Source organism: Algibacter lectus (genome assembly GCF_004368925.1).
Lineage (GTDB): Bacteria > Bacteroidota > Bacteroidia > Flavobacteriales > Flavobacteriaceae > Algibacter > Algibacter lectus.
Genome location: NZ_SORL01000011.1, coordinates 57,672 through 173,014, shown reverse-complemented (window position 1 = coordinate 173,014; position 115,343 = coordinate 57,672). Strand labels below are relative to the sequence as shown.

The 115,343-nt window shown below is 33.7% G+C and carries 81 protein-coding genes and 1 tRNA gene (2 of these 82 cut by a window edge); 38 read left to right on the top strand and 44 right to left on the bottom strand.

Annotated features, from left to right (window positions below; genetic code table 11):
- From DFQ06_RS15800 to DFQ06_RS15765, 8 genes are all read right to left on the bottom strand, one after another.
- A protein-coding gene (locus DFQ06_RS15800; RefSeq protein WP_133968777.1) for an NAD(P)/FAD-dependent oxidoreductase crosses the window boundary here: on the bottom strand, positions 1-947 show its 5' portion. The gene continues 100 nt to the left of window position 1, outside the view; 947 of the gene's 1,047 nt are visible here — the first part of the coding sequence; its start codon is at positions 945-947; the stop codon falls past the left edge of the window.
- Between the two features lie 91 nt (positions 948-1,038).
- Positions 1,039-1,929 (bottom strand): type IX secretion system ring subunit PorN/GldN, encoded by an 891-nt coding sequence (gene porN / locus DFQ06_RS15795; protein WP_042498039.1) that lies wholly within the window; start codon positions 1,927-1,929, stop codon positions 1,039-1,041.
- Positions 1,930-2,046: 117 nt separating this feature from the next.
- Complete coding sequence (gene porM, locus DFQ06_RS15790; RefSeq protein ID WP_074938612.1) at positions 2,047-3,609, bottom strand: type IX secretion system motor protein PorM/GldM; 1,563 nt, start codon at positions 3,607-3,609, stop codon at positions 2,047-2,049.
- 66 nt (positions 3,610-3,675) lie between these two features.
- A complete protein-coding gene (porL, locus tag DFQ06_RS15785) occupies positions 3,676-4,317 on the bottom strand; it encodes a type IX secretion system motor protein PorL/GldL (RefSeq protein ID WP_042498037.1) in 642 nt (213 codons plus the stop codon).
- An 88-nt stretch (positions 4,318-4,405) separates the two neighbouring features.
- A complete protein-coding gene (gene porK / locus DFQ06_RS15780) occupies positions 4,406-5,767 on the bottom strand; it encodes a T9SS ring complex lipoprotein PorK/GldK (RefSeq protein ID WP_042506458.1) in 1,362 nt (453 codons plus the stop codon).
- Between the two features lie 161 nt (positions 5,768-5,928).
- Positions 5,929-7,095, bottom strand: coding sequence for a formimidoylglutamase (locus DFQ06_RS15775; RefSeq protein ID WP_133968775.1), 1,167 nt, complete (start codon positions 7,093-7,095; stop codon positions 5,929-5,931).
- Between the two features lie 125 nt (positions 7,096-7,220).
- Positions 7,221-9,755, bottom strand: a complete 2,535-nt coding sequence (topA, locus tag DFQ06_RS15770) for a type I DNA topoisomerase (protein WP_042506432.1) — start codon at positions 9,753-9,755, stop codon at positions 7,221-7,223.
- Between the two features lie 202 nt (positions 9,756-9,957).
- Entirely contained in the window at positions 9,958-10,743 is a 786-nt protein-coding gene (locus DFQ06_RS15765) for a hypothetical protein (protein WP_042506433.1), read from the bottom strand.
- Positions 10,744-11,033: 290 nt separating this feature from the next.
- Between DFQ06_RS15765 and miaB the strand changes: the two genes are divergently transcribed.
- The 7 genes from miaB (at position 11,034) to groL (ending at position 17,899) form a co-directional block, all read left to right on the top strand.
- Entirely contained in the window at positions 11,034-12,482 is a 1,449-nt protein-coding gene (miaB, locus tag DFQ06_RS15760; protein WP_133968773.1) for a tRNA (N6-isopentenyl adenosine(37)-C2)-methylthiotransferase MiaB, read from the top strand.
- Between the two features lie 63 nt (positions 12,483-12,545).
- Entirely contained in the window at positions 12,546-13,814 is a 1,269-nt protein-coding gene (locus DFQ06_RS15755) for a sigma 54-interacting transcriptional regulator (RefSeq protein WP_042498031.1), read from the top strand.
- A gap of 59 nt (positions 13,815-13,873) precedes the next feature.
- Positions 13,874-14,380 (top strand): LptE family protein, encoded by a 507-nt coding sequence (locus DFQ06_RS15750; RefSeq protein WP_042498026.1) that lies wholly within the window; start codon positions 13,874-13,876, stop codon positions 14,378-14,380.
- Between the two features lie 55 nt (positions 14,381-14,435).
- The gene (locus DFQ06_RS15745; RefSeq protein ID WP_074938603.1) at positions 14,436-15,383 is read left to right on the top strand and encodes a hypothetical protein; all 948 of its coding nucleotides are present in this window, start codon (positions 14,436-14,438) and stop codon (positions 15,381-15,383) included.
- Positions 15,383-15,733, top strand: a complete 351-nt coding sequence (gene secG, locus DFQ06_RS15740; RefSeq protein WP_042498023.1) for a preprotein translocase subunit SecG — start codon at positions 15,383-15,385, stop codon at positions 15,731-15,733. Before DFQ06_RS15745 ends, secG begins: the two co-directional genes overlap by 1 nt.
- Positions 15,734-15,884: 151 nt before the next feature.
- A complete protein-coding gene (locus DFQ06_RS15735) occupies positions 15,885-16,160 on the top strand; it encodes a co-chaperone GroES (protein ID WP_042498021.1) in 276 nt (91 codons plus the stop codon).
- Positions 16,161-16,267: 107 nt separating this feature from the next.
- Positions 16,268-17,899, top strand: a complete 1,632-nt coding sequence (gene groL / locus DFQ06_RS15730) for a chaperonin GroEL (RefSeq protein ID WP_133968771.1) — start codon at positions 16,268-16,270, stop codon at positions 17,897-17,899.
- Positions 17,900-18,137: 238 nt separating this feature from the next.
- On the opposite strand, the gene DFQ06_RS15725 is transcribed toward groL, so the two are convergent.
- The 10 genes from DFQ06_RS15725 to DFQ06_RS15680 form a co-directional block, all read right to left on the bottom strand.
- A complete protein-coding gene (locus tag DFQ06_RS15725; RefSeq protein WP_042506435.1) occupies positions 18,138-19,748 on the bottom strand; it encodes a RagB/SusD family nutrient uptake outer membrane protein in 1,611 nt (536 codons plus the stop codon).
- Between the two features lie 40 nt (positions 19,749-19,788).
- Positions 19,789-22,905, bottom strand: coding sequence for a SusC/RagA family TonB-linked outer membrane protein (locus tag DFQ06_RS15720; protein ID WP_159140095.1), 3,117 nt, complete (start codon positions 22,903-22,905; stop codon positions 19,789-19,791).
- 37 nt (positions 22,906-22,942) lie between these two features.
- Positions 22,943-24,466, bottom strand: a complete 1,524-nt coding sequence (locus DFQ06_RS15715; RefSeq protein WP_133968767.1) for a fasciclin domain-containing protein — start codon at positions 24,464-24,466, stop codon at positions 22,943-22,945.
- 26 nt (positions 24,467-24,492) lie between these two features.
- On the bottom strand, positions 24,493-26,145 hold the full coding sequence (locus DFQ06_RS15710; protein ID WP_042506438.1) for a fasciclin domain-containing protein: 1,653 nt from the start codon (positions 26,143-26,145) through the stop codon (positions 24,493-24,495).
- A gap of 10 nt (positions 26,146-26,155) precedes the next feature.
- The gene (locus tag DFQ06_RS15705; protein ID WP_081959323.1) at positions 26,156-27,610 is read right to left on the bottom strand and encodes a RagB/SusD family nutrient uptake outer membrane protein; all 1,455 of its coding nucleotides are present in this window, start codon (positions 27,608-27,610) and stop codon (positions 26,156-26,158) included.
- A 22-nt stretch (positions 27,611-27,632) separates the two neighbouring features.
- Positions 27,633-30,887 carry a SusC/RagA family TonB-linked outer membrane protein gene (locus DFQ06_RS15700; protein WP_133968765.1) on the bottom strand — a complete coding sequence of 1,085 codons (3,255 nt, stop codon included), beginning with the start codon at positions 30,885-30,887 and terminating at the stop codon, positions 27,633-27,635.
- Positions 30,888-30,907: 20 nt separating this feature from the next.
- Positions 30,908-33,211, bottom strand: coding sequence for a fasciclin domain-containing protein (locus tag DFQ06_RS15695; protein ID WP_159140094.1), 2,304 nt, complete (start codon positions 33,209-33,211; stop codon positions 30,908-30,910).
- Between the two features lie 547 nt (positions 33,212-33,758).
- The gene (locus tag DFQ06_RS15690; RefSeq protein ID WP_162857682.1) at positions 33,759-37,958 is read right to left on the bottom strand and encodes a hybrid sensor histidine kinase/response regulator transcription factor; all 4,200 of its coding nucleotides are present in this window, start codon (positions 37,956-37,958) and stop codon (positions 33,759-33,761) included.
- Positions 37,959-38,236: 278 nt separating this feature from the next.
- Complete coding sequence (locus DFQ06_RS15685) at positions 38,237-39,208, bottom strand: type I phosphomannose isomerase catalytic subunit (RefSeq protein ID WP_133968762.1); 972 nt, start codon at positions 39,206-39,208, stop codon at positions 38,237-38,239.
- Positions 39,209-39,226: 18 nt separating this feature from the next.
- The gene (locus DFQ06_RS15680; protein WP_162857681.1) at positions 39,227-40,243 is read right to left on the bottom strand and encodes a LacI family DNA-binding transcriptional regulator; all 1,017 of its coding nucleotides are present in this window, start codon (positions 40,241-40,243) and stop codon (positions 39,227-39,229) included.
- A 126-nt stretch (positions 40,244-40,369) separates the two neighbouring features.
- Between DFQ06_RS15680 and kduI the strand changes: the two genes are divergently transcribed.
- Genes kduI through DFQ06_RS15665 form a run of 3 tightly spaced genes read left to right on the top strand, consistent with a single transcriptional unit; the run spans position 40,370 to position 43,204 of the window.
- Complete coding sequence (kduI, locus tag DFQ06_RS15675; RefSeq protein WP_042506448.1) at positions 40,370-41,212, top strand: 5-dehydro-4-deoxy-D-glucuronate isomerase; 843 nt, start codon at positions 40,370-40,372, stop codon at positions 41,210-41,212.
- 5 nt (positions 41,213-41,217) lie between these two features.
- Positions 41,218-42,012 carry a gluconate 5-dehydrogenase gene (locus DFQ06_RS15670; protein ID WP_042506450.1) on the top strand — a complete coding sequence of 265 codons (795 nt, stop codon included), beginning with the start codon at positions 41,218-41,220 and terminating at the stop codon, positions 42,010-42,012.
- Positions 42,013-42,028: 16 nt separating this feature from the next.
- Positions 42,029-43,204 (top strand): DUF4861 family protein, encoded by a 1,176-nt coding sequence (locus DFQ06_RS15665; protein WP_133968758.1) that lies wholly within the window; start codon positions 42,029-42,031, stop codon positions 43,202-43,204.
- Positions 43,205-43,283: 79 nt separating this feature from the next.
- Here the strand turns inward: DFQ06_RS15665 and DFQ06_RS15660 are convergent, their stop codons facing one another.
- The 13 genes from DFQ06_RS15660 to DFQ06_RS15600 all read right to left on the bottom strand — a co-directional run bounded on the left by DFQ06_RS15660 (position 43,284) and on the right by DFQ06_RS15600 (position 71,284).
- Positions 43,284-44,864, bottom strand: coding sequence for a solute:sodium symporter family transporter (locus DFQ06_RS15660; RefSeq protein WP_133968756.1), 1,581 nt, complete (start codon positions 44,862-44,864; stop codon positions 43,284-43,286).
- Positions 44,865-45,021: 157 nt separating this feature from the next.
- A complete protein-coding gene (locus tag DFQ06_RS15655) occupies positions 45,022-45,900 on the bottom strand; it encodes an inositol oxygenase family protein (protein ID WP_133968754.1) in 879 nt (292 codons plus the stop codon).
- A 106-nt stretch (positions 45,901-46,006) separates the two neighbouring features.
- Positions 46,007-50,041: a hybrid sensor histidine kinase/response regulator transcription factor gene (locus tag DFQ06_RS15650; protein ID WP_133968752.1), complete on the bottom strand. Its 4,035-nt coding sequence runs from the start codon at positions 50,039-50,041 to the stop codon at positions 46,007-46,009.
- Positions 50,042-50,064: 23 nt separating this feature from the next.
- Positions 50,065-51,906, bottom strand: coding sequence for a metallophosphoesterase family protein (locus DFQ06_RS15645; protein WP_133968750.1), 1,842 nt, complete (start codon positions 51,904-51,906; stop codon positions 50,065-50,067).
- Positions 51,907-51,914: 8 nt separating this feature from the next.
- A complete protein-coding gene (locus tag DFQ06_RS15640; protein ID WP_133968748.1) occupies positions 51,915-54,911 on the bottom strand; it encodes a glycosyl hydrolase 115 family protein in 2,997 nt (998 codons plus the stop codon).
- Positions 54,912-55,017: 106 nt separating this feature from the next.
- On the bottom strand, positions 55,018-56,640 hold the full coding sequence (locus tag DFQ06_RS19490; protein WP_206672777.1) for a sialate O-acetylesterase: 1,623 nt from the start codon (positions 56,638-56,640) through the stop codon (positions 55,018-55,020).
- A 15-nt stretch (positions 56,641-56,655) separates the two neighbouring features.
- The gene (locus DFQ06_RS15630) at positions 56,656-59,217 is read right to left on the bottom strand and encodes a glycoside hydrolase family 3 protein (RefSeq protein ID WP_133968746.1); all 2,562 of its coding nucleotides are present in this window, start codon (positions 59,215-59,217) and stop codon (positions 56,656-56,658) included.
- A 28-nt stretch (positions 59,218-59,245) separates the two neighbouring features.
- Positions 59,246-60,664, bottom strand: coding sequence for an alpha-L-fucosidase (locus DFQ06_RS15625; RefSeq protein WP_133968744.1), 1,419 nt, complete (start codon positions 60,662-60,664; stop codon positions 59,246-59,248).
- Between the two features lie 36 nt (positions 60,665-60,700).
- The gene (locus DFQ06_RS15620) at positions 60,701-62,002 is read right to left on the bottom strand and encodes an alpha-L-fucosidase (protein WP_133968742.1); all 1,302 of its coding nucleotides are present in this window, start codon (positions 62,000-62,002) and stop codon (positions 60,701-60,703) included.
- Positions 62,003-62,016: 14 nt separating this feature from the next.
- Positions 62,017-64,341 carry a GH92 family glycosyl hydrolase gene (locus tag DFQ06_RS15615; protein ID WP_133968739.1) on the bottom strand — a complete coding sequence of 775 codons (2,325 nt, stop codon included), beginning with the start codon at positions 64,339-64,341 and terminating at the stop codon, positions 62,017-62,019.
- Positions 64,342-64,353: 12 nt separating this feature from the next.
- On the bottom strand, positions 64,354-66,387 hold the full coding sequence (locus DFQ06_RS15610) for a glycosyl hydrolase 115 family protein (protein ID WP_159140093.1): 2,034 nt from the start codon (positions 66,385-66,387) through the stop codon (positions 64,354-64,356).
- Positions 66,388-66,556: 169 nt separating this feature from the next.
- Positions 66,557-68,200 (bottom strand): RagB/SusD family nutrient uptake outer membrane protein, encoded by a 1,644-nt coding sequence (locus DFQ06_RS15605; RefSeq protein ID WP_042497973.1) that lies wholly within the window; start codon positions 68,198-68,200, stop codon positions 66,557-66,559.
- 18 nt (positions 68,201-68,218) lie between these two features.
- Positions 68,219-71,284 (bottom strand): SusC/RagA family TonB-linked outer membrane protein, encoded by a 3,066-nt coding sequence (locus tag DFQ06_RS15600; RefSeq protein WP_133968735.1) that lies wholly within the window; start codon positions 71,282-71,284, stop codon positions 68,219-68,221.
- A 247-nt stretch (positions 71,285-71,531) separates the two neighbouring features.
- On the opposite strand from DFQ06_RS15600, the gene DFQ06_RS15595 reads away from it, so the two are divergent.
- The 5 genes from DFQ06_RS15595 (at position 71,532) to DFQ06_RS15575 (ending at position 78,945) form a co-directional block, all read left to right on the top strand.
- Entirely contained in the window at positions 71,532-72,908 is a 1,377-nt protein-coding gene (locus tag DFQ06_RS15595; RefSeq protein ID WP_133968733.1) for a 3-keto-disaccharide hydrolase, read from the top strand.
- Positions 72,909-72,933: 25 nt separating this feature from the next.
- On the top strand, positions 72,934-74,283 hold the full coding sequence (locus DFQ06_RS15590; RefSeq protein WP_133968731.1) for a Gfo/Idh/MocA family protein: 1,350 nt from the start codon (positions 72,934-72,936) through the stop codon (positions 74,281-74,283).
- Between the two features lie 88 nt (positions 74,284-74,371).
- A complete protein-coding gene (locus DFQ06_RS15585; RefSeq protein WP_133968729.1) occupies positions 74,372-75,574 on the top strand; it encodes a Gfo/Idh/MocA family protein in 1,203 nt (400 codons plus the stop codon).
- The gene (locus DFQ06_RS15580; protein WP_159140092.1) at positions 75,567-77,405 is read left to right on the top strand and encodes an alpha-L-rhamnosidase-related protein; all 1,839 of its coding nucleotides are present in this window, start codon (positions 75,567-75,569) and stop codon (positions 77,403-77,405) included. The genes DFQ06_RS15585 and DFQ06_RS15580 overlap by 8 nt, the downstream gene beginning before the upstream one ends.
- A gap of 7 nt (positions 77,406-77,412) precedes the next feature.
- Positions 77,413-78,945, top strand: coding sequence for a sialate O-acetylesterase family protein (locus DFQ06_RS15575; protein ID WP_133968724.1), 1,533 nt, complete (start codon positions 77,413-77,415; stop codon positions 78,943-78,945).
- A gap of 8 nt (positions 78,946-78,953) precedes the next feature.
- Here the strand turns inward: DFQ06_RS15575 and DFQ06_RS15570 are convergent, their stop codons facing one another.
- The 4 genes from DFQ06_RS15570 to DFQ06_RS15555 all read right to left on the bottom strand — a co-directional run bounded on the left by DFQ06_RS15570 (position 78,954) and on the right by DFQ06_RS15555 (position 84,213).
- Positions 78,954-80,456, bottom strand: coding sequence for an aminotransferase class V-fold PLP-dependent enzyme (locus DFQ06_RS15570; protein ID WP_133968722.1), 1,503 nt, complete (start codon positions 80,454-80,456; stop codon positions 78,954-78,956).
- Between the two features lie 49 nt (positions 80,457-80,505).
- Positions 80,506-81,507 carry a TlpA family protein disulfide reductase gene (locus DFQ06_RS15565; RefSeq protein ID WP_133968720.1) on the bottom strand — a complete coding sequence of 334 codons (1,002 nt, stop codon included), beginning with the start codon at positions 81,505-81,507 and terminating at the stop codon, positions 80,506-80,508.
- Positions 81,508-81,510: 3 nt separating this feature from the next.
- Positions 81,511-83,466 carry a protein-disulfide reductase DsbD family protein gene (locus DFQ06_RS15560; protein WP_133968718.1) on the bottom strand — a complete coding sequence of 652 codons (1,956 nt, stop codon included), beginning with the start codon at positions 83,464-83,466 and terminating at the stop codon, positions 81,511-81,513.
- Between the two features lie 408 nt (positions 83,467-83,874).
- Positions 83,875-84,213 (bottom strand): DUF4870 domain-containing protein, encoded by a 339-nt coding sequence (locus DFQ06_RS15555; protein ID WP_081958647.1) that lies wholly within the window; start codon positions 84,211-84,213, stop codon positions 83,875-83,877.
- Between the two features lie 170 nt (positions 84,214-84,383).
- Between DFQ06_RS15555 and DFQ06_RS15550 the strand changes: the two genes are divergently transcribed.
- The 5 genes from DFQ06_RS15550 to DFQ06_RS15530 all read left to right on the top strand — a co-directional run bounded on the left by DFQ06_RS15550 (position 84,384) and on the right by DFQ06_RS15530 (position 88,098).
- A complete protein-coding gene (locus DFQ06_RS15550) occupies positions 84,384-85,148 on the top strand; it encodes a DUF3108 domain-containing protein (protein WP_042506256.1) in 765 nt (254 codons plus the stop codon).
- 58 nt (positions 85,149-85,206) lie between these two features.
- Positions 85,207-85,722 (top strand): hypothetical protein, encoded by a 516-nt coding sequence (locus DFQ06_RS15545; RefSeq protein WP_194235717.1) that lies wholly within the window; start codon positions 85,207-85,209, stop codon positions 85,720-85,722.
- A gap of 130 nt (positions 85,723-85,852) precedes the next feature.
- Positions 85,853-86,857 carry a M28 family metallopeptidase gene (locus DFQ06_RS15540; protein ID WP_074938536.1) on the top strand — a complete coding sequence of 335 codons (1,005 nt, stop codon included), beginning with the start codon at positions 85,853-85,855 and terminating at the stop codon, positions 86,855-86,857.
- A gap of 23 nt (positions 86,858-86,880) precedes the next feature.
- Positions 86,881-87,282, top strand: a complete 402-nt coding sequence (locus DFQ06_RS15535) for a UPF0158 family protein (protein WP_133968716.1) — start codon at positions 86,881-86,883, stop codon at positions 87,280-87,282.
- A 39-nt stretch (positions 87,283-87,321) separates the two neighbouring features.
- A complete protein-coding gene (locus DFQ06_RS15530; protein ID WP_133968714.1) occupies positions 87,322-88,098 on the top strand; it encodes a hypothetical protein in 777 nt (258 codons plus the stop codon).
- A gap of 161 nt (positions 88,099-88,259) precedes the next feature.
- On the opposite strand, the gene DFQ06_RS15525 is transcribed toward DFQ06_RS15530, so the two are convergent.
- Positions 88,260-88,856, bottom strand: a complete 597-nt coding sequence (locus DFQ06_RS15525) for an NAD(P)H-dependent oxidoreductase (protein WP_042506171.1) — start codon at positions 88,854-88,856, stop codon at positions 88,260-88,262.
- A 93-nt stretch (positions 88,857-88,949) separates the two neighbouring features.
- On the opposite strand from DFQ06_RS15525, the gene DFQ06_RS15520 reads away from it, so the two are divergent.
- Both DFQ06_RS15520 and DFQ06_RS15515 read left to right on the top strand, forming a co-directional pair.
- Complete coding sequence (locus tag DFQ06_RS15520) at positions 88,950-89,852, top strand: LysR family transcriptional regulator (RefSeq protein WP_133968712.1); 903 nt, start codon at positions 88,950-88,952, stop codon at positions 89,850-89,852.
- Between the two features lie 89 nt (positions 89,853-89,941).
- Positions 89,942-90,448 carry a hypothetical protein gene (locus DFQ06_RS15515; RefSeq protein ID WP_133968710.1) on the top strand — a complete coding sequence of 169 codons (507 nt, stop codon included), beginning with the start codon at positions 89,942-89,944 and terminating at the stop codon, positions 90,446-90,448.
- Between the two features lie 108 nt (positions 90,449-90,556).
- On the opposite strand, the gene DFQ06_RS15510 is transcribed toward DFQ06_RS15515, so the two are convergent.
- Positions 90,557-90,632, bottom strand: a tRNA-His gene (locus DFQ06_RS15510).
- Positions 90,633-90,747: 115 nt separating this feature from the next.
- Complete coding sequence (bshB1, locus tag DFQ06_RS15505) at positions 90,748-91,467, bottom strand: bacillithiol biosynthesis deacetylase BshB1 (RefSeq protein WP_133968708.1); 720 nt, start codon at positions 91,465-91,467, stop codon at positions 90,748-90,750.
- A 286-nt stretch (positions 91,468-91,753) separates the two neighbouring features.
- Between bshB1 and DFQ06_RS15500 the strand changes: the two genes are divergently transcribed.
- The 3 genes from DFQ06_RS15500 to DFQ06_RS15490 all read left to right on the top strand — a co-directional run bounded on the left by DFQ06_RS15500 (position 91,754) and on the right by DFQ06_RS15490 (position 96,076).
- Positions 91,754-93,586, top strand: coding sequence for an SLC13 family permease (locus DFQ06_RS15500; protein ID WP_042506176.1), 1,833 nt, complete (start codon positions 91,754-91,756; stop codon positions 93,584-93,586).
- A gap of 36 nt (positions 93,587-93,622) precedes the next feature.
- Entirely contained in the window at positions 93,623-95,254 is a 1,632-nt protein-coding gene (pckA, locus tag DFQ06_RS15495) for a phosphoenolpyruvate carboxykinase (ATP) (protein WP_074938530.1), read from the top strand.
- A 147-nt stretch (positions 95,255-95,401) separates the two neighbouring features.
- Positions 95,402-96,076 carry a DUF2490 domain-containing protein gene (locus DFQ06_RS15490; RefSeq protein ID WP_133968706.1) on the top strand — a complete coding sequence of 225 codons (675 nt, stop codon included), beginning with the start codon at positions 95,402-95,404 and terminating at the stop codon, positions 96,074-96,076.
- 2 nt (positions 96,077-96,078) lie between these two features.
- Here the strand turns inward: DFQ06_RS15490 and DFQ06_RS15485 are convergent, their stop codons facing one another.
- From DFQ06_RS15485 to DFQ06_RS15465, 5 genes are all read right to left on the bottom strand, one after another.
- Complete coding sequence (locus DFQ06_RS15485) at positions 96,079-96,366, bottom strand: Sec-independent protein translocase subunit TatA/TatB (RefSeq protein WP_042497928.1); 288 nt, start codon at positions 96,364-96,366, stop codon at positions 96,079-96,081.
- Positions 96,367-96,496: 130 nt separating this feature from the next.
- A complete protein-coding gene (locus DFQ06_RS15480) occupies positions 96,497-98,752 on the bottom strand; it encodes a M1 family metallopeptidase (RefSeq protein WP_133968704.1) in 2,256 nt (751 codons plus the stop codon).
- Positions 98,753-98,862: 110 nt separating this feature from the next.
- Complete coding sequence (locus DFQ06_RS15475; protein ID WP_133968702.1) at positions 98,863-99,366, bottom strand: DUF6702 family protein; 504 nt, start codon at positions 99,364-99,366, stop codon at positions 98,863-98,865.
- A gap of 108 nt (positions 99,367-99,474) precedes the next feature.
- A complete protein-coding gene (locus DFQ06_RS15470) occupies positions 99,475-100,263 on the bottom strand; it encodes a hypothetical protein (RefSeq protein ID WP_133968700.1) in 789 nt (262 codons plus the stop codon).
- Between the two features lie 95 nt (positions 100,264-100,358).
- Positions 100,359-101,156, bottom strand: a complete 798-nt coding sequence (locus DFQ06_RS15465; RefSeq protein WP_133968698.1) for a hypothetical protein — start codon at positions 101,154-101,156, stop codon at positions 100,359-100,361.
- Positions 101,157-101,268: 112 nt separating this feature from the next.
- Here DFQ06_RS15465 and pepE point away from each other — a divergent pair, with 112 nt between their 5' ends.
- Positions 101,269-101,976: a dipeptidase PepE gene (gene pepE, locus DFQ06_RS15460; protein WP_074938524.1), complete on the top strand. Its 708-nt coding sequence runs from the start codon at positions 101,269-101,271 to the stop codon at positions 101,974-101,976.
- 268 nt (positions 101,977-102,244) lie between these two features.
- Here pepE and DFQ06_RS15455 read toward each other — a convergent pair whose 3' ends face one another.
- The gene (locus DFQ06_RS15455; RefSeq protein WP_133968696.1) at positions 102,245-102,835 is read right to left on the bottom strand and encodes a DUF3575 domain-containing protein; all 591 of its coding nucleotides are present in this window, start codon (positions 102,833-102,835) and stop codon (positions 102,245-102,247) included.
- Positions 102,836-103,691: 856 nt separating this feature from the next.
- Here DFQ06_RS15455 and DFQ06_RS15450 point away from each other — a divergent pair.
- From DFQ06_RS15450 to DFQ06_RS15395, 12 genes are all read left to right on the top strand, one after another.
- Complete coding sequence (locus DFQ06_RS15450; RefSeq protein WP_042506192.1) at positions 103,692-104,153, top strand: UpxY family transcription antiterminator; 462 nt, start codon at positions 103,692-103,694, stop codon at positions 104,151-104,153.
- Positions 104,154-104,289: 136 nt separating this feature from the next.
- On the top strand, positions 104,290-105,408 hold the full coding sequence (gene gmd / locus DFQ06_RS15445; protein ID WP_133968694.1) for a GDP-mannose 4,6-dehydratase: 1,119 nt from the start codon (positions 104,290-104,292) through the stop codon (positions 105,406-105,408).
- A gap of 1 nt (position 105,409) precedes the next feature.
- Positions 105,410-106,360, top strand: a complete 951-nt coding sequence (locus DFQ06_RS15440) for a GDP-L-fucose synthase family protein (RefSeq protein ID WP_133968692.1) — start codon at positions 105,410-105,412, stop codon at positions 106,358-106,360.
- A 17-nt stretch (positions 106,361-106,377) separates the two neighbouring features.
- On the top strand, positions 106,378-107,814 hold the full coding sequence (locus DFQ06_RS15435; RefSeq protein ID WP_133968690.1) for a UDP-glucose 6-dehydrogenase: 1,437 nt from the start codon (positions 106,378-106,380) through the stop codon (positions 107,812-107,814).
- 17 nt (positions 107,815-107,831) lie between these two features.
- Positions 107,832-108,827, top strand: coding sequence for a hypothetical protein (locus DFQ06_RS15430; RefSeq protein WP_133968688.1), 996 nt, complete (start codon positions 107,832-107,834; stop codon positions 108,825-108,827).
- Positions 108,828-110,375, top strand: a complete 1,548-nt coding sequence (locus tag DFQ06_RS15425) for an MATE family efflux transporter (RefSeq protein ID WP_206672776.1) — start codon at positions 108,828-108,830, stop codon at positions 110,373-110,375.
- A 198-nt stretch (positions 110,376-110,573) separates the two neighbouring features.
- Positions 110,574-111,680: a polysaccharide pyruvyl transferase family protein gene (locus DFQ06_RS15420; RefSeq protein ID WP_133968686.1), complete on the top strand. Its 1,107-nt coding sequence runs from the start codon at positions 110,574-110,576 to the stop codon at positions 111,678-111,680.
- Positions 111,681-111,708: 28 nt separating this feature from the next.
- On the top strand, positions 111,709-112,686 hold the full coding sequence (locus DFQ06_RS15415; RefSeq protein WP_133968684.1) for a hypothetical protein: 978 nt from the start codon (positions 111,709-111,711) through the stop codon (positions 112,684-112,686).
- 10 nt (positions 112,687-112,696) lie between these two features.
- Positions 112,697-113,353: a CatB-related O-acetyltransferase gene (locus DFQ06_RS15410; RefSeq protein WP_133968682.1), complete on the top strand. Its 657-nt coding sequence runs from the start codon at positions 112,697-112,699 to the stop codon at positions 113,351-113,353.
- Entirely contained in the window at positions 113,346-113,969 is a 624-nt protein-coding gene (locus DFQ06_RS15405) for an acyltransferase (protein ID WP_133968680.1), read from the top strand. Before DFQ06_RS15410 ends, DFQ06_RS15405 begins: the two co-directional genes overlap by 8 nt.
- Complete coding sequence (locus DFQ06_RS15400; RefSeq protein WP_133968678.1) at positions 113,959-114,741, top strand: GDSL-type esterase/lipase family protein; 783 nt, start codon at positions 113,959-113,961, stop codon at positions 114,739-114,741. Before DFQ06_RS15405 ends, DFQ06_RS15400 begins: the two co-directional genes overlap by 11 nt.
- A 40-nt stretch (positions 114,742-114,781) precedes the next feature.
- A protein-coding gene (locus DFQ06_RS15395; protein WP_133968676.1) for a hypothetical protein crosses the window boundary here: on the top strand, positions 114,782-115,343 show its beginning. It continues 749 nt past the right edge of the window; only the first 562 of its 1,311 coding nucleotides appear in the window; the start codon lies at positions 114,782-114,784; its stop codon lies beyond the right edge, outside the window.

Below are 115,343 nucleotides of genomic sequence, written 5' to 3'. Positions count from 1 at the left end.
CGTGTTCCTAAACCGTTTAGCACATACAGATTTTCATAATCATTATGTTTCCCTATTAAAGGGCGTCTATCTTTGACTGTTGGTCTAATTCCAGCAACTTGATTCACCACAGTGAAATCACAATTAATCACCTTTTCTAACTTATCTAAAAGTTCTTTTTTAGCCTTATCTGTTACATCATGTGTAGTATCATGCCAATCGTAAGTAGCACCAACAGTGTATAAATCGTCCCCTAACGGAATTAAAAACACACCAGCCTTCAATACAACCTCCATATTCAAATTAGGCGCCAAAATAGTTAGTAACTCACCTTTGGTTGGTACCATAGGTAAATGCTTAAAAAATGGATTTTTGGTAACTCCAAAACCTTCAGCAAACACAATATGCTTCGTCTCAATGTGTTTGTAGCTTACAATAGCATTATCACTTTCTAAATCTAAAACATCATAATCAAAATCACTTTCAATTAAAAGACCACCTTTAAGCAAATCTATTTTATAGGTTTCAATTAAAGTTTTTACATCTACTCTACCGGTGGTTAAAACTTCACCAAAACTAAACGGAGCATTAATAGCTTCATTTGTGTTCTTAACCAATTTAGTAGACAGATACTGAGCTAATCTCGGTTTGTCCGATGCTGTAAACCAATCGTTCTGTTCTTCTAAAGAGGCAAACTTCCTGTAAACAGGTATTTTATAATCTAACTTAACGCTAAGTCGTTCCTCTATGTTTTCATAGAGACTTAAAGCTAAATCAATCTGCTCTTCACTTTTCCAAACCGATGTAAACCGCTTTAAAACAACCGGATTATACAATCCGCCTGCCACGGTAGACGATTGTTGTGATGCATTATCAAACACAACAAAACTCTTGTTACAAGCCTTTAATTGCTCACAAAAACTAATACCGGCTAAGCCAATTCCAACAATAATATAATCTACTTTCATGTCTTGCGAAGATAAATATTTACACACTTTATTTAACAAAAAAACGCTCACTTAAAAGTGAGCGTTTTTTATTTTTCATAAAATCTAGAATTTAATATGTCCACATATCTAATTCAAAATCTCTAATTTTATCTTTTATTCTATCAGATTCTAACAATTGCATTAAAGCATTGTCCGAAATATATTCCGATACGGCTCTATCACCTTGTACGTTTTCTTCTTTATAGGTATAACCGTGAAAACGACGTGCATTCAATATATGATCGAATGAAAACGGCATAGAACTGTTTTTATTATTAAACGATTTTGCTTCGTGTAAAACCTCACGAGCATCAGGGAAGAATATCCAAAATAACTCAACTAAGTCTGGCTCATCGTCATCAATAAAGTTAACATCTGGCGCCACTGGAGCAATACCTAATAAACGGTATTTCATTTCAGCTTGACGTTTATCAAAATACCATAGTCCTTTGATATGGTATTCTCTAATTTCTGCAGCTGTAATATCTCTTCTATTGATGTACTCAGCAGAAAGTTCTTCTCCAGCATTTAACTGCTCGATACCAACTCCTGTTGTATCAATTTTAGATAAGGCAGATTCAATATCTTTTAATGTTCTTTTCGCATTGAAATACGAATCGTCATAGATATTTGCAATCTTACCGTTTTTTATGTTCTTCATTAGAACATCGTATAAAGAACGTCTATTACTACTAATGTTATTAGTATCTATAGGATAGTACAAAGGAAAGTTAGAACGTTCATCTAAAACCACTTTTTCCCAAGTCATTTTTGAAAATAGAATATCACGATCATCAACATAACCGTATTCTAAAGGTTTATCGTTATCTACAGCCTTTTGAGCATCTGTTCTAACACCAATCTCTTCTGGGCTTTTCGCATTTAAAATATTTGCCTGAGCAAACATACCAGATACGGTACAAACAGTTGTTACAGTTAATAAAAAACTTTTCAAATTCATGTGCTTACTATTTATTGTTTTTAATGAAACATCTAAAATAAAAATACTCTTTTTATTTTAGATGTTCATCCTATAATACTTATTATTCAGTAATAACTAAACGTTATGTTTTCGATTTTAGTTTGTAAGCTCGATAATAATTGGTGATACTTTTTTAAGTATTACACTAACACCGGTTGCTTTAGCCTGAATATCAAAAATTGTAACATCAGATCCTCGCTTAGCTTTACGTAAAGCACCTTTTGCTCTACTATCTAATTTACTACCACTTACACTAATTGTTGGTTGTCCTGGTACTTTAAATTTGAATCCAGTAACACGTAATGGTAATTCAAAATCAAAATCGTCAAACTTAGCACCAATAGTAGAAATTTCAAGACTATTACGTTGCATTTTTACAGCACCATCTTCACCTCTTACAGTTCCTGTTGGTTTTGGTAAATCTTTAATTCTAAATGTTGCTTTATCTCCAACGCTACCACCTCCATCAGGTAATGATGCGCTTACGTTAATAGTTACTTCTCTACCCTTAATTCTAGTAGCATCCATAACATATTTACTTCCAGAAACTCTAGATAAACCTTGCGCCTTAGCATTAACTTTATTATCAGGTACACCTGCAAAAGAAATAGTCATTGGGTTTTTAACACCTCTATAAACTACATTCATTTTATCTGCAGAAATAGTTGCTGAGTTTGGTTTTGCAACTGTTGCAAAAGATGAGTTTACAGGTACTTCAACCTCTTCTCCATCTTGAGCAAAATATAAAGCTCCTGCAATTTTATGTTCTCCAACTCCACCAGTTCCAACTTTAAGTTTCACTTTTCCGCCTTCAATAGTGTATTGTTTATCGCTAAGTTTTCTACCATCTAAAGTTAATTCAACTCTACTTGGTTTTGTTGAAGCATCTGTACGACCTAAAACAATTTGTCCGTCGAATTGCTCTCCGTTAAAATAAGCAGATTTAGATGTTTCCATTAAGGTAGTATAATTAGTCATAGACACCTCGCTAGAAAGTGTTCCTTGTAACATATTACCTAATATCTCAGATTCTGTTGTTTTAATATCAGATTGTAATTGAGTCATTTTAGTTAAAGAAGCTACCAAAGGAAATCCTTTGAAGTTATGATCTAACCACTCTACAGTTCCTGCACCACGTTTAACATCGTCAGTATTAAATTTGTCTTTTACAGATTTAACTACATCTTCCATGCCTTTTTGACCTTCAATAAGTTTAAGAACGCCTTCTCTAAAGCCTACTATTTTAGCTTTAAATTCTTCGCCTTCTGGTTTTAATTTCCCACCTTTAAAGAAGTTTTGATCTAGGTAATCACCTTTATCCATACTTTCGTATTCTTCAGGGTTATCAACCGTTGCGGTCATTTTACCTTTTAATTCTTCTAGGTAAGCGTTAAAATCTGACGCTAACTGATCTAAAGCTTCACCTTTAGCCTTTAAAGGCTCGTATTTCTCAGGTTGCTCTTCAGCTTTTAATTTTAAATTATCTACGAATGATTTATTTCTCAATTCTGCAGACTCGTTAGATTCAACAAGTCTCTCGTTCATTAATCCGAATGCTGAAAGTACTTCTTTCGACATATTTAATGCTAACATCGCAATAAATATGAGGTACATTAGATTAATCATTTTTTGTCTAGGTGATAAATTTCCTCCTGCCATGGTTAATTAGGTTTTTAATGGTTAATTAATAATAAGTAATTTGGGGTTATTAATTAGCCTAATTAATTATTTATTCATTGCAGATAACATACCTCCGTAAACACCATTTAATGATGATAAGTTTGAAGCTAAAGATTGCATTTGTTCTTTTAATTTCGCTGCATTTTCAACAGATTCTTCATTAATACTTGCTTGTTTACTAGCACTTTCTAATTGTACTTTGTATAAACCGTTTAATGATTCCATTTGAGCTGCTGCTAAAGATAACTCTGCACCATATTTTTTAGTTGCTTCCATTGAATCTACAGTAGATCCCATGTTTTTTGCTGCACCTTCAAAGTTTTTAATGCTATCTCCTAAGCTTGCAATTAACTCACCGTCAATTTTAGCTTCTTTTAATAAATTATCTAATTTTTTAGATAACATCCCTTGAGCATCATCATTTTGAGCTACTTCTTTTTTGGTTCCCATACCACCAGCTAATTCTGGGTATACTAATGACCAATCTAATTCATCATCAACAGGTTCAAATGCAGATACCGCGAAAATAAGCGCTTCTGTTACTAAACCAATTGTTAAGAGTGTGTTACCGTTTAATGGTCCAAACTCCATGTGTGTGATTTTGAATAATGCTCCAAGGATAACAACTGCTGCTCCTAATCCATACATCATATTCATGATTTTTTTACTTCCTTTTGACTTTGCCATAATTTCTGATTTTAATTTAAGTACGAATACTTAAGTAGGTTAATTAATAAAAATTTATAATGATTTGATTTGTTTTAATACAATTAGCTTAGTTACCGTTTTTTGTTACCTGTGTCCCCATATAATCTTGAACGGTTCTAAAGCCAATATAACTTCTTGCAGAATCTGCATATTCGTAATCTCTTGAACTTACTTGTAAAAAGTATGCTACATCTTTCCAAGAACCACCACGAACAATTTTACGTTTGTTATCTCTATCGTTTACACTTGGGTTAATACTTGATGTATACTCATAAGATGAAGGATCGTAAGATGCATTTACCCATTCTGAAACATTTCCAGACATGTTATACAAATTGTAATCGTTAGGCTCATAAGATTTTGCTTCTACTGTGTATAAAGCTTGATCGGCAGCATAATCTCCACGTACAGGTTTAAAGTTTGCCATAAAACAACCTCTATCACTTTTTGTGTAAGGCCCACCCCAAGGGTAAGTTGCTGCTTGCAAACCTCCACGAGCGGCATACTCCCACTCTGCTTCAGATGGCAATCTAAATGTATTTACCATTGCCGCACCTTTTTTAGATTTTTGGTAAGAGTTTTTCTGCAAAGTTCTCCACTCACAAAATGCTTTAGCTTGTTTCCAAGTCACTCCTACTACAGGATATTCTCCATAAGCATCATGCCAGAAATAATCGTTATGCATTGGTTCATTGTAAGAATATGCGAAATCTCTAATCCAAACTGTTGTATCTGGATATATTTCTAATTCTTCCTTTTTAATAGCATCTTTACGTTCAATACCTCTGTTATTAGCAGCTTCTTGAATGTCCATATAGCTATATTGGAATTTGAATTTCTTAACATCCCAAGTACGTTGACCATTGTATGATGCCTCTAAAGGTAAATACATAGTATCCATAACCTCTGCATACCACTCATCTGGGTATTCAGCTGTATCAAATACTAGATCAACATCTTTGTTCAACTTTCTACCTTCGTAACCTGTTGGTCCTAATCCGGTATAGTTCTCGAACATGTATTTTTCGTAAACAGACATGTTGGCTGTATCTGCATCTTTAAATGCGTATTCACCAATACCTCCATCTTCTGGAACTTTTCCAATTTCATCAGCTAATACAGCAAGTTTCATTCTAACTATAGAATCTCTTACCCAATTAACAAATTGGCGATACTCACTATTTGTTATTTCAGTTGCATCCATGTAAAATGAGCGTACTGTAACGGTTTTTGCAGGCGCATCTTGCACACCAGCTAAATCATCATCAGCTTTACCCATTATAAATGCGCCACCAGGAATTAGCTCCATACCATAAGGCTTCTCTGGATGCCATTTTTTTCCTTGCACACCAACTAGTTCTCCTCGGTCATTTGACCCGCAACTTGCTAGTAATGCTACTACTGTGGTTAATAATATAAACTTCTTCATAATCATAGAAAACTCGCGGTTAATTATTTAAGCTCTAACTTGAGAGCGTAAACATATTTATATATTTTTTAAAAAACAACTTTTTACCTAAAAAAATTACATTTCGTCGTAAAAAATTAACATTTAAACGATTAAATGCGCATTTTAACCTTTTCACCTTGTTAAACGCTATTTTTCCTAATGGCTTTGTACCAGCGCTCTGGCACTTTATTATTGCATGCATCTTTGTAATCTTGGTGCATGCAAGGTAATAACGTATGCCTTTTTAATTTATTATTAACTTCTGACAAAAAAGGTATTTCAATCCACCATCTTCCTGTCTTATTACTCTTATAAAAAACTAATTCTTCCGATTCTACCAAAGTAATGAATTTTTGGTAAGTATATTCATCTGAAAAATCATCATCTTTAATTCTATAATTTACACCTTCTATAAAATACCACAGCATTTGTGATACTAACATAGATGTTATTTCATCATCACTAGAAGGTTTGTATTCGTAAATACCAAAAGACGACACCTTATTACTTATACCTGCATATCTAGCTATGGCGCAAATTTCTTTACCGTTTAGACCGTTGGGAGATACTTTTTGATTTAAACTTACTTCAGAGCTTTTTACCGCCCCCAAATCAATACTTACAATATTAGCATCTCTTAATACAGGTTCTACTATTGTAATATCATGAGATACTTGCCCAAGTCTATAAGACTCAAAATACAAACTATCCATCAAATCTATTTCTTCTTGCGAATTAAAATATGTTTGATAGCCTACTGTAGCGTAATTAAAAAGGTTATAGGGTTGATCTAAAATAATTTTACCTACAAAACTATTGTTCTTAATAGGTTTAGTTGAATCGCCTAAATCGAATTTGCTATCAACATTTACTATATTCACCATGGGCGCAAAACTATCATAAGCACGATAGTTTGCATAAGTAAGATCTTGCGATCCACCCAAAATCACGGGAATTACATTTTGCTTAATTAGAGTATTTACAACTTCTTTTAAAGCAAAATACGTATCATCTACACTTTCGCCTTTTTCAATATCACCTAAATCGGCAACACTAATACTCCAGCTACCAGGGAAGAGGCTATAAAATCCTTTTCGAATCTCATCTAAGCAAAACTCTTCACCTATATAATTAATATCATTTCTATTTTCTAAAACACCAACTATAGCAATTTGAACACCATCTAAATCTGGAATGCCCTGCTGCGCTGAGTGAATTTTTATTTTTCGACCTAAAGCCTGAGCTGAAAGCAACTCATTATGAGCCAATACAAAATCTGAAACAGGAGACAGAAAGTTAAAATCCATTAAAGTGTACTAAATTATGCTGTTTTGCGTTACACAAATATCAATAAAAAAAGAAAACTAACACTATAAATGTAAAAATTTATATCACAAATAAACGTATTAAAATTTTCTTTTTTTTTATAAAATTATTTCTTTTTCGCTGTTGTTTTTTTAGTTGTCGTTTTTTTCGCTGCGGCTTTTTTAGGCGCTGCTTTTTTTCTTGCTTTTTTCTTCGGGGTTTTAGCTTCAATTAATTTTGCAGCTTCTTCCAAGGTCATCTCTGTAACATCAACCGTTTTAGCTAACTCTACTTTAATTTTACCTTTTATAACATTGTGACGGCCCCAACGTGCTTTTTCTACACGAATACCTTCTTCTTCCCAATTATGAATAACCTTGTCGATTTCTTTCTGAATCTTAACTTCAATAAGTTCTACAATTTCATCATCGGTTAAATTATCCCAATCGTATTTTTTATTCACATTAATAAACAAATTGTTCCATTTTATATATGGTCCAAAACGTCCTTTACCCTTTTGTACAGGTAAATCTTTATACATATAAATTGGCGCATCGGCTTTTTGTTTTTCTTTAATTAAAACAATAGCATCATCGAGCTCTACACTTAATGGGTCTGTTCCTTTTGGAAGCGATACATAAGCATCACCAAACTTTACATAAGGTCCAAAACGTCCGTTATTAACAACAACCTCCTCATCTTCAAAATTCCCTAAATTTTTAGGAAGTTGAAATAAATCCATCGCCTCTTCGAAGGTAATAGAATTTAATTGTTGATCTGGACTTAAACTTGCAAACTGAGGTTTCTCTTCATCATCAACCGTTCCTATTTGAACCATTGGCCCGAACTTCCCTAAACGCACACTTACACGTTTGCCTGTTTTAGGATCTTCACCTAAAATACGTTCACCAGATTCCCTATCGGCATTTTCCTTTACATCTTCTACTATCGGGTGAAAATTATCGTAAAATGATCGCATCATTTTCTTCCAATCTTCTTTACCTTCAGCAATTTCATCAAAATCGGCTTCTACTTTTGCTGTAAAACTGTAATCTAATATAGACTCAAAGTGATTCACTAAAAAGTCCGTTACAATCATTCCAATATCTGTTGGAACTAACTTCCCTTTATCTGACCCCACTTTCTCTGATAAAGTCACATCGTTTACCGTACCATCTTGAAGTTTTAATTGAGAATAATTTCTTTCCTCACCATCTATAGTACCTTTTTCAACATAATTCCTGTTCTGAATTGTTGAAATTGTTGGCGCATATGTAGACGGACGGCCAATACCTAATTCTTCTAACTTTTTAACTAAAGATGCCTCAGTATATCTAGCTGGCGGACGCGTATAACGCTCGGTTGCTGTAATATAACTATTAAGTAATGTTTCATTAGTTTTCATAGCTGGTAACATACCATCTTGTTCATCTAAATCCTCATCATCAGTACCTTCTAAATATACTTTTAAGAAACCATCAAAAGTAATAACCTCTCCGTTTGCTGTAAAAGTTTCTTTATGTGTTGATGCACTAATTTTTACATTGGTACGCTCTAATTCTGCTTCACTCATTTGTGATGCAATAGAACGCTTCCAAATTAAATCGTATAAACGGGCTTGATCATAATCAATATCTACTGAATGTACAGCGAAATTGGTTGGACGAATCGCTTCGTGAGCTTCTTGAGCCCCTTTCGCTTTTCCTTTATAATTTCTAGACTTACTGTATTTATCACCGTAAGCATTCCTAATTTCTGCCTCTGCTCCTTTTTTAGCTTCATCGGAAAGATTAACACTATCCGTTCTCATATAAGTAATTAAACCGGCTTCGTAGAGGCGTTGCGCCATCGTCATAGTTTTACTTACCGAGAAATATAATTTTCTAGAAGCTTCCTGTTGCAACGTCGATGTTGTAAACGGTGCTGCTGGAGATTTCTTAGCTGGTTTCTGTTGTAAATCGGCTACTTTAAAATCGGCCTGAGCATTTTTCTCTAAAAACTTTTGCGCTTCTTCTTTAGTTGAAAAGTTCTTCGGAAGTTTTGCTTTAAAGCTTTGCCCATCTTCATTAGAAAACTCTGCATCTATTCTATATGATGCTACAGGACTAAAACCTTGTATATCTCTTTCCTTTTCAACAATTAATCGAACTGAAACAGATTGTACACGGCCGGCAGACAAACCACCTTTTACCTTTCTCCATAATACTGGAGACAGCTCGTAACCAACAATTCTATCTAATACACGTCGTGCTTGTTGCGCATCGACTAAATCGTAATCTATTCCACGTGGATTCTCAATCGCTTTTAAAATAGCAGATTTTGTAATTTCGTGAAAAACAATACGTTTGGTTTTCTCTTTATCTAATTTCAATGTTTCGGCTAAGTGCCATGCAATAGCCTCTCCCTCGCGATCCTCATCACTTGCTAGCCAAACCATTTCGGCTTTCTTAGCTAAGTCTTTCAGTTTTTTTACAACTGCTTTCTTATCTGTGGATACTTCGTATTTGGGATTAAAATCACCCTCAACATCAACCCCTAATTCCTTGGATGGTAAATCGGAAATATGTCCGAAACTAGATTCTACTTTAAAATCTTTTCCTAGAAATTTTTCAATGGTTTTTGCTTTTGCAGGTGACTCTACTATTACTAAATTCTTCGCCATAAATCATTTTTTGATCCTACAAATGTATATCAAAAAAAGTTTATCTGCCTAATTTTACGTACTATCTGTATAATTTTTACATAAAAAACCCTGCTTTTAATAGTAAAAAGCAGGGTTTTATTTTTTTATCACTAAAATAACCTTTCAATATATTTTGAAAAGCTCTTATTTCAAAACACCTTTATATAGGTCTCTTATTTTTCTATTCTACAGCCGTACCAATTTCTTCTATAGCATCTGTGGTTTCATTAAACCCTACTACTTTTTTATAAATTAAATACGCAGGGTGCCATAAAAAGGCTTGCAAAAACAAAGATCCTAATCCACACGTAATCATAGATATTACAAATACACAAAGGTAACTAACAAGAAATAAAGCTATAGTAATACCCCATTTTTTTGTTCCTAGTTTAAAACTAGCTTTTACAACATCGCCAGTACCAAACTCTGGATTAAAGGCAAAAACCAGCATAAAATAAGAAACCGGAACCATAGTGTATATTAATGGCAAGTAACATAACAATGCCGATGGAATAACAATACCTATAGAAACAAGCATTAACACAAAGGCTTTGCTTAAATATTTACCTTTTACAAAATGAAAAAAATCGGTTGTATTAACTACTTCATTATAATCCATTCTTTTAATTATTCTGAAAAAAGAAGCTTGTAACGTTAATGAAATAGTACCAAGAACAAATATCCCTATAACTACAAACAGAATATACAACACAGACATACCGCCCAAAAATGTACTTAATGCTTCTTGATCGTTATATCCGCTTTCCTGTTGCGCAACCATTAAACCAATTAAAGGCACGTACAACACTATAATAAGAGGTAACATAACAACCATAGTAAAAATTTGAAGCAAGAAACCTTGCACCCAAGTCTTTTTATATAACTCAATGGCTTCACTAAAAATAGAGCCAAAATCGAGTTGCTTTGCATTATTAATTTTTTCTAATAGACTAGTAATTGTGTTCATATTTTAAAGTTAGGGGTTAAGTTATTTAAAGACGTAAAAGTAATTTAATTTCTTAAAACAAAAAATTTTGTTAAATAAACCCAAATCGTAACCCCTAAATTATAAATCCAAGGATGCGCAAACCACTTCTAACAGCACTAAAAACCTGATTTATAAAACATTCTTTTAACTAAATAGAACACCATAAAACCTATAAATAGACTCAAAAAATAAAACTGCCACTTTGTCACAAAACACAAATTAATTGTATCTTTGCATACTTATTGAACAATACCAGTTTCTAGCAAACTATGGAAAAAATTATAGACGAAAATAAACAAGGCCAATCTTTAACTCTTGAACAAAAAGAAGGCAATACACGCAAACTTTTTATTGAAAGCTACGGCTGCTCAATGAATTTTAGCGATAGTGAAATTGTTGCTTCTATCATGAAGGATCAGGGTTTTAATACCACACAAAACTTAGAAGAAGCCGATTTAGTTTTAGTAAACACCTGCTCTATTCGTGATAAAGCCGAGCAAACCGTACGTAAACGATTAGAAAAATATAACGCCGTAAAGCGCGACCTAAATCCAAAAATGAAAGTTGGTGTTTTAGGCTGTATGGCCGAACGCTTAAAAACAAAATTTCTTGAAGAAGAAAAAATTGTAGATTTGGTTGTTGGTCCTGATGCATACAAAGATTTACCAAACCTTTTAGCTGAAGTTGATGAAGGTAGAGACGCTATAAACGTTATTCTTTCTAAAGAAGAAACTTATGGAGATATTTCTCCAGTGCGTTTAAATTCTAATGGAGTTACCGCTTTTGTTTCTATAACTCGTGGTTGCGATAACATGTGTACGTTTTGCGTGGTGCCTTTTACAAGAGGCCGTGAACGTAGTCGTGATCCACAAAGTATTTTAGAAGAAATAAACGATTTATGGAGTCGTGGTTTTAAAGAAATCACTTTACTTGGCCAAAACGTAGACAGTTACCTTTGGTATGGTGGTGGACTTAAAAAAGACTTTGTAAAAGCTACAGATATGGAAAAAGCTACCGCTGTAGATTTTGCTAAATTACTAGAGCTTTGCGCTAAAGAACAACCAAAAATGCGTATTCGTTTTTCTACATCCAACCCGCAAGATTTAACTTTAGATGTGGTTGAAACCATGGCTAAGTTCAATAATATTTGTAATCATATCCATTTACCTGTGCAAAGCGGAAGTAACCGTATTTTAAAGGAAATGAATCGTTTACACACACGCGAAGAGTATTTTGAATTAATTGACAACATCCGTCGTATTATTCCAAAATGCACCATTAGCCACGATATGATTGTTGGTTTTCCTACAGAAACTGAAGAAGATTTTCAAGACACAGTTTCTTTAATGGAATACGTAAAATATAATTTTGGATACATGTTTACATATTCTGAACGCCCTGGCACCATGGCCGGAAGAAATATGGAAGACGATGTGCCAGAACCTGTTAAAAAACGTCGTTTACAAGATATTGTAGATTTACAACGCCAACATAGCGAATTTAGAACTAAAGAATTCTTAGATACAGAAGTAGAGGTTTTAATCGAAAAAGAATCAAAAAAATCTACCGAACAATGGTCGGGTCGTACCTCACAAAACATTGTGTGTGTATTCCCTAAAGGAGATTTTAAAATTGGTGATTTTGTAAAAGTTAAAGTTAACAACTGCACAAGCGCCACGTTAATTGGAGTAGGCATAGCATTATCAATGAATAATTAATATTTATTTGAAATTAAAACCAAGCATTTATCATTATTCACTTTTAATTTTTAATTAAGCATTATGGAATCAATCCAAGCAATTAAACAACGATTTGGTATTATTGGCAATACACCAACACTAAACCGTGCTATAGAAAAAGCCATTCAGGTTGCTCCTACCGATATTTCGGTTTTAGTAACCGGAGAAAGTGGTGTTGGAAAAGAAAGTATTCCTAAAATAATACATCAATTATCACATAGAAAACACAATAAATATATTGCCGTAAACTGTGGTGCCATACCAGAAGGCACAATAGACTCGGAGCTATTCGGACACGAAAAAGGTGCTTTTACAGGAGCAACACAAACCCGTGAAGGCTACTTTGAAGTTGCCGATGGCGGAACCATTTTTTTAGATGAAGTTGGCGAGTTACCACTTACAACTCAAGTTAGACTTTTACGTGTTTTAGAAAATGGTGAATTTTTAAAAGTAGGCTCCAGTAAAGTTCAAAAAACCAATGTGCGTATTGTCGCGGCAACAAACGTTAACATGTTTGAAGCTATTGAAAAAGAAAAATTTAGAGAAGATTTATACTATCGTTTAAGTACTGTGGATATTAATTTACCTCCACTTCGCGAACGCCAAGACGATATTCATTTATTATTCAGAAAATTTGCCAGCGATTTTGCTTTAAAATACAAAATGCCGACTGTAAAGCTCACAGATTCGGCAGTGCAAGTTCTTACAAAACACCGATGGAATGGTAATATTAGGCAGTTACGTAACATTGCAGAACAAGTGTCTGTTTTAGAACAAAACCGTACTATTAGCGCAGAAACTTTAAACGGTTATTTACCTGCATCAGCAACCAATTTACCAGCAGTAATTAAAACATCGAAATCTAAAAGTGATTTTAGTAGCGAACGAGAAATTCTATACAAAGTTCTTTTTGATATGAAAAGTGACTTGAGCGATTTAAAGAAACTCACCATGGAACTCATGAAAAACGGGAACACCAAAGATGTTGAGAAGAAAAACGAAAGCTTAATTCAGAAAATTTACGGTGACGATGATGACGATATTCATGATTTTGAAGAAAGCGTAACCAATACCGAGTTACTCTCTATTCCAGAACATACTTCAAAAATTGAAGAGCCTATAAGCACACAAGATAAGTATCATTTTGCAGAAGAAATTGAAGAGGAAGAGACCTTATCTATTCATGATAAAGAATTAGAATTAATTAAAAAATCATTAGAACGTCACAGCGGAAAACGTAAATTAGCAGCCGCAGAACTTGGCATTAGCGAACGTACATTATACCGTAAAATTAAACAATACGATCTATAAAAACACGTTAACCTAATACACAAGTCTCTATAAAACAGACACGTATTTAAGAAAACAAAATGAAGCACGCAAAATACATTATTGCAATATTAACCATCGCAACCCTTACAAGTTGTGGTATTTACTCTTTTACAGGGACATCTATTTCTTCTGATATAAAAACTTACCAAGTAAATCGATTTGAAAACAATGCTCTTTTAGTAGAGCCAGGTTTAGAGCGAGATTTTAAATTAGCTTTAGAAGATTTAATTCAGAATCAAACCAACTTAAGTCTTGTACCATCTAATGGTGATTTAGTTTACGAAGGCGAAATTACAGGATACCGTGTTTCACCAACAACAGCTACATCAGAAAATGTTGCAGCTCAAAACAGATTAACAATAAGTGTTAAGCTTAGGTTTTTCAACAGAAAAAAAGAAGAGGACGATTTAGAACAAAGTTTCTCTTTTTTCTATGATTACGATGGAACAGCACAACTTATTGGAACCACAAAAACAACAGCACACGAAGAAATTTTTGAGCGTTTAACTCAAGATATTTTCAATGCTACGTTAGCGAAGTGGTAATAAAACCAAGCGTTAATAATCATTTTTAGATTAATATTAAAATTTGGCTTAGCCAATGAATCGAACCGATTTCACATATCTACTACAAAACCCGCATGCTATAACGCATGAACAAACCGAGGCTATAAAATCTATTTTAGATCAATATCCTTATTTTCAATCGGCACGCGCTATTCATTTAAAAGGATTAAAAGATCAAAGTAGTTTAGATTATAATCAAGCCTTAAAAACTACAGCTGCCTACACCACAGACCGTAGTATTTTATTCGATTTTATTACTTCAGAACATTTTATTCAGAATGAAATTTCACAATACATCAAAAAAAACATTTCACCTATAAATGATATAGAAATTGATGTTGAAGATATCACAGTTTACAAAAAAGTAACTATTGATGATACTTTAAAACAACAAATACAAGATACTACAGGCGTTTTAGACCCATCGTTATTTGAACCTAAAGAATTTCGTCCGAAAAAAGAAATTACTCTTAACGAAACTCCTTCTGAGCATATTGAAACTTCAACCGAAGAAGTTGATCAACCCGAAAAAAATACTCCAGAGGCTATATTAAATTTAGGGACACCACTTCCTTTTGATAAAAAAGAATCGCATTCCTTCAACCAATGGTTAAAACTTACACAATTTAAGCCTATTGAGCGCGAACCTGAAGTTTTAAAAAAACCGACTAAAAAGAAATCGGAAAAAGCATTAAAAAAGGAGAAAAAATTCGATTTAATTGATAAATTCATCATTAAAAACCCAAAAATAAACCCTACAAAGCCACTTTCGCTAAAAGGAAATTTAGCAAAAGCACAAATGATACAACCGGAAGCCTTGATGACAGAGACTTTAGCACGTATTTATGTAGAACAAAAAAATTATTCGAAGGCCATTCAATCTTATAAAATTTTAAGTTTGAAATATCCAGAAAAAAGTGGTTTCTTTGCAAACCAAATTGAGGCAGTAAAACAATTACAAGAACAAAATAACAAGAAATAATGAGTACGTTTACAATATTTTTAGCATTAATAGTTGTGGTAGCATTTTTACTAATTGTAGTAATTATGGTGCAAAACCCTAAGGGTGGTGGATTATCTTCTTCATTTGGAGGTGGTGGCACACAGCAATTAGGCGGTGTAAAAAAGACAACCGATTTTTTAGACAAGAGCACATGGTACTTAGCTACATTTTTGCTAATATTAATTTTAGCTTCAAACATTGCTATTAACAGAGGAGATTCTACTTTAGAATCTAAAGCTTTAGATACTGATGCACCAAGCACTCAGCCTTTACAAACTCCTGCTAATACAGCAACCGACGCTGCTACAATAAAAGATAGTGTGAACTAAGATTCTCAAAAACATATTAGATTTAAAAATGCCAACTTATACAGTTGGCATTTTTTATTTCTGCAAGTTTGTCAGTCTATTGCTCTTGGCATATTTTTAGCGTACTATTAAAGCGTTAATCATAATTTAATTAATTAAAAATAATATAAAAATGAGCTTAAACATTAAACCATTAGCAGACCGCGTTCTTATTGAGCCTGCTGCCGCTGAAACTAAAACAGCATCAGGAATTATTATTCCAGATAACGCCAAAGAAAAACCACAAAAAGGAACTGTTGTTGCCGCAGGAAAAGGTACCAAAGATGAGCCTATTACTGTAAAAGTTGGTGACACTGTTTTATATGGTAAATATGCTGGCACAGAATTAAAATTAGAAGGTACAGATTATTTAATTATGCGTGAGAGCGATATTCTTGCAATTATTTAACAAGTACTTTTTTTTATTTTCCGCGAAAGCGGAAACCTCATCAATTTAAACTAGATTTTCATTAAATAGATTTTCTCCTTAGTGAGAATAAAAAAATTAAACATATTATGGCAAAAGATATAAAATTTGATATTGAAGCACGCGACGGATTAAAACGTGGTGTTGATGCATTAGCAAACGCAGTAAAAGTAACGTTAGGCCCAAAAGGACGTAACGTAATTATTAGTAAAAGTTTTGGAGCACCACAAGTAACTAAAGATGGTGTATCTGTAGCTAAAGAAATTGAATTAGAAAACGCACTAGAAAATATGGGTGCGCAAATGGTTAAAGAAGTTGCTTCTAAAACTAACGATTTAGCTGGTGATGGTACTACAACTGCAACTGTATTGGCTCAAGCTATCGTAAAAGAAGGCTTAAAAAACGTAGCTGCAGGTGCTAACCCAATGGATTTAAAACGTGGTATTGACAAAGCTGTTGATGCTATTGTTGTAGACCTTGAAAAACAAGCTAAAAAAGTAGGTAACTCATCAGAAATGATTAAACAAGTTGCTGCTATTTCTGCAAATAACGATGATACTATTGGCGAATTAATCGCTACGGCTTTTGGTAAAGTTGGTAAAGAAGGTGTTATTACTGTTGAAGAAGCTAAAGGCATGGAAACTTATGTTGACGTTGTTGAAGGTATGCAGTTTGATAGAGGTTACCTTTCTCCTTACTTTGTAACTGATGCTGATAAAATGATTGCTGATTTAGAAAATCCATACATTTTATTATTTGACAAAAAGATTTCTAACTTACAAGAAATTCTTCCAATTTTAGAGCCTGTTGCTCAATCTGGTCGTCCATTATTAATTATTGCTGAAGATGTTGACGGACAAGCGTTGGCGACTTTAGTTGTAAACAAATTACGTGGTGGATTAAAAATAGCTGCTGTTAAAGCGCCTGGTTTTGGTGACCGCCGTAAAGCTATGTTAGAAGATATCGCTATCTTAACTGGTGGAACTGTAATTTCTGAAGAAAGAGGTTTCACTTTAGAAAATGCAGATTTAACAATGCTTGGTACTGCTGAAACAGTAACAATTGATAAAGACAACACAACTATTGTAAATGGTTCTGGTGATGCTGAATCTATTAAAAATAGAGTAAACCAAATTAAATCTCAAATTGAAACTACAACTTCAGATTACGATAAAGAAAAACTGCAAGAACGTTTAGCTAAATTAGCTGGTGGTGTTGCTGTTCTTTATGTTGGTGCTGCAAGTGAAGTTGAAATGAAAGAGAAAAAAGACCGTGTTGATGATGCATTACACGCAACTAGAGCAGCCGTAGAAGAAGGTATTGTTGCTGGTGGTGGTGTTGCATTAGTAAGAGCTAAATCTGTTTTAGAGAAGCTTACAACAGAAAACTTAGATGAAACAACTGGTGTGCAAATTGTAGCTCGTGCTATTGAAGCGCCTTTACGTACTATTGTTGAAAATGCAGGTGGTGAAGGTAGTGTTGTTATCGCTAAAGTTTTAGAAGGTAAAAAAGATTTTGGTTTCGATGCCAAAACAGATCAATATGTTGATATGCTTAAAGCAGGTATTATCGATCCTAAAAAAGTAACACGTGTAGCATTAGAAAATGCTGCATCTGTTTCTGGAATGATTTTAACTACAGAATGTGCTTTAATTGACATTAAAGAAGATGCAGCTGCAATGCCTCCAATGGGTGGTGGCGGTATGCCAGGCATGATGTAATAACATCACTATATAGTATTAAAAAGGGGTTTTCTAAAATTTTAGAAAACCCCTTTTTTTATTTAATCTATTTATATCTCTATAAAACAAAGCGTTCTTTATAGATACTATTAAATTTTAAAACAAGTAAAACTACTGCTGTATATAAAAACAAAAACTCCAAGTATAGCACTTGGAGTTTTTTCCTTTAAAAAAAAATAACAATAATATTAAGCTAATAATATAATCTTCCCATGTATTACTGCGACACAAAGTTGTCAGGAATACTTAATGGTAAATACCAGTTTTCTGGATTTAATAATTTTTGACCTACAGTTGCTGCTGCTCCACTTTCTCCTGCAGTTACAAACTTATTTGCAACAGCATTAGCTAATATTGTTGGATCGTTACTTCTACGTGAAAAACGAACTAAATCTTCCCATCTGTTTCCTTCAAAAGCCAACTCTAAAGCGGCCTCATTAAGAATTAACGCACCTACTTGCTCGATAGCACTAGCACTTGTTACATCGATATCTAAACCTACCGGAGCCATACCTACACGACCACGAACCCCTAAGTATCCAGAAATTGGCTCATCACTAGAATTAGTTGCGTAATAGGTGTTTATATCAAAATTTAAATAAGCTTCCCCGTTTTCAAAAATAGGAGCATCAACAGGGTCTACATCAGGATTATTAAAAATACCATTTAAAATCGCTAAAGCCTGTTCTGGATGTCCTGCGTAATTAATAGCCTCTGCATATCTTAAATATACTTTAGCTGCTCTATTCCATGTAAAATAATCGTATTGATATTTTTTAATTGGAAGTAAATCACTAAAAGCATCAACTGAGCTACTAACTCTTGTATCTATTCCTTCGATCTTTGGCTCACCTTCAAACCCTACAGATTGATCTGCCCAATTATATATAATTGATAATGACGCCGATAATTGATCTGTCACTACCGTAAAGCTATTGTTAGGCTGTCTATATTGTTCACTAAAACCAACATAATTGATAACCTCACTAGTTCTAACGGTTTCTCCGAATATGTTTAACCAACGGCTTACCCAACTGTAAGATTCCCCCGATTTTGTAACTGTTACCGAATTAGATCCAGATAAGTATAAAACACCTTGTAAAGCCTCTTTATCTAAAAATGCTTTATATCTCGTTGCTGCTAGCGTATTGTTTCCTTTCCATAAATGTAAGTCACCCAAAAGAATATCTTGATCAGGAATCATGTCAAAAATTGAAAACCCTAAAGAGCCTGCATATTTAGTTACATTCTCTACACCTTCAACCTCAGCTAGATTAGAAATTAATTGATCCAAAGCTTGATCTACTGATAATAAAGGGTAAGTATCATCCAGTTCATCACTCGTTCTAATTGGTTTTGTAATATATGGTAACTTTCCGTAATTAATTAGAATTTGCATTTGCGCCCATGTTCTAATTCTTAAAATAGAAGCATAATCATCTAATAATTGATTTTCGTAAGCATCCGTATCAATACCTTCTAAAGCAAAATTACAGTTATTGATAATAGAAAACATAGTCGTTAAATCTGCATAACTATTATCTTCACTTATGTTGTGATTGTTAACTTCTTGAAGCTCATCAATAGAGTTTGCGTTTACATTTACTAAATCTGCACGTAACTCGCCTAGCACTACATATTGCCCTACAACGCCTTGCAATTGAGAAAGCACTCCAAACAATGCCGATCTAGCATCTATTTGATCGTCGCCAAGGTAATCCTCGGCAAGCAATACTTCTTCAGGTTCTACTTCTAACAAACTCTCGCAAGAGGTTAAAAGCGTTAATCCGAAAAGTATGCTGAACGTAATATTTCTATATTGTTTCATTTATATCTATTTTTTTTATTTTGAATCTATTATACAAAAATTATAGTCCTACTCTAACTCCAACTAAAACTGAAGTGTATTGTGGTGTTAAACCTGCATCGATACCTTGTAAATAACTTGTTTGAGACGAGCTTACTTCTGGATCGAACCCTAAATAATCTGTAATTGTAAATAAGTTATTTGCTGTAAGGAAAACTGTTGCATTAAAAAAGTCTGGACTATAAGATAATGACAAGGTTTTTAAACGAATGTAAGACCCATCTTCTATCCAACGGTCTGAAAACCTTGAATTACCAACAGCATCACCATAAACCGCACGAGGTATATTTGTGTTTTGGTTTGCTACGGTCCAACGGTTTGCTACCGCTTCACTTTGGTTAGCTAAACCAGACATAGATTCTGTTTGCCAACGTTGTGCATTGTAAACATCGTTTCCTTGACTGAATGAAAATATAGCCGATAAGGATACATTTTTATATGTAAATGTATTGTAAACCATACCTGTAAAATCCGGATTAGGATTACCAATTACTACACGATCGTCTTCATTAATCACGTTATCAGAAGCATCACTGTTAACAAAGCGAACATCACCTGCTGCAAATGGTTGTTCGAACCCTGCAAAATCTACCCAGTTTAAACCTTCGGTTGAAGCTTCTGTAGCATTGTTATAAATACCATCTGTTTTGTAACCGTAAAATAAACCTAACGCACTACCTTCTTTATTAATGATTGTGGCGTTTACACCAGCGATTTCATATATCTGTTGATCTCCAGGTAATGAGATAATCTTATTTTTATATTGAGAAATATTTCCTCCAACATCCCAAGTAAAGTTATCTGTATTAATAACACGTGCATTAATCCCTAATTCGAAACCTCTATTTTTAAGTTTCCCATCGTTAGACAAGAACCCTTCACTACCAAAAACTGGGCTAATACTAGTTTGGTTTAATAAACCATCTGTAACATTGTTAAAATAATCTAAGTTTACAGATACGCGTTCGTTTAACAATCCTAAATCTAAACCTATGTTAGCCTTAGTTGTTTCTTCCCAACGGATAGAACTTTTGGCAATGTTACCATTAATAAGTCCTGTTCCTTCTAAAAATCTAGTAGACACAAAGTAAGATTCTGCATTGTAGTTTCCAATACCATCGTTACCTGTTAAACCATAACTTGCTCTAAGTTTTAATTTATCGATAAGATTATTGTTAGCCATAAAGTTTTCTGAAGAAATTAACCACCCCACTCCTAGACCAGGAAAAATACCGGTAGATTTAGCATCTCCAAAACGAGATGAACTATCGAAAGCTAAGTTGTAACTCACAAAATACTTATTTAAAAACGAATAATCTGCATTAGCATAAAGTGATGCATATTTCCAGTTACCAATATTACCAGAAGTAACAAACGTATCTCTATTACCATTATTAAGTGATGTAAATTGATCGTCTCCAGAGTTACCACTAATAGAGTATGAATTCTCATAATCATTTTGGTTGTAACGTACCCCTAAGTTTATTGAGAAATCGTGAATATTATCAACGTTTAATTTATAATTTAATCGTGTATCGTTATAAACAGAAAATAAACTCTCTACACTTACTTTTGATGTACGATAAAAAGCATCACCAAAATCGTTAGTTTCTTCAGACAATCCTAAATCTGGTAAGAAAACATTTTGTCTGTTTTTAATATAATTAACACCAGATAAAGAACTCAACGTTAATTTATCTGAAATTTTATAACCGAAGTTTAATTGTCCGTAAAGATTATAATCTTTTGCAACAAACGTTGCAACATCTGTAATAACTACAGGGTTACTAAAGCCACCAATATCATCAACATCTTGATAAACATCGGTTACTACACCATCTGCATTCTCTGTATAAGGTGCCAAAAATGGCGATTTATTAAGCGCTGAAAATATTGGAGATGTGCTTAACAAACCATCGTCATACAAACTTCTATCTGTATAACTTACACTTAAGTTTGTAGATAAAGATAATCTATCTGTAATGTTTGTATCGGCATTAAAACGTGTTGTAAAACGCTCGAAATCTGAATTAGAAATTACACCTCCGTTAGTAGAATAACCAACAGATAAACCATATTTAGCAATCTCATCACCACCGGTTACTTTTAAATAGTACTCATTAACATAGTTATCATCGAATACTTGTTTTTGCCAATCGGTAGAATTATGATATTTTTCATAATCTTGAAAAGATGTACTTTCATTAAAATAAGGTAAATTACTTATTTCGCTATTAGTATAAAGTCCCGAATTATTTAATTGGTTAGATAAATACGTTTTGTATTGATCTGCATTCATCATTCTAATATTATCCGGAGAAATATTTAAACCTGCTTGCGCATAGAAATCTATTTTAGTTGTAACATCATCCGTTTTATTAGTTTCAATAAGTATTACTCCATTTGCAGCTCTAGATCCGTAGATTGAAGCCGCATCTTTAATTACTGTAATATTTGCAATATCCTTTGGGTTTATATCTGATAAAGGATCGTAACTATACCCTCTAATAATAGAATTATTATTAAACGTATTTGTTTCAATCATCATACCATCTACAACTATTAAAGGTTGTGTAGAACTGTTTAAAGTATTGTACCCTCTAATAAAGTTATTAGAACCAATACCCGGAATTCCAGAACGCATAATACTCCGCATACCGCTTACTTCGTTACCCGTAATCATATTTGCTGCAGACTCACGTGCTGTAGCAATATTGCCCTCTCTTACAGAAATAGCTCCTACTACAGATGAGTTACTTTTAGCTCTAAGTGGTGTATTTACGTCTGTATAATACGTATTGAAATCCTTTTTATTAATTTTAATTTCAATTTTAGATCTTCCTCTTAAGGCAACCTCTTTATCTTGAAACTCTTGGCTACTTAATATAAGTGTAGCTCTACCATCTGGAACTTTTATCGAGAATGTACCTTTTTCGTCTGTAAGCACAGAGGAAAAATTACCCGCTCGTACATTAACGCCAGCCAAAGGCTCTTTATTAGTAGCGTTAAGGACCGTTCCCGTAACTATTTTATTCGATTTTTCTTGTCCTTGCGATGCAAAAATAATTCCGAAAAATAGAATGAAAAGCAGGGAATATGTATTTTTTATTTTCATCATAATCAGATAATTCATGTTTATTTTTTAGTTAAAATACTTACTCTACTGGCGTTAGTGCTATAAAATCTAGACCAAACTTACGATCGTACAACAGTAGTTCTGGTTCACTCACATCTACAATAACTTTAAGCTTCACAAAGTACTCATTATCAACCTCGTCATTAACAAACACAGGAATATCATAAGTATCACCAATGGTAACAACACCATCTTCAAGGTTACTTACTACTAATGGGCCAATTTCGTTTACAATTACATTTTTATCAGCATCTGTGTAGCTAAACTCAAACCTCAACTTAGTATCTTGAGATGCTCCTACGGGAGTAAATCGTAATTGAATATTATAACTTGCAGATAACACATTACTAAATGCTACTTCAAAATAATTATTACTATTACTCGCATCTGGATTTGCTAATAAGCTTACTGTATTAGTAAATGATCCTGATGCTGTTCTATCAAAATTTTGAACTACTGTAAAGTCTGACAAATCGCCTATAGTTCTTCTTTTATTATCTTCTACCTCATATCCAATAATTTTATACATAACATTTTCTGGAGTATAATTTAAATCACTAACTAAAAGCACATTGCCATTACTTAATGCTTCATTACCCGTTATAGAACTAGCGTCTAGCGTTACAAAATTACCAACCGTATTTAAAAGCAACGATCCGTCTAAATCTGCTTGTTCAAAAGCTGGAAATGTTAAGTTGCTAAATATTGTTCTGTCTGTATTACTCTTTACAGAATCTTCAATTGGAAATTTATAATACTCTTTAAAACGATCGTAAATCCCTGTATAAGCATCATCGGTTAAACCTATAAAAGTAAAACGATCTTCTTCAGAACTTAAATCTCCTATTGTTTTAAATTGTGTATTTGATGCGCTAAAAATAGAATCGTAAACCGTTTGGCCTAATGTATTAGTTCCTGTTTTAACACTTTTTGCTTCATCAAAAAGAACTTCGTTATACTGAGAAAAATATTCCATTAAGACCGGAAATTCTTCTACATTGTCATTAAGGAATCCCCAAATATTTGGTTTTACGCTTAACACGCTTGACACCTTATGTAGGATACCGTTTGATGTTAGCAAATCTGCTTCTAACAAATCAACATCACCAAAAGTAACTTGCCCATCTACATTAGAAAACTCGATATATTTATCGTTAAGCATTTTTACAAATACAGGGTTTTCATTTATGGTTGAGCCGTAAGAGAATCTAGAAATATGATTTCCTATTAATTGTGTTAATGCATCTGGATCGTTTAATACATCGGCAGGTACCAATGCTAAAGCTTCGTTACTTGGTGCCCATACTGTAAAAGCTTGAGATGAGCTAAGTAACTCTTCAAAACCTGTTTGTTTTACCAGTTCTAAAAAGGTTGAATAGTTAGCATCGGTAGCTAACGTCTCTAAAATACTAGATTCTAACCTTTGATCTTCTTGTCCATAATGGTCGTCCAAGGCATCTTCCTTACAGCTAAATGCTACAAGGATAACAAGAACGGCACATATGCGACCTAGATTAATTATGAAATTATTTTTATTATTCATTATAAGTTCTTTATTATTTATTTTTATTAATCAACCGGTACAAACTCAATATAATCAATAGGAATACCTCCTGATCGTATTGTTTCAAAACGCAATACGTGACTTTGTTGTTCTGGCATAAGTAAATCATCAATTACAATAAACCTTGCCCAGTTCGCTAAATCGTAAGCAGAGTTACCGCTATTATCAAAAATATCAGCACGTCCTCTTACATAACCACGCTCTCTTAACTCTAGAGAATCTTCATCTGGCCATCCTATACCTAATTCACTTGGGTTAGATCTCATATCCCATTGTGACCCTATAGGTTGTCCATCCCAATAGGTTTGGAATATTGGCCTACCATTATTTCCTTGGTTTCCACATACTCTAAGCTCATATTTCCCTTTAGGAAGTACTGGCGTATCAAACTCAATCCATGTTACAGAACCTAAATTCAATACAGTTCCTGCATCATAAGCAGCATTTCTACTTTGTCTTAAAATTCTAATTCGTGTTGCTGGAAAAACCCGAAGCGATTCGAATTCTGTAGAATCAAACCATGAATTAAAACCAATTTTACCGGCTTGTACTTCTGGTAAACCTGTTCCAAAATCGAAGATTACATGTTTTGCTTTAGGAATAAATATGGTTAATAATTTATCTACGGTATGATATACTCCATTTTTCGCTGGAAAATTGCTGTCTTCAGAAATTAAAGACGTCCATGTATCATCTACACCCGTTTCTGTTTCGTTAATTCTAAGCTCTTTATCTGTTTTAAAAGATTTTATAGCATTTTTAGGAAGTATTGTACTAATAAAAGAGTTTTCTGGAAAATCTGCAGAATACAAGAAACTCTCTGTTGCATGATAAGCCATAAACCTATTTAACTCATTTAGCTCGTCTGTATAATTTACATCTCCTGGAGAGATATAATCTGCCAAATCTTGAAAAGAATTAATACCAGCTTCAGCATAAACAGCATCTGATTCTGCTAAAATTGTAAAATTATTTTTTGATCCTGTTTCACTAAAGTATTGAGAAAACATATCATAATATCCGGTTTGCTTTAAAGCTTCAATAAAAATAGTATGCTTACCAGCCTTTTCCATTACAACAGTAACGGGATCAATAAAAGGGTTTAAAACTCCTGTAAGCGCATGTATAGTTCCATTATTTGTACGAATATCGTATTGATCTAAACCAACTTCTTTATTAATCTGCACATTAGCAATACCACCTCCTAATAAGTAAGACGTTGTAAGATAATCTCCAGTATAAGTTGTATCGGCCAATCGCCCTTCTATAAAACTACTTGTGGTTCTACTCGTTGGTAGCGTATGAAACTTAACTAATATTTTTAAAAATTCTATTTGCTCTTCCGAAGTTAATTCTGCAACAGTACTTACATTAAAGCGCTCTTCTAAGAATGCCTTTATAGCCGTATTGGTAGGTGCTAAACACGTATAACTTCCATAACTTCTTAATGCGGTGTAAAATTCTGTTTTTTGAAGAATTTCAACATACATAGAAAATTTGTCTGGGTTAGCTTCTAATACCTCTGAAATTGTCATATCAGTAGTTTCACCATCTGTTGTAAAAAAGGTGGTTCCATCAAGAGGATCATTACAGCTATTTAATATTAGCATAAACATGCAAAGCCCTCCAAGCCAATTAATTATTTTTTTAGTTTTCATAAGTTTAGTTTTAGTTTTCGTAAAATGGATTCTGCACTAAATTATCATTCAAATTAATTTCATTTTGATAAATTGGTAAAAAGTATGAATCTGGATCTGAGTAATAACTCAAAATCTGCTCATAATCATCTGCACCAGCTTTAAAATCGACTAAACTTAAAATAAGTTCTTGATTTGCAAAGTTATCACGACGTGCAAAACGCAGTAAATCGTACCAGCGCTTTCCTTCGAATGCAAACTCTTTTTGGCGTTCTAATAATAATGCATTTAATAAACTAGACTCGTCTCTCGAAACATCTAAAGGTGCAGAAACTGCACGCATATGCACATCGTTAATAAGTTGATAAGCCATATCTAAATTCTTTTTATCAGCAGATAAAATATAAGCTTCAGCTTGCATAAGTAAAACATCGGCATAACGATAGAATATAAAATTGTTATAATACTCATCACTACCACGGTATTCGCCAGTTTCATCTACACCTGCATATTTAAAAACTGCAAAATTCTCTCTATCATACGTTCCTAAATGCGCACGAATATCATCTGGAAACTCTCTATACAATTCGTTAATTCCTTGATATGCTACATAATTAAGATTACTTACTTGGAATGAGTTTCTTAGCGTTGCTGAAATATCGCTAAACTGAAGTTCGAAAATACCTTCATCTGAGTTGCCTTCAAAAAAGATACTATTAAACCACTCTTCACCATTAACTAAACTATAGCGACCTAAATCTATTAATTCTTGTGCGGCGTCAATACACTCAGTGTACTGTTCATTCCATAAATAAGCATCTGCAAGAATAGCAAGTGCTGCTCCTTTTGTAATTCTCCCTTTATCATGAGCTGCAGATTGTGCATACCCTAAGTTTAAATCTTCTACTGCTAAAGTTAAATCATTGATAATTTGAGTAAGAATTTCTTCTTCTGTATTTTTTGCTGGATAAAAATCGATTTGGTTTGTTGATGTTGCTGTTAATACTAACGGCACCTCTTTAAAGTTTTTAACCAAAATTAAATATGCTAAAGAACGAATAGTAATAGCTTCTGCTTTAAATGTGTTTAATTCTTCTATAGAAAACGTTTTATCTTGCTCCTGAGCGCCATCGGCAAACTCTAAAACTAAATTACAGTAGTTAATAGTAGCATAGAAGTTACTCCAGTTTGTTAATCCATCTGAAGGAATCATATAATTTCTCATTATATTCTCTAAACCTCCACTACCAGAAACCATCATTTCTGCTCTAAGTTCTCCCCACTTTAATACTCTATCGGTAAACCCAGATTGATTCATAGAGGCATAACACCCAGCTACTGCAGAACTTACTTGCTCTTTATTATTCCAAAATTCTTGTTGAATTAAGTTGTCTTTTGGTTCTAGATCTAGATAATCGCTACACGATGATAGTGTTGCAAAAATCATCGGAACCATTATAAATATTTTAATTATGTGTCTTTTCATAATATCTTAACTTTAATGCTATTTAAAATGATAGATTTATACCTACGGTTATTTGTTTCGATCTTGGAGTTTGTTCCGCATCGTAACCTAACTCTTGCCAATCGTTACTAATTCCTCCTTCAGGATCTACTCCCGAATACTTGGTAAAAGTTAATAAATTGGTTCCTGTAACATAAACTGAAGCATTTGTAAAATTCAACTTGTTAATAAAAGGCTTTGGTAAATTATACCTAAGTGTAATGTATTTCATTCTTAAGAATGAAGCATCTTCCATAAACCTATCAGACCCTAAAGTATTAACAGGGCTATTCAAAATAGCTCTTGGTATATCTGTTTCATCACCTTCAAATCTCCAACGTCTTAAAACCGCTGTACTTTGATTATCAAAATCGTCCATACTTTCCGTATTCATACGTGCAATATTCATTAATTTCTGATCATATCTAAAGTTGAAAAATGCATTAAGTTGAAAGTTCTTATAACGAATATTAGGTCCAAACCCACCAAATAATAACGGATTTGCATTTCCTAAGTATACTACATCTAGTTCGTTGATATTTCCATCTTTGTTAACATCTTCATACATGGCTTCACCTGGCTGAAACTCTTTACCATTATTAAAAACTAAGTTTTTAGGCTCTCCATTAAGATCGTAAATAATATCTCCATTACCATCACGTGCTACTAAATCTTCTTGAGAACTAAATACACCTAAATAACGGTAGCCATAAAAAGAACCAATTGGGTTACCTTCTTGAATTCGTTTTAAATACCCTCCAGGTCCAGTTGTTAAAGGGTTTCCTGCTTCTGCTACTTGAGCTTCTGTAATACGTTTAACTACGTTTCTATTACGAGCTACGTTAAAATTAAAATCTAATCCAAAATCTTCATTATCTATAATTTTGGTTCTTACACTAAACTCAATACCTTGGTTACTAATATCACCTAAGTTTAAATAAGGTATTCTAGAAAAACCAGAAGTTGTTGGTATAGCTGTGTTTTTAGTTAATAAATCTTTGGTGTCTTTTTGATAGAATTCTAAGTCACCACTAACTCTACGATTAAAAAATGAATAGGTTACACCTAAGTTCTTCTGAATAACAGTTTCCCAACGTAAATCTGTTAATTCCATACTACTTGGTATTACAGCAGGCTCATCTAAATATGTATAGTTATACGTTGTGTAAGTATTGTACGAACCGTAGTTTGTACCTGGCGAATTACCGTTTACACCATAACTAGCACGAATACCTATTTCGTCCACAAAATCTGCACTTTCCATAAAAGGCTCTGAAGATAAAATCCATTTTGCAGCAACACTTGGAAAAGTACCATTTCGGTAATTACTACCAAATTTAGAGTTTCCTTCCGATCTAATACCTCCACTTAAAATATAACGATCTAAATACTGATAGTTAAAAGCAAAGTTGGCTGCAAGCGTTGTGTTTTGCTCGAATGTAGATTCTAAAGAATTTCCAGAACCTTCAATTCTAATATTTGCAATAGGTGTTTGTATATCACTTGTTGGACTATTACTAGCAACAGATACATATCCTTGACTTGTTTTTTCGAATGTTTGAAAAGAAAAACTTGATAAAAACGAATGTTTCTCACCTAATTCTGGCATCCAAATTAATTTATTATCTGTACGCATTACAAAAAACTCACCATCATCAAAAGTTGATCTGTTTGCTCCTGAATTTGTCCATGCTGCCCCAATAGCTTCTTCTGGTACAAATTGAGATTTTTTATCAACATTAATATCAAATGAAATAATAGATCTAAAATCGAAATGCTTATTAGGTTTATAACTAAATCTAAAAACCGGTGTAATTCTATTATTTTCTGTATTGTTTCTAGACAACCTCGCCATTGCAACTGGGTTGTAATAAGTAACACCATTACCTTGAAAAGAATTTTCTGGTGTAAAATACTGATCGGTTAAATTACCATTTTCGTCAACTTGATAAATAGATTGATTTGGCATTTTTACCAATGCTAAAGATCTTAAGTTAGCTTGTCCTAAACTATTATCTTTTGCATAAGAACGATCTAATGATCCGTGGCTATAAGAAAGCTCGGAAGCAATAGTAATTTTATCTGAAATATTATAATCTAAAATAGCACGTGTTGTAAATAATTTGAAAGCACTACCAACTGTTGTCCCTAATTGATTTTTATAACTTCCAGATACACGGTATGATGATTTTTCTCCACCACCAGATACACTTAAGAAATGCTCATTAGTGTGCCCTCTTTGTGTAATTTCATCTAGCCAATTAACATTTTTATTATACAACTCGTATAACTCGTAATCTGGATTGTATGCTATTGGGTTACTATCTGCTAAATTAGTATTAGTTGCAATTAATTCATCTTTAATTAATGTAGAGTATTGATCTCCATTTAACATTGGTATTCCGTCTGGTTGCTTAGATGTACTTCCTTTATAACTATAAGAAAATCTAGCTTTACCTTTTGCCCCACGTTTTGTTTTAATAAGTAAAACACCGTTTGCTGCACGCGACCCATATTGCGCCGTTGCTGCTGCATCTTTTAAAACTGAAATTTCAGAAATATCATCTGGAGATACCCCAATCATTGATGCATATTGATCTTCATCGGCTGTAGAAAAATCGAACCCAGTATCAATTTGTGTTTCAAAAGGCACACCGTTAATAACAATTAGTGGTTCTGAAGAAGCATTTAATGATGATGTACCACGAATACGGATAGATAAACCGGCTCCTGGATCTCCAGAATTAGCTACAATATCTACACCACTTAATCGACCTTGCAATTGATCTACAATACCCGATGATGCTGTTTCACTAATTTCTTTGGTAGAGATAGTTTCCATGGCTGTAGCAATTCTTCGCTTATCCATTTCAAACTCACCAGTAAATACTTTTTTTGTTCCTCTTACAATAATAGCATCTAACTCTGCTACATCTTCTTTTAATCCTATATCAATTGTTGTTCTACCTCCAACTGTAATTTCCTTAGTAATAAAACCAATATAAGAAAAGGTTAGCACGTTATTAGCATCATGCATTTTAATAGCGTAATTACCATTAAAATCGGCTACAACACCATTAATAATACGATTATTTTTATCTTTCTCTGCAATGGTTGCACCTGTTAATGGCTGACCATCTGATTCTGAGATTACGGTTCCTGATACGCTTATTTGCGTTTGTGCCGACAGACTGAACGCCGAAAACAATACACAAACTACCATTAAGACATATGAATATGACCTGTATTTATCCTTCATATTAAAAACTTTTAGTTTTATTATTTTATATAATTATTCGTTTCGTGTATTATAATTCTCTTTGATAATATATTTGTCATACTACCAGTTGTTACAGTATCTCCTGTTTCTTCATTTGTAATAGAAACAGATGTTGTTGTATTTACAACAGAAAACTGATCGTAAACTGGAGCAAAATCGACAATTTTACTATAATACATAGAAGGAAAAGTTCCTGTGATTTTACCATCGGTAGGTAACGATTGTTGTATAAAGTGCTTTTTAGCAAAGTTTAAAAGATCTCTTTTTGCTATAGCCTTATCTAAATCATCCAACCCATTTACTATGCTAGGGTCTACAATAACACCATCACTAATAGCTTGTGCAACAGCACTGTTGTTAGGCGCAAATAATGTAAACGTTCTTTGTAAGTTTAAGAAGTTAATTAATTTATCTTCCGAACCTACAATGGTAATTAATGCATCTGCACTTTCTAATACCTCTATAAAAGATGAAAAGTTCGCAGAGTTCTCTACTAAAGTACCGTAAGTGAAATTTAACGGCATATCTATAATAGCACTCATTTCATAAAAGTTTCCATTATCAGTAACTTGGATATTCTCAACCTGAGCAGATTCCATATCCTGAATATCTCCACCTCCTTGTGCTAAATTACCAGCAGATGCGTAGATAAACTCGCCACTTCTTGCTTGGTAGTAATTGTTAGCATTAAAATCTATATCCTCATCGACAATTTGATTAAGAACAATATCAGCTATTGTTTTTCTAACATAAGCTATATCTGCTGCACTTGGAGACGTTGCATCTGGATCTGGATACGTACGGTTATTAGCTCCTACAGGATCACCTTCTACATCCATATAAATTACAGACACATCAGTAGGATCATAAGAATCAAGATCTGTACGTACTGTTATTCTACGTGTTGCACTGTTTGGATCTGCAATATCGACAAACTGATCGTTTCTTACACCTAAAATAGAAAAACGCACTGCATTACTTTGTAAAGCTGTATCTATTCTAAGATCTTGAACTGCTTGAAGCATTATAGAGTAATTAGGGTCTAATAATAAAGGCCCCATTATTGTTCCAAAACTATTATTTGTATACACTGTATTTACCCCTACAAAGAAACCATTGCTACAAAACTTTTTGTCGACAACATCTTCCGCTTTATAATCTACTAAACCTAAGCTTGTATCATAACTTTGACCAAAATAACTTGGACATATATCCCAATAATCATTAAAGAAAAAAGGTGATATAAATTTCCCTAAAACATCTAAAGGCATTTCATCATAAGAACTATAAAACTCTCCCAAAATACTATTACTAGTTAAATAACTTTCTAAAGCTTCGTTTGTTGGCACTAATAACCCCCAAGCTTGTGCTAGAGTTCCATCGATATTAGTTGCATAATTCTCGTCTGCAACATTAAAGGGTAGATAATCATTTTCTATTCCTGTTGAAAATACAAATCTGTAAATTTGCTCTGTTTCCCCTGTTTCCTCATTTAGCTCGTCTCTGTTGTATCTCAAATAAGCAAAACGTTCCAATATTCTTTTAAAACCAGAATACTTATCGCCATACTCCGGAGAAGAAAGGTTTTCGTACATGCTCTTTTTAGGCTCAAATACTTTATCTAAAGCATAAATTATCCCATTTTCTGCTACAATATTTTGTTCTGTAACATTAGCACCAAATACTTTCATTTCGCCATCATTGAAAGTTTCATCTGGAAACATAAACTCGTAATCCGAATGCTGAACATCCCAAGTATCTAAATAAGATTGAATAAAATAATTGGTTGTTTTTAATCTACCATTACTTTCTTCTACCACATATTGACCAGGTTCTAACTTATCCCAATCTAATATATGCTGTAAAGTATCGGTATTATACGTTCTATTAGGTCTTTGGTATTGCGTTCTACGTCTAAAACTTTGACCTAAATAAAATCGATTTGGAAAATAAGTTAACGTTGTAGTATTCCAACCATCAATTATAATTGAATACTCTACGATATCTAATATTTTTTCTGGTGAAATAGATTCTATACTAGATATTCCTTCAGCAGTCATATAAGCCTCGAAAGCCTCATCTGTTGGAGCAAAAACTGTCCAAGAACCACCTTTTACCAATGGTTCTTTGTAAGCCGTTTGATCTAATGCCTGTAAGTAATAAGTAAAATTCCCCATGGACTCTAATTGTTGGTAAATTGTACCAGCCAAATTGTCGGGACGTGCATACTCAAGCGGGTCGGGCTTACACCCAAAAGTGGCCATAATTATAAATAATATAATTATACCATTTCTATGCTTCATTTTTTGTACCATATTAATTGTAGTTAATTTAGAATTATTGTTTAGTTATTTAATTAGGTTCGGTTAATACATTTAAACTTGGTTTTAGCTTAAATTAAAGAGAAACAGCAATTAAAGAGCAAATACTAAAATTTGTTAATTAATGTTAACTATTTGTTAATGCAAACTTATAAAACAATGCCCTTTAAGTATATAAATTATAGCTATTTAGAGATAAATTATTGCTCATTTATACCGTTTTACCCCTATAAACACTAGGCTTTATGTAAAATCCTACAGTATTATTTTTACCACATTAACCTATTCTTAAAAAACCATAAGCATAATTATCAAATTAACAGAATACAGTATTTAATTTTGCTTAAACGTTTAACAAACTAATAAAATACTTAAATTTTAGCATTACAGACCATATAAAACAATGAGCAATTACCTCACTTTTTACCTCCTAATATAAGTAAGAATATTCTATTGTTTTTAACAAAAAAAATCTCAGATTAAAACTTAATCTGAGATTTCACATTATTAATTTATAAATTCGAAACGCTTACATTTCTCCTTCTTTTTCCTTTTGTTCAATAAACTGACTTGGTGTTACATCAAACAATTCCTTAAAGGTTTTACTAAAATATGCTGTGGAATTAAAACCGGACATGTGAGATACCTCTTTTATAGAATAATTGTTTTTTACCAACAACTCAGCAGCATAACGCAATCGTATTGTCCTAATAAAGTTACTTGGGTTACTTCCTGTTAACGTATTTATTTTTTTATAGAACTGAGATCGACCAATCCCCATTTCGGCCAGTAAATCGCCTTGTTTAAAATCTATATCACTTATATTTTCAATAATAACTTTGGTGGCTTTATCAAGAAATGCTTCGTCTAGATTATTAGAGGTTACCTCACTAGACGGGAATATACCTCCAATTTCAGAAAAACGTTGTCGCAATCTTTTCTTCGCCTCAAGCAAGTTATTAATTCTAGCTTTCAATACATCGGTAACAAAAGGTTTTGATATATAACCGTCTGCACCGTGCTCGTAACCCTCTATTCTATCCTCAACCAAGGTTTTAGCAGTTAATAAAATTACAGGTATATGGCAGGTTTCTAAATCGGATTTTATAGAATTACACATTTCGAAACCATCCATTTTAGGCATCATAACATCACTTATAACCAAATCTGGCAAATATTTATGCACTTTCTTTAACCCATCGACACCATTAACAGCTTCTTTAATAATGTATTGATCTCTTAAATCACTACTTAAATGCACACGGAGTTCCTTATTATCTTCAACAATAAGCAGTATTGGTTTATTAGAATCGTCACCATTGTAATCGTCTACCGAATCTGGTTTTACATTTGGTAAATGATCGTTCGAGATTAACATATCATATTCAACAGCCTTCATTGAGTTTATTAAAAATTCATTTTTAACATTCTCAACATCATCTGGCTTAGCATCGATATTTAAAGGTAGTTTAACAATAAACTTGGTTCCTTTTTTATGCTTACTCTCTACATCTATTTCACCACCATGTAACTCCACTAAACCTTTGGTAAAGTTTAACCCAATACCTGTACCGGCTTTTGAAGCATCCAAATTATAGAACCTCGAAAAAATTCGGCGCATTTGCTCCTTATCTAAGCCCACACCAGTATCTTCAACTATAATTTCAACATACTCGGTAGATTTAGCTTTACCCAACTTCAAAAAGTTAGAATTACTACTACCTGTGTTAATTTTATTAATTGTTATGGTTATATCACCTCCACTATTGGTGAATTTTATAGCGTTCGAAATTAAGTTTGTAATTATTTTTTCAACTTTATCAAAATCGAAAAGTGAAACAATTTTATCTGAAGTACTTATAAAGTTATAATTAATCTCCTTTTTGAAAGCTAAATCTTTAAAAAGCGAAAAAATATCTTCACTAAACTTAACAACATCTCCTTTTTCTAATTGAAGCGGAGCCATACCAACATCCATTTTACGATAATCTAACAACTGATTTACCAAGTGAAGTAATCGTCTAGCACTTCGCTGAATAGACAATGCCGATGTTTTTACAACCTCAGGATTATCACTAAAATTTGCTAATATTTTATCTACCGGATTCAGGATTAATGTTAATGGCGTTCTAAACTCGTGAGATACATTTACAAAGAACTGTAGTTTCATTTGATCTAGTTCGTGTTCTTGTTCTTCTTGTACTTTAAGCTCATAATAATACATTAAGAAACGAATAATTAACGCTCCAATAATAATATAAATAAGGTAAGCCCACCAACTACGCCACATAGGTGGTAAAATTTTTATATTTAGAAAGGTTGTTTTAGCAGCATCCCATTGCCCATTAATGGTCGCTTTTACTTCAAATTTATATGTTCCAGATTCTAAGTTCGATAGGTTTACTACACGGTTAGAGCCCAAATTAATAAAGTCGCTATCTAGACCTTGCATACGATAAGCATACTTAACCTGCTCTGGATTATCAAAATAAAGCGCCACAAACTCCAACGAAACATAATTCTCCTTGTACTTTAACGTTAAATCTTTAGTTTCCGAAATACCTTTGTTTAATAAAACTCTATCATGTATTGAGTCGCCTGCAAAAACAACTCTGTTATTTAACTTCAGCTTACTTATTTGTGGTTTTAAATCTACAGCTGCAGGAATGGCAATATCATCTGGATTAAAAATATTAAAACCGTTTAAACCACCAACAATAATACGGCCGTCTGTAGTTTTCTCTATAGATTGTGTTTGAAATTCTGCGCCTTGTAAACCATCGTGCGTATTGTAATTTACAATTTGATGTGTTTTGGGATTCAGTAAAGACAAGCCACTCTTTGTAGTAATCCAAATATTAAAATTATCATCCTCCTTAATACCTACAACCAAATTGTTTGGTAGTCCATTTTGCGAAGAATATGACTGTACCAAATTTAAATTAGCATCAAGCTTATAAACACCACTATCTGATCCTACCCAAATATTATTACCATGATCTTCTGTAATAGTACTAACCCTAACCTCCACTAATCCAGAAACGTTAACAGGTATAAAATCGATATCATTGGGAATAAACTCACCTAAGGCTTTCAATTCAACTACATTTAACCCCAGTTCTGTACCTATAAACAAGCGTTTTTTTGAATCTATAAACGTACTAATGATAGAGTTACTAAGTAAAGAATTACCAGAATCGTAGGTGCTTTTATAATTTTTAAATTGTTTAGTTTTCGGGTTATAAAGACTTAAACCCTCGTTTCTTAAAGCGAACCAAATTCTATGTTCAGCATCTTCCACTCCGCTCCAAACAGAACTTTGCCCAATAGACTTAGTATTATTAGCATCGTGTAAAAACACTTCACTTTTACCCGTTTCCGGATTAAATTTATTAACGCCACCATCTAAGGTACAAACCCAAATAAAACCTGCATGATCTTCAAAAGTATATAATATTTTGTTGGAGCTAAGCGCACTTGTATCATTAGAAAAACTACTAAAATGCTCAAACGAATTCTCTTCTTCATTAAACAAATTTAGGCCGCCATTGTATGCACTTATCCAAATTCGTTCTTTGGAATCTTGCAAAACAGATTGTATTGTTTTTTGACTTAAACCATCGGCCTTATTGGCTTTATAGTAATAATGCTGAAAGGAATAACTAGACGGATCTAACTTGCTAACACCAACATCGTAACTGCCTATCCAGAAAATACCTTTTCTGTCTTCAAATATTTTAGTAGGTTTATTATTAGGTAATGAAAACGGATCGGAAAAATTATTTACAATATGGCGTTGCATTTCTACATCGTCATTTTCTTTTTTGAATAAATACAAACCAAAAACATCGGTAGACACCCAAAACAAACCTGTTTTATCCTGATAAATATCGTAAATAGGCACACTTTTATCCACTAAAGATACGTGCTTAAACGTATTATTTTTGGTATTCCAAAGTATGAGGTTAGATAAATCGTTACCAATCCAAAAATCGCCATCGGCATCAATAAATACTTTTTTAGTAATGTGGTTTAACTCGTAAGATTCTTTTTTATCAATTAAAACACGATCGAAGTTATCGTTTTTTCTATTATATCGGTTTAAATGCTGCCCATTAGTTCCAGCCCAAATCGTATTATCTTTATCTTTTAAAAGAACATTAACTTTATTATTATCAATAGATTTTAAATTACTTTGATCGCTTATGTAATATGAAAACTTAAAATTATCTTCATTAGTATTATAATCATAAAGCTGAATTTTTATAACACCAATATTGGTAGCAACCCAGAGTGTATTATTAATACTGTCGTACAGCAAATCATTAATAATTTTTTGCGAACTATTTGATAAAGAAAGCTGCTTATACAGTTTTATTCTAATAAACTTATTAGTCTGTTTATTAAATAAATTAAGCCCATTATTGGTTCCAACCCACAAATTCCCTTCGTTATCTTCTTCAATAGCATTAATTCTGTTATTACTAATAGATGTATTGTCATTTAAAACAGATCTAAAAATCTCAAATTCATAACCATTATATCTATTAAGTCCATCAATAGTTCCGAACCACAAAAAACCAGCTTTATCCTGAAATATTTCGGTACACGTACTGCTTGAAAGTCCACTAAATGTATCTAAATTTTCAAACTTTATATTATTCTTCTGCCCAACAATAATATTTGTTAGTAAACAGAATAAAGCAATAAAATAATTTTTAAAATTCATTTTTATTTGAAATTTCAACAACTAACTGTTATTAATTTATTGAATACAAAACTTTTACTAATTTGTATTCAAGCTAAAATAAAATATGGAGGTTATTTACCCGAAACTGTGCAGGCCTGCTCAATCTAAAATACTCTTTAGAATGAGAACATAAAACGGAAATCATTTTAAAATAAAGTGATCACGTCGTTTTTACGATATTAGCAAAAAGCAAAGTTTTTCACTAATATAAAAAACTTTGCTTTACTAATATTATTTTTAACTAATGTCTAGAAAGATTAAAGATAAATCTCTAATAAATCGGCTTGAGAAGCAGTAATTTTAACAGCATTAACAGTGGCTGGCAACAATATCGTTTCTCCTGTGTTTAATGCATAAGTATCATCGGCATGGCTAATTTCTAAACTTCCGCTAACGCACATATAAATTACAAAAGAATCTAGGTTAGAATAATCTTTCTCTAACTCGTTTTCAACTTTTATAAAGTTTGTTTTAAAATAAGGAGAATGTACTAATTTGTTAGCCGTATTCGCCTTAGTTTCATAACTTGTTTTAAACTCGCTATGGTAAGTAAAATCTATAGCATCTAAAGCTTGATCGTTGTGTAACTCACGCTCTTTCCCCGTTGTAGCATCTACTCTATTATAATCGTAAATACGGTAAGTAACATCCGAGGTTTGTTGAATTTCAGCTAATAAAACACCAGATCCAATAGCATGAATTCTTCCTGTAGGAATGTAAAACGTATCGCCTTTTGCAACCGTTTCGTGATGCATAACATTTAAGATTGTATCATCTTCTAAATGTTTTTGGTATTCTTCTTTATTAATTTCTTTTTCGAAACCAACAATAAGTTCTGCATCTTTATCGGCTTGCATAACATACCACATTTCGTTTTTCCCGAATGAGTTGTGACGCTCTTTTGCTAACTCATTACTTGGGTGTACTTGTATAGATAATGGTGTTTTTGCATCAATAAATTTAATGAGTAACGGGAAATCTTCACCAAAAGCTTTATACACAGCTTCACCAACAAAATCACCTTTATAAGTATTAATTAATTGTTTAAGCGTTTGCCCTTTAAGCTCGCCATTTAACACCTGAGTTTCATCGCCTTTTACATCCGAAATTTCCCAAGATTCACCAATACTACTTTCTGTATACTCTTTATTAAGTTGTGTTTTTAATTTTTCGCCACCCCATAATCTGTATTTGTATAGCGGTTCGAATTTTAATGGATATAGTTTCATTATAGTTGTGTTTAAAAGTTATTTTTTAGATGAATTTCTTTCTATTAAATGAGTATCTATTAATATGGTTTGTCCCTTTTGAGGGGTTTCTTTAGTTAAAATTTGCTTCAGCATTAACTCCGAAGCTATTTTCCCTATTTCAAATCCAGATTGATCTATCGTGGTTAACGATGGCTCAATAACACTAGAAACAGGCTCGTTACTAAAACCAACAAAAGCAATAGCATCGGGTATTTTAATTTGCAACTCCTTGGTGTGTTTCATGGCACCAATAGCCGATAAATCATTAGCACAAAAAACGGCATCAATAGGCAGTTTTTTTGCTAATAATTTTCGCATACTAATATAACCATCTTGCTCCATAAGTCGAGAGCTAATAACATATTCTTCTTTAAAGGTTAAATTATTTCTCTTTAAAGCTGCTTTGTAGCCTTCAAATCTATTTTTATAAATTTCTAATTCCTGCGGTCCCGAGAAATGTGCAATATGCTTACAGCCCTTTGATATTAAATGCTGTGTAGCATCGTAACCGCCCTTAAAATCGTCAATTAGCACATTACTAAAGCCAGGAATATCACAATGCCTATCGAAAAATATAAGCGGAATATTACTATTTTTTAAAGCTTCTAAATGGTCGTAATTCATGGTTTCCATAGACACCGAAATTAATAAACCATCTACCCTATTTGCAAGTAAACCGCCAACTATTTTTTTCTCGCGTTCTAATTGCTCTAGAGATTGACAAATAATAACATTATAACCAGCTAAATAGGCCGTTTCTTCAATACCCTGAATGGCCGACGAAAAAAAATGTCGAGATATTCTTGGCACCACAACACCAATAGTGTTAGTAATGTTTTTTCGCAAATTAGACGCCAACATATTACGTTGGTATCCTAATTCTTCAGCTTTAGCCAAAATTTTATCTTTTGTAGCACGAGTTACTCGTGGACTATCATTTAAGGCTCTTGATACGGTAGAACTATCAATTCCTAGAGCCTTGGCAATGTCGTGTATGGTGGGTTTGTTATTCAATAGTAAATTGAAAATTAAGTTTAGCGTTCACAAATATAACAAAATCCAATCGATTGTATTTAGATTTTATTTATTATATTTACATCGTTAAAAAAGTTATAAAATCATATATAAAAACTAAATACCATGAAAACCAATTATGAAGTACGCTACGCAGCATCACCACAAGATGTTAAATCGTATGATACTACTAGATTAAGAGACGAATTTTTAATTGACAACTTAATGTCTCCAGATGAAGTAAATTTGGTGTACTCTCACTATGATAGATTTATTTCTGGAAGTGCTGTTCCTGTAAAAGAAGCTTTAACGTTAGAAGCTATCGATCCGTTAAAGGCCGATTACTTTTTAGAACGCCGCGAATTAGGAATCATTAACATTGGTGGTTCTGGTACTGTTACCGTAGACGGAACTGTTTACGAATTAGATAACCGCGAAGCATTATATGTTGGTAAAGGTAACAAAGAGGTTGTTTTTGCTAGCAAATCGGCTAACGAACCTGCTTTATTTTACTTAAACTCTACACCTGCTCACAAAGCATATCCAAACAAAAAAATTGGAATTAACGATGTAGAAGTTGTACAATTAGGTGCACCTGAAACTGCTAATGCAAGAACACTTAGAAAGTATATTGTAAATAGCGTTGTAGATGTTTGCCAATTACAAATGGGAATGACCGAATTAAAACCAGGATCTGTTTGGAATACGATGCCTGCACACGTGCATGACAGACGTATGGAAGTTTATTTCTATTTTGATGTACCTGCAGAACAATCGGTATGTCACTTTATGGGACAACCACAAGAAACACGTCATATCTGGATGCAAAATAACCAAGCCGTTATTTCTCCAGCATGGTCTGTACACTCTGGATCTGGAACTAGTAACTACACTTTTATTTGGGGAATGGCTGGTGAAAACTTAGACTACGGAGATATGGATCACTGTAAAATAACTGAACTAAAATAATAAAAATGTCTATAAACTTATTCGATTTAACAGGAAAAGTAGCCCTTATTACAGGTGGTACTCACGGCTTAGGACAAGCCATGGCTGAAGGTTTAGGTAATGCGGGTGCCACTTTGGTAATCAACGGTGCATCGTCGCAAGACAAACTAAATACAGCTGTAGAACATTATAAATCTCTAGGCATTAACGCTTCGGGATACCTTTTTGATGTTACAGATGAAGCTCAAGTTATTAAAAACATTGCAGCTATAGAAAAAGAAGTTGGCAATATTGATATTCTTGTAAACAATGCAGGTATTATTAAAAGAACGCCTCTTGAAGAAATGGAAGTTGCAGATTTCGAAGCTGTAATTAAAGTAGATTTAGTAAGTCCGTTTATTATGTCTAAACATGTTGTAAAAGGCATGATTAAACGTAAAGAAGGCAAAATAATCAACATTTGCTCCATGATGAGTGAACTTGGCAGAAGTACTGTTGGTGCTTATGCAGCTGCAAAAGGTGGTTTGAAAATGCTAACTCAAAACATGGCTACCGAATGGGCTAAACATAACATACAAACTAATGGTATTGGACCTGGTTATTTTGCTACTACGCAAACCGCTCCAATTCGTGTAGATGGTCATCCATTTAACGATTTCATTATTAACCGTACACCTGCTGCACGTTGGGGAGACCCAAAAGATTTGCAAGGTGCAGCAATATTTCTAAGTTCAAAAGCTAGTGATTTTGTTAACGGGCAAGTGGTTTATGTTGATGGTGGTATTTTAGCGACTATCGGAAAACCTTCAAACGAAGATTAATTTAAATTCAGTATTTATGAAAAGAAATAAAATATTAGCTGGTATTTTTTGTGCCGCTATACTTTCTTCATGTAATCAAAAAGAAGACATAAAATCTATTGTTGTTAAAAACACTTTAGATTTTGAAAAAACTTTTGAAACTGTTGAATTATCAAAAGCATTTTTAAACGTTACCGATCTTACAACGGTTGGAATTCGTGATGCCAAAGACGGAACTTTACAAGTAACTCAAACGGTAGATAATGATGGAGACGGCACAATGGACGAGATTTTATTTCAACCTAAAATAGCTGCAAATTCAGAAAAAACGTTTGAAATTGTTACCATAACAGAAGCCGAACAGCCAAAAGCTGAAGAACTTTGTTATTCTCGTTTTGTGCCAGAACGTACAGACGATTATACTTGGGAAAACAATAAAGTAGCCTTCCGTGTTTATGGGCCTGTTGCTCAAAAAATGATTGAAGACGGTACACCTGGAGGCACACTTTCTAGTGGTGTAGATGCTTGGTTAAAAAAAGTTGAATATCCAATTATCAACAATTGGTATAAAAAGAACGCTATTAAACCTGGCGCTTATCATGAAGCTTCTCCGGAAGGTCGCGATAATTTCCATGTAGGTGTTAGTAGAGGTGTTGGTGGTATTGCCGTAAAAGCAGATACAACTTACTATTTCTCTAAAAACTACACACAATGGCGCACCATTACTACGGGGCCACTTAGAACTAGTTTTCACTTAGAATATGCAAATTGGGGTGCTAACGGCAAGTTGATAAAAGAATCTAAAACTATTAGTTTAGATTTAGGAAACAACTTCTCGAAATTCACAACAAGCATTGAAGGTACCGATACTATTTATGCTGGCTTAACGCTACATGAAAAAGATGGTAAAGTTACTGGAAGTGATGATAATGGATGGGTAAGCTACTGGCAACCACACTTTGAAACCGAATTAGCAACAGCTATTGTAGCTCCTAAAGGAACATTTTTAGGTTACGAAACTTATGATACCGAACAAAAGGATTTAAGTAACGCTTACGCCGAATTAAAAGTTACAAATAACGAAGTTGTTTATTACGCTGGCTTTACTTGGAGCGAGAGCAACCAATTTAAAAACAGCCAAGAATGGGAAGCTTATTTAGATATGTTTTCTAAACAAATTAACACACCTTTAGAAGTTGTTTTGAATAAATAAATTCAACATTATTTCTAAGTTATTTTATTAAAGTGATTGTTTCTACTCTTTTATTAAAAGAATGAAACAATCACTTTTTTTATGATGCATTTCCTAACAAAACATAGATAGCAACGGTTACTACGCAAAGCATAATAGCCATTGGTTTTGTATACTTCCAAGTTTTCATTTCTACAAACACAATATTGTCTTGCTGCATTTCTTGAGTTGGCGGATAAAAATAAGATACCGCGAACATCACGATTAGGTTTAAAACAAACTCTATTCCCCAAATATGCACAAAATGAATATCGACTTTAAATATAAACGTCGTTAAAATATAAAATGTTAAACCTACAAACAGTGCCACCTTGGCTCCCATAGCCGAAATGTTTTTCAGAAAAAAACCAGCTAACATTATTGAAGCAATTGGGATAAAGAAAATACCATTAAGCTGTTGCAATAATTGATACAAACCATCTGGCGCATTGGCAACCATTGGTGCTACCAAAATAGCGAAAATTGCTAATATTAAAGAGGTAAGCTTCCCTACTTTTACCAGTTTTCTATCACTACAGTTTTTACCAAAATGACGCTTAAAAACATCGATACTAAAAATAGTAGCTGCACTATTTAAAACACTATTAAAGGTACTTAAAACAGCCCCCATAACAATAGCAGCAAATATACCTACTAGGCCTACTGGCAATACTTTTTTAATTAATTCTGGGTAAATCATATCTTGGTTTTCATACATAGAATCTCCAAAATAATAAAACCCAATAACGCCTGGTAGAATAATGATAATTGGCACTAAAATTTTCAAAACACCTGTGTACAAAAGTCCTTTTTGGGCTTCAACTAAATTCTTCGCACCTAAGGCACGCTGAATTATAGTTTGATTCATACTCCAAAAATACAGCTGATTGATAATTAATCCAGTAAACAACACTTCGAACGGTAAAACCGAATCTTTAGCACCAATTACATTAAATTTTTCAGGACTATGGTTATACACCTTAGTCAAACCATCCAATGGATTCCCATCACCAATACTAACTAAAGCAATTAACGGAATGGCCAAACCACCTATAAGTAGTCCATAACCATTAATAGTATCAGAAACCGCTACAGCTTTTAGACCACCAAAAATAGCATAAATAGAACCTAAAATCCCCACGGCAACTACAGTAATCCAAAGACCTTCTTTTTTAGAAACTTCTAATACTTCCGATACGTTGAAAATACTTTCTAAATTTATAGCGCCTGTATACAAAACAATAGGTAACAAGGTTACAATAAAGGAAATCATTAAAAACAATGCGACTAACGTTCTCGTGGTACTATCAAATCGTTTTTCTAAATATTCGGGTATAGTTGTTAAGCCCATTTTTAAATATTTGGGCACAAAATAAATGGCTGCAACCACTAAGGCTAAAGCTGAAGTTACTTCCCAAGCAATTATAATAAATCCGTTTTTATATGATGAACCATTCATACCTATCAAATGCTCTGTTGAGATATTGGTAAGCAACATAGAACCCGCAATAACGACTCCTGTTAAACTTCTTCCGCCTAGGAAATAGCCATCTTTTGAGTTTAATTTTTCTTTCCGAAGTTTATACCAAGAATAAAAGGCAACAAAGAGTGTAAAGCCTATAAACGTAAGCGCAGTATACATAAAGTTAGTTTAGTGGTTAGTTGGTGTTGAAGTTTAACAAGCGTTAATTTCAACAAAAATTAATTTGCCAAATTATTGATGCATTATCACAATTCGACAAATTAATTATAAACGCTAGTCTCACTTAGCGTTTGGTTGGTTTTAGTTTTAAAAGCTACTAGAACTTTAAGGTCTCAGGTAAATATTTTGATACCAAATCTTTATAATATGGTAAAAGTTCTTCTGCATTTGGTGGTACAGGAGCTTTAGAATACAAATCGTATGGATTAAATGCTTTTACCCATTCAAACATTTCTACATCTTTTTCATTCATTAAATGGGTATAATCATTCTCTCTATGTTGCGAGTAAAATGAATGATAACGAATAATATACAATGCTGGATCTGGTAAATAATCTTTCATTATTTGATACAAATACTCATCGTGTCCCCAACTCATTTTCACGTTATCCAATCCGCAATTAGGCGAATACACACCGTATTTAGTATTGTACCTCGAATCTGTATAATCTGGGTTAGCTTTAAAAAATTCTGGATAAACAATTTTATCGGAATAGGCACAACCTACCGGAAAGGTATCGCCAACAACCGCCCATTGAGGTTCTCCAAAAAGACAAAGAATTTTACCTAAATCGTGAATAAAACCGGTAAGTACAAACCAATCGGGATGTCCATCGGCTCGAATAGCTTCTGAGGTCTGTAAAAGGTGCTGTAATTGATCTAAATCGATATCAGGATCACTATCATCAACCAAAGTATTTAAGAAATCTACGGCTTCCCAAATAGACATTTCTTTCCTATCGAACTTTAAAAATTCTGTTTCCTTCTTACAAACAAAATCGTACGTTTGAAGTTCGTGATTAATTTTATAAAATTCGCGAACAGTATCTAATCGTTCAGAATCTACATAATTTCTAAATGCTTCTTTCTCTTTTTTAGGCTCTTCCGGATCGGGATATCTATCTATTAAGTTCTCTTCCCAATCGTCAATATTCTCCATAGGGTTTTGGAGATTTTTGTTTAAAGATTCTTTCATTGCTATAATGTGGTTTAGTTTAATTTTCTAATCGCAATTTAAAAGATAATAAAAGTTTTTAAATGGATTTATAAATCAAAAACATGGAGAAATTAAAGCAAAACACTTATTTAAGCAGCTTACTTGGCGGATAACCAAATTGCTTTTTAAAGCAACGACTAAAGTACAACGGATCGTTAAACCCAACTAAATCAGTCACTTCAGAAACATTATGTTTTTTTGTTTTAAGTAATTGCACCGATTTTTTTAAACGAATGGTTCTAATAAATTCATTCGGCGCTAAATCTGTCAATTCTTTAATTTTTCGATACAATTTAGAAGAACTCACCCCTAATTCTTCACATAAAAAACTAGTGGTTAAATCGGGTTTACTAATATTATCTTCTATCAATTTGGAGATTTTCTCCATTAAAACTTCATCTACCGGCGAGTGCGTTAGCAAACCAATTTCACTATCAGCATCATCAGAAAATTTGGTTTTTAATTCCAATCTAGATTTTATAATGTTAACCATTATAGATTTTAATAAGGACGGATCAAAAGGTTTTACCAAGTACCCATCGGCACCAACATTATACCCTTTTACTTTATCTTCATTCTCAGAAAGTGCAGTTAATAAAATTACGGGAATATGACTTATAAACTCATCGTTTTTAAGCTCTTCACAAAATTCAATGCCATTTTTTACAGGCATCATAACATCGGCCACACACAAAATAGGTTTTACTTGTCGGCAAATTTGTAAACCTTCTTCTCCATTTTCTGCTTCGTAAACTTTGTAATAATTAGACAGATAATCTATTAAATATTTACGGAGTTCGGTATTATCTTCAACAACCAATATTTTCTCTTTAATTTCGGTATTTGTTGATGTTTTTTTCAATGGCACTTTTGGAATTTGCTCTTGATCTTCAATATTAGTTACAAATTCAAAAACTTCATTCTTACTGTAAAGTTCTCTACTTATTGGGATTTCAAAAGAAAACACACTCCCTTTATTTGGCGTACTTTGCACAGATATTGTGCCCTTATGCAAATCTACCAAAGCTTTAACAAGCGATAAACCAATACCCGAACCGGTATTATTTTCCTTACTATTTGTAGCTTGGTAAAAGCGTTTAAATATTTTTTCCTGACTTTTTTGTGGAATCCCAATACCATCATCACTAACCTCGACCACTAAGTAATCCCCACTGTCGTTTTTTAAACGTACAAACAAATCGACATGCCCATATTTATTGGTGAATTTAATAGCATTAGATAGTAAGTTGTACAATATTTTATCATACTTATCACGATCGATCCATCCAAAAAGCACCTCGTTTTCCGAATTAAAACTAAGCTGAATTTCTTTATTATAAGCAAACTCCTTAAAGGAATCGAAGGTATTTTGTGTGTATTGCAAAATATCGGTTCGAGATACTTTTAGCTTTAATTCTCCCGTTTGGGCTTTTCTAAAATCCAGTACTTGATTCACTAAATTTAAAAGTCGACTCGCATTTTGATGAATTAAGTGATAACGACTTTTTTGATAGTCGCTACTATATTCCTTACTCTCTTCAATAAGTTGTTTTACCGGACCAATAATAAGTGTTAAAGGTGTTCTTAACTCATGAGATATATTGGTAAAAAATCGTAATTTTTCGTTATTCAATTTAATATCGCGCTCTCTATTTACTTTTTCGGTTACCAATTCCTGCTTTAAATGCATGCGGTTTTTAAAATCACGTCTAATAAAATAAAGCACTAAACCTATTAAAAGAATTACCAAAAATAAGGCCTGATAGGTAAGCCAAAATGGGCGCTCTATTTTAATTTTATAGGACACAACATCACTCCAATGCCCGTCACTATTGCACGATTTCATTTTAAAAACATAATCTCCAGGAAATAAATTGGTGTATTGAACTGTTCGAGAATTACTATTTGTAGCAATCCATTTTTTATCGAAACCTTCTAATTGATACTCAAACTTATTCAGTTTTTCGTTAGCATAAGATGGGGAAGAAAACTCAAGTGAAAAATTCCTGTTATTATAATTTAAAGCAATGCTTTTGGTTTGATTAAAATCTTTTTGAAGAGGTATTTCCTTATTAATTTCCATACCTGGAACCAATATTTCATTTTGAATTTTAATTTTAGTTATTATAGGCTTTGGAGATAATTTATTCTCTTTAATCGTGTAAGGTGAAAAATAAATAACGCCGTTTTTCCCTCCTAAATAAATATTAGAACCTCCAAACTTATAGAATCCTCTAGAACTAAAATAATCTAATCGATTACCACTATTTACGTGATAAACATTATAATCTAAATCATTAACATTTAGCCTTGCAACACTATTATTATTAACATTTAACCATAAATCACCATTGGTATCAACAAGTAAATCTGTTACCCATTTCCCTGCTAATACTTCGGGTTGTTTTAAAGGATAAAAATCGTTTTTTTGGTTATCAAAATAACAGATTCCATTACGCGTCGCCGCCCAAAGTTTACCCAAATTATCGAAAACAATATCACTCACATTATCGTGGGCCAAGCCTTTTTCGGTATCTAAAGACGACTTGTAAACGGTTTGATCGCCATTTTTTGCATTGTATTTTACAACACCTGTTTCTGTTGCAAACCAAATAATATCATGTTCGCCTTTTATAATCTCATTAATCTCACTACCAACTAATAGTTTAGGCTGTTGAGCAGTTCCTGCTATATTTTTAACATCCAATATTAGTGCACCTTCACCAAACGAGCCCACCACCAGCTTGTTATTGCCTAAGTTTTCGAAAGTAACTATTGGAGATTCTTCAAAACCAATATATACCTCTTTTGAGGTCTTTTTTACGTAATCGTAAATTAGAATTTTACCATTCCATAACCCACAATAGAACACTTTCCCATCCGGGGAATAAATACTTGCAATATCTATTTGATCAATTTCCAAAGGCACAAAACGGTCTTCTTTTGAAATAAAGAGTCCGTTATGCCGCGTTGCCACAATAATTTCATCGGTATATGTTTTAGAAAAACCACGGATTCTAGGGGCTTGATTTCCTATATATTTTGAAATATCTTTATTTAAATTAAATTGATTTTCATAAGGATCATATTTATCCAAACCATCTTCCGTACCAATCCACAAAATCCCAGAGGCATCAAAAAACAAGGCTGAAACCAAATTATCTACCAACGAAGTTTGATCTGTTAAAACAGAATAATACCGTTTAAAGTCGCCTTGTGCAATCGCTTCTAAACTATCGCAAACAATTAAGCCTCCAAGTGTAGCCACCCAATATTTCCCCTCCGGACCCTGAACAATCGATAAAAAATAAGGCCCTAAAGCTTCTCGTGTTTCTTTGTTTTCAATATATAAATTTTCAAATGTATTTAACGTTTTGTCTAATTTATAAAGACCTTTTCTAGTCCCAACAAAAATATCGTTTTTAGCATCTTCATATATAAAATACACATACGGATTGGTTTCAATAGAATTGGGGATGGACAATGAAAAAGTGCTTATTTGTTGAATATTACCAACAGAATCTAAATTAATTTTAGCTATAGATGCTGTGCCGTAACTCCCTATCCAGATATGCCCTTCAGAATCTTCAAAAATATCTTTTACGTAATTAAAATTCGGAAGGTTTACTTTTTCAAATCGTTCCTCGTCTGCATAAAATAAGAATACGCCGTTATCTTTTGTTCCTACCCAAACACGATTAAAATTATCAACATAAATAGATCTAATTTCTTCGTCTTGCAAGCTATTGGGATTATTATCATCCTTTAAAAAAGTAGTAATTTTTTGGGTATCACAATCGAATAAGGTTAATCCTTTTCGTGTCCCAACCCAGATATTTCGTTCTTTTTCATCTAATTCTAAAGCCGTAATATCATTATCATTAAGTTTATTATTGCCTTCAGAAGAACTTAAATAAGACTGAAACTCGTAGCCATCAAATCTATTTAACCCTGAGAATGTACCAATCCATAAAAACCCGCTTTTATCCTGAACCACATGGCGCACCGAATTATGAGATAAACCGTCGTTATCATTATAATGTTCAAATTTGATGTTTTGAGCAAAACTGCTTAAAACAAACAAAAAAGAAAGCGAAAATATAATAAAACGTTTAATCATTAAATGGGTATTATTTTGAATGTTTACGGTGTAATATTTTTTATGCTATCGGCTTCTAAATCTATTCTAAAATGATTTGAAGGCGCGCCTTTTCTACTTTTTTCAAAAATACGCAGCCATAACTTTAGTTTTTCATCTGTAATGTCTTTTAACTCCTCACAAATAAATTGATATGCCTTTAATCGATTTTCACCAATATCAGTAAAAGCCAATTGATCCGCGCTTCTCAATTTATAAAAATCGTTTACCATATCAAAACCTGTCCACATTTCAAAAGCTTCTAGGGTTAAGTTGTTAGCTAATAAATGCGCGTTTAGTAACTCGGGTGATGTACTATTTTTTAATAACAAATCTTTCCCCGAAGCGGTTAAAAAACTATCAGCAAACTTCTTAGGCCAATCGCTAGGTAAAAACCGAAGACGCACTAATTCTTTCAAGTGAAATTTAGTGAAATCTTTATAATTTTCGGTAGTTAATATATCTTTATTCCAAATTGTAGAAGAATCCGTTTCGCTTAAGTAAGCGTATTCCTGCTCGTATAACGGGAACAAACTATTAAAGTTTTTAGCCTTATTAATAATCACAGTTTCCACATCAAAATCCGTTTCCGATAGTATCGTTAACACTTTATATCCCGGAGCGTATGCAGCCAAAGATGGCGTTTGTATATTGAAAATCGTATTGCCATTTTTACTGGTTTGCACACCTGTATCGTTAATATGCATATGGCCGCCAAAGTGTATTTGAATACCTGCATCGGCAAAAACCTCGGCAACATCTTCTTTAGGAACGCGGTGCAATTGCATTTTATTTTCTCCAAAAAAGGCTTTCATCTCTTCGGAAGCATCATCGTTAAACTCAACCATAGGGTAATGGCTAAAAGCGATTAAAACCTTGCCTTTTTCTTTGGCTTGCGCGGCTACTTTTTTCACCCAAGTTATTAAATGTGTTTTCTGTAAAAGCACATTATTATAACCAATACTTGCTCCAGAAAAATCTTTTGAATTGGTTGTTTTTTCTGTTAATTCTTTATTAGGCACATATACATTGGCATCGATTGCTAAAAGCCAAACACCTTCAGTGGGCTCTACTAAATAACTTGCATCCGGATGTGCATTATAGGCATCTATTTGATAGGTTCTTTTGTTTAAGTGTGAAGCTTCTTCGGCTTTTTCAAAACTATATTCGCCATAACCATATTTAGAAAACGGCGTTTCCCAATACACATATTCTTTCTGAGGATAAAACCCAAATGAAGACATTTCATTCAAAATATCTTTATAACCCCATTTTTTTATTTCTGAAGTTATTATAGGTTTCAACTGCCCTTCCGCAGTATCTTTTAAATTTTTAACCGAACTTGTAATAATTTGTTCCTGACCTCCTACACCTAAAAAATCAGTTTTTCCAGCCTCTTGAGTAAATGGTTTTACGGGGTCGTGATTTCCGGTAGTTGCAAAGAATAAAATGCCATGCTTTTTAGAATAACGGTCTAATATTTTTCGTAATCCTTTTACGTGAACTGGTTGTCCGTCGTCACTAAAATCACCAGGTAAAGCCACATATTTAATACCTCTCGCAACAATATCATCCAGAGCTTCAATAAATGCAAAGTAATTTTCGTTGAATATTCTAGTGGATTGCAATTGCGCTTGCATGGTCCTGATATTAACAAAATTTCCTGTTTTCGGATTCTCGATACCTTTATAATTGGCATCTTCAAAATGGGCATAAATATCTTGAAAATGGGCATCGGCAATAAATGCTATTTGAACTGGAGCCGACTCATTTTTTATTTTCTTTTCACAAGAAAACAACAATGCTACAAGCAGAATACAAATACACTGACTATACAATTTATTCAAAATTCTAATTATTTTTTAACGGTTTCCTTCGGAAAAGCATAACTGGCTTTCCATCCTCCTAAATCTATCAACACCTGATCTATCATAACTCCCGGATCTACCATCCAAATTTTTAAAGTATGCGCTCCGGCCTTATTAACTATTTGCTTCGCCGCTTTTACTGTGGCGTTTTTAAGCACATTTTCTTTCCACGCCTCACTACGGCCTTGCGTTTGAAAATCTACAATTACAGGGTCAGCATCATCAATAGCAACAGCACAACGTACACCAATACCTGCATGTGGGGCATGTGTGGGTACAGCTTGTAAATTCACTTGAGCTTCTCCGAAATTAAAAGTATAAAAATCATATTCTAAAACGGGACTATTCGCTTTTATTTCTTCAATATTAACATTTGGCGTCGCCGTTCGTGGTAAAGCTGTAATCACTTTATTGGTATAGCCCATACCTTCAAACAATTCCCATTTAGCTTCTTTTCCTGCGTTTTTCCTTGTGAAATTTTCAGCATTTATAGACACATAGCCTTTATCTTCAACAAAGCCGTTGTAGTTTTTTAAAACTTCTAATTTAGGGTTATAAACTGAAACTCCAATGGTTGTTGTTTTTCCTTCGGAAATAAAATCGATGGCACTATTCACCTTAAAACTTGGTGGAATTAATTGAAAATCGTGTCCCAATGGTGCTTCTTTTTTGTTCTCGCCTTTTGGCACTTTATCCCAATCGATACGCACCCATATTCTTTTTTCTACTTCACCCGAACTGGTATTTAAAACACCTTTGTCTTCCGATAATTTTATCCAATCGGCCTTTGGTTTAGCTTCCCAGTTTAGAGTTCCGTTGCCTTCAACAAAAACATCAATAAAATAACTGCTATTTGTGTATCTATTAAACACAGGCAACACATCTGCATAACTATTTATAATGTCATCGTTCACTTCCATTTGGTAACCTTCTAAAGCCAAACCTAACTCAGCTTTTTCTTCGGTTTGAACATTAGACGTCGCCGGTTGAGCAAAGACTGGTAAAAAACGAGGCGCCATGGTCATGATATGATTCCATTTCCCGTTTTGAAGTTTTGTATTGTAATATGATGTTTCCTTTTCAATACGATTAAAAGCATCTTTTGATAAAGCACCAAAGGCATTTGCACTCTGTCTACCTTGCTTGGCGGTAAATTTATTTTTAAAGCTATACAACCATTTCTGATTTAATTTTGAAGCGCCAATAACAGGATAATACACCAGTTGATAGAATGCATCTTTTCTGTGTTCCGGTATACCATCATATAAATGTTCTGTAGTTTCAATGATGCTTTGATAGCTATTGATACGTTCTGAAACCTCATCACCATAATGATATTGGGTTAATTCCGTTTCACCTTCTTTGGTAACCGGTTCCACTTGGCTCCAAGCCATAAACTCAGGGCGTCTAATATAGGCTAAGCGGTTATTTTCAAATAAAACATCCGTAATTTCAGAAGCGGATTCTTTTCCAAATTCACGTGCTGCCCAAGTACTCATATGTGTTTTTACAGCCGAACTTTTTTCAAAATCATCCATATCCCAAGCCATATCTAAAAATAGCTCGATGTTATATTCATGTGGTTTAATATCTCCACAATTCAAAATCCAAATATCACGCGATTGAAACTCGTAAGCCTTAGACATTTCTTCCCACATTAAAACAGGATTAGTAGAGTTTAACCATAAATAATCATGCGGTCTTCCCCAATATGAGGTATGGTAATACACCCCTGCGCCGCCTGGTCTAGTTTGTTCATCAGGATTACTTAATTGACGCATATAGCCGTAATTATCATCCGTCCAAACAAGTGTAATATCTTCCGGTAATTTTAATCCACTTTGGTAATAATTCAAGACTTCTTTGTAGGGTACAAAAGCTTGTGGAATCTCTGTTGGATTCTTTTTTGTTTCCTTTTTCAATATGGAACGTTGGTCTGTAATAACACGTTCTAATAAATTAACCTGTGCATCGGTATCATCTTCACCAACAATCATTGGCGAATCGTGTTCTCCACGCATTCCAACCGTATAAATACCATCGTATTTCGCGGTTTCTTTGGCTCGTTTAGTAAATAGATTTTTTATGGTTTCTGAATTGGTGTCATAACGATATTCACCCATGGTATCGTGTTTCCACTCTGTATTGATGTTACTCAGCATAGGTTCCGCATGCGACGTTCCTATGACAATAGCATAATTATCTGCAACAAATTTATTTTCAGGATACGAGTAAAACGGTTTGGTACTCGAATGCATCGCCGGCCAAATCGTATTGGCTCTTAAACGCAATAATAACTCAAACACCTTAGCGTAAGTTTTAGGACCAATATCACCAATTTCTGGCTCAAAATTTAATGCGGCCCAACGTTGTAAGCCCCAATCTTCATCATTTAAAAAGATACCTCTGTATTTTACTGAAGGACTTTTGGATACCGTATTTTCAACTGTAACCTTTAACTCTTTTCTTTTTTCTGGAGTAACATCGGCCCACCATTCCCATGGAGATACACCAATTTTTCTAGACAATTCTAAAATACCGTAAGCCGTTCCTCTACGGTCACTTCCCGCGATAACTAAAGCTTTATCAATACCTTTTACTGGGTTTTCTATAACTTGAATAGCATAACGCTCCCAATCATTTTTAAACGCAGTAACGCTTAATTTACCCGAAGCTATTAATTTGTCTATTATCGCGTTTCCTCCAATAGTTCCTGCGATTATTACAGAAGAAGCAGTACTCGCTTTCGAAATTATTGATGGCTTTAAACCGGTAATATTCAAAACATCATTTGCAAAAATATCCGAAGCTATGGACACCACTTTGGCATCTTTTTTATCAATTAAAATCGATATGGTATTATTACCTTCAACAATTGAAAACTCCGAAGTCTTACCTTCTTGTGCTGTTAACACTAACACTTGAAAACAAGTCAAAAACAATCCTAAATATTTAAACATGCTTTTATATTTTAATTTTTTCATAAGTTCTTTTTCAACATATATTTAGATTTCAATTCAAATAAAGTTGACGCCATAAAAACTTGTCAAAATAATCAGTTCTATAAAAGCTTACACGCTTTAAAACTTCTTATTTTTTGATTGTTTTTAGAAAAGCTTCCGCGTAGCGTTTGCCTAATAATCTCTGACTTTCTGAATTGAAATGTACCGCATCGCCTTTATCGACCAAATCATCGGTTTTAATAACCCACATGTATTGATCTCCTTTAGCGTGCTCGTTTATAATAGAATTCATTTGCGACCATAATGCCACTTTTTTGGAGTAGCGACCAAGTTCACCAACCAAAATGGGTAACTTTTTATTCCCAACAGATTTTCTAAATGTTTTAAAAAGTACTGTTAGGTTTTCGTCATGTTGAGGGATTTTTTTTGGATTGGCATCACTCTCCCCTTGATGCCACAAGATCCCTTTTACCTTACCGTACTTTTTTGCTAAAGCAACTTTTTCTTTAAAATTTGATAATAATTTTACATCACGATGACTAACATCTCCAAGCCATTGACTTATCGAGCTTCCGCCAACAGCAGTTGGTATTAATAATACAGATGTGTTTTCTGGAATTTCTTCTAAAAGGTTTTTAGCAAAAGACAAACCGCTATCTAAACCTCCCATTTTAGGTTCGTAAAAATGAAGTGGCTCTTTAGCCAAAACAATGTCATTATTTTTATTTATAGTCAGCACACGGCTCGATGCTATAGTATCTTGCGGTTCTACATAACCACGACCAGCCATATTAGATTGTCCCGCCATTATAAAAACCCAAACATCTTTCTTTTTAGGAAGCGCTTTTGGTTTAACCTCAGCTTTCGGAAAATTATAGGTTCTGTCTTGCTTTGCTTTTTCCGCAGGCTTAGCCATTTTCTTTAACCATTTTTCGGCTAATTTTGGCCAGATTTCGGCAGCCACATTTCCTTTACGTAGTCCATAACCATGTCCTCCTTCTGGATAAACATGTAACTCTACCGGCGTTTTGTTATCGCGTAACGCCTGCCCCATAACAAAACTACTATTACCGTATTGATCGTCTGCTGTTCCGAAGATAAAAAATGGTGGTGTATTTTTATCTAAAGAAAAATCGGGATTTATGGTTTTATTTTCACCTTTATCTAAATAAGCTGGATAAATGAGCATGGTAAAATTCGACTTGCTAGACAACGTATCTATAGCATCTTGAGGTTCATAAAAACTAGTGGTAGCATTGGTTGAAGCTAAAGCAGACAAGTGACCTCCTGCTGAAAAACCTATTAAACCAATTTTCTTGGTATCTAAATCAAACTCCGAAGCTTTACTTCTCACCACTTTTATAGCCCGCTGAATATCTTGAGAAGCTCCTTTTTGGTTTTTAGGAACTCGATATTGTAACACAAACGCGGTGTAACCCAAGTTGTTTAACCATTCGGCTATCTCGTAACCTTCTTTATCGATAGCCAAAATACCGTAACCACCACCTGGGCAAACAATAATACCTGCCTTGGAACCATTGGAATGTTTTGGTTTAAATACAGTAAGTGTTGGGTTGGTAACATCCGTTAACCTTATAACATTATTACTCGTATTGTCCGTTTGTCTTGGTAATTGTTTTGGCCTCGATTCATTGGGTACTTTATCAGGCCACAACGTAATAATGTCTTCCGTTTGAGCTGAAAGCAAACAAGTAAAAAAAAGACTAATAGCTAATAAAGCAAACTTCATAATGCAAAAGGGTTTTTATGGTTTTAAACGAAAACTTTTTTGCTGCTTAAAGTCTTGAGACGATCCACCAATCATAAACTGATATTCGCCACTTGCAAAAGCCCACTGTTTCGTTTTTACATCCCAAAATTGCAATTCTTTTTTCGAAACTTCAAATTCTATCTGAGTTGATTTTCCTTTAGGTAAAAATTCTCTTTTAAAACCGACTAATTTCTTCAAAGGTCTTTTAATTGAAGCGTCAGGTGCTTTAAAATATAATTGAGCCACCTCATCACCATCATAACCCCCAATATTTTTAATGGTTGTCGTGATTGTTAATGTGTCGTCTTTCTGCTTTATCTTCATGCCTTTGTATTCAAATTCAGAATAACTTAAACCATAACCAAACGGATAAAGCGCTTCACCTTTAAAATACATATAAGTTCTACCGTTAGAAACCTCGTAATCGTCCATTGGAGGCAAATCTGTGATTGATTTATAAAAAGTAAACGGCAATCTTCCGGCAGGATTATAATCGCCAAAAAGCACATCGGCAATCGCTTTTCCGCCTGATTCCCCCGGATACCATGCATCTACAATAGCAGGAATATTATTATCCATCCAATTAATAGCCAAAGAACTTCCTGCAACTAAAACAACTATAACATTCTTGTTTTCTGCATAAATCTCTTTTAAGTAATTAACCTGATCTTCGGGTAATTTTAAATCTGTTCTATCTCGACCTTCCTTTTCTATTGACTTATTAATTCCCATAACGGCAATCACATAATCACTTGCTCGGGCAACGGCTTTATCTTCCGCATATAAATCATCGGTTAAGGTTGGAACTTCCCATAATAACTGACAAATAGCATCGCCACCATTGTCAAAATACTCTAATTTAATAGCGTATTTTTCACCAGCTTCCATAGGGATTTCAACTTGATCGGTAGTCATTCCACGATTATGCCATTCATCTACAACAAGTTTATTGTTTAACCACAATCGAACACCATCATCCGAATTAACACCTATTTTATAAGTTCCCGAAAAGTTAGGCGTTATGTAGCCCGTCCATCTTATTGATTTATGTCTATAATTGGTATACGGATCTGGCGGATTGTTTACAGGATCGAAATTAACCACCTTATCTACGCGAGTTTGCGGTGTACCGTCTAGAAACTTATCATCATAATATTCACCAAACAAGCCCTTTTCATTATTATGATCGTTACGTAAATTTTCGGCTTCAATAAGGTTTAAATTTCTAGCAGCGGTTTTCCATTTCACATACGTAACTTCAGCTTTATTACCAACCTTTTCCATTATCCCTTCCAACGGAGAAACGGGTTTAATAACCGGCAATCCACTATAATCGCCAAAAACAACCTGATTGGCATTAAAACCAACCACTGCTATTTTTTTAATAGTATTTACATCTAAAGGCAAAATGTTATTCTCATTTTTAAGAAGTACCATAGATTCTCTTGAAGCCTCTAAAGCTAAATCTTGATGTTTTTTTGACCCAATAACATCTGGTGAAATTTTGGTATACGGATTGTTTTCTGTGCTATCGAAAATCCCTAATTTAAAACGTGCAGTTAACACTCTAGCTGTTGCTTTATCTATATTTTCTTCGGAAACTAAACCTTTTTTATAAGCCGAAAGTAAATGTTTTGCATAAATATCATTCCCACACTCGAGGTCTAAACCCGCTTCTAATGCTGCTTTTGCTGCGAGTTCTTTAGTATCTACGTATTTGTGCGATTTTACTATATAGGTTGGCGCCCCACAATCGCTTACTACGTAGCCTTTAAAACCCCATTCGTCTCTTAAAACCGTATTTAATAACCAGTTATTCGCCGTACTTGGCACGCCATTAATAGCGTTGTAAGCACTCATTATAGACTGTGCATTTCCTTCTTGAACGGTTGCTTTGTAAGCTGGGAAATAATACTCCCGCAGTGCTCTTTCAGAAATATTAGCATTGTAAGCAAACCGATTATCTTCTTGATTATTGGCTACAAAATGTTTGGGAGTAGACACTACTTTTAAATAGTTTTCGTCGTTTCCTTGTAATCCTTTCACGAAAGCAACCCCTATTTTACTAGTTAAATAAGGATCTTCACCATAAGTTTCTGGCGTTCTTCCCCAACGTGGATCTCGTGCCATATTAATAGTAGGCGACCAAAAGGTAAGTAAATCGCTGTACACATTTTTTTGATCTTTACCTTGATTGTAAAAGTTCCATTTTGCTCGGGCTTCATCTGAAATAGCCGAAGACACGTTGTAAATTAAATCGGAATTCCAAGTCGCTGCTAAAGCTACAGCTTGCGGAAACACGGTAAATCGACCACCCTTTACAACACCATGTAAAGCTTCGTTACCATGATAATATTTTTCAACATCTAAACGTGGAATCGCTTCTGCAGTTGACACAAGCATCGATACTTTTTCTTCAACAGTTAATCGTTCCAATAAATCTTGAACACGCGTTTCAATAGGTAAATCTTGATTTTGAAACGTATATTTAGTTTGCGAAAAACCTAAAACAGGCATGACTGACAAAGCAAATATGATAACTCTTTTTAATGCCATTTGAAAAATGAAATTATATGGATGATTATTATTTTAACTCAATTTTAAATCCTGTAATAGGAATTTCTGTAGCAGTATAAACCGGCATTTTAATGGTTAAACCCGTCTTCGTTTGCTTCCATTTTACTTTATCGGTAGTATTTAATCGTGTTATCGATTTTATCTTATCGCCGTTCTCCAAAGCCAATGCTTTTATAACAACGTCCTTATCGGTAACACTGCACACGTAAGCATAAACAGCTCCGTCTTTTGAGGTAAACCTAACCTCTGGAAAAATAACTTTCGATGTGCCATCGTGTTCGTTATCTTTCATCGTGTTTTTTTCTTCGGAAAACTTAACCTTTCCGTTCTCTTTTGGAGTATCCGCAAGACGTTCTCCTTGCACTTCCCAGGGTTTAGAACCGTAGATTCCTTCTGAATTTTGCTTGATCCACCCTCCCATATCAGCCAAGCGTTCTTGAGCTAAATCTGTAATTTCACCCTTAGCCGTTGGTCCGTTATTCAGTAATAAATTTCCGCCTTTACTTACTATTTCTAATAACTGACGCGTCATTAATTCTGACGATTTATAAATGGTATCATATTCAATATACCCCCAGTTTTTCCCCATGGTAATACAAGCTTCCCAAGGTTCTACTTCCAGGCCATCAACAATTTCTTGCTCTGTCACTTTATAATCACCAAAACCATGTTTAATACGGCTATTTATAATACATTCCGGCTGAAGTTCTAGAATCAATTCTCGTAATTCTTTACTTTCTTCTGGGCTAATTAATTCTGGTGTATCAAACCAAATGACATCAATTTTACCATATTGGGTAAGCAACTCTTTTATTTGCGGTTTCACCTTTCTTTCAAAATAGCGACTGTATACTTTTATATCTTCATCTGGATAATCTACCAAATTACTTCTACCACCTTTAAAAGGCCAATCGGTAGCCACATCGGGATCTTCCCAATCGCGCCCTAATGAATAATAAAACCCAAATTTCATATCGTGTTTATGGCAAGCCGCAACGAGTTCCGCCATAGGATCTTTTGCGTAAGGCGTTCTCTCCTTGATATTATAATCATTAGATGGTGAATCGAACATCGCAAAACCATCGTGGTGTTTTGAGGTGATGATAATATATTTCATACCTGCATTTTTAGCGGTAAGCACCCATTTTTCGGCATCGTAATTAACCGGATTAAAATCATCGGCTATAGTCGCATATTCTTTTAAAGATATTTTTTCATGAATCATGAAATGCTCATTTCCTTTTGCCACATGCCCTTTCCAGTATCCAGCGGTTTGAGAATATAACCCCCAATGCATAAACATACCAAATTTGGCATCTTTCCACCAATCCATTTTGTCAGACGACTGCGCGAAGGCATTCGTGATAAAAATGAATAAAAAACCTAAACTGTAATAAAAATTTCTTCGGAATGTGTTCTGCTTCATTTTATAATAATTTGGATATTTTCTAACAATAAACGCTTACTTGGTTATAAATTCTATGTTGGTTAACTTCACCACCACTGGATTTGGCCAAATTTTATCGTTGTATAATCTTTGTGCTCTACTTATCGATATTTCTAACAAATCTTCATGCTGAATAAATCGAGATGTTGGTGTGTTTTCTGGCCAATACTCCACCACTAAATCGTTTTGCCCAAGTACCGAAATTGTGGTGTTTTCAGTGGATCGCATATTTTTCAATAAAAAGTTTCGTCTAAAACCTTTAAACCAATTTTCTTGTCCGGTAATAAAAACATAAGCCGTGTTATCCTCTTTACCTTTTGTAAACCACATATCGCCATCTTTAACAATGGTTGGCACGGTTCTCACATTTTTAACGCCTTCTTCGTTAACATACATCCATAACGCAATTTCTCTCAATCGCTCCTCTTGTTCTATCGGAATTTCTCCATTAGGTTTCGGACCAATATTCATTAGAAAGTTACCGCCTTTTGCACGGATTTCAATCAGTTTTTCTATTAATTCAGAGCCCTCTTTATAATCTTCATTTGTAGGTTTGTATTGCCATTGCGTACCCATCGTCATACAAGTTTCCCATGGTCCTGGCATGGCGCCTCCTGGGATTTTTTGTTCTGGTGTATTCATCTCACCACGAGTGACTACAATATCTGGTGCAATTTCATGAACATATTGTGCCATAGGCTTCGCCTGAAAGGCATCAAAAAACATAACATCTATAGGACCATAATTATCAATAATCTCTTTAACTTGAGTTTTATCGTATTCAAAAAGTTCTTTATTAGCTGTTACTTGTGTCATTGGGCCTTTTCTAGAAATTAAATGCCCTTGTTTATGGATAAAACTGAAATCTTCTGGAGAAAAATAGATCCCCACTTTTAAATCGAATTTACGCAACGCTTTTACCAATTCCCCAACAATATCTTTTCCGTAAGGCGTATTCATAATGTTGAAATCGGTAGTTTTAGTATCCCACATGCAAAAACCATTGTGGTGTTTTGCTGTAAAAACAACATACTCGGCTCCTACTACTTTAAACAGACGTGCCCACTCTTCAGCATCAAATTTATTGGGATAAAATGTTTTAGGAAGTTCGTTAAAATATTTATTTACATAATCATCTGAAGCTCCAACCAACGAATGACTAATAACACTCCCCAATTGCGAATCCATACTCCAATGCACAAATATACCGAAGCCCATATCCATGAAATCTTCATTAAGTTCGGGCTTATTTTTAAGTTGCGAAAAGGCTGAAAACGTTATTAGTAATATGAGTAGTATCGAAAATTTGAACTTCATAATTATAAATATTATTATTTAAAGACGTTAGACATTTCTAAGATTAATTCACCACCATTTAATAGGTCTTGATGAGAAATACTATAATTTTCAATAGGCTTATTATTCAAACTCACTTTACTAACATAAACATTGGCATCACTATTATTATGCGCTTTTATGCTGAATGTTTTATTTGAATAATAATCTGGATTTAATTGGATAGTAACCTCATCGAATATAGGGCTTCCTATTTGATATTCCGGATTGGTTTCTGTTCCACCATTCATTTGAAACAATCCAATTTTCATAAGCACAGCAAGACTTCCCATTAACCCTTGATCTTCATCTCCATTATAACCCGTGGTAGGATCCAATCCGCTAAACGCTTTATCAACAACGGCACGAGACCAATATTGGGTTAAGTCATTTCGACCCAATTTATTAAATACAAAAGCCGTTTGCATCGATGGTTGATTACCATAGTTTACAGGAATTCTACTATACTCTGGGTGTAATTCTTGTGAATGCGAATTTCCTGCTGTAAATCCAATTTCTTGGGCTGTTTTAAATTGTTGGTTAAGTTTCTCAACTGCTCTATCATTACCGCCCATCAATGTTGCTAAACCTTCTAAATCGTGAGGCACAAACCATGTCGATTGCGCGCCATTAGATTCTATAAAACCATTTTCTGCTTGGTAAGGATCGAAATCTTCTTTCCATACACCTGCTAAGTTTTTAGGACGCATCCAAGTTGATTCAGCATCAAACACATTTTTATAATTGTTAGATCGTTTTATAAAATAATTATAATCGTCATTATGGTTTAGCTTTTTAGCCAACTGCGCTAAAGTCCAATCTTGATACGCATACTCCATGGTCATGCTTGCTCCATCTTGATGACCTCCAAAATCACCATCTGGAATTGGGTAAGGCACATAACCGTTTTCTATATAATATTTTAAACCGCCTCCTAGGTTGGTGTCATGCTCGTAACCAGCTTTTCCCATAATTCCATTAAGCATGTGGTTCTTTTTTAAGGCTTTGTATATACCTTCTAAATCTTCGGTAATAATACCTTTTTGAATAGCAGAAACCATAAATGGTGTAGACGATGCTCCCGTCATCACGTAAGTATAATTCCCTCCAGAAGGCCCACGTGGTACTAAACCACCATCTTTATAATATTGCATTAATGAATGTGCAAAATCGGCCATGATTTCAGGATAAGCAATTCCCCAAAGTGTATTTATTGTCCATTGCGCACCCCAAAATGAATCGGAATTAAAGTGATTAAATTTAGGCTTTCCATTTTCATCCAACGGTAATTGACCTATTCTAAATTCAGCCCCGGTATTATCAGGATATGCACCATTGGCATCGTTTATAATTCTACGCCCCTGCAGTGCATGCCATAAATCGGTATAAAAACGTCTTTGTGCTTGTTCGCTATTTCCTTTTACAGCAATTCGCCCAAGTAACGCATTCCATTCCTCTTTAGAATCATTTACAATTTGGTTGAAGCCCCAATTTGGTAATTCTTCATTTATATTAAGATTTGCATTTTCCACGGAAGTGTACGATATACCAACCTTCATTAAAACGCTCTTTTTATCTTCTTTTAAACTGACGAGGTAATTACCCGTTTCTTCATCTTTTTCTAAAGCATCAATTTCAGTATTCAACTTCACTTTAAAATAAACCGTTAACGGTTTTGGTCGGCGATGTGTTGGTTCCATAACCAAATGCCCCGAAAGTTCGTTTTTATTATTTTGTTCTAAAACCCCATTCGAATTTTCACAAGGTCCCAAAATGGTATTCAAATTAAAAAGAATAGCCGCTTTTTTATTTTCAGGGAAATTATATTGATGTAAACCTACACGTTTTGTGCTTGTAAGCTTAGTTTCTATTTGGTAACGCTCCAACTCTAAACTATGGAAACCAGGTGTTATTTTTTCTTTATTATGACTGAATTTTGAATAAAAATCTTTAAAAATATTACTTTTATTTTCTTCGGAAACAGTAACTGGCATAACAGAAACACCAGACATTTGCCAAGCATGTATATGGCTAAACCCTTTAATAGTATCTGTTTTAAAACGATAACCACTACCCCAAGCGCCTCCAATTTGTGTATCGGGACTTAAATTAACCATCCCAAATGGGCGATTAGCCGACGAGAAGAAAAACCAACGTGAATTTTCGGTATCTAATAACGGATATACTTTTGCTGTATAATCTATAACAGATTCCGTATTTATTTTTAAATCCTGATTTGCATTTTGTTTACAAGAAAACATGGCAACACATACAACACTTAAAATGTAAAATCTGTTCTTAAGGAGGGGATATAACTTCATTATTCTAGGTTTTTAAGGCGTAATTTTATTTAAGTTTTCTTTAATAGCCGATAACATATCGTTAGTAGGAAAACCATTGTTTTGTCTTCTGTTTTTTATAGCGTACCAATCTTTCCATTTATCATCTAAATCACCAGATGCTCTGTGCTTGTAAATAACATCTAATTGCGCTTTAGCCGAAGGAAGCAATGCTTTAGCTTCATTTAAAAACGTTACATTTTTAGATTTTTCGAATTGGTTTTTAAGTTTTGTCATACTATGAAGCGTAGTTTCAAAAGCAATTAAATCATTATATAATTGCGCAGGTAACAACACGTAAGCGTGATAAAAATCGGTAGCTTCTATTTGATAACCTTGCTCTGCTTCCGTTAAAGCTTTCTGTACGTTTTTAGCAACATGCTCTGTAGTTTCATAATCGCCTATAACCCGGTTATAATCAAAAGGAATTGGCGTTTTCCCTGGCCTTCTAATTGGTGCGTTTGATAAATATGAAACCGCCTCACGAATTTCCCACAAATGCTCTACGTAACCTTTACGTCCTTCTTGCGCTTCATGTAAATATTTCATGGAAGCTATAGCGTGATGGGCTGCTGCTTCTGAAAAATATCGGGAAGTCCAGTCCTTGTAAAAAGCATCGGCGTTAAAAGTATCCGGATTATTACAAACGGCACTATAGGCCTCTAGATTTAATAAAAAGGGTCTGAAGTTTTGTCCGTTTACTAAACAAAATTTATCGGCATTATAGGTTTCAAACATCTCTTTCATTATGGTTTCTACCTTGTTTGGATACGGATTATGAACGGTATGATTTAACCAATACCCAGCATGCATATAGGTTCCGAACTCATAATTATCGGTGGTATTTGGTAGATGTTCAAAATCGCCAAACCCATGGTCGGACCAAAGCACCGTCCAGTCTGTTGGCGGTCTAAACCCTTCGTTCCACATTTCCATCCCATCAGAATAGCACACCAATACTTTTGATGCATTAGGTTTATACTCATCTACTAATTTCCCAAAGGCCGCATAGACTTCATTAAAAACGTCAATTTTACTTTCGCCACAAGTACTTTCGTATTTCCAGTCCCAAACTTGATGACGCGGGCGCAGAATAAAAATATCGGTTTTTGCCAATGGTGTTTTTTCAAAATAATAACGCCAAGCATCTAGCCAATCTTCTTTATATGTTTTCCAACAATCGGCTTTATCGGCAGACATAGGGTGAATTTGATATCCCAATGCAAAATCGACCGCGACCTTCATACCTTTTAATTGCGCGTAATCAATCATTTTTTCGATGTAATCAATGTCTATTTGGTAGTCTGGTTTTAGCTTTTTATATTCTGGACGAATAAAGAATTCTGGTCGCCCTAACATATCAAATAACTGGATGGCGTTGTAGCGCATACGCACCAAAGCATCAATCATTTCGGTGTAAGTTTCCCAATCGTATTCTAGTAATTTACCTCGGTAATTTGCCAGCTCGTCCACATCGTTTTCAAAATAAGCTAAAACGGGGACTTTTGGTGGTGCTATAGTTTTTGCTGTGAAGTTAAAAACGGCTTCGTTATCTATTTTACTCGCTGTTTTACCTGTCCAATATTCTAAGGGATCTATACCTAAAACGTCTTTTGAATAATCGTAAATGGCATACTGCAAGCCTTGCAAGTCTGAACCTCCGATAACAATCGCGTTTTTATGATTTTTGTGATTTACTTTTGCCCAAATCCCACCTCGACTTCCGGGTATTTCAGTGGACAAATTAATGTTTTTTTGAATGGCTAACTCTTGGATTAACGCATTTGAAGTTGGTGTTCCTAGAATAAAAACTATACCATGTTCTGGAAAAGCTTCTTTTTCTGAAACGACTTTAACTTCGGAAGTAATTACTTTTTGCAAATCTGTTTTTAAATCATCTATAGTGTTTAATTCTACTTTTGATAAGTTATCGCCAACCACTAAATAGAAAGATTCATCTACTGTTTTTGTACATGAAAAGCATAAAACAACTATTAATAGAATACTTAAAATGTATTTTTTTTTCATGTTTAAAATGGGATTAAAAAGTGATTGCATCTATAATGTAGAGTAAACAAACCTATTTGTTTCTGTTTACTAATTAAGGAATAACTTACAATTATTAAAAATATAGGCAGACATATTCTCGCCTGCCTATATAAACTAACTTAAAACAACTAAATCTTTTAATTTGCTATTAATAATTCGGGTTCTGAGTCATTGTTTCTGGAGAAATCTCAATTTCTTTAATAGGAATTGGACGTAATAAATGTTTTGAAGCGTCGAATGCGCCATGATCAGCATAATGAGGATTATTAGCAAGTTTCTCTTCTAATTTACCCATACGTTTTAGTACTGCCCATCGGTTAGACTCACCAATTAATTCTAAAGCGCGCTCTACTAAAATATTATCTAAATCTACTGTTGTGTAATGATCTGCAACACCTGTAGCACGCTCTCTTACTCTATTTAAATGAAATAAAGCTTGGGTTGTGTTTCCGGCACCTAAAAAGGCTTCGGCTGCTATAAGATGCGTTTCTGCTATTCTAAAAATGAATGTATCCCTTGCTCCACTAGTTTCTGCTGCAAAAATTTCATCATCAAACTTTTTCATGATTGGAAAATTGATAAATGAAGGATTTAAAGAATACTTATAGTTTACACCATCAATATCGGCAGGAACTCCAAATAAATATTGATCTGGTTGATATACCCAGTAACGGTCTAAACGATCTTTAAGCTCGTCTATATCTAGCGTGTTTTTTGGAAAATAAACTAAAGTATCACCAGGATTAATAATGTCATCTGCAAGTCCACTTGCTTCATCGGCCATAATAGTTCTATGGATTGTTACATTTTCTCTACTATCATTATCATCAAATAAAGAATAAAAATATGGCGTTGGCATTAAACTGTTTCCTTTTGTACCGTATGGATTTGCACGACTTACTCCTGGTAAATCAAACACTTGATACATAAAAAGGGAATGCTTATTATTATTACTATCTTCTGAAATCCCTGTATCACTCCATTGTCCTGCGAAAAGAATTTCATCATTTACTTGATTATCATAAGCAAAAACTTCTTCAAAAGACTGGCTTCTAATATCGTAAGAACCAATAGCTGCAACAGCTAAATCAGCAGCTGTTTGAAAATCTGTACTTTCACCAAAATCTAAGTATGCACGCGTTAAATATACTTCTGATAAAACATGTTGTGCGGCTCTTTTAGAAAAACGTCCGGTCTCTGGGTTATCTAACAAATCCGGAATTGCAGCCTCTAGCTCCTCTATAATTAAGGTATAAGTTTCTTGCTCTGTAGATCTTGTATAATTGTTACGGATACTTTGTGGCTCATCTAAATCTAGAACCACTCCACCATACTGCTGTGCCAAGTTAAAAAAGGCTAATGCTCTTAAGGCTCTTGCTTGCGCTATACCATAAGCTTTTTCGCCTAATTTAGCATCACTCCAATTTACTTGAGTTTCATATCTATTAATAGCTGTATTAGCTTTAGAAATTACATCGTAGTTTGCACTCCATACTCCATTTGTTTGCGGTGCATTTAACCCAACATAATCATTAGTACTTGAGGTTGAAAAAATTTCTCCTTGAGTTGTAAAAATATCCGTTCCCTCAAATTTATAACCGTAATTTTGATACACTGATCTTGTAGACGTATAAAGCCCTACTATAAATTGATCTGCAGTACTCTCATCAATAAAGTTCTCACTTGTTATTTGTGTGTATATATCTTCTTCTATATAGTCGTTACAACCACTAAGCAAAAGCGATCCACCTAATATAAGTGCAAAGTATTTTATATTGTTTATTGTTTTCATCTTTAATAAAATTTTAAATTAGTAAGATAACTTAAGTCCGAATAATATCGTTTTTGTTAAATAACCTGAATTATAAGAATTCTGTAATCCTGTTTCAGGATCTGGACCTTTATAATCTGTGAATACAAATGGGTTTTGTATATCTAAAGTTAATCTTAAACTAGACATTCTTAATTTTTCTAAAACATCATCATTAAACTGATATCCTAAACCGATATTACCGATTTTAACAAAACTTAAATCTTCGTAATACCACTCTCCTGGGTGACCGTATTCTGGCGCAGGATACTTAGCATCTGTATTATTAGGTGTCCAATAATCTAATTTTATTTTGTTAAATGTAGCATCATCACCATTATATGGTGCAAAGTGAGAATAAAACTCAGAGTGACCGAAAGATCCTTGTCTTGTATAAACTTGTACAGAGAAGTCTAAGTTTTTATAAGTAAAGGTGTTCGTCATACCTCCAATCCAGTCTGGAGATACTTGACCTAAAACCATTTTATCTTCAGCTCCAATAGTTCCACTATTATCAACATCTCTATATTTATATTGACCAGGGAAAGCACCATAAACAGCCGCTTCAGCTGCTTCGTCTAATTGCCAAATACCATCTACTTGGTAGCTATAAATAGCATCTACAGGCTGCCCTACTTCTAACACACCATGTGTTCCGTAAGTTTCCTTATCTAAATCGCCATCTAGCTCAAGAATTTGATTTTTATTTTTCGCAAAATTGATACTTGTAGACCATTTAAAATCGTCTGTTTTAACATTAACAGTATTTAAAGTAATCTCAATACCTTTATTTTCTACAGAACCATAGTTACCCGTTGCAGTAGAATAGCCTGTAATATTTGATAATGTTTTATCTAAAATAGCATCTACAGTTTTCTTTCTATATAATTCTAAGCCTAAAGTTATTCTGTTTTGTAAAACACCTAAGTTTAAACCTATATTAACCTCTTTAGAGCGTTCCCAAGTTAATTCATAATTAGGCAAACCTGCTACACCAACACCGTTGGTATGTGTATCTCCAAATACGTAATCTGAACCAGATAAAAAGGCTAATGAGCTATAAGAACTAACTGGACTATCATTACCAGATTCACCATAACTTAAACGCATTTTTAAATTGCTTAACCAATCTACGTCTTGTAAAAAATCTTCATCACTCGCTTTCCATGCAAATGCTGCCGACGGAAAAAATGCCCATTTATTATTAACTGCTAATTTTGAAGACCCATCATAACGACCTGTGAAAGTAAATAAATACTTATCGGCAATACTATAATTTAAACGACCTGCAAATGATGATAAAGTTTCTTTTCTATAATTAGTATCATAATCTCTAACATCTAACCCTGCAGCAGTGTTGTAAAATGAATAAGAATCTGTATCAAAATCTCGTGTTTCAATATTACTCCACTCTAATTGATTGTAGTATACAGAAGAAATTAATGTTGCTTTTAAGTTTTGAGTTTCTGTTATATCGAAATCAAAATTTATAATGTTATCCCATGTATAAGATGTTTTAAATGAAGAATCGTAATGAGATTGTATTCTAGCTGGTTCATTTCTTGCTGCTTTAGTATACAAACCTCTATACTCACCAAATCTAGTATTCTTAATATTTGGAGCAAATTGTGTTTTAAAACTTAACCATTCTGTTGGTGCGTAATTTAAAAATACATTAGCAATTACATCCAAAGACTTTGTATTCGTTTTCCAAGCACCTTGCGCATCGTAGTAAGGGTTGGTAAAACGTCCATCTTGATCGTCTGGAAACAAAATTACATTTCCATCAGGATCGAAAGAATTAACTGTTGGCGCTAAACGCAATGTACTTCTAAATAATTCTCTACTTCCTTCTTCTCTTTCAGATAAAGCTAAATATGCTTTTACACCTGCTGTAAATTGATCGGATACTTTTTTAGTTATAGACGCACTTAAGTTGTAACGATCGTAACCTTCTATACCTACAACACCTTCATCACTTAAATACCCTATAGAACCACTATAAGTTAAACCATTTTCACCACCAGACATACCTAAATTATGGCTTGTTTGTATTCCCGCATGACGGTAATCTCCAGCCCAATCTGTATATCTACCATTTGCAGCGTTACTTGCTTCTTCATTAGTAGTTCTTAATTCTCTACTTAAATCTACAACAACATTATTATAATCTTCTACTGTTGGAACATTTCCGTTTTGAAAAAGACCTTTCCAAGCAGTACTTCTTAATGCTTTATCAACAAAATCTACATACTCATCACCATTATACATATCAGGCACATTAGTTGCAGAACGTACACCTAAAGTAGCCTCATACGTAAATACTGTTTTTCCTTCAATACCGTTTTTAGTTGTAATAATTACAACACCATTAGCACCTCTTGCACCATATATTGCTGTTGCAGATGCATCCTTTAAAACATCCATTTGTTGAATATCGGCAGGATTTAAAATATTAATATCATCGAAAAAGATACCATCTACTACATATAAAGGTTTAGATAAATCGTCTGCGGCACTATCACTAATACCATCACGACCACCGTCGGTATTTTTAATTACTGTATTACCTCTAATGTCTATAGATAATGGAGCTCCAGGCTTATTACTTAATGTTCTAACATCCACACCCGCAATTCTACCTTGCATAGCCTGACCAATATCTGTTTTCTTTTGCTCTGTAAGCGCTTTAGTATCTAAAGACTCAACAGCTCCCGTTAAATCGGTACGTTTTACGGATCCATATCCAATAACAACCACTTCATCAAGTTGAGCGGCATCTTCTTCTAACTTCACATTTAATGATCCTTGTCCTTTATATGTAAGTTCTTTTGTTACAAACCCAATAAAAGAGAAAGTAATTACATCTCCACTTTTCGCATTAAGTTGAAAATTCCCATCGAAATCTGTGGCGGCTCCATTCGATGTTCCTTTTATAATGACGTTCACTCCCGGGATAGGCACATTTTGACTATCGGTTACTACGCCTGACACTTTAGATTGCGACCAAGAGGCACTCGCATAACCTATCAATAAGGTTACTAATAAGAGTTTTAGTTTTTCCATATTATTATTTAGTATTAGTTATACCGCTAATTTATAGTTAAACATTTGTTAATAGATGGACTTATTAATCCAAATTATGGATACAATCATCAAATAAAAAAGAAATTAAAACTTAACAATCCCAATATATACGGGAGACAAAACATGTTTTTATATGGTCAATTCGTCCATTAGTCTGAATAAAGTGTCCATTTAACATTAATGAAAAAAAAGTATCTTAGTAGAATAATAACTAAGCTTAATTAAAATGAAAAAGACCCTTTTTTATAGCAAAGTATTTCTTGTTGCTATAGTATCTGTATTATTTAGTTGTAAAGAAACGCCAACAGACACCACACCTTGGCAACCTTTATTTGATGGAGAAACCCTTAACGGCTGGCATCAATTAGGAGGTACAGCAGTATACACCGTTCGCGACCAATCTATCGTTGGAACTACGGTACATAACACACCAAATTCTTTTTTAACTTCAGATAAAATGTATGGAGATTTTATTCTCGAATTGGATTACAAAGTAGATTCTACAATGAATTCTGGAATTCAAATTAGAAGTAATAGCATACCTACTTATAGAGACGGACGTGTTCATGGTTATCAAGTTGAAATCGATCCATCTAAAAGAGCTTGGAGTGCTGGTATTTACGACGAGTCTCGTCGTGGCTGGTTAAACACTATGGAAAACAACCCTGAAGCTCAAAAAGCTTTCAATCAAAACGATTGGAATCACTACCGTATTGAAGCTATTGGTGATACTTTAAAAACATGGATAAACGATGTTCCTGCATCTTATTTAATAGATGATAAAACAGCAAGCGGATTTATTTGCTTACAAGTACATGGAATTCATGCTGATAAAAAAGAAGGCACAGAAATTGTTTGGAAAAACATTAAAATATTAACTGATAACCTTAGTGAGTATTCTAAAAAATCTTCTCTAGAACCTATTATTACTAAAAACCAGCTAACTATAGATGAAAAGAAAAAAGGATGGAAATTACTTTGGGATGGAAAAACGACTAACGGATGGCGCGGTGCCAAACTTGAAGAATTTCCTGAAAGTGGTTGGCAAATTGAAGATGGCGTTTTAAGTGTATTAGCATCTGGAGGAGCTGAATCTACTGCAGGTGGCGATATTGTAACCACAGAACAATTTGGGGATTTTGAATTAACAGTAGATTTTAAATTAACACCTGGTGCAAATAGTGGTATTAAATATTATGTAGATACTAATATCAATAAAGGAGCAGGTTCTTCAATTGGTTTAGAATACCAAATTTTAGACGATGCTTTACATCCTGATGCTAAACTAGGTAATCATGATGGTAGTAGAACGGTAAGTTCTTTATACGATTTAATTCAAGCAGACGTAAACAAACCTATTCACCCAATTGGCGAATGGAATACAGCATATATTATTTCTAAAAACAACCACGTAGAACATTGGTTGAACGGAACAAAGGTTTTAGAATACGAAAGAAAAAGCGATGACTACAAAAAGTTAGTGTCAGAAAGTAAATATGCCAAATGGCCTAATTTTGGCGAGTTAGATAAAGGAGAGATATTACTTCAAGATCACGGAGATTTAGTATCCTTTAAAAATGTAAAAATTCGTCCTATCAACTAAATTTTAACCACCACAACAAAACATTATGAGTTCTAATAGAAGAGATTTCTTAAAAAAAACAGCTTTAGGTGCCGTTGGAGTAACATTGGCCTCTAACAGTATAAATGCCATGTCGGCAAAAAGTTATTCAAAAATCATTGGTTCTAACGACCGCATCAATGTAGCAATACAAGGTTTAGGCCGTCGCTATGGTGCATACATGTCTGCCATTGCTGATAAAAACAATAATATTGAATTGAGCTATTTATGCGACGTCATGAAAAGCCAACGTGATAAAGCAGCAATTGAAGTATCTAAAAAACTAGGTAAAACACCTAAATTAGAAAACGACATCCGTAAAATTCTAAACGATAAAGATGTAGATGCTGTTTTTATGGCCACTCCAGATCACTGGCACGCACCTGGTGCTTGTATGGCTATGCAAGCAGGTAAAGATGTTTACTTAGAAAAGCCTTGTAGTCACAACCCAAAAGAGGGTGAGTTACTTGTTGCTTATCAACAAAAATATAATAAAATTGTGCAAATGGGGAACCAACAACGTTCGTCTTCACAATCACAAGAAGTCATAAAAGCCATTCACGAAGGTGTTATTGGTGATGTGTATAATGCCATTGCTTTTTACACAAGTAAACGTGGGCCAGTACCTCATCAGAAAAAAACAGCTCCGCCAGAAGGTTTAGATTGGGATTTATTTCAAGGGCCAGCACCAAGAAGAGAGTATACAGATGATACTTGGAACTACAACTGGCATTGGTACGGTTGGGATTATGGCACTGCAGAAATGGGAAATAATGCCACACACGAACTAGATATTGCACGTTGGGCACTAGATGTTAAGTACCCAGAGCATGTAGATGTTAAATCTGGTAAATTCCATTATAAAGATGATGGTTGGGAAATGTACGATACTATGGAAGCTACATTTCGTTTTGCAGGCAATCGTTCTATTCAATGGGATGGTCGCAGTAGAAATGGTTACGACAAATACGGTGCTGGTCGTGGTACACTAGTTTACGGTTCTAACGGTTCTGCTTTTATAGATCGTGATGGTTATAAACTATTTGATATTAAAGGAAAAGAGCAAAAAAACAATATTGTAACAGGTATAGAAGATGGAAACGCACTAGGTGGTGGCGGCCAACTTTCTAAAGCACATACGGTTAACTTTTTTGATGCTATTAGAGGTAAAGCCCCATTAACATCGCCTATAGAACAAGGCGCTATTAGTCAGATGTTAACGCACTACGCAAATATTGCACACAGAATTGATGATGCTTTTGAAGTTGATGAAACTACCGGACGTATTTACAATAGAGAAGCTATGAAACTTTGGTCTAGAACTTACGAACCAGGTTGGGATATTAAACCAGTATAAATACAAAAATAAAACCTCGGGACTCTTGTCTCGAGGTTTCTGCTTAAATTACCGTTTCTGTGGAAACAGGAATTTAAAAAATATTGAAATGAAAAGAAGAGATTTTATAATCAAAGGAGCAATAGCTTCTGCTGCAGTTACTACTTCGGCCGCAGCCATGACCAATGTATTTGATTTTAAACACGCAAACGACACTTTAAACATAGGAATTATTGGCACCGGAGATCGAGGCACTGGTCTTTCGGCTAACATTAATTCTATCAAGAATTTTAATATCCTTGGCTGCTGTGACACCTTGCCTTTTAGATTAGAAAATGGTTTAAAAGCAGCAAAAGGAACAGCTAAGGGCTACACCGATTACCGTAAACTTTTAGATATTAAAGATATTGATGCTATTTTGGTTTCTACTCCATTTAGCACACATTCCAAAATTGCTATGGATGCTCTAGATGCTGGCAAACATGTGTATTGCGAGAAAACTATGGCTAAAGGTTTTGGAGGCATTCAAGATTTGGTTAATAAAGTCGATCAATCCAATCACGTATTTCAAACTGGACATCAATACCACAGTTCTAGACTTTACACCCATGTTGTAGATTTAATAAAAGCAGGTAAAATAGGAAAGATTTCTGCTTTTGAATGCCAATGGAACCGACACGGAAACTGGAGACGTCCTGTACCAAGTCCTGAATTAGAAAAACAAATTAACTGGCGTATGTATCGCGAGTTTTCTGGTGGTTTAGTAGCCGAACTTTGCTCGCATCAAATAGATTTCGCGAACTGGGTCTTAGGCGAAACTCCTAACCAAGTTATGGGTACCGGTGGTGTAGATTACTATAAAGATGGTAGAGAAACTTACGATAATATTCATTTAATATATAATTACCCAAGCGGTGTAAAAGCTAAATTTACTTGCCTCACTAGCAATGCTAAAGACGGTTACCAAATAAAAGTAATGGGCGATAAAGGCACCATTATTTTAAGCTACACCAAAGCATGGTTTTTCCCAGAAGGTGGGAAGAAAAAAGAATTAGGTATTGTAGATGGCGTATCTGGCGCCACTGTAAAATGGGAAAAAGGATTAGGAATTCCTATTACTGTAGATCATAAAGAGCCTAGTCTACAAGCTTTAATCGATTTTAAAGATAGTATTACAAACAACAGCAAACCTATTTCCGATATTAAAACGGGTGCTAATACAGCTATCTGTGTTCAAATGGGCTTAGAAGCAATGTACACCAACAGCATTATTAAACAAGATGAATTTAAAGGCTTTAAATTTTATGAATAAATATATTTTATGTCTATTTACCCTAGTGGCTTTTTCAAGCTTAGGTGCTCAAACTTCTACTAAAGATCTCGATTTAGAGACGACTTTAATCAAACCACAACGGATTATTAAAATTAGTGATTCGCACTATTTTATTGACTTCGGAAAGGCCTTTTTTGGAAATGTAGAAATTACATCAAACGTGAGTCAAAACGATTCTTTAATTATTCATTTAGGTGAAAAATTAGATGGCGAATTTCATATTGATAGAGATCCCGGAAAAAACATTCGTTACAGAACCTCGAAGTTAAACACATTAGTAGCAAACCAAACTGTAACTCCAGAAATACAAGCTTATAAAAGGAATACAACAGGCGCTGCAATTATGTTACCAGAAGATATTGGAGCCATTATTCCGTTTCGTTATTGCGAAATTGAAAATCTAAAAGTTCCTATTGAGTCTATTGAAATCAAGCAAAAAGCACTTCATTTTAAATTTAATGATGATGCCAGCGCTTTCTCTTCATCAGACCCTATTATGGATTCTATTTGGGAACTTTGTAAACATACCATAAAAGCTACGAGCTTTACCGGGTATTACGTTGATGGAGATCGGGAGCGTATTCCTTACGAGGCTGATGCTTATATCAATCAACTAAGTCATTATAGTGTGGATAACGAGTATTCTATGGCGCGCCGCACAAATGCTTATTTTATAGACAATCCTACTTGGCCAACCGAATGGTTGTTACACACTGTACTTATGTTTCATGCCGATTACATGTACACAGGAGATATTGAGCCACTTAAACAAAACTACGAGAATTTAAAGCTTAAAACTTTAATGGATTTAGAACGTGCCGATGGTTTAATAAGTTCTAAATCGCCCAACCTAACCAAAGATTTAATGTCGAAATTAGGTTTCAAAAAAGCAAATGATAAGCTTAAAGATATTATAGATTGGCCACCTGCACAAAAAGATACCGGTTGGAAACTTGCAACACCAGAAGGTGAACGCGATGGTTACGAAATTGTAGATGTAAATACTGCTGTAAATGCGTTTTACTATTATAATTTAAAGTTAATGACTGAAATTGCAACCGTACTTAATAAAACTGAAGATGCTGAATTCTATAAGAAGAAAGCCAAACTTGTAAAAGCAACTATAAACAGCAAACTATTCGATGCTAAAAAAGGTTATTATATCGACGGTGAAGGCTCTACACACTCGGCTTTACACGCCAACATGTTACCGTTGGCTTTCGATTTAGTACCAGAAGAACACGTAGCAACAGTTGCTGAGTTTGTAAAATCTCGTGGTATGGCTTGTAGCGTTTATGGTGCTCAATATTTATTGGAAGGTTTATACAAAAATAACGAGGCGGAATACGCATCAAGTTTAATATCAAACACTGAAGGTGATAGAAACTGGTGGAACATGATACAGGTAGGCTCTACAATGACTTTGGAAGCTTGGGATGTAAAATACAAACCCAATGCCGATTGGAATCACGCTTGGGGAACTGCGCCGCTTAATGCTATTACAAGATACATGTGGGGTATTAAACCAAAAATGGCTGGTTTTAAAGTTGCTGACATTAATCCACAATTAGCTGGCTTAACTTTTACGTCTATTAAAGTGCCTACCAAACAAGGTTTTATTTTAGCTGAATACAAACAAGAATCGAACCAAAATGATGTTTATACTGTGACGATTCCGGAAAATATGACGGCAGAATTCACACTTCCTAAAAACTTCAAAAAGGTTTCTTTAGATAACAAAAAACTAAAAGGAAAATCTTTATTTTTAACGCTTGAAAGCGGAACGCATCATATAAACATAGCTTACTAAGCATCTTATGAAATTAAAAAAACATCTATTTATTCCTTTTTTATTATTAGCCTTTTTTCAATTTACAATAAGCTTTTCGCAAGAATTAAAACCTGCTAGCTTATTTTCAGATGGTATGGTTTTACAACGCGACATACCAGTTCCTGTTTGGGGTACAGCAAAACCTAACTCAAAAATCACGGTGACTTTTGCTAACCAAAAACAGAAAACAAAAGCTGATAATAACGGAAAATGGATGTTAAAATTAGATCCATTAAAAGCATCTAAAATCGCCAGAGACTTAGTAATTTCTGGTGATTCTAAAGTAATTATATCTAACATTTTAGTTGGAGAAGTTTGGATTTGCTCAGGCCAATCTAACATGCAGTTTAATGTGAATAATGTTCCTGAAATAAAATCACTTATTCCGTTTACAAAAAATATTAGAACCTTTCAGGTTAAAAATATAGTATCACTAGAAGAACAAGATGACGTTACCGGAACATGGAAAGTAACCAACCCGAGCAGCGCTGTTGCTTTCGGTTTTGCTTACTTTTTAGAAAGTATTGGCGATGTGCCTGTTGGAATTATTTTATCCTCTTGGGGAAGTTCTTCTCTAGAAGCATGGATGCCAAGAAGCATGACCGAAGAATTACCGTATTTTAAGACCATAATGGACGATTTTGATAAAGATACAGCAACTCAAAACCGACTTTTAGAAGCTATAAACTCACCAAAAGGCTGGAACATTAAAGAAGATATCTTTATGAGACGTCAACCTAATGTGGTATATAATGCCATGATGAAGCCTCTAGCGCCTTACGCATGTCGTGGACTCGTTTGGTATCAAGGTGAGCGTAACACACGTTATATTTCGGGTGTGCCAGAAGTTACCGAAGCCAATTGGTTTCATAAGGTTGCCGGTATGAAAGAGTATGGTGATATTTTAAAACTTTGGATTCAGAATTACAGAAAAACATGGCAAAACGATAACATGCACTTCGCTGTAGTAATGCTGCCAGGATATGGAAAAGGCACACATGCTAGCCCAAATATTGATTCTAAAAGTCCTACTGCAGAATCTTGGGCATGGATGCGCGAATCTCAATTAAAAGTTTTAGACTTACCAAATACGAGTGTAACAAACACCATAGATTTAGGTAGTGAAACCAATATTCATCCTACTGATAAATTTCCTATTGGGCAACGTTTAGCACTTTCCGCAGCTAAACATACATTAAATCAAAATATAGTTGCAGAAGGCCCTGTTTTGGATCAAGTTGAAATAGAAAACAATAGCTTAATAGTTCATTTTAAAAACAGTAAAGGTTTAAAAACCAACAATAGAAAAGCACCTGAAGGTTTTTGGATTGCAGACGAATCTTTAAACTGGAAAATAGCAGACGCTAAAATAGAAGGTGAAACAGTTATTCTTGAGAATAAAGACGTTAAGAATCCTGAATTTATCAGGTATGCTTTCGCAGGAAAACCAGATGTTAACTTAGTTAATGGAGCTAATTTACCTGCATATCCTTTTAGAACAGATGTTGATGTAAAATAATTATAATTCTAGAACCAATTTTCGATAATTGCTTTTTCAGTATTTGGATTTCCTTTATGAATAAACTCATTTTTAAAGGCGTTATACTCATAATCTTTACTCCAAGCCTCATGGTTTTTCGAAACCTGATCAATAGCATCGCAAATAAAAGTAACCTCAGCGTTTGTTAAGGTTGGATGGATAGACATTCTAATCCAGCCTGGACGCTCCATTAAACAGCCTTCCAAAATTTTTACTTCTATAGATTTTGATGTGCTTTCATCTACATTTAATAAGTAATGCCCATAAGTTCCAGCACAAGAGCAACCACCTCTAGTTTGCACACCAAAGCGATCGTTTAAAAGTTTTACAATTAAATTATAGTGTGCCTTTTCAATATAAAAAGAAAACACCCCTAACCTATCGGTATGTTCTGGTGCTAAAATTTTAAGGTTTTCTATAGAAGAAAGCTTATCGAAAATTATAGCATTGAGTTCATGTTCGCGATCCAAAATATTTTGAACTCCCATTTTTTCTTTCAACTGAATAGAAAACGCAATTTTTATGGTTTGTAAAAACCCAGGAGTTCCTCCATCTTCTCGCGTTTCTATATCGTCAATATAATCATGATCGCCCCAAGGATTAGTGTAACTCACCGTTCCTCCACCTGGGTTATCTGGCACTAAATTTTTATAAAGTTTTTTATTAAAAACTAATACTCCGGAAGTTCCCGGACCACCCAAAAATTTATGAGGAGAAAAGGTAATGGCATCTAGATATTGTTCCTCATCTTCAGGATGCATATCAATATCAACATAAGGTGCCGAACATGCAAAATCTACAAAGCATAGCCCATTGTTTTGATGCATAATTTTAGCAACATCATAATATGGGGTTCTTATACCTGTAACGTTAGAACAACCGGTAATAGCTGCAATTTTTACGGGAACATGGCTATATTCTACCAACAACTTCTTTAAGCCCTCTAAACATGGTAAACCGTTGGCATTAGAAGGAATTACTTTTACACGAGCTATAGTCTCTAACCATGAGGTTTGATTGGAATGATGCTCCATATGCGACACAAAAATTATTGGTCGTTTTTCTTCCGGAACTTCCGTACTATCCTTTAAATTCTCGTTTAATTTAATACCTAAAATACGCTGAAACTTATTAATAGCACCTGTCATTCCTGTTCCAACCGTAATCAAAACATCGTCTTTAGAGGCATTAACATGCTTTTTTATGATAGCTCTAGCATCGTGATAAGCATGCGTCATTACGCTACCTGTTATAGAGGTTTCGGTATGTGTGTTGGCCACAAAAGGCCCAATATCATTTAGTAATTTTTCTTCAATAGGTCGGTATAATCGTCCGCTTGCTGTCCAATCGGCATAAATTATTTTTTTCTTACCGTAAGGAGAATCAAAATACAAATCGACACCAACAACATTATTTCTAAATTGCTCAAAATATGCTTCTAAATTACTGTGTTGATTTTTGATTTTGGAAACACTTTTTAAGACATCCATTGTTGAAAATTAAAATGATTTAGATTGAAATACTTTAAACTCTAGAAATTTATATATCTAAAGAATTAAACAATGTTTTTAATTGTGGATTCGATGGTCTTGGCGCATCGGCCTTAACAACGTTACCTTGTGGATCGATTAATATAAACCTTGGAATACCCGTTACATTGTAAGCTGTTACAAAAGAACGATCGTCTTTAGCAAATAACTGTACACCACCTAACTGTTTTTCTTCAACCATAGTACGCCATTTACTGTGTGCTCTTTGATCGTCTACAGAAATGCTTACAAACTCAATATTTTTACCATGATATTCTTTTTCAACAGCTTTTAACGATGGAATCTCTGCTAAACAAGGTCCGCACCATGTTGCCCATAAATCTATATAAACATATTTTCCTTTTAAATCATCTAAAGATGTGCTACCACCATTGTAGTTTTCGTAATCTACAAATTTTGGAGAAGCTTTACCATTTAACCCCATTAAGCCTTGTTTTTGCTTATACATACTATGCAACTGTTTTTCTAAACTTATCGCATCGTTTTGCTCACTTACCACAAATAACGAATCTAAATCTCCTGCTTTATCAAGTAAATCTTTAAACGTTTTATTACTTTCTTTCACTTTTTCATTAAAAGCAGTTTCATCTAACTCAAACCAAGTTTCAATATCAAAAACCTCTTCCATAAGCAATGCTTTTTCAGCTAAATAATTACTGGCCTCTGCTCCTGTTCCTTCAAATTTAATGGTTTCATCAAAAGCTTTAGTATCTAACTTCATCTTTAAATCGTAACCATTTTTTAAATATACACGTGCTTGTTCTGCTCCATCATAAACTAAGAATACACCAGGCTCTACTTTTAAAGTATCAGAGAATGTTCCGTCGGCTTTCACTTGAATTACTTTTGAAACGGTACGGCTTCTTACTAATAAAGAATCGGAATTTTGATTTGCAATTGTTCCAGAAAATGTAACATAATCTTTTGGCGCTTCTTCTTTACATGCTGTAAATACTAAACCTATTAATAATACGTAAATAAAATTCTTCATCTGTTATTTTTTAAATTTTGAAATTCCTGTTTCTAGCCAATTATGATAATCTTCTACATTTGGTGTATAACTTACTGGATCCAATAAATTGTCTTCATTATGATCCATAAGCACGTAGAATGGTTGTGTATTGGCTTTATATTTAATGGTTTGAAGTTCGCTCCATTTCTGACCAATATACTTCAATTTTTTACCCGGTTTTAATTTTGAATCAACCACATCGCCAGCTTCCAACGGACGTTTATCATCAACATATAGCGATATTAATACCACATCGTTTTTTAAAATATTTAAAATCTCTGGTTTTGGCCAAACGTTTTGTTCCATTTTTCGGCAATTTACACAAGCCCAACCCGTAAAATCAATCATTACTGGTTTCCCTACTTTTTTAGCATAAGCCAAACCGGTATCATAATCATTAAAAGCTAAAATATCGTGTGGCGCTAATAAATGTGCTCCTTCTGGTAAATCTCCATGATCGTTGAGCGCGGAAGATCCGGTACCCAATCTTGTATAACCAACACCATACGGCGATTCGCTATAATCTTGTGGTGGCGGAAAAGCACTTATTAAATTTAATGGTGCGCCCCATAATCCAGGAATCATATAAATAGTAAAAGTTAAAACCACTAAACCTAAACTCAACCTACCAACTGAAATGTGCGGTAATGGCGAATCGTGTGGTAATTGAATTTTTCCGAAAAGGTATAAGGCTAATGTTCCAAAAATGGCAATCCAAATTGCGATAAACACTTCGCGCTCTAATAAATGACCTTGCATTACTAAATCGGCTTGCGATAAAAATTTAAAGGCTAAAGCCAACTCCAAAAATCCTAAAACCACTTTTACGGTGTTTAACCAACCACCAGATTTTGGTAATGAATTTAACCAACCCGGGAATGCTGCAAATAAAGCAAAAGGTAATGCAATGGCTAACGAGAACCCGAACATACCAACTATTGGAGCTAAGCCTCCTTTAGATGCTGCCTCTACCAACAAGGTTCCAACAATGGGTCCCGTACAAGAGAACGACACAATAGCTAAAGCTAAAGCCATAAAGAATATACCTATTAACCCGCCACGATTGGCTTGAGAATCTACTTTATTAGCCCAAGAATTAGGTAGCATAATTTCGAACGCTCCTAAAAACGACGTTGCAAACACCACTAATAATATAAAGAAAATAATATTAAACCATACGTTGGTAGCTAATGCATTTAAAGCATCGGCTCCAAAAATACCGGTTACGGCAGTACCAAGTAAAACGTAAATTACAATAATACAGACACCATAAATAATGGCGTTTTTAATTCCAACGGCTTTATTTTTACTTTGTTTAGTGAAGAAACTCACCGTCATAGGAATCATTGGGAAAACACATGGGGTTAACAAGGCTGCAAACCCTGATAGAAAAGCTATAAAAAAGATACCCCAAAGTCCTTGCTTAGAACTAGACTCGGTAGATTTAATAGCATTATCCTGAACGTTCTCTGCGGTTTTAGCAGCTGCATTTTCTGAAATTATAAAATTTAAATCAACTTCTGTTGGAGGCAAACAACGAGAATCGTCGCAAACCATAAATTCAACAAAAGCATTTATTGTAGAAACACCTTCGGTAACTTTTACTTTTTGCTTAAATGTTGCTGTTTTTTCAAAGAATTTAATTTCCATTTGAAAAACAGGGTCGTCGATAGTATGGCCTTCTTCTTCAAAAGTATTTCCTATTATTTTAAATTGTCCTTCGCTATCATCATAAGTAAACGTTGTTGGTATGGGACCATCTTGAGGTACCGCTTGAGAATACAAATGCCATCCATTGTCTATAGTTGCTTTGGAAATTAATTGATATTCGGTATCAGACAATTTTTCAACAGAAGTTTCCCATTTAACAGGCTCTAAAACCTGAGCTTGCCCAAATAAAAAGGATATTAGTGCTAAAAATAAAATTACTTTCTTCATTCCTCAAATTTATTATTAATTATGTAATAGTCTCTAGTTTTTGTATTTCTTTCAAAAAAGCATCAATATTAAACATTTACTTCGTTTTATACCGTACTATTTTCAAACTACAAAAACTACATGTGCTATAATGACCAAAAAACACGTCATTACCCTTAGTTAAATTCTGTTAAAATTTAAAAATTGGGTTACATTAAGACATCATTACATCTATTTTCGGTCGAAATTTACAACATATTTTAAATGAATTTTCAAAGATTATAAAACTTTAACACCCGCAACATCTAAACTGTGCCATACATAGATTTTTAGCAGTAAAACCAAGCTATAATTAAAACTTAAAACAAAAAAAACGTTCACTTAAACAGTGAACGTTTTAAAAGATCTCGAATTAAATAACTAATAAAATTAAGAGATAATATTGAATGTTAGAGGATACGTTGGATTTTCACCACGACTTGCTCTTAATGCATTTACTATTGGTAAAATAATTGAAAGAAGTCCTAATGCTGCAAAACCTAGTAAACCTAAGCCAAAGAACAGTATTAATGGTACGCAGATGATAAACCAAATAATAAGACTTAATTGGAAGTTGATAATGCTTTTTCCATGGATATCCATTTGGTTTACTCGCCCTTTATTGGCTAGCCATAAAATTAATGGTAGCAGCAAACTACCAAAGCCAGTTACTAAAGATATTAACTGACTTAAATGTGTAATAACTAATAATTGTTTATCGTTTCTCATGGTTTTGATATATTTTGATTGATGTATTAATATGACGCCTAGGTCTTTAATTTGTTACATACACTACCATTAATTATTTATAAATTAAATGCTCTAGAATATTTTTCATGTTGTATTTTTGGCACAATAAATGATTAATGCCACGTTATAACATAAAACCAAACACATATATGATGCGTTTTACCCTACTTATAGCTTTATTTTTTTCGGTTGCCTTACAGGCACAAAATAATGCCATTGCCCCAGATGAAAAATTAGTTTACACGGCCTCTTACAACATGTCTGGTATTCTAAACGACATCGCCCAAGTTACCATGTCTACAGCAAAAGTGAACACTTCTAAAGCCACACTAATGCGTTTAAAAGTTACAGCTTTAACCTATAGCAAATGGGATAACTTTTTTAAAATTAGAGATTTATACGAGAGCTATGTAAGTCCAAAAACATTAACACCTTATTTATACAAGCGTGATATTAATGAAGGCGGTTATTACAAAGCCATGAAATACACCTTTAGCCATAAAACCAATACGGTTAAAACGGTGCAAACCAAAAAGAATAACTACGTAGAAAACAAAACAGTTTCTATAAACAAAGGCACAAAAGATATTGTTTCGGCTTTATACTATATCCGTTTGTTTGATTATGCTAGCATGAGCAAAGGCAGCAGTAAGAGCTTAAATATTATTTTCGACAGAAAAGAATTTAACGGTAAAATAACCTATTTGGGTAAAGAAACCATTTCTACAGCCATTGGCACTAAAGAATGTTACAAACTATCTATTGGTGCAGATAGCTCTAGCGGCCTACAAGGTTCTAGTAACTTTTTATGGTTAACAGCCGATGAAAATAAAATTCCGGTTTACGGAAAGTTTAAAATTCCTGTTGGAAATGGTGAGTTAAAAATAAAATCGGCTTCTGGTTTAAAAAACTAAACCCGTTTTTTTAATAACTAACTTTATAACTCCCTTTATTGAATAAAAACACAAACTCATGAAAAATATTTTCACCATACTCGCCGTAATAGCATCTGTTTTTGCAATTATTTTTTCGGTATTACCAATTTCTAACTTAGCCATTATTCCTGCCGTAGCAGCGCTTATCTTTGGTTTAGTTGCGTTTTACTTATCTAAAAAAACAGGCGAAATTAAAAAAACCATTCAGTTTTCGTTTTTCTTAACCATTGCTGCTTTAGCTATTGTAACTTATAAATCTGTTTTTACAGCAACCGAAATTGCAAACACAGAGTTTATTGATGCCAAAGAAATGGAATCTGAAGAAGCTGCTTTAGACGATTTGGAAGACTTAGAAATAGAAGATCTAGAAATTGATGATGCTGATTTAGAATTTGATACCTCGGAATTAGAAATTGACGCACAAGAATTGGAACTAGAAGCTCCAGCATTAGAGGTTGAACCGGAAGCTTTAGAAATTAACGAAGCCGATTTAGAAAGCTTTGATGAGAACATAGAAATAGACGAATCGGATTTAGAAGATATCGAATTCTAAAAAGTAACTCGTTTTATATTAAGCTTTTCCTTAAAATAGAAAGCACAACTACAGCCCAAGTTAAATTATTTAGCTTGGGCTGTGTTCATTTTTAATTTTGTAATATCTTAGCAGATAAATTCTATCTCCTATGAAAAATTACCTTCCACTATGCTTAGTGGCCTTTACATTAATGGCTTGCAGTAGTTCTCAAAACAAATCTAAAACCACTGCTAACGCCGAAACTTACGCTAAAACAATTACAGCTGCAGAATTAAAAGACATGCTTTACACCTATGCCTCTGATGATTTTGAAGGTAGAAAAACAGGCGAACCAGGCCAAAAGAAAGCCATTGAGTTTATTAAGCAAGGTTACGTAGCAAACGGTATTCCTTCGCCTATTGCAGAAGGCGATTACTTTCAAGAAATTCCTGCTTCATTTTTTAAAGGCGATACCAAAGCTTCAGAAAATGTATTAGCTTATATAAAAGGATCGGAAAAGCCAGATGAAATTATTATTGTTTCGGCACATTTAGATCATATTGGAATCTCAAAAAATGGAGATATTAACAACGGAGCCGATGATGATGGTTCTGGAACGGTTGCCGTAATGGAAATTGCTGAAGCTTTTAAACAAGCTGCCGATAAAGGTTTTGGACCAAAGCGTTCTATTCTGTTTTTACATGTTACAGGTGAAGAAATTGGACTATATGGCTCACGTTATTATGCAGACGAAGATCCTGTTTTTCCTTTAGCAAACACTGTAGCTAATTTAAATATTGATATGATTGGCCGTGTAGACCCTAAACACGAAAACAACGAGAACTACCTTTATTTAATTGGTGCAGATAAATTGAGTAAAGAATTACACGAAATCTCAGAATCAATAAATAAACAATACACAAAAATAGATTTCGATTACACTTATAATGATGAAAACGACCCGAACCGTTTCTATTACAGATCGGATCACTACAACTTTGCTAAAAACAATATTCCTGTAATATTCTATTTTAATGGTACGCATGCCGATTACCATAAACCAAGTGATACTCCAGATAAAATTAGATACGATTTATTAGAAACTCGCGCGAGACTTGTATTTTACACTGCTTGGGAACTTGCTAATCGCGATGAGCGCTTAAAACTAGATTAAACAAACTTATAAAATTTAAAAAAATGGGAGCCGTAGATCAATCTATTATAAAGAATATAGCTGAAGATTTAGACTGCGGCTGCACCTGTTTTTATAATATCAAAACTAAAGAAGTTATAGCCATCCCCAGTTTTATGGATGGTTTTGATGATTTCGATGATGATGAATTTAAACCACCTACTGGAGATGATTTTATAAAAATCAATCCCTTAGAAGACTCCGACTCCTTTAAAATAATGGAATCATTTGTACAACAACTCCCTGAAACCCCTTTGCAGCAAGAACTAGAACATACCTTACGCAACAAAAAACCTTTTCAGAACTTCAAGTATTTAATTGAAGCTTCAGAATTTAGAACGTCTTGGTTTAACTTTAAGCAAAAAGAAATTGAAAAACATGTGGTAATTCAATTGAATAAAGGTTGAATGGAATTATTCTTATCCCGTAGTTAGCAAACATTTAAAATGAACATCACGTCAAGAAAAATAATTGGAGAAAATGGTAAAATGCGAGAGCATATTATCAACGAATTTAATAGTGATGGACTAAAAGAAAAAACTGATTTTTTTGAGGAAAATGGAGATTTAAGATATTCCGTAAGATTTGAATACGACTCGAACGGGAATTGTATTTCTGAACACCAATTCGATTCTGAAAATAATTTTGTTGGCTCAATCGAATGGAAATTTGACGATAAAAACCGTGAAATTGAACAAATTGAAAAATCAGATGATGGCGAAATTTGGGAATGGTATGAAAAACAGTTTCCTGAAGAAAATATCATAGTTTATTTGTCAAAAAACAAAGACGGAATTATCGAACATAAAACTATTTCAAATAAATTTTCGGGAATAGAAGAAAGATTTGATTCAAATGGAGATTTATATGCAAAAGTAGTAACCAAATTTGATGAAGATAATCGAATTCTAAACCGTAAAACAATTGACCTAAAAGGAAAAGTGACACAGGAAGATGTTTACGATTATATTGGAAAAACTGAAAAATGGACTTTGTTCGTTGATGGAAAATTTACAAAAACGGAAGAAAGAACAAAAGATGACAATGGAAACGACATATTGTATATAAGAAAAGATGATTCTGGACAATCTACTGAATATGTAAAATGGACTTATGATAATTTTGGAAATGCAATAAAAGTTGAAAACGGAATTGAATTAAACAAGCCGACAAATATTTCGGAAGTAAAAATAGAGTATCTGAAAGGCAAAAACGTTTGCTAACACCGTATAAAATTAATTGCTGGTTATAGCCTACTTACGAAAGTCCTTGCGGACTTTCTATCTGTGATTTATTTGCTAAATTTAGTGCTTAAATCACGCAACTAACCTTATACAACAACGTTGGCACAGCACTACATTTCCTCAATAAAACAACTTAATAATTACAAATTAACCATTAAATCATTTAAAAAAGCACTGTAATTATTCAACTCTAAAGGAACATCTGCATTTTTTTCCATATCGTGAAAATGATGTGTGGCTAATAATTCCATTCCTGTAAAAGCATTCATTCTGTGAAAGCCAAACATAACACCTTCATCTACACTTTTCTGATTAAAAAATTCATTTTCTAAAGTAAATGCGGTTTTAGGTGCATTCCAACTTGTAGTAAGTATATATTTTTTTCCGTGCATTAAACCTCCTGTTCCGTAATTGATGTTTGGATTTTTTCTACTTCTTCCATCACTGGCATAAATTCCATTTTGATGACCTTCCGTAAAAACTTCATCTATATATTTTTTAAATCCAAAAGGAATTTGAAACCACCAAATTGGAGTATGATAAATCACTATATCTGCCCACTTAAATTTTTCAACCTCTTCCTTTACATCATAATTGTCGCCTACTTGAGTAAATTTAACTTCAAATTCTTCACGTGTGTCAAAATATGAAATAGTATTGTTGAAAAGTGTTTCGTTAAATCGTCCACCAGAATGTGCAAATGGATGACTTCCATTAATTATAAATATATTTTTCATTTGTCTCTTATTTTATTTGAGGCAAAATTAAAGCAATACTTATTATCGTAAAAATAATACAAATCATACCTTTGTATAAATATTTTAATAGATATGGTAAATTTAGAATGGTATAGAACATTTAAAGAAATATATGAAAACGGAACTTTAACTAAAGCTTCTATTGCTTTATACGCTTCTCAACCCGGAGTTAGTGTACACTTGAATGCTTTAGAAGCTTATGTTGGTAAAAAACTATTTGAGCGAACATCCAGAAAAATGATTCCAACAGAGGATGGGAAATTTTTATATGAATACATTATTGAATCTTTAAAAAAACTAGAAATAGCAGAACAGCATTTTAAAAAAACAACTCAAGAAAAAAATCCATCTCTAAACATTGGAATGTGTTCTGAAATGTTTCAACTAATTATTGAACCAGAAATTCCCAAATTAGACTTCGACTTAGTTGCTAGATTTGGAGCGCATACAGATTTAATAAAAGACCTAAACAACGGCATTTTAGATTTAGTTATAACACCTAAAAAACAGAATAAAAAAAAATCATTAGTTGAATATATTCCGTTTTCAAAAGAAAGAATCGTTTTAATAGCAGGAAATAAAACGGATACAACTAAAATACAAAAACACATTAATTCTAATAATATAAACAAGTTAGAAGACGAACTGCTTCAAAATGTTTGGTATAGTTCATCAAACGAAATGGAACATTTTAGACGTTTTTGGTTTGAGAATTTCAATAAGAAACCTGCTTTTAAACCAAACTACATTTTACCAAACATTACTTCCATAATAAGGTGTTTAAACAATGGTAATGGACTTGCATTAGTTCCAGATTTTTTATGTCAAGAACAAATTTTAAGAAACGAGATAAATCTAGTTTGGGAAGGAAACGTGAAAACGGAAAACACCTTATATTTTGCTTCAAGAACAGATTTGAAATACAAAAAAGAATTAGATACAATTAAGACTATATTTACATCAAAAATGAAATAAAGGCAGTACAACGCCGAAAAACAAAAACACTAAAACAACAACATACAACCGTTACTGGTATAATACACACCTCAAACTATTAAGGAAAAATGAAAGAACACTTTAAACTTAAGCCGTATATGTTTTATTGCCTAATTTTAATAAGTATTTCGTGTAAACACGGAAATAAAAAGGACGCTCTAAATTTAGAAGCTGAAACTGAATTGAAAATAGATTCTATGGAAGCTAATCTCAACAACAAAAAATCGCTCACTAGCTCTGAATATAATACTGACTATTCCGAAATTGAAAATATTGAGCGACCAGAAAAAACAATTATTCGAAATTTAGCAATTGACACATCTAAAGCATTCGGAATTTGGACTCAAGATCCAAATGGACCTCATGCCGATTTTTGGCTAACTGAAAAATCATTTTATGTTGTAGACTATGACGGAGATGCGGAAATGCCATATATTTTAGACAAAAACGAAATCACTGTATTTTACAAGGACTTTGTTCAAAAAGGAAGAATTACTTCAACAGAAAATGATACTCTGAAAATAAAATGGTCTGATAATGAGCAAGCAACTGAATATCTAAAATTCAAAAATTAATAAAGCACTATATACTAAGGCGCATAAAAATAACACTTAGTTTTTGCAAACACCAAAGTGACATCCACAAAAAAAGCCTTTCAATTTCTTGAAAGGCTTTTACTTTTTGGGTGGAAGACCGGATTCGAACCGGCGACCCTTGGTACCACAAACCAATGCTCTAACCAACTGAGCTACAACCACCATGTAACTTGCATTTTGTAATGCGTGTGCAAATGTAAACGATTTAAACGTTATCTACAAAGACTTTTTAAAAATTTTTACATAAAATTTTTAAAAAAACATCAGCAACATTCTAACTACTTTAAATCGAACAAACTACCAACTGCAGGCAAACGTTCTACATTAAAACCTTCGGCGTAAGCCACACCAACCAATCGTCCTAAATCTTGTGCGCGATAAGTTACACTATCTGTAAAGTTCTTGCTAGATATTGGAGTTACAGGTGCTTTACTATCTGGATCATAAAATTGAGTTTTATATGCCAGCACCGACTCCATTTTTATATCAATAACACTAGAGATATCAACAACAAAGTCTGGCTCTAAGTTTTTCCATTGTATATAATGGTATACTTGCTTTGGTCTCCAAGGTGCTTGCAGTGTGCCTTGATCATCTTTTGTTTCTATTTTTATCAGTCCGCTTAAAAAACAAGCATCACTAACTAACTTACTTCCTTTTCCGTGATCGATGTGGCGATCATCAAAAGCATTACAAAGTATTATTTCTGGTTGATACTTACGTATCATTTTAATAACCTCTAATTGATGGGTTTTATCATTTACAAAAAAGCCATCGGCAAAGCCTAAATTATCACGCACAGCAACACCTAATATCTTAGCTGCGTTACTAGCTTCTGTAAATCTAGTTTCTGCTGTACCACGCGTTCCTAATTCTCCTTGGGTTAAATCTATAATCCCCACTTTTTTGCCATTAGCAATTTCTTTAGCAATGGTACCACCACAACCTAACTCCACATCATCCGGATGTGCTCCAAGGGCTAGAATATCTAATTTCATTTTTAACTTCTTTTAAATTTTTATTTCGTTTTTCAACCTACAAAATCAGAATACACTATCAAAAATCTTAATTATCGCAAAACTAGTGACTTCGCAAACGTATTCGTAAGTATTTTTTGCATTTAATGAGGCTCAAATATAACAATAATGGAAAAATAGACCCCAAATTCAAAGTATGACTTTCGTCATAATTACTCTTCTACATCTATAGTAATTTTACAGTATAATTATAGAACGACACTTATAGCGCTAAGCTAATAAACAATTATAAATTATGATCTACTTAATGCTTCTCATTTTAATTATAACTATTGGTCTCTTTGTTTGGGGAAAGTTTACACCAGATATTGTTGCATTAATATCTATGTTGAGTTTGTACTTAACGGGCATTTTAACTCCAACAGAAACCTTAAGCGGTTTTAGTAACCCAACAGTAATTATGATTGCCGCACTCTTTATAATAGGAGAAGGTATTGCTCAAACCGGATGGACGGCCTTAGCAGGTAAAAAGTTTGTAGAATGGGCAGGTAAAAGTGTTCCGAAGCTATTAGTAATTATCACGCTTGGTGCAGGTGTACTTTCTGGTTTTGTTAGTAATACAGGTACCGTTGCAACCTTAATGCCACTTACCATATCATCAGCTTGGAGCATTGGTACATTACCATCAAAAATGCTTATGCCTGTTGCTTTTGGATCTAACACAGGTGGTTTATTAACCCTAACAGGAACACCGCCAAACATTATTGCCAGTAACGCTTTAGTTGAAGCAGGATTCGATGGGTTTTCATTTTTCGAATTCGCCTTAATAGGTATACCATTACTACTTGTTGCCTTACTTTACTTTAGATATATAGGTTACAAATTATTACCAAGTAACAAAACAAATAACAAACCTGTAAACATTGAATCTACACTTTACAATTGGATTGAAGCCTACAAAGTACACGATGGATATTATAGACTACGCGTACGCTCAATATCACCATTAATTAATACAAAACTAGAAGAATGGCATTTTGAGAAAGACTATAATGTATCTATTATAAGAATTAAAAGAAGACACCCAAATGTTTTAAAAGGTATAGCACAGTTTGAAGAATTCCCTGTACCATCAACAGATTTACTATATCACGATATTATTACTGTAAAAGGTGATGCTAAAGACATTAACAAATTAATGATCACGTTTAGACTAGGGCTTTTACCTCTAGAGCCTATAACAACCGACGAATTAAAACACAACTTAATCAACCAAGAGGTTGGAATGGCAGAAGTAATTGTAAATCCAAATTCTATTTTAGTAGGAAGAAAATATAAAGTAGGCGATTATTTTAAAAGATATGGTATTCAACTTTTAGCTGCCTCTAGAAATAACAAGCCTTTACTAGAAAAAGAAATAACTGTAAAAGTTGGTGATGCCTTTTTAATTAGAGGAACATGGGCACACATTGAAGATTTAAAAGAACAAAACGAAAACCTTGTTATTATTGGTAGCCCAGAAGGTATGGCTAAAAATGTGGAAAGCTTAAGTCCAAAATCATACATTGCTTTAGGTGCTTTAATCCTCATGATTATATTCATGGTCTTTAAAATTGTGCCAGGCTCTATTGCTGCATTAATATCTGCAGGTGTCGTTTTATTAACAGGTTGCGTACCAATATCGAAAGCTTACAAAGGCATTAGCTGGACCAGTGTTGTTATGATTGCCGCAATGATACCAATGGGTATTGCATTACAAAAAACAGGCACAGCACAACTTATAGCAAGTGCTTTAGTAGACTATTTAGGAGCCATTCACCCTATTCTATTACTTGGTGGTGTGTTTTTACTAACAACAACCTTTAGCCAGGTCATTAACAACTCGGCCACAGCAGTTTTAATGGCACCGATAGCCATTTTAGCAGCAACATCATTAAACCTCTCGCCAGAACCGTTTATGATTATTGTAGCCATAAGTGCATCAACAGCATTTTTAACGCCAATAGGCACAACAACAAACGCAATGGTTATGACGGCCGGTGGTTACAAGTTCATGAACTACCTAAAAGTTGGAGCACCATTACTACTATTATTTTTCATTATATCATTAATACTTGTGCCAATTATTTGGCCATTTTAAACCATAAAATTATTAGAAACTTTAAAATCAATAATTATGAAAACGACAGAAACCATGACAAAACAAGCCGACTTAAAACAATACGGAATTGACGCTGCGAAAGTGAACTGGAATTTATCTCCAGAAGAACTTCAAAAAATTGCAGTAGCTGAAGGTTCTGGTGAAGAAACAGCTAACGGAACTCTAGTAATTAAAACAGGTAAGTTTACTGGTCGTTCTCCTCAAGATAGATTTATAGTAAAAGATGATTATACTGCTGAAAGAGTTTGGTGGGGAAAAACAAACAAAGCAGTTTCTCCAGAAAACTTTGATAAACTTGAAGCTGAAATTAAAAAGTATCTTTCTGGAAAAGAAATATACGCAAGAGATGGGTATGTGTGTGCAGAGCCAGAATACAGAACAAATATTAGAACAGTAACCGAGTATTCTTGGTCTAGCATGTTTGTTTTTAATATGTTTTTACGCCCAAGCCCAAGTGAGTTAGAAAACTTTAGTGAAGACTGGTTAGTACTTTGTGCTCCAGGATATGAATGTCCAGATCCTAAAGCATACGGTATCCGTCAAGGGAACTTCTCTATTATCAACTTTACTAAAAAAATAGCTTTAGTTGGTGGGTCTGCTTACACAGGAGAAATTAAAAAAGGTATCTTCTCTGCTATGAACATGGTTTTACCTGTAGAAAGAAATGTATTACCAATGCACTGCTCTGCTAACGTAGGCAAAAAAGGTGATACTGCTATTTTCTTCGGATTATCAGGAACAGGGAAAACAACACTTTCTGCAGATCCAGAAAGAAAATTAATTGGAGATGATGAGCATGGTTGGACAGCAGACAACACTATTTTTAACTTTGAAGGTGGATGTTATGCAAAAGTGATCGATTTATCTGAAGAAAAAGAACCAGACATCTTTAGAGCGGTTAAACCAGGGGCTTTACTTGAAAATATTTTAATTAAAGAAGATGGAGAACCAGATTATTTAGATAGCAGCATTACGCAAAACACACGTGTAAGTTACCCTATTTATCATATCGATAACATCCAAGAAACACTTTACGCAAACAACCCAAAAAACATCTTCTTTTTAACTTGTGATGCTTTTGGTGTATTACCTCCAGTATCTAAATTAACACCAGGCCAAGCGGCTTACCACTTTATCTCTGGTTATACTGCTAAAGTTGCTGGAACAGAAGCTGGAATTACAGAACCAGTACCATCATTCTCTGCTTGTTTCGGAGAACCATTTATGCCATTACACCCAACAGTTTACGGTGAAATGCTAAGTAAAAAAATGACTGAAGCTGGTGTAAATGTTTGGTTAATAAACACAGGATGGAGTGCTGGACCTTACGGTGTAGGATCTCGTATAAAATTAAAATATACAAGAGCGATGATTACAGCAATTCTAAACGGTGAGTTAGACAGCGTAGATTACGATCAAAACTTTATTTTCGGTTTACACATGCCAAAATACTGCCCAGGTGTACCAACTGAAATTTTAGACCCAATGAATACTTGGTTGAAAAAAGGAGAATATGTAGGGAAAGCAATTCAATTAGCACACTCTTTCCACTTAAACTTCGAGAAATTCGCAGCTCAAGCTTCAGAACAAATTATTGAAGGTGGGCCACTAATTGACGAACACCACCACTTAAACGAGAGTTTTTAATTAAGTGGATATTAATAGCAAAAAAAGGAGCTCGAAAAGAGCTCCTTTTATATTATAACTCTTTTTTTTGAAACAGTTTTCGGTTTTAAATCGTAGTAATTTTATGCTAAATTTTAAAACCTTATTACTAACTTAAATCACAACATCATGAAGTACTTATTAACTACAATAGTGCTTATTATTGCTATCTCTAACAGTTATAGTCAATCTCCAGAAGATAAATTAGGATCTTGGTATATGCTTGATGGCACACATAAAGTGGCCGATAAATGGAGCGTTAAAACAGGGGTTCAATTACGTTCTTTTGAAGTACTAGACAACTTAAATTTATTATTTTATTATGCTGGTGCCAACTACCATTTAAATAAAAAAACAACATTAACCTTAGTGTATTGCTATTTAGACATCGATAGAAGCTATTTACTGGCCGGAGAAAGCCATTTATATGAAAATAGACCTTACGAGCAAATAAGCTACATACAATCTACCAAAAGCCTTCCTATTTACCATAGAGTAAGGTTAGAGCATCGTTTTTTAAACTATCAACATACGCAAACTACATTACATAGATTTCGTTACAGATTAGGCACAAAAGTGAAATTGAGCGATAAAATGTTCTTCAATATCAATAATGAAATTTTCATGAACCTGCAGGATCAGGTTTTTACCGAAAATAGATTTTATGCGGCTATAGGCTTCAATGTTTCAAAAACCAGCAATTTCCAGCTAGGCTATTTAAATCATGAAATAAATAAATCGAATTTAAACCGACTACAAGTAGGTTACTTTTTCAAAACAGATTTAAGAAAAAAAGTGAAGTAATTTTATAATTTTCTTTTAACCGAACCAGCAAAGTCTTCAATATCGTCTTTTACTTTATCGAGTTCTTTTTTAATGTCTCCGGTTACACTAGTATCAATTCCGCTTTTCTCAGCAGTTTTGGTAATTTCGTGTTTAATATCGTTGGTAGCATCTTTTAGAGTACGCATACCTTTACCCAAACCACGTGCGATTTCGGGTATTTTATCGGCTCCAAAAACCATCACCACTATAAATAGTATAAAGGCGATTTCTGCTCCGCTAATAAATAAAAATGTTGCTAGTTGTATCACGTGGCAAATATAGTAACTTGTTTTATTAGTTTAAACATTTTTTAATTTGTTTAACTCAATTTTCAATTTAAAACAAAAAAAAAGCCGACTTTTTCAAGTCGGCTATAGTAAAGAATTCAATTGCTATCAATCAGCCCTTTACTTTTTCTTTAAATTTACTAAATGCAGTAGCATCATCTTTTGGCCACGCATTGTTAGAAGTATCCACATCGGCAGTTTCTAAATCTGGATCAATAACAAAACTCGTTATTGCTTTATTAGTTTTAAATACCTTTTTAACTTCAAACTCATTGTATCTCCATATTTCAGCAGGATATTTTTTTCTTTCTACAGTACCATCTTCATAAGTAATTTCTAAAATAATAGGCATTACTAATCCTCCTGGCTTTTCAAAAGTCACTTCATAAAAATGCTTTGGAGCTTCTTTTAATTTTGCTTTTTCTTCTGGAGATAAAGACTCTAAATATGTATTAAGCTCAGCAAAATCGCTTGCACTTTTAGCATCTTGAGGAATCACACCATCTACAGCTTCAGCATAATAAATAAAACGTCCTGGGTAATCTGCTAAATCCATTTTAAAACGTTTAGCTCTTTCCTTAGCACTTTCAGTTGGTTTATCTGTTAAATAGTATTGCTTAACATCTTTAACACCAATATCTGTATAATCGGTAGTATAAAACCAACCTCTCCAGAACCAATCTAAATCCATTGCAGAAGCATCTTCCATCGATCTAAAGAAATCTGCTGGAGTTGGGTGCTTAAACATCCAACGTTGCGAGTATGTTCTAAACGCGTAATCAAACAATTCTGGTCCCATAATAGTTTGTCTAAGCATATATAATCCTGCTGCAGGCTTTGTATATGCGTTTGGACCAAATTGATGCACATAATCACCTTGAGACATAATTGGAGAAATATTACTTTGATCGCCACCCATGTAAGGCACAATATCTTTTGGTAAGTTTCCGGTAATGTAGTTTGGATCGTAATCTAACTCAGCTAATGTTTCAACAAAAGAGTTTAAACCTTCATCCATCCAAGTCCATTGGCGCTCATCACTATTTACAATCATCGGGAAAAAGTTATGCCCAACTTCATGAGTAATTACACCAATCATTCCGCGTTTTAATCTTTCAGAATAAGTTCCATCTTCATTTGGACGTCCGTAGTTAAAACAAATCATTGGGTATTCCATTCCCATTTCTGCATGTACAGAAACCGCTTTACTGTAAGGATAATCAAAAGTTAACTTAGAGTATTCTTCTAAAGTATTTGCAACTACACGTGTAGAGTGCTCTTCCCATAAAGGGTTACCTTCTTTAGAATACAAAGAAATAGCCATTACCGAACGGCCATTAATATCTACAGCCATAGCATCCCAAAGGAATTTTCTAGACGTTGCAAAAGCAAAATCTCTAACCTTATCGGCTTTAAAGTGCCATGTTTTTAGTTTTGTGCTACGTTGCTTTTCAGCAGCTTCAGCTTCTTCTTGTGTTACAATAAAAACAGGATCTTTAAAAGATTTTTTAGCTAACTCAAAACGTTTTATTTGTTCTTTAGTTAAAACATCTTTTGGGTTTTGTAACTCACCTGTCGCTTCCATTTTATGGTCTGCAGGTACGGTTAACTTAACATCGTAATTTCCAAATTCTAAAGCAAATTCACTTCTGCCCCAGAATTGCATATTTTGCCAACCTTCTACATTATTATAAACACATAATCTTGGAAAAAACTGAGCAATAACATACGTATTGTTTCCATCAGGAAAAGCCTCGTAACCAGAACGTCCGCCCTGAGTAACGTGGTTGTTTACATTATACCACCATTTAATTTGAAATTTAAAGGTATCGCCTGGCGCTAATGGTTTTGCCAAGTTAATACGCATCATGGTTTGATTGATAGTATATGATAAATCCGATCCGTTATCGTTTTTTACATGTTCTATATTAAATCCACCATCAAAACGCTCTTGAAGATTGTTTTTTGTAAAAGACTGCGCACTATTAAAAGGCGTTTTAAAACTTTCTTCCTTTACATCTGGAGTCTTTGAATCTTTAGCTCGCATGTTTTGGTCGAGCTGAATCCATAAATATTGTAAATGGTCTTTTGAATTGTTGTGGTACGTTATTTTTTCGTCACCAAAAATCTGACTCGTATTTTCGTCTAAACGAATATCCATTACATAGTCAACTTGTTGTTGGGTGTACTTGTAGCCTGGCGCACCAGAGGCTGTTCTAGTTTCGTTGGGCGTTGCCAACAAATCTTTCATTTGCCTAAACTTGTTTTGATCGGTATGACCTTGCGGTTTAGTGCTTGTGGGTTCTTGAGCGAAAAGGCTCGTGGAAATAAAAATTACAGATAGGAAACAATACTTCAGGATTCTCATTTTAGCTATAAATAGATTTAACAAATTTTCGGTTTTTAGAGCTAATACGTTTACTTATTAGAACTAAAAACGCTCGAAAATAATAAATCTAGAAGTTAATTAACATTAAATTAATTAAAATTTAACAGCGCTGAGGTATTTTTAGTGGTCAGTATAAAGCTTTTCTGTTTGGAGTTAATTTTAGTTTTAACAATATTTTGCTGATCTGGACATACTGCAAAAAGCATTTCATTAGAGACCTCCAACGATTTAACATTTTGTATATCAACAACTTCAACATAAAACCTTACAATATCACCATCATATTCTTTACCTACAAATTGCAGTGTAGCAGGTTGTTTATTTATAGAAACCTTTAAATTGGTATTAATATATTTTTCTAGGTAAGCATTTATAGCTTCAGTATCATTTTTTTCATCTAAAGTGATGTTTTCATCATAATTATAACGCAATGCTTTTTCTAAATCGTCAATAAAAACTCTAGAAATTATCTGAACCGCCTTTTTATCCTTCACATATTCAACCTGCGTAACACTAATGTAATATTTATGAATGCTTGTAAATGAAAAAAAGCTAAATGCTAAAAGGAGTAAAACTATTTTAAAACGATTCATTAATTATTTTTTTTTTGCTAAAGTAATTATTTTAGAAGTTCAAAAAGCATTTCAAAATATAAGTTCTTTTTTAAAACCGAAATATACACCCTTAATTCACAAAGAAATCTAAGGCTTTATATTTTCTAAATACTGCTTATATTTCATTCTTAAAAACACAAGCACTTTAAAATCGTTTTGGTTTTTACAGTATTTAATAAAATTAGCATCATCAGAACAGAAATAGAAAAAATCCATTTGCTTATCTTCATCTAGCGGGTTCGATGCAAAAAAATCTTTTCCTAAACGGCTTTTAATACTATGCATTAAACCATCTTTCTGCTCAATTTTCACGCGACGTTTAAGCATTTTAGTTCGGCCCGAAATGGCATTTATTATAGGCGTAAAACCAACAGAAGCACCAAGGCCGTAGCCAGAACTACCTAATCCAGGATTAAAACCAGAAGCCTCACTTAGCTGCCTTTCATTTATAGTAGCAATTCTACCGGTGTATCCCGGAATACCAACATCGAAGAAATTAAGAGGCCTATCGCCTTTTGTGTTTTTAATATCCGAAAGTAAATCGCCTGTTAGTATTTTACCAACAATAACAGTATCAAGCTGATTAACCTGCTCGTTTAACTTTACCAAAACGGCTTTATTAAGCACCGTTTCGTTAGAAACTACAATTTCTTGCAACTTATACCGAATAGAAGTAAATACAATAGTATCATGCAATCGCACTCGCAATTTAAACTCACCATGGGCATCGGTAACGGTATAAGCCTGTCCTGTTTTATTAATAACGTGTATGTTTTCCACATCACTTACGCCGGTAACTTTACCAAGAATCTCAACCGTTTGCCCGTAGAAATTTAAAGACGCTAAAAAGAATAAAAATAGTAGTTTTTGTTTCACACTTTAATTTTAGAACTACGAATAACGACGATAATTTCTTAAAGAAATTACAAAACGCATCTAATATTTTGTTAAAGCTAACAACTCCTAGCCTTCTATTTAGCCTTCAAAAAAGCAACACTTCTCGCATTTAGCAACTCCAAGAACTCCATTTCTTTACCTTCGTTCAGTAAACTAAAATCAAAATTATTACGTTGCACATAATGTATAAACTCTTCCACGCGGTGCTCTGGAATATCAAAATTATCCACTAAAAATTCCGATCCAAAATAATATTTAACCGCCTCAATAGGCACTTCCGGAATTCCTTTTGCCTCTTTATTTTTAACCTTCGATCTAAATAAAGGTAACAACAATTGATCTACAACATTTATCACATTCAGTCCGTTTACCATCGGCATATGCTCTCTACCAATAGCGTCATTAACCGTTTGTGTACTATAATCTTGAGCAAACTCAAATTCATCCTTATGCTTAATACCATAGTAAAGCGCATCCAACTTAGGCGAAAACGGCTTAGCCACTTCCATATCTTCAGCTAAAACACCTGTCAGTTTTTGTGGCAAAAGTATAATTTCGTCCAGCTTATTAATTTCCATAATTAAAAACACCTTCATACTCTTAGACCCCACAATATCCTCATTCACAGTAAATTTAATATTTTGGAATTGCAAGGCACTCACCTCAATAATATCATTAAGGCGCACCGCAAGTGTAAACTCACCACGATCGTCGGTAACCGTCCCTACATTAGACGATGCATTAAAAACGGTAATACCGCCAAGCTCGCTACTTTCAACAATAATTTTTCCTTCAACATTAAACCGCTGAAAATCTTGCGAAAAAGCAAAACCACTTATTAAACAAACCAGTAAAAGTATTTTAAATTTCATATGTTCTTTTTTATTAAAAATACGTTTTAATCAAGTCTTCATCAAGTAAAACAGAAAAAAAATACATTAAAAAAATAAATTTATTTAGTTTTACCCTCTAAAGAAAAACATCATGCAACAAATTACCATTGCCAGCACCTCTACCCTACACGGTTCGGGATATTTAGAATACCTACTCGATTACCTCAGCGTATTTTTTAAAAATGCCGATACCATTCTATTTATACCCTACGCTAGGCCAGGCGGCATAAGTCATGATGCTTATACAGAAACCGTACAAAAAGCATTCGCTAAAATCGATAAAAGCGTTACCGGAATCCATAAACACAGTAACCCTGTTGAAGCCGTAGCACAAGCCGAAGCCATTTTTGTAGGTGGCGGCAACACCTTTGTACTTACCAACCAATTGTACAAAAACAACCTCATCGATGCTGTACAACAAGCCGTTAAAACCGGAACACCATATTTAGGCACCAGTGCAGGCAGTAACATTTGCGGACTCACCATAAAAAACACCAACGATATGCCCATAGTATATCCGCCAAGTTTCAATGCATTGGCCTTGGTACCCTTCAATATCAATCCGCATTATTTAGACCCATTGCCAGATAGCAAACACATGGGCGAAACCAGAGAAACCCGCATAAAAGAATTCCACAATTTCAACACCAACCCCGTAGTAGGCCTACGAGAAGGCAGTTGGCTGGCCGTTTCAGGAAAATCCATAAAGTTAAAGGGCGAACTACCCGCACGTATTTTCGAGTACAACAAAGCACCTTACGAGGTTGCGCCAGACACCCAATTAAATCATTTAAAATAAAAGGAGTAACATATTAAAATTCAGAATACAATTTTGGGCGGGTTTTTAAGAAAAATAAAAACCGCGCTATCCGTTATATCTTTTTACGAGGAAAAATTAGGCTTATCAAATCAGCTAGAGCATAAACAAAACAACAGCTATATTAAGCCAATTTAATAAGTCGCAAAAAGGATGCCACTGCTATCGCTCCCGCAATAACCCGCCAACATCATTAATTATCGTAACATAAAGTGTACTTGCTAAGTTCAGTAAAAAATAAAAGACATGCTTAGTTCAATTTATAAGCAAGCATCACACCACCTCTATACGGCAACCATTCTCCACTCTTATTATAGCGCACTACACCATCTACACGCTCACCAGAAGCTTTGTTGTATCCTTTATAAAAAGCCTGATGCGTACCACCACCAAGAAAAATATCAATATTAAACCGATCACTTAGGCGTTTTTGTATCCCTATGGTTGCACCTGCGGTATATCCAAAACCTTGTTCATAACCATTATTTCCTCTAAAAAATTTAGACAATTTAAAGGTTGTACCTGCAATATGCCCACCCACATAAAAACCTTTAAAACGCTCCTTAAAGTAATAACGAAATTCTGGAGTCACAATCAAAAACTGTAACGGTGCACCATCTACAGAATTCCAAAAAGAAGCAATGGCATCTATTTGAAACGTCCACTTTTTACTCAAGCCCGTTTCAAGACCAATATGTGGCATAGCTACCAAAAGTGTCACTACATTTCCCTTTAAATAGGTTCCTTTAGAATCAGACGCTAAATCAACATCATTTTGAGCATTCATTTTAAAAAAACCAAAGACTAAAAAAACAACAAAAACACACGCTTTATAATTCATAATTTATTTGTTTTTAAACATTTTCGAGTTAAAACTAAGCAAAATCTTTATAATATCACTTGCTACAATTTTAATGTAAACTAAAGGTTAATTCTTACATAAAAGCAACAAATACACTCACAATTACGAAGTTGATAATTTCAAGCAATAATTCTTATCAATTTCGCAGACATACCCTCGAAAACTACTTATTTCACAAGGGTTTACAGCGTTTTTCACGAAATCAAAACCAGTCAGAAAAACCTCCAAAACCATCCAAAAAATCGACGAAATGCATGCTTTTTTCTTTTAAAAACACAGCGCTTTGTCTTTAACCGATTTTAATGAGGTGTTGGGCGAAATGTAAACATCCCACCTTTTTATTCAACAAAACATTTCTAATTTAGCAGTGTTAAAACATTACTGATTAATAGCTACGTATTTGTTTAACAGTTAAAGGTGAATTTAGTTTTTTAAACCCCTATTTAAAAAGCAGATCGATAACCGTTAAACAATTGAAATTTTAAATGCTAATCTGTGTTTTTGACATCTACTTTCAAATGCGGGTATCTCATCCCATTTTAGCACGAAAATGAATTTAATGATAGTATTAAGTGTACCCTTAATCCAGGTATCCTTATCCGCTATTTAAAATATTTAAAACCGCCCTCAAGGGATATTTATTAATTAAATCCAATTTATTATGAAAAAAAGTAAATTAATTTCATTAGTGTGTTTATCGTTAACTGTGTCGTACATGTTTTTAACCTTATTAAGTTACATCTTAGTAAACTAAAAACAACCGCACATTGGAGTCTTTACAGTTGGCATCCACTCGTTTTAGTCGTTAACGCGACTATTAATTAAATTTGAAGAAATGATCTGGAATGTTATCTATGTAAAGCCAAGAACCGAGAAAAAAGTGGAAGCCGCATTGTTAAAAATGGGGATTAAAGCTTACTGTCCTGTAGTTACAGAAATCCACCAATGGTCCGATAGAAAAAAAAAGGTAGAAGTACCTTTACTTAAATCCTACGTTTTTGTTCAATTAAACAATAACGAACGCGATTTAGTTTTTCAAGTGGCCAATGTGGTACGTTACCTCTTCTGGTTGGGTAAACCCGCTATTGTAAGAGATAACGAAATAACAATAATGCAGAACTGGCTAGTTGCTCAAAACACGACATTTACCGTAGAGAGCATCCAACCCGGAGACCGCATTGCAATAAAAACCGGACCTTTTAAAGGAGAGAAAGGGCTTGTTAAAGAAATAAGTAAAAATAGAATCCAATTATTACTTTTGGATTTAGAAATGAAAATTACTTTAAACAGGGCATAACCTTGTTTAAAGTATTTTTTTTTGAATAATACTGGGTCCGTAATGGGACTCAGGAGGCGAAGCCGTGTAAAACGGCCATTAAAATAGAATACTAATCAACTTTATAAATTACAAAAAGTAGAAAAACCCATAAATTATGGCAAACAAAGTAGCGTTTATTACAGGAGTAACAGGTCAAGATGGTGCTTATTTAAGCGAATTTTTATTAAAAAAAGGTTATACCGTACATGGCTTAAAACGTCGATCTTCATTATTCAATACTGATAGAATTGACCACCTTTACCAAGATCCACACGTAGAGCAACGTAATTTCATATTACATTATGGTGATATGACGGATAGTACTAACTTAATCCGTTTAATTAAAGAAATTCAACCCGACGAGATCTACAACCTTGCAGCCATGAGCCACGTACACGTATCTTTCGAGATACCAGAATACACAGCAAATGCCGATGGTATTGGAACACTTAGAATTTTAGATGCCGTTAGACTATTAGGTTTAGAGAAGAAAACTAGAATTTACCAAGCGTCTACATCAGAGTTATATGGTAAAGTTCAAGAAGTGCCTCAATCGGAAACCACTCCATTCTACCCACGTTCGCCTTATGCTGTTGCAAAAATGTACGCTTACTGGATTACTGTAAATTATAGAGAAGCTTACGGTATGTATGCTTGTAATGGTATTTTATTTAATCACGAGTCGCCTATTAGAGGAGAAACTTTTGTAACACGTAAAATTACGAGAGCAACAGCAAGAATTGCTTTAGGCTTACAAGATAAATTCTATTTAGGAAATTTAGATGCTAAACGTGACTGGGGTCATGCCAAAGATTATGTACGCATGATGTGGATGATTCTTCAAGCAGAAGAAGCTGAAGATTGGGTAATCGCTACCGGAAAAACAACCACCGTGAGAGACTTTGTAACCTTAAGTTTTGCAGAAGTAGGTATTACTTTAGAATTTAAAGGCGAAGGTGTTAACGAAAAAGGATATGTAAAATCTTGTTCTAACGAAAAATACCAAATGGAAATTGGTAAAGAAGTTTTAGCTGTAGATCCTAAATATTTCAGACCAACAGAAGTGGAGTTATTAATAGGAGATGCTACTAAAGCAAACACAAAACTAGGTTGGGAATGTCAATACGAACTTGCCGACTTAGTAAAAGATATGATGCAAAGTGATTTACACTTAATGCAAAAAGATTGCTATTTAAAAGAAGGAAATTACCAAACCTTAAATTATTTTGAATAGTATGGATAAACAATCTAAAATATACATTGCTGGCCATAGAGGTATGGTCGGCTCTGCTATTTGGCGCGCTTTAGAAGCTTCGGGCTACAACAACCTTGTGGGTCAAACCAGTGCAGAACTCGATTTACGTAATCAAAGTGCGGTACAAGCCTTTATAGAAACCACCAAACCAGACGTTATTATAGATGCGGCTGCAAAAGTGGGTGGTATTTTAGCGAATAGCCAATACCAATTTGAGTTTTTGTTAGAGAACATGCAAATTCAGAATAACCTGATCGATGCGGCTCACAAACAAAACATTTCAAAGTTTATCTTTTTAGGCAGCTCCTGTATTTATCCTAAACTGGCTACGCAACCTTTAAAAGAAGAATACTTACTTACAGGCCCATTAGAACCTACTAACGATGGTTACGCCATTGCTAAAATTTCTGGTGTGCGTTTGTGCAAAGCCATTCGCGATCAATACCAAAAAGATTTTGTAAGCTTAATGCCTACCAATTTATATGGTCCTCACGATAATTTCGATTTAAAATCATCGCATGTATTACCAGCCATGATTCGTAAATTTCACGAAGCCAAACTTAACAATAATGCTACCGTAACCCTTTGGGGCAGCGGATCGCCAATGCGTGAATTTTTACATGTGGAAGATATGGCACAGGCCGTTGTTTTTGCTTTAGAAAACAAATTGCCAGAGCATCTTTATAATGTAGGTACCGGTACCGATGTTACTATTAAAAATTTAGCCGAAACCGTACAACGTATTGTAGGCCACCAAGGCACCATTGTTTGGGACGATACCAAACCAGATGGTACACCAAGAAAACTTATGGATGTTTCTAAAATGAAAACCTTAGGTTGGCAAGCTACAACGCCTTTAGATCAAGGTATAGAAAACACCTATAATTGGTTTCTGTCTAATGAAGCTTCTTATAAACAAGTAAAATTATAAATTAACAACACACCATCATGCTTGCGACGCTAGAAAACACCTCTACTACAGTTTTAAAACCTAAAAAAATCACATCAATTTGTTGTATTGGTGCGGGTTATGTAGGCGGACCAACTATGGCCGTCATGGCTCAAAAAAATCCGGACATCAAAGTCACCGTAGTCGATTTAAACAAACAACGTATTGCAGACTGGAACGATAGCGATTTATCTAAATTACCCATTTTTGAACCCGGTTTAGATCAAGTGGTTGCAGAAGCTAGAGGACGCAACTTGTTTTTCTCTACCAATGTTGATGATGCCATTCGCGAAGCCGACATGATTTTTATTTCGGTAAACACACCTACCAAAACCTATGGTTCTGGAAAAGGCATGGCAGCCGATTTAAAATATATCGAGTTATGTGCCAGACAAATTGCACAAATTGCAACTACCGATAAAATTGTAGTCGAAAAATCAACCTTACCGGTAAAAACAGCGCAGGCCATAAAATCTATTTTAGATCATACAGGCAACGGTGTTAAATTTCAAATATTATCAAATCCTGAATTTTTAGCTGAAGGTACAGCTATGACGGATTTAGCAAATCCTGATCGTGTATTAATAGGTGGCGAACAAACCGAAGAAGGTTTAAAAGCCATTCAATCTTTGGTAGATGTCTATGCCACTTGGATACCAAAAGCACAAATTTTAACCACTAATATATGGTCGTCAGAGCTTTCTAAACTAGTAGCCAACGCTTTTTTAGCACAACGTGTGTCGTCTATTAACGCCATTTCCGAACTTTGCGAAGCTAGTGGAGCCAATGTGGAAGAAGTGGCTAAAGCAATTGGTATGGACTCGCGTATTGGTCCTAAATTCTTAAAAGCCTCCGTTGGGTTTGGAGGCTCTTGTTTTCAAAAAGATATTTTAAACCTCGTGTATATTTCAAAATCTTTAGGTTTAACTGAAGTAGCCGATTACTGGGAGCAAGTTATTATCATGAATAACCACCAACGCGATCGTTTTGCAAACAATATTGTATCTACACTTTACAATACGGTTTCTGGTAAAAAAATAGCCTTTTTAGGTTGGGCCTTTAAAAAAGACACCAACGATACCCGCGAATCTGCTGCCATTTACGTAGCTGATAAATTGATAGACGAGCAAGCGCAAATTAGCGTTTACGATCCTAAAGTAACGGCCGTACAAATGCAAGCCGATTTAAATTATTTAAATACCCGATCGGAAGCTGAAAACGAAAACTTTGTAAAAACAGAAACCGATGCCTACAAAGCTTTAGAAGGCGCTCACGCTATTGCGGTACTTACAGAATGGGATGAATTTAAAACTTACAACTGGCAACGTATTTACGAGAGCATGAGCAAACCTGCTTTTGTTTTCGATGGTCGAAATGTGCTTGATAAAACGGCTTTAGAAGCTATTGGGTTTAGAGTAAAAGCTATTGGCAAGTAATAAAAATTAAGGTAAATATGATTTTATATAAAAAAATAAAGAAAAAATCGTGGTCTATAATAGTATCAAGATTAAGTAAAAAACAATTTTACCCAAAAATATATAAATCATATTGGTATCTGCACTTCAATAAAACCAAAAAGGATAAATTAACTAAAAATTATTATGCTGCAATACCAAACCCGGGTGCTGGTATTGGCCACCAAATGGCTAATTGGATTGCAGGTTATTGGTTTGCCAAAAAATTTGAATTAGACTTTGCCCATATTCCTTTCTCTTCAAAAAAATGGGAGAGTTTTTTAGGCTTTGGAGCAAATGAAATTAAGGTTAGTGAATTGGTAAACAACCAAGGCTATAAAAAAATAAAATTACCCCTATTTGACGAAAATAATCCTCAAGCCATAGAATTAACTAAAAAAATAATCGAGGCTTACAATGACAAAAAAGTAGTTTTTATTGCGGAGCAAGATCAATTTTACAAAGGTCAAATTGGAGTTATAAAAGACCTTAAGCCAAAATTTCACAATGCCGAAGCCCGAAAAACAAGGCAATTAGTTTATAACCAAGATAATTTTAATATTGCCATACATGTTCGCAGAGGCGATATCACTATTGGTCAGGAATCAAAAAACACGAACCTATTAATGCGCTGGCAAGATAATGATTATTTCAAAAATGTTTTGTTATCAGTAACGAACACCATTAAAACACAAAAACCCATCGCCATATATTTTTTTTCCCAAGGAAATAAAAAAGACTTTCAAGAATTTAACGAGTTTAAAAACCTTACTTTTTGTTTAGACATGAATGCTCAAGATTCTTTTGAGCATATGGCATATGCCGATCTATTAATTACAAGTAAAAGCTCTTTTTCTTATAAGCCCGCACTTTTATCGAATGGTATAAAAGTTTGTCCTAAAAACTTCTGGCATGATTACCCTAAAAGTAATGATTGGATCTTAGTGGATGACAACGGAGTATTTGATATAAATAAACTTCTTTTTATTAACTAAATGCAAGAGACAAAACAAGCAGCAAATCGTGTTGCTAAAAACACAGGGATTCTATACGTCCAAATGGGACTTACTATTTTCCTATCGTTATACGCTACACGTTTAATTTTAGCCGCTTTAGGCGCCGAAGATTTTGGAATATTTAATGTTGTAGGTGGCGCAATAGCTATGCTAACATTCTTAAACACAGCAATGTCTGCCGCTTCACAACGGTTTATGTCTTTTGCTCAAGGAGAAGGTAACTTTAACAAGCAAAAGCAAATTTTTAATATTAGCTTAATATTACATTTTTTCATAGCCATTACCATCGTAATTTTATTAGAAATTATGGGATATTTTCTATTTGATGGCATATTAAAGATCTCACCTGATAGATTAAATGTTGCAACTATGATTTATCAGTTTTTAATAATAAGTACTTTCTTTACTATTATTTCTGTACCGTATGATGCCATAATTAATTCACATGAAAACATGCTATTAGTTGCTATTTTACGCATTGTTGAAATTACATTAAAACTAGGTATTGCAATCTTTATAACTTATACTAGCTTTGATAAATTATATGTTTTTGGTCTTTTAATGGCTTCTTTAACCGTCTTTTTATTAATTATTAGACAAATATATTGTCATAAAAAATATAAAGAAGTTACAATTAATTTTAAGTCCTATTACGATAAAGCTTTATTTAAAGAAATGACAAGTTTTGCTGGCTGGTCATTTTTAGGTAGTGCTGCTAGCATGATAACTATGCAAGGAATGACGGTGCTTATTAATTCATTTTTCGGTGTTATTGTAAATGCCGCTCAAGGTATAGCCCTTCAAATAACAGGCCAAATCATGGCATTTTCCAATACCATGCTAAAAGCTTTAAACCCTTTAATTGTTAAAAGTGAAGGCGAGGACAATAGAGACCGCATGTTAAAAGCGTCTATTACAGGGAACAAAATATCCTTCTTTCTATTAGCTTTTTTTGCCATACCATTAATTATTGAAATGCCTTATGTTTTAGATTTATGGTTAAAAGACGTTCCCAAATATGCCGTAATTTTTTGTCAACTTAACATTTTCAGATCTATGGTTTCTCAACTAACCATAACCTTTCCTACAGCTATTGGAGCCACAGGAAACATAAAAAAAAGTCAACTTGTAGAATCCATAATTTGGATATTACTCCTTCCTATTAGTTATATTATGTTTAAATCGGGTACAGCACCAGAAACCATTTATATTAACCTCATTTTCATGGTAATTGGCTTCTCCATTTCAAGAATTTACTTTACGCACCGCATTTGCGGATTATCAATAAAAAAATACTTCGAAGATGTGTTGTTAAGAGCGCTTATTGTTGCCTTAGTTACTGCAGCGTTTGCTATATCTCCGATATTATTAATGTCTGAAGGCTTTGCTCGATTAATTATAGTATGCCTAGTAAGCTCTATTGTATTTCTTATTTTAATTTTAACCGTTGGTTTAAATATTTCAGAAAAAACACTAATTATCAATATGGGGAAAACTGTTTTTACAAAAAAAATTAAACGATCTTAAAAAATAGTTTAAATAAATTTAAAGGAAAACTATCTCTAGTTTTTCATATGATTGAAAAAACATTAACCATTCCAAAATCAAGATTGGAGATTTAAATAAACCTAATAGGTGTGAATATACTAAAAACATAGCTGTTTTTGTAAGATTACTCCTAAAACAAACTAATGTTTACTTAAAAAAAATATTAAAATTTACAAAATGAAAATCGGCATTTACACAATACATTCAGCATATAATTACGGAGCTATGTTTCAAGCTTACGCCACTCAAAAGGCTTTAGAAAAACTTGGTTACGATTCCGAGTTTGTAAACCTTTACACTAAAGAAGCTGAAGCCAAAAACGAAAACAGACTAAACTCTTATCAACTAAAACCATTACTTATATCTCTTTATTCTAGACTTAACCCTAAAGTTCGTTTAAAATATAAAAGATTTAGAGAGTTTCATTCAAAAATGATTCTATCAAAGCGGTATTATAGTTTAGATGAAATTTACAAGACCCCTCCAAAATATGATGCACATTTAGTCGGTAGCGATCAAGTATGGAATCTACAACAAGGGTTTTCGGAGAGAGCTTATTATTTTTTAGATTTTCTAAACAATAATGAAATTAAAATATCTTATGCTGCCAGTTTTGGAACTTCACAAGTTGACAAAAAGTACCATGACAAATTAAAGACTCTGTTAACTAGTTTTAAATCTATTGCTGTTAGAGAGGATGATGGTGTTAATATTATTAAAGAAGCCACAGGGCTAGATGCAACCCAAGTTCTCGACCCTACCTATTTATTAAACGCTGACGAATGGAGTGATCTAGCTCCCGAAAGACTAATAAAAGAAGACTACATTTTTTGTTATGGCTTTGATGACTCTGAGATTTCAAGCCAGTTAATTAATAACACAAAAAAGAGGCTTAACCTCCCTGTAATAGCATTATCAATAGGGATTTCTTTTCCACATAAAGTAGATCGTTTTTTTCAAGAAGCAGGTCCCAGAGAATTTATAAGTCTAATAAAACATGCTAGTTTTATTTGTACTAGCTCTTATCATGGCTTAGCATTTGCAATACATTTTAGAAAAAGTTTTTTCACTGTTAAGCACCCGCACAGAAATTCAAGAATGGAAACTATTATGAATAAATTTAATTTATTTGATAGACAGATTTCCAAGGCAGAAAACATACTCGAGCTTACTGAAGACCAATTGTTTATTGATTATACTACAATTGAAGAAAAAATCAATTTCCATACAACTCAATCGTTAAAATCCCTTGAAGACTCTTTAGTAAATACCTCGGGAGAATAGGAGAATAATTCAATCTAAAAGATATAATATGGCAAAAGTATCAATATACGTCTTAAAAGCGCTCCGAAAAACATATCAAAAACTTTCGACTAGAACGGAAAAAAAACCTATATCTGAACAAGTCCCAGATAAAGCATCTCAACTTATATATAGTGCATTAATATCAAACAAACCATGCATGATTTCTCGTTTCGGTGGATTTGAGCTAAGCACAGTAGTTAATTACTTAGGAGTGAAAAACGATAATAAAAGAGCTTTAAACTATATTAAAGGTAACGAACCGGATTGGTGGTGGAACAACTCATTAATAAAATCTATGCACACCAATGCTGGTTTTTTTCCTCCAAAAGTTGAAAAAATCGAACAGTTTTGTGAATTGATGCTGCAAGACATACCGCAAGTCGATATTTTAGGCTCCTGGTTAAACACTGAAAACTATATTGAAGATAGATTAAATGCTCATAAAATACATTTAAGATTACTAGAACCATTTTGGTCTAAATTCCCATGGACTTCTGCTTTAAAAGGTAAAAAAATATTAATAGTTCATCCTTTTGTTGAAACCATCGAGGAACAATATAAAAAACGAAACCTTTTATTTGATAAAAATATATTACCAGATTTTGAAATTAAGTCACTAAAAGCAGTACAAAGTATAGCTACAAATGATAGTCCTTTTAAGGACTGGTTTGAAGCTTTAGCCTTCATGAAAAATGAAATTGACAAAACAGATTACGATATCTGCTTAATTGGTGCCGGAGCATACGGGTTTCCCTTAGCTGCACATGTAAAACGTAGTGGCAAAAAAGCCATACACCTGGGAGGTAGTTTACAGTTACTTTTTGGTATTAAAGGGAAACGTTGGGAAGACCCTAATTATGGTGTTAAAGAATGGGGCATACCAACCGGAAGCTATTCTAACTTAATGAATGAACATTGGGTTAGACCCGGAGATCATTTAAAACCTAAAAACGCCCAACAAGTAGAAGGCGCTTGCTACTGGTAATCAAAATATTATGAAAAAAAAATTATTTAGAGTTTTACTATTAGTACCTGGTTTATTTATAAAACTATTGGAACTTGCAAAAGATGGCGCTCGAGATATTAGCAATAAACAGCGTTTTAAAGATGCTATTTTAGATAACGCCTCTTCCTTTAACGAAAATACAATTTTACATTCTCACTCAAGAGTTTTATCTAATTGCGTCTTTAATAATGTAACCTTAGGGAGTTATTCCTATGTAGGTACTAATTCCTTATTACAAAATGTAACCATTGGCAAGTTTTGTTCCATTGCAAACAATGTTATGATTGGTTTGGGTAAACACCCAATAGACGAACTCTCAACCTCTCCGTTATTTTACAGAAAGGATAACACATTTAATCTAGACCTAATTAAAGATGACCTAAAATTCGAAGAATACGATAAAATATCTATAGGTAATGATGTTTGGATAGGCGCAGGGGTTATCATAATGGATGGCATTACTATTGCAGACGGTGCCGTTATTGCAGCAGGAGCTGTAGTTACTAAAGATGTAAACGCCTATGACATCGTTGGAGGTGTTCCTGCTAAGTTTTTAAAAAAACGAATTATCAAAAAAAAGGAGAATAACCTTCCTGAAAATTGGTGGGATTTAGATTTAAATAAAATAATTTCAAAACATGAGTAAATACTTAATTTTAATATTTAAAGCTTTTAGAAGAGTTAGTAAAACTATACCTCTACTTTTTTATTCACCCATAAATAAATTGAATCTTTTTTTAAACGGTGCTACTTTTGGAAAAAACCTAAAAATTCGCGGGTTCATCAAAGTTATAGTAACAAGAAGAGGTTCTTTAACAATAGGAGACAATGTTTCAATAAATAGTGGACAAAATCATAATATAATAGGACGAAATCAAAAAACAACTTTTTGGGTTGAAGGAAATCTTTCCATTGGACATAATACAGGCATGAGTTCAACTGCCATTATTTGCAATAACCATATTGAAATAGGTAACTATGTTAAAATTGGTGGAAACACTGTTATTTATGATACTGACTTTCATTCTTTGAACCCTGAAATCAGAAAAGACCCAAATTTAGACAAGAGCAATGCAAAAAAAGGAACGGTGATAATTAGAGATAATGCTTTTATCGGAAGTCATTCAACAATTTTAAAAGGTGTTACCATTGGAGAAAATGCTGTTATAGGGGCATGCTCATTGGTTAGCAAGAATATACCTGCTAATGAAATATGGGCTGGGAACCCTGTAAAATTTATAAAAAAAACCGATGAAATTTAGTTTAGTAATTGGCTCTATACTTATAATTCTGTGTTCTGCTTTTTATTTTACAGACTGGAAAATAAAGCATCGCGCTAAAAGACAAATTTCCTTTCTAAAGCATAACCCCAAAAAAAATGACATCATTTTATGCGGTGATAGCCATATTGAGTTTTTTGATTTAAACTTATTAAAAAATAAAAACGCATATAATTTTGGAATCTCAGGAGAAAAGACGGGTGGGTTAATAAGCAGAATTGACAACATTATGCATATGGAGCCTAGGAATATAATTTGCTTAACAGGAATTAATGATTTTCTAGCAGGAAAATCTAATAAAACAATACTAGATAATTTCGAAAATCTAATTTCTAAAATAATAAAAAATCAAAAAAATCATTCTATTACATTCTTATCAATTTACCCAATAGCAACAGATAAAATAAAAAAAAGTGATATTGTAGAAATCAACAATTACATAAAACATCAATGTTTAAAAAATGATTTTAATTTTATAGATGTTCATGAACACTTAACAGATATAAACGGGGTATTAAACAAGAAATATACTAATGATGGTATACACCTCAATAAAAAAGGGCAAACGAAAGTCGCAGATATTATAAATGCTTATACTACTAATTTTTTTCAATCATTAGATTATGGTTTTTCATTATTTAATGACACCTCTAATTTAAATCAATTTGCGCCAAAATTAAACTACATATCAAAAAAACCTTTAACATCGTTACATCATAGATTTGATGTTTTATATTATGAGATTTTAACTTAAATCAAAAAACAATCAAGCTTTACTTTTAGTACTAACAGCAATGCAAACAAGACAAAATTGGCTAATCTGGCTTATACTCACCACTACTTTAATTAGAGTGAGTGCTTATACTACAATAGGATCAGGCCCTACAGCTTTATGGTGGCTAATAGAGTTCAGTATTATTATTTTACTTGCAGTTAAAAGCTCAGTTTCAAAAAACAATAGAACTGTTAAAACAGCCACTCCTGTAAAATATCTTTTAATATGGAATACAATATGTATTATTCGTGGTGTTTTTATTGCAGAAAACTATTGGGAATTTAAAAGTCTTATAAATACCGGGTTAATGTTCTTTATTCCGTTAATTGTTTATGTATGTGATGATTTTCTGTTTTTAAGAAAACTAATATCTAAATGGCTCAAATACATGCCTTGGTTATTCTTATTATTTTTACCCATTGTTTTTACTAGCATAAAACACGCAGATATTTATGGCGAATATTTTGTACCAATCTTATTTTTACTCCCCTTTGTCTTCTTATTACCAATGAAGTATAGACTTATTATTTTATGTAGTTCCATACTGATAATACTAGTTAGTCTAGATGCAAGAAGTAACA

What these genes read in the sequence shown, in the direction of transcription:
- DFQ06_RS15410 (WP_133968682.1), top strand. Translation starts at nt 112,697, where the DNA reads ATGAAAAAAAAATTATTTAGAGTTTTACTATTAGTACCTGGTTTATTT.
- DFQ06_RS15600 (WP_133968735.1), bottom strand. Translation starts at nt 71,284, where the DNA reads ATGGAAAAACTAAAACTCTTATTAGTAACCTTATTGATAGGTTATGCG.
- DFQ06_RS15700 (WP_133968765.1), bottom strand. Translation starts at nt 30,887, where the DNA reads ATGAAGGATAAATACAGGTCATATTCATATGTCTTAATGGTAGTTTGT.
- DFQ06_RS15630 (WP_133968746.1), bottom strand. Translation starts at nt 59,217, where the DNA reads ATGGCATTAAAAAGAGTTATCATATTTGCTTTGTCAGTCATGCCTGTT.
- DFQ06_RS15475 (WP_133968702.1), bottom strand. Translation starts at nt 99,366, where the DNA reads ATGAATCGTTTTAAAATAGTTTTACTCCTTTTAGCATTTAGCTTTTTT.
- gmd (WP_133968694.1), top strand. Translation starts at nt 104,290, where the DNA reads ATGGCAAACAAAGTAGCGTTTATTACAGGAGTAACAGGTCAAGATGGT.
- DFQ06_RS15595 (WP_133968733.1), top strand. Translation starts at nt 71,532, where the DNA reads ATGAAAAAGACCCTTTTTTATAGCAAAGTATTTCTTGTTGCTATAGTA.
- DFQ06_RS15615 (WP_133968739.1), bottom strand. Translation starts at nt 64,341, where the DNA reads ATGAAGTTATATCCCCTCCTTAAGAACAGATTTTACATTTTAAGTGTT.
- DFQ06_RS15705 (WP_081959323.1), bottom strand. Translation starts at nt 27,610, where the DNA reads ATGAAAAGACACATAATTAAAATATTTATAATGGTTCCGATGATTTTT.
- DFQ06_RS15625 (WP_133968744.1), bottom strand. Translation starts at nt 60,664, where the DNA reads ATGAAGCAGAACACATTCCGAAGAAATTTTTATTACAGTTTAGGTTTT.
- porM (WP_074938612.1), bottom strand. Translation starts at nt 3,609, where the DNA reads ATGGCAGGAGGAAATTTATCACCTAGACAAAAAATGATTAATCTAATG.
- DFQ06_RS15685 (WP_133968762.1), bottom strand. Translation starts at nt 39,208, where the DNA reads ATGAAACTATATCCATTAAAATTCGAACCGCTATACAAATACAGATTA.
- DFQ06_RS15440 (WP_133968692.1), top strand. Translation starts at nt 105,410, where the DNA reads ATGGATAAACAATCTAAAATATACATTGCTGGCCATAGAGGTATGGTC.
- DFQ06_RS15555 (WP_081958647.1), bottom strand. Translation starts at nt 84,213, where the DNA reads ATGAGAAACGATAAACAATTATTAGTTATTACACATTTAAGTCAGTTA.
- DFQ06_RS15450 (WP_042506192.1), top strand. Translation starts at nt 103,692, where the DNA reads ATGATCTGGAATGTTATCTATGTAAAGCCAAGAACCGAGAAAAAAGTG.
- DFQ06_RS15670 (WP_042506450.1), top strand. Translation starts at nt 41,218, where the DNA reads ATGTCTATAAACTTATTCGATTTAACAGGAAAAGTAGCCCTTATTACA.
- DFQ06_RS15540 (WP_074938536.1), top strand. Translation starts at nt 85,853, where the DNA reads ATGAAAAATTACCTTCCACTATGCTTAGTGGCCTTTACATTAATGGCT.
- DFQ06_RS15480 (WP_133968704.1), bottom strand. Translation starts at nt 98,752, where the DNA reads ATGAGAATCCTGAAGTATTGTTTCCTATCTGTAATTTTTATTTCCACG.
- DFQ06_RS15765 (WP_042506433.1), bottom strand. Translation starts at nt 10,743, where the DNA reads ATGAACACAATTACTAGTCTATTAGAAAAAATTAATAATGCAAAGCAA.
- DFQ06_RS15515 (WP_133968710.1), top strand. Translation starts at nt 89,942, where the DNA reads ATGAAAGAACACTTTAAACTTAAGCCGTATATGTTTTATTGCCTAATT.
- DFQ06_RS15715 (WP_133968767.1), bottom strand. Translation starts at nt 24,466, where the DNA reads ATGAATAATAAAAATAATTTCATAATTAATCTAGGTCGCATATGTGCC.
- DFQ06_RS15710 (WP_042506438.1), bottom strand. Translation starts at nt 26,145, where the DNA reads ATGAAAACTAAAAAAATAATTAATTGGCTTGGAGGGCTTTGCATGTTT.
- DFQ06_RS15605 (WP_042497973.1), bottom strand. Translation starts at nt 68,200, where the DNA reads ATGAAAACAATAAACAATATAAAATACTTTGCACTTATATTAGGTGGA.
- DFQ06_RS15545 (WP_194235717.1), top strand. Translation starts at nt 85,207, where the DNA reads ATGAAAAATATTTTCACCATACTCGCCGTAATAGCATCTGTTTTTGCA.
- porN (WP_042498039.1), bottom strand. Translation starts at nt 1,929, where the DNA reads ATGAATTTGAAAAGTTTTTTATTAACTGTAACAACTGTTTGTACCGTA.
- DFQ06_RS15430 (WP_133968688.1), top strand. Translation starts at nt 107,832, where the DNA reads ATGATTTTATATAAAAAAATAAAGAAAAAATCGTGGTCTATAATAGTA.
- groL (WP_133968771.1), top strand. Translation starts at nt 16,268, where the DNA reads ATGGCAAAAGATATAAAATTTGATATTGAAGCACGCGACGGATTAAAA.
- DFQ06_RS15400 (WP_133968678.1), top strand. Translation starts at nt 113,959, where the DNA reads ATGAAATTTAGTTTAGTAATTGGCTCTATACTTATAATTCTGTGTTCT.
- kduI (WP_042506448.1), top strand. Translation starts at nt 40,370, where the DNA reads ATGAAAACCAATTATGAAGTACGCTACGCAGCATCACCACAAGATGTT.
- DFQ06_RS15755 (WP_042498031.1), top strand. Translation starts at nt 12,546, where the DNA reads ATGGAATCAATCCAAGCAATTAAACAACGATTTGGTATTATTGGCAAT.
- pckA (WP_074938530.1), top strand. Translation starts at nt 93,623, where the DNA reads ATGAAAACGACAGAAACCATGACAAAACAAGCCGACTTAAAACAATAC.
- DFQ06_RS15690 (WP_162857682.1), bottom strand. Translation starts at nt 37,958, where the DNA reads ATGAATTTTAAAAATTATTTTATTGCTTTATTCTGTTTACTAACAAAT.
- DFQ06_RS15535 (WP_133968716.1), top strand. Translation starts at nt 86,881, where the DNA reads ATGGGAGCCGTAGATCAATCTATTATAAAGAATATAGCTGAAGATTTA.
- DFQ06_RS15720 (WP_159140095.1), bottom strand. Translation starts at nt 22,905, where the DNA reads ATGATGAAAATAAAAAATACATATTCCCTGCTTTTCATTCTATTTTTC.
- DFQ06_RS15750 (WP_042498026.1), top strand. Translation starts at nt 13,874, where the DNA reads ATGAAGCACGCAAAATACATTATTGCAATATTAACCATCGCAACCCTT.
- porK (WP_042506458.1), bottom strand. Translation starts at nt 5,767, where the DNA reads ATGAAGAAGTTTATATTATTAACCACAGTAGTAGCATTACTAGCAAGT.
- DFQ06_RS15735 (WP_042498021.1), top strand. Translation starts at nt 15,885, where the DNA reads ATGAGCTTAAACATTAAACCATTAGCAGACCGCGTTCTTATTGAGCCT.
- DFQ06_RS15640 (WP_133968748.1), bottom strand. Translation starts at nt 54,911, where the DNA reads ATGAAAAAATTAAAATATAAAAGCATGTTTAAATATTTAGGATTGTTT.
- DFQ06_RS15655 (WP_133968754.1), bottom strand. Translation starts at nt 45,900, where the DNA reads ATGAAAGAATCTTTAAACAAAAATCTCCAAAACCCTATGGAGAATATT.
- DFQ06_RS15455 (WP_133968696.1), bottom strand. Translation starts at nt 102,835, where the DNA reads ATGAATTATAAAGCGTGTGTTTTTGTTGTTTTTTTAGTCTTTGGTTTT.
- DFQ06_RS15585 (WP_133968729.1), top strand. Translation starts at nt 74,372, where the DNA reads ATGAAAAGAAGAGATTTTATAATCAAAGGAGCAATAGCTTCTGCTGCA.
- DFQ06_RS15560 (WP_133968718.1), bottom strand. Translation starts at nt 83,466, where the DNA reads ATGAAGAAAGTAATTTTATTTTTAGCACTAATATCCTTTTTATTTGGG.
- bshB1 (WP_133968708.1), bottom strand. Translation starts at nt 91,467, where the DNA reads ATGAAATTAGATATTCTAGCCCTTGGAGCACATCCGGATGATGTGGAG.
- DFQ06_RS15590 (WP_133968731.1), top strand. Translation starts at nt 72,934, where the DNA reads ATGAGTTCTAATAGAAGAGATTTCTTAAAAAAAACAGCTTTAGGTGCC.
- DFQ06_RS15420 (WP_133968686.1), top strand. Translation starts at nt 110,574, where the DNA reads ATGAAAATCGGCATTTACACAATACATTCAGCATATAATTACGGAGCT.
- DFQ06_RS15620 (WP_133968742.1), bottom strand. Translation starts at nt 62,002, where the DNA reads ATGAAGTTCAAATTTTCGATACTACTCATATTACTAATAACGTTTTCA.
- DFQ06_RS15405 (WP_133968680.1), top strand. Translation starts at nt 113,346, where the DNA reads ATGAGTAAATACTTAATTTTAATATTTAAAGCTTTTAGAAGAGTTAGT.
- DFQ06_RS15650 (WP_133968752.1), bottom strand. Translation starts at nt 50,041, where the DNA reads ATGATTAAACGTTTTATTATATTTTCGCTTTCTTTTTTGTTTGTTTTA.
- DFQ06_RS15425 (WP_206672776.1), top strand. Translation starts at nt 108,828, where the DNA reads ATGCAAGAGACAAAACAAGCAGCAAATCGTGTTGCTAAAAACACAGGG.
- DFQ06_RS15415 (WP_133968684.1), top strand. Translation starts at nt 111,709, where the DNA reads ATGGCAAAAGTATCAATATACGTCTTAAAAGCGCTCCGAAAAACATAT.
- DFQ06_RS15695 (WP_159140094.1), bottom strand. Translation starts at nt 33,211, where the DNA reads ATGAAGCATAGAAATGGTATAATTATATTATTTATAATTATGGCCACT.
- DFQ06_RS15500 (WP_042506176.1), top strand. Translation starts at nt 91,754, where the DNA reads ATGCTTCTCATTTTAATTATAACTATTGGTCTCTTTGTTTGGGGAAAG.
- DFQ06_RS15725 (WP_042506435.1), bottom strand. Translation starts at nt 19,748, where the DNA reads ATGAAACAATATAGAAATATTACGTTCAGCATACTTTTCGGATTAACG.
- DFQ06_RS15580 (WP_159140092.1), top strand. Translation starts at nt 75,567, where the DNA reads ATGAATAAATATATTTTATGTCTATTTACCCTAGTGGCTTTTTCAAGC.
- DFQ06_RS19490 (WP_206672777.1), bottom strand. Translation starts at nt 56,640, where the DNA reads ATGAAGTTTGCTTTATTAGCTATTAGTCTTTTTTTTACTTGTTTGCTT.
- miaB (WP_133968773.1), top strand. Translation starts at nt 11,034, where the DNA reads ATGGAAAAAATTATAGACGAAAATAAACAAGGCCAATCTTTAACTCTT.
- DFQ06_RS15775 (WP_133968775.1), bottom strand. Translation starts at nt 7,095, where the DNA reads ATGGATTTTAACTTTCTGTCTCCTGTTTCAGATTTTGTATTGGCTCAT.
- DFQ06_RS15660 (WP_133968756.1), bottom strand. Translation starts at nt 44,864, where the DNA reads ATGTATACTGCGCTTACGTTTATAGGCTTTACACTCTTTGTTGCCTTT.
- topA (WP_042506432.1), bottom strand. Translation starts at nt 9,755, where the DNA reads ATGGCGAAGAATTTAGTAATAGTAGAGTCACCTGCAAAAGCAAAAACC.
- DFQ06_RS15550 (WP_042506256.1), top strand. Translation starts at nt 84,384, where the DNA reads ATGATGCGTTTTACCCTACTTATAGCTTTATTTTTTTCGGTTGCCTTA.
- porL (WP_042498037.1), bottom strand. Translation starts at nt 4,317, where the DNA reads ATGGCAAAGTCAAAAGGAAGTAAAAAAATCATGAATATGATGTATGGA.
- DFQ06_RS15610 (WP_159140093.1), bottom strand. Translation starts at nt 66,387, where the DNA reads ATGAAAAAAAAATACATTTTAAGTATTCTATTAATAGTTGTTTTATGC.
- DFQ06_RS15575 (WP_133968724.1), top strand. Translation starts at nt 77,413, where the DNA reads ATGAAATTAAAAAAACATCTATTTATTCCTTTTTTATTATTAGCCTTT.
- DFQ06_RS15570 (WP_133968722.1), bottom strand. Translation starts at nt 80,456, where the DNA reads ATGGATGTCTTAAAAAGTGTTTCCAAAATCAAAAATCAACACAGTAAT.
- DFQ06_RS15465 (WP_133968698.1), bottom strand. Translation starts at nt 101,156, where the DNA reads ATGAAATTTAAAATACTTTTACTGGTTTGTTTAATAAGTGGTTTTGCT.
- pepE (WP_074938524.1), top strand. Translation starts at nt 101,269, where the DNA reads ATGCAACAAATTACCATTGCCAGCACCTCTACCCTACACGGTTCGGGA.
- DFQ06_RS15565 (WP_133968720.1), bottom strand. Translation starts at nt 81,507, where the DNA reads ATGAAGAATTTTATTTACGTATTATTAATAGGTTTAGTATTTACAGCA.
- DFQ06_RS15745 (WP_074938603.1), top strand. Translation starts at nt 14,436, where the DNA reads ATGAATCGAACCGATTTCACATATCTACTACAAAACCCGCATGCTATA.
- DFQ06_RS15520 (WP_133968712.1), top strand. Translation starts at nt 88,950, where the DNA reads ATGGTAAATTTAGAATGGTATAGAACATTTAAAGAAATATATGAAAAC.
- DFQ06_RS15525 (WP_042506171.1), bottom strand. Translation starts at nt 88,856, where the DNA reads ATGAAAAATATATTTATAATTAATGGAAGTCATCCATTTGCACATTCT.
- DFQ06_RS15665 (WP_133968758.1), top strand. Translation starts at nt 42,029, where the DNA reads ATGAAAAGAAATAAAATATTAGCTGGTATTTTTTGTGCCGCTATACTT.
- DFQ06_RS15435 (WP_133968690.1), top strand. Translation starts at nt 106,378, where the DNA reads ATGCTTGCGACGCTAGAAAACACCTCTACTACAGTTTTAAAACCTAAA.
- DFQ06_RS15530 (WP_133968714.1), top strand. Translation starts at nt 87,322, where the DNA reads ATGAACATCACGTCAAGAAAAATAATTGGAGAAAATGGTAAAATGCGA.
- DFQ06_RS15490 (WP_133968706.1), top strand. Translation starts at nt 95,402, where the DNA reads ATGAAGTACTTATTAACTACAATAGTGCTTATTATTGCTATCTCTAAC.
- secG (WP_042498023.1), top strand. Translation starts at nt 15,383, where the DNA reads ATGAGTACGTTTACAATATTTTTAGCATTAATAGTTGTGGTAGCATTT.